The organism is Spirosoma arboris (assembly GCF_009754945.1).
GTDB lineage: Bacteria > Bacteroidota > Bacteroidia > Cytophagales > Spirosomataceae > Spirosoma > Spirosoma arboris.
Genome location: NZ_WPIN01000009.1, coordinates 1 through 115,343, shown reverse-complemented (window position 1 = coordinate 115,343; position 115,343 = coordinate 1). Strand labels below are relative to the sequence as shown.

Here is a 115,343-nt window from a genome sequence, read left to right as displayed (position 1 = left end):
TGTGATAAATTACCGCTTCTACCCGTCTCTGCTCAACGTATTCTCGCGCTACTTAGCCGGCGGTAACCTGTCGGCACAGGAGTTGATCAATTCAATCAACCGCGTTCCAACGCCAACTACGGCAGCACAGGAGCGAGGCATCTCGTTTGAAGAAGCCATTGTCAAAGGCACCAATGAAGATCGGTTCGATGCCGAAATTGTCAAAAAAGTCCGTAAGCTTCTCCCCCGCCCCATTGTCGATACGCAGGTTTATTGCCAATGGGAACTTGACGATGTGCTATTCTACGGCTATGTGGATTTGATCGGCAAATTCAAGGCGGTAGATTTGAAGACAACAGCTTCTTATCAGCCCGGCCGCTACGTACATAACCACCAGAATCTATACCTACACGCCCTCAAGCGTAAAGGCATCAAACTGATGGAGTATGTTATTACTGACTTTAGTGATGTCTACGTAGAGAGTTACACCTTAACTCACCCAATTGATAAACAATTAGAAGAAATTCGACTTTTCAAAACGTTTCTCGAAGAGCATAGACCACTGATTACCGATAAGAAAATCTTTGTCGCTCCCGGTGAGGATACCGATGCAAGAAGGCGCCCGATGTCGCAATAGGAAGTCTTCCGATGCGCAATTTCATCGTACCTTGCGCTCATGCTTCAGCAAACACTTCATATCTACCAACGGGCTTATAGAGGCTTGTCGCCGTCAGTATGGTTGCTGGCGGGTGTGATGCTCATTAACCGCTGCGGCACCATGGTATTGCCCTTCATGACGCTTTACCTTACGCAGCATCTTCACTTTTCCGTTACCAATGCGGGCATTGTGATGGCTATTTATGGCGCCGGGGCTTTTGTGGGTACCTTCCTCGGCGGCCGCCTAACCGACCGGTTTGGGTTCTACTACATTCAATTAATCAGCCTGATGTTTGGTGGTATGGCTCTGATACTTCTCCAATTTGTCGTGAATTTTTACGCGCTTTGCGGAAGCATATTCATTTTTACGCTGTTTGGTGATGCCTTCCGACCCGCAAATCAGGCCGCTATTGCCCATTATTCTGATCCAGAAACACGCACACGTGCCTTCTCGCTCAACCGATTAGCAATTAACCTCGGCTGGGCAGTTGGTGGAGGATTAGGCGGTTGGCTGGCTAGTATCAATTACAGCTTACTTTTCTGGGCCGACGGCCTAACCTGCCTGGTAGCGAGCCTGGTGTTGTGGCTGTATCTACCTACACCAGAGGTGGTCGAGGTTAAGCAAATTGATGCATCTATATCGTCGCACTCAGGTAATCTTGAACTGCAAGCGATGACTCCTTATCAAGATACGTTATTCGTTGGTCTTGTTGCCTGCTCTGCACTGTATTTCATGGTGTTCATGCAGTTGTTTTCTATTGTGCCGCTATTTTTCAAAGAAATCCTGCACATGAGCGAACGCCTGATTGGTAGCCTAATGGCGCTCAACGGGCTAATAATTGTTGTTGTCGAAATGGCCTTGGTTTATAGCCTTGAGCAACAGAAACGGTCAAAAATTAAGCTGATTATAACAGGTGTTATCTTGACATCGGCTTCGTACATAGCCCTAACTATACCTACCGCTGGCCTATTCTCAGGATTACAAATTGCTTTGTTATTTATCGTTTTGGGTACACTTAGTGAAATGCTGGCTATGCCCTTTCTCCAGTCGTTCGCGGTTGAGCGATCGAATCCTGTAACTCGGGGTCAGTACTTAGCCCTGTATTCAATGGGTGGCGCTCTGGCTCAAACGACGGCTCCTGCCTTTGGCTCAGTGATGGTAACTAATTTCGGTTTCTCCACCCATTGGCTGGCTTTGGCCGGCATTAGTCTGGTAGCGGCAAGTGGATTTTGGTGGTTAGGTAGGCGATTGAAATATGAAAACAACTCGAGTCTTTCCCTACGAGTGTAATTGGGCAATTATCGTAAGGGAACCCTTAGTGGAAGGAATTTGCTATATTTGGATAGCATTGTTTTAAAAACGTATGAGATCATCATATAGTCGAAAATCCGTTGTATCTCGACAAGCATTCAGAAAAGCGACTCAGCGCTCACCTATATTTTCTGGTGCTGTAGAATCTGGTCAATCATTAACTCTCCTATCAGATCCAGAAGTATCTCAATTTAGTCAAGGACGTTTAAGAAATTCTCCAAAAAGTAGGAGTCAACTACTCCGTATCTTATACCATAACCAACTCATTTATTTTAATCCTGCGAATAAGTACCTTACAGGCCCTGAACAACTTTGGCTAATCGAATCGCTAATCGGTACACAGATTTTGAACAAAGCGCTATCACTTGGAAAACTAATAGACAATCGATTCATTGAAAGTCTCTTCAAAAAGGCCACTTTTACATTCTTTCTTAGTGCCGATAAAGCGTATTTAGTAAGCTCAGATGATGAATTGACACAACTGGACTTTGGCCCTCTTACTAAAATCAGTGCTCTGACTGCTCTACAACAATTTGGGGTAACGACATTAGAGAGAGTCAAAGAAAAAACAGCAGTTCGACTCTGATGCTTTCTGATAGTAATGCTGTTTTAGAACGACTCGGCCCAGCCGTATTACCCTTTGAGCGTTCAAATTTTAATCGTGAAGTGCTGCCTGGCGAAGATGTAATTTTTCTCGATTATATAATTAGTTTGGAATCAGGGCAAATTCCAGCCGATTGCCTTCGTTGCGATTCATCCGACCCCTCTTTGCTACCTTCAGATCTGAAATACCTTTGGGTTATTGACCAGAATGGATTAAGAATTATCCACGAAATGACACCTAACTCTTTAGCCGCACGAGGTTGCGTTTGCCATACAAACATCACAGGTAAGCGAAAAGCCTTTCAGGGTGGCGAATTATGGTTCGGCAAAGACGATACTATATACGTCAATAATCAATCTGGCCGGTTCAAGGCTATAACGATTGTTCAACAACAAGCTGTTTTAGAATACTTTCGTCGACTGGGCTTTTCAGTTATCCAATTGCCCAATCGGCCGAGTTAAGACAGAAAGTATGATTCACTATTAACTCCGCTTCGGCGGTCCGATTTCACTTTGAAACTCTGGCAAAAAGAAGGCGTTACGACCGCCGATCAAATTGAACGCTTCACCGTCGGGCGCGACCGTGAAATGGATCTCTACCTCGCTCCGTTCGATGTCCTGGGGAACCTCGCCCATGCGCAAATGCTCGAAACAATTAATCTGTTGACTAAAGAGGAATTAGGTCTGTTGACAGATGAATTGAAGAAAATCTACCAGCAAATTGAAGCCGGTCAGTTTGTTATTGAAGAAGGTGTCGAGGATGTTCACTCGCAGGTTGAACTAATGCTCACCCGGACGCTGGGCGATGTGGGAAAAAAAATTCACTCGGGTCGGTCGCGCAACGATCAGGTGCTGGTCGATATGAAACTCTTTACCCGCGATCGACTCTGGCAGGTGGCGGAGAGCGTTCAGCGTGTGTTCAATCGATTAGTGAGTCGGTCAGATCAGCACAAAGACGATTTACTGCCCGGTTATACACACCTGCAAATTGCGATGCCCTCGTCATTTGGGTTATGGTTCGGTGCTTACGCCGAAGCCCTTGCCGACGATATGCTGACGCTTCAAACAGCTTATCGGCTTGCTAACCGAAATCCGCTTGGCTCAGGCGCAGGGTATGGCTCGTCGTTTCCGCTCAATCGAACGCTCACGACTGAGTTGCTAGGGTTCGAAGGCATGCATGTTAATGTAGTATATGCCCAGATGAGTCGGGGTAAAACTGAACAAACGGCGCTGACCGCATTGGCTGCTGTAGCCGCTACAATCTCGCGGATGGCAATGGATATATGCCTTTACAACAGCCAGAACTTCGGTTTTTTAACGCTCCCCGACGCGCTGACAACGGGTAGTAGCATCATGCCACACAAGAAAAACCCGGACGTGGCCGAACTTCTACGGGCTAAAACCAACCGGATGAAAGCGCTACCAATGGAAATAACGCTCGTCATGAGCAACCTTCCTTCGGGCTACCATCGTGATATGCAGTTGCTGAAAGAAATCCTGATGCCTGCTTTCGACGAAATTCTGGATTGCCTGGACATCACCGACTTTATGCTCGAACACATCCAAGTTAAACCCAATCTGCTGGATGATCCTAAATACGACCTCTTATTTAGTGTTGAGCGTGTAAATGAGTTGGTATTACAAGGCGTTCCCTTCCGCGAAGCCTATCGAACCGTTGGAAAGGAAATTGCCGAACATACTTATCATCCTCCCCGCGAGTTATATCATACGCACGAAGGAAGTATTGGCAATTTGGGTAATGAGTTGATTAATCAGGCAATGGAAAAGGCACTAGCTGGTTTCGGGGCAGATAGAGCCCAAACAGCTATCAGGCATTTGTTGGGCTGAACCGATAATGTAGGTAACCTCGTGATATGTAGTAAGTGAAGTGAGTGGAGTAGGTCTAATTAGGATGACCTACTCCACTCACTTCACTTACTCAACCCGATACGCAATTAGGCTATTTCGATAAAACGTTGGAACAACTAATAGCTTTTTCTTGGCGACGTAATCAATATCAGCTGAATTGATTTTCTCAGCGCGCGTGTCTAACAATTGCTCCTTCGTACCATCGGCGTTAACGTGAAATAGTTGTCCGTTCCAGTCCGAGACGAAATAATTACCTTTTCCTTCCGGTACAATACCATCTGTAGCCGCCATCCCATCAGCTAGTTTCGTTAGGGTTTTTGTCGCCAGATCTACAGATTGCAGAGCGCCTATTTTAGTACTGCCAATCAGGAGTTTGTCTTTACCAACTGCCAGCACGCCATTGGGTTTATTGAGTTGTTCACCATCCAGAAAAACTTCCCATTTACCATCTTTCAAGCGATAAATTTTGTCATTTCTATTATCCGACACGTACACAGTGCCATCTTTCGCAACAGTTACATCATTCAGGAAACCATCTTTCCCTACGGCATCCCATGTTTTTTCGGCCTGCCCGTTTTCAGTATTGATGCAAATTAATCGGTATACATCCGTTACGTAGAGTTTATTTTTATACAAACCCATACCCTTGGGAGCATTTAAGCCCGACGTCCAGCGCAGATTTTCGATTTTACCATCGAGCGATACTTTCGAGATAAATCCGCTCCCATCCAGCGCATCAGGTTTTCCGTCGATGTTAGCGACATACAGGGTGTTGTGGCCGTCGTAGAGTACCGACTCAGGTGTACGTAGCGTTGTATCTGTTTCCCAGACTTTCACCAGTTTCATAGGTTTCGGGCGAACAGGCGGGGGCGTCAGCGCAAGCAAACTACTTCCAGTGATTAAGACGAGACTTAAGAAAGTAAATTGTTTCATGTCTTATTGATTATCAATTAATTGAAAAAAAAATAGTTGTAACATGCCGAGTTAACAATTGCTTTACAGCGCATATGAAAAGGCATAATATAATTTTTCTAATTGTCTACTAATTTTCTATGCTAAATAGGAAACAATCTAAAAACGAGGGTGTTTAAAATCCTGCACGCTAAAAAAATCAGGTTATGGAAAATTACCAGTCCCTCGCTTCGCAGGTGCAATCACCAGTCGGGCAACTCAAACTCAAGGACAGCATCCGCGATATGATCCGGCTGCAACGCGATTATCAACTTTCAGATGAGCTATTCTGGGAGGTTTTTAATGCTCGTGTTCTGCTCAACGAACAGATTGATGTAAATGCCTTCCTTAGCGATTTGAATTCACCAGTCGCTATAGCCTAACCCTAACGAAAGATTTGTACTGATTGCCAACCTGCTCCTAACTATCCGCCAATTGGCGGATAGTTAGGAGCAGGTTTTTATTAGCTATTATTAACTCAGCCGAACAGCGAACAACTCTTTCGATTTAGCATATACGTACCCCACCACGAAGAGTGTAACAAATCCCCCCAATGCCACCGAGGGCACTGTACCTAACAATCGGGCCAATAATCCCGACTCAAACGCCCCAATCTCGTTCGATGAACTAACAAAAATACCATTCACGGCAGCCACACGCCCGCGCATATGATCGGGCGGAAAAATTTGTAGAATCGTTTGTCGGATAATCACACTAACACTATCGAACGCACCTGTTAATCCTAGCATAATAAGCGACAGATAAAAGTTCGTAGACCACGCAAACACAATAGTAGCCGCTCCAAATCCGGCTACAGCCAGCAGCATATTCCGCCAGGCGTTGTGCGTTGGAGGATGCTTTGTCATATATGCCATTGTGAGTAGCGCACCTACAGATGGAGCAGCCCGCAGGAATCCTAGTCCTTCGGCACCCACTTTTAGAATATCTTCGGCAAAAACGGGCAAAATGGCCACTACCCCTCCGAATAATACAGAAAACAAATCGAGCGAAATGGCATAGAGCACAATCTGCGTTTTGAAAACAAAGCGGAACCCTTCTTTCAAACTTTCCCGTAGGCCCAGAACCGGCTCATTGCTAACCGGTACCGGTTTCCGGTCAATTAGCGTAATAAGCACATAACAAACCACTAATAGCGCAATAACCACAATTAGAGAATTGTCGAAGCCTACCCAACTATACAGAAAGCCTGCTACTCCTGGTCCAACAATAGCCCCCGCCTGCCAAAACGAACTACTCCAGGTTGCCGAATTTGCATAGAGTTCGCGAGGGACCAAAAACGGTTTAAGCGACGAACTAGCTGGGGAATAGAACCCTTTGGCTGTGCCAATTAGCATCAAAACACCATAAATAGTCGCAAGCCTAGCTGTTTGCGACAGACCCGACACAATAGATGGTTGAAAAACTAAATACAGAATGACAGAACCGAGCAAGATAACCAGCAAACTCCATTGCAAAATGCTTTTTTTATCACGCCGATCAGCCAGGTGACCCCCAAAAAGAGATAGAGCAATGAAGGGGATGGCTTCTGCAAGACCTACCAAACCCAGCATGAGTGGATCATGCGTGATTTTGTATAGTTCATACCCAAGGGTAACTTCCTGAATCAGCAACGTAACTGTAATCAGGAAACTATTCATGACAAAGTAGCGAAATTCAGGAATTCGGAGAGAAGCAAAAGTGTCGCTAGGCGTTTGTTGAACCATAATCACACAAACCGTAGATTTACGGCTTTATCATTTAGGTAAGCAACCGAAAACAATGGAATCTCCGTTCCGAACGAGAGTAAAAATTTGTTGTATCAGTAGCCTCGATGAAGCCCGGCTGGCGATTCAGTTTGGTGCCGATGCACTCGGGTTAGTAGGTCGAATGCCCAGTGGTCCTGGCGTAGTAGCCGATGAATTAGCCGCACGAATTGTCCAGGTTACACCTCCGCCCATATCCACGTTCATGCTCACGAGTGAAACCATCCTCGACAATATAATAGCCCATCAGCAGCGTGTAGGTGCCAATACCATTCAGCTTGTGGATGCAGTGCCGCCCGAAACGTATGCTCAGTTGCATAAAGCGCTGCCTGCCGTAAAAGTTGTTCAGGTCATCCACGTCATTGACGAGAGCAATCTTGATGAAGCTCTTCAGGCTCTTCAAAATGGCGTCGACGCCTTGCTATTAGATTCTGGTAATCCAAATCTTGCCGTGAAAGAATTAGGTGGTACCGGGCGAGTACATAACTGGTTGGTGAGCCGCCAGATTGTGGAGCAGTCCTCGGTGCCCGTATTTCTGGCAGGCGGTCTAAAACCCGAGAATGTGCGTAAGGCTATTGATATGGTGCGACCTTTTGGTCTCGATATATGTAGTGGAGTCCGGACGAACGGTAAGCTGGATGCTCAAAAACTTGAAGCGTTTATGTCGGCAATAAAGTAGAGGAGTGTGTAGCACGGAGCTCTAAGCAAAAAAAAGCCCACACTAAGTAGCGTGGGCTTTCTGATTTTACCGAGTACCTGATTAGGCAACGGTAATTTCCTTCACCAACTTCTCCTCTTTCACTTCAATTTTGGGTAATTCAACAGTCAGAATACCATCGGCGTAAGCAGCTTTGATAGCGTCGGCGTTTACCGTTTTAGGCAAACGGAAGCTACGTTCAAACGACGTAAAGCCGAACTCTTGACGGGTGAATTTCTCTGTAGTTTCTTCATTTTTCACTTCGGATTGATAGGCAATCGTCAGCTTATTATTTTCTACGTTGATTTTTAAATCCTCTTTTTTCAGACCAGGAGCAGCCAACTCAAGGACAAACGCAGTTTCAGTTTCTTTTACGTTTACCGCTGGTACATTCGGAGTCGTATTGTGATACCGATTGATTACGGGACGACCATAGAATGGGTTAAAAAAAGTAGGGAAGTTATTATATCGAACTAAGGTTGCCATTTGCTTATTTGGTTTATTGGGTTGTTTATAATTAAACACATACATCCTTAGTCAAATGCTGTACCAAAGCTATTTTATTAAATCATTACTGACATTTTGACATAAATCCTCTTAAACAAACAATAAAATACGCCAAAATGACACATATTTATTTGCAACTAGCTTATTTGACAGGATTAGACAGGTAACTGGCTGGCATTTACATAATCCTAATTTACAATCCAGGATAGGTTCATCGTTTTATCATATTGTCAACTTGGCTAAGCAATAACAAAAGCCTAATTTTATCCCTCTTAATACATTACGTACTCACCAAAACTTCAGGATTTCGTTTATGAAGCGACTTATACTGCCGCTGGTCACTCTGCTTTTATGCACTAGCCCAACTATTATTGCTACCGCTCAGCAAACTGCTGTTGATTTCTTCGAAAGCGGTATAGCCAAAAGCAAAGCAAACGATTTTACGGGTGCGTTACAGGCATTCAGTATGGCCATCACAATGAATCCCGACAATTCGGCTAGTTATTACAATCGGGGTTTAGCCAAGGCCAATCTAAAAGACCATCGGGGCGCTATTCTGGACTACGACCGCGCAATCGAACTCAACGGGAAAGATGCCCTGGCTTACTTGAGCCGAGGAGTTAGTAAAAGCAAACAGGACGACCATCGGGGTGCATTATTGGATTTCAGTCGATCTATCGAACTAAATCCCGACGATCCACAGGCTTATTACAATCGAGGTGTTAGCCGAAGCCGCATTGATCAGTACCGGGGTGCGCTGGCCGATTTTACCAAAGCCCTTGAACTTGATCCAGCCAATGCACAAACCTATTATGTGCGGGGTGTTACGAAACAAAAATTGGAAGACTTTGCGGGTAGTTTACCAGACTTTACGAAAGTAGTAGATCTTACCCCTAAACGCCCTCAGGCCTATGCCGGACGAGGTATGTCGAAAGTTGAGCTGAACGATTTTACGGGAGCAGTAACCGATTTGAATAAAGCGATTGAACTCAGCCCTGAAGATGGCGAGTCTTATTTTTATCGGGGGTACGCGAAAGGGAAATTAGAGGATTATAAAGGCGCATTGGCCGATTATGATAAGGCCATCGCCCTTAAAGGCGATAATTATCGGGCTTATTATGGGCGTGGCTTTTGCCGTAGCAAACTCGGCGATCAAAAAAGTGCGGTTCAAGACTTTAATCAGGCGATTGACATGAACAATGTTAACGTTGACACGAAGGTTGTTTATAGTGGGAAGATCAGCCGTATCACACTCGATAAGTTACGCGATGTAGTGCAGGAGCGCAACAAAATCAATGAGTTAGGGAGCGAACGTGCCGAAGCTTATTTCAGTCGAGGTATTAGCAAGAACAAACAAGGCGATCAAAAATCAGCTATTACGGATTTGAACAAAGCGATTGAACTTAGCCCAACTTATGCCGAAGCGTATTTCAGCCGGGGATTAATTAAATCTGCGCAGGGTGATCAGCGAGCAGCTATTATGGACTGCAACAGCGCAGTTAAGCTGAACCCCCGTTATGCCGAAGTATATTATATCCGGGGAATTATTAAGCACAGCCTTGGCGACGAGAACAGCGGTTGTTTAGACCTTTCCAAAGCCGGTGAGCTTGGCTACAACCCAGCGTATAAAGTAATTAGCGATTTCTGTAATTAGCTAAAGAAATTGACCATAAGACATCAAAAGGGCTGGCGCATTAATACGTCAGCCCTTTTGATTGTTAGTTTAAATTCTATCTACTTTAGGCGATCCTGAATAAGCGTCACAAGTTTATCAAATCGTTGATTTATTTCCTGTCGTAGGCCACCTATTTCAGTATCAATCTTTTGATTGACTTGTTCGAATTTTTGGTTGACCTGGTCAAATTTTTGACCAAATTCTTGGCGTATCTCCTGAAACTCCTGGCGCACTTCTTGTCGAAATTCAGTTTGGTCATTAGCCAACAGATCGACCTTATCGGCTATACCATTGACTTTTATAGTAAGATTGGCTAATCCTTTCGCCGTAGTATCTGCTTTCTGGTCGGCGCGGGTAGCTATTTCTAGAATCTGTCCCTGACCTTCGATAAGCCGGTCAATTTTTTGAAGTGAGTCAGCCATTAATGGCTCTAGTTGGTCAAGTCTGCGGTCAGGTGTCATAAAGCAAAGATAACAGATATAGCTTTATTTTTTCAACTAATTAACCAAGTTAGGTTACTCGATAAAAGAGCTGCTTATTTCTAAATTATCTGCCCAAATCTAAAGCAATAATAGTGTGTTAATCGTCAGTTATTCAAACCTTAAATGTTTGACTGAGTCACCAGAGGATTCGAGTTCGAGAAGGGCATCGATGCCAATGTCCAGGTGAACATTAACAAACTGACCTGTTACTTTCTTGTCGCTCTCTTCGGTTTTAACGCCTTCGGGTACCAGTGGGTTATCAGATACGAGCAATAGTGCACCATGCGGAATAGAATTGACGAAACCTACCGTGAAAATCGTAGCTGTTTCCATGTCGATGGCCATAGTACGGAGTTCGCGTAGATAGTCCTTAAATTGCTCGTCGTGTTCCCAGATACGTCGGTTGGTTGTATAAACCGTACCAGTCCAATAGTCCAGCTCATATTTTTTAATCGTCGATGAAACAGCTCGCTGTAGTCTAAAAGAAGGTAGCGCCGGAATTTCGGGGCGCATGTAGTCGTTACTGGTACCTTCACCCCGGATGGCAGCGATTGGTAGTACTAAATCGCCAATCTGCGTTTTTTTCAAGCCACCACATTTGCCTAAAAACAGAACGGCTTTCGGCTCAACTGCCGAGAGTAAATCCATAACGGTAGCCGCCATAGCACTACCCATTCCGAAATTGATAATGGTAATATTGTTGGCCGTAGCGGTTTGCATGGCCCGTCCGATGCCAAAAATCTCTACATCAAATTTCTTGGCAAACAATTCAACGTAGTTAATAAAATTAGTTAGCAAAATATATTCACCGAATTGCTCGATGGGCGTGCCTGTGTAGCGTGGCAGCCAGTTCTGAACGATTTCTTCTTTTGTTTTCATTTTAAAGAGCGAAAGAGTGAATGTGTGAAAGAGCGAACAGTTGGCGCGAGTTTTTTCCATTCTTTCGCTCATTCACTCTTTCGCTCTTTATCTTTGAAGTATGGTTGACTTGAACCTCCCTCCTTTTGACTACAAAACTAAACAAGTCGAAGGAAAACCATATATTTTTGACTTATTACGCCGGAAGTACGTTCGGTTGTCGCCCGAAGAGTGGGTTCGCCAGCATATTGTGAACCTGTTACTAACGCACTACGCATACCCCAAAGCGCTCATACGATCCGAAGGAGGACTCACTCTGAATCAGACTCAGAAACGAACGGATGTCGTTGTTTTTGATCGGCAGGGACAGCCATTTTTAGTAGTCGAGTGTAAGGCCCCACATATTACGCTGACGCAGACGGTTTTCGACCAGATTGCCCGCTATAATCACGTTCATCGGGCGCCTTATGTAGTTATCTCCAACGGCTTAACGCACTATTGCTGCTGTATAAACCACGACACTGCCGAAGTGCATTTTATGGACGATTTTCCAGCATTTGTCTAACGGTTCTGTAAGTAGGTACTATCAAATCACTTCCCGAGTTATTGGGCAATTAACACAAAAAAATCCCCGACACCAGTAGGCATCGGGGATCAATATGAGTTTGTTGATTGCTTAGTTTTTTACAAGCTCTCCAGAAGCGCGAATCGTGATTTCATCACTTACAACAGCAGCAGGAACGCTACCCAGTGTAAAATCAGCACGTTTCACTTCACCTGTTACCGTAAAACCAGCTAAGGTTTTCTTGTTCTGTGGGTTCGTAACCGGTCCTTTGAGAACTGCATCAAGTGTTACGGGTTTCGTTACACCGTGCATCGTTAGGTCGCCCGCCACTTTGTATTTGTTACCAGACACCTTAGTTACCGACTTGCTTTTGAACGCTAGAGTTGGATACTTGGCAGCATCGAAAAAATCAGCGCTTTTCAGGTGGCCATCACGCTTTTCCTGGCTCGTGTTAATGCTATTTACGTCGGCAGTTAAATCAATTTGAGCATCTGTGAAATCGTCTTTCGCCGATGTCATTTTTACGTCGAAATTCTGAAACTTCCCATCAACTTCCGATAACATCATGTGTGTTACGGTGAAGCCTAAATTAGAGTGTGCTTTATCTAGAGACCAGCTCTGAGCGAAAGCGCCTACAGATGAGAATAACAGGGCAGCAAATAAAGTTGCTTTTTTCATTGGTATGTAAACAGTTAATTTAATTTATGCGTAAGAAATAAAATAATTAGGCCCGGATTCTATCAAGCAACTGGCTAAGGTAAATAGCCTCTTCTTCAGTCAGTTTGCTTCGTTGTCTATCTGACCACTCCGTCTGGTAAACATCTAACTGATCCAACAAGGCCAGCCCCTTCTCTGTAATGACAACATCAACCGCACGACGGTCGCTGGGACACTCAGTACGCAGTACAAGCTTCTTGGCAAGTAATTTGTCGACCAATCGAGATGCATTCGACATTTTATCGAGCATTCGCTCTGTAATATCACTGACTTTAACTGGCTCAGGATATTGCCCGCGTAAAATTCGCAGCACGTTATACTGCTGCAATGTCAAACCAAATGGTTTTAACATCTGCATCTGGCTGGCCGCCATCCAGTTGCTGGTAAATATCAGATTTACCATAACCCGGTGGTAGGGCGTTTTAAATGGCGTGCTCTGTTTGATATCAGTTTCAATGGACATGCCACAAAGATAGTGTATTTGTATTTAATGTAGCAACACTAAATGCAACTATTTTTTATCTGTAAGGAATGATTTGGGGAGCGGACAAATCAAAATCACGAAATCGCAGGGTCGGGACGCCCTCAAAAGCGGTTCGGAACGGTAGTGTATTTCCCGGAATGTTTGGGTAATAGGCCAGTCGGATCTGAAAACTGGTAAAGGTCAGGTTTTCATTTCGCAGACGGAACCCGATCCCATATCCTTGATAAAGCGGTCCACTTAGTAAGGTTTTATCAGGAAAATTAATCAGTCCAAGGTTAACGAACGTAACAAACGCAACCCGGAAACCGATCAGACTGAGTCGTGAGAAGAGCACATTCTCGTAGTTAATAAACCAACGATTTGTACCACGTAGTGCATCACTGTTCAAGCCTATTCCATCCGTATTAACACCACTACCCGTACTGCTTAATGAGATATACTCATTGTCAAATCGATCAATACCAACGGTGTAGCGTGTGTTAAAGAAGTGGCGCATATTGCCCCACTTGGTTTTCATTAGCGGACTAAAATAGTTTGACTCAAGCGATAAAACGCCCTGTTCAATCTTATGATTCTGGACATAACCCCCAAGACTGACGAGCCCATAGAGATAACCAAGATGGCGCACATACTTGCCTTGCGAAAAGTTCAACCCTGCATAAAACCGTTGACCTAATTCAGCATTATCGAACCCAACAGTAGCCGCCACCGACTCTCCTATTGGTACGTCTTCTGTACGACCAAATCCATAAATAAGTACATCGCGGGTGTATTTACGGCGGGAAAATCCTACACTAAACAAAGTAGTACGACTATCCTGATAAATCTGATTTGTGTCGGCAGTAACGGAGGGTCGTTTAAAATACTCATAGTTTGTGTTTCGCAGGGCTATAACGAGCCGCGATCGGCCTTTTTCTTCCGTATCCCGTTGTTTGTAAAACAGTCGAAACGACCGTCCTATCCAAACATCGGAATAGTTATAACTGACTGGTACCAGCAAAACACTGTCATTTCTCGTAACAAGCCTGTTATTGACCTGTGTGTGATTTAATTCAATAGAGCCTGCGTATTTGGTATCTGGTGTTAAAAAAGGACGATATAGCTTCACAGCCACCTGTTTCAGGTCGCGCAGGTATAGCATATCAGCCTCGGCAGTTAGAAATGTTTTTCCGATAAAAGGTACTTTGTAGCGAGCCTGGTATTCTGCTTTCTGGCGCGGATCAGTCCCAGAATAGGCAAACTGAGCAAAAAGCTGATGACCCAAACCGCGAAAATTAACCTGATCAAAGCCAACACTAAAATTAGTAAATCCACCAAATCCACCATTGGGCAATAGCGACCAAACATCCTGCGTAATCACATATACGTCCACAAACTGCTTACTGCCAGGCCGGGGCAGCACCAAGATCCGGGCATCATGAAAAATCGACGTAGTACGCAATAGCCGCTCGTTATCACGTAATACAGTTGGATTGAGGGCATCGCCTTGCTGGAAGAGTAAATACGAATTTCGAATAACATGCTCACGTGTATTCGTATGCACGCGACTTCCAACCCGCTCAATCCAGTTACCGGGTTTCCGCAGGGTATCATAAACCGTTTGCCCAAATACGCCGAGTCGGCGAATGTAAATATCTCCGATAATACGCCCTTCAAATATTTTAAACGGATTCACTTCAATCTGGCTCACTTCGCCAGTTTGGATACGGCTGTTATAAACGTCCCGAAATACAGCATCGTAGAGTTGTCGGGTTAGCCGATGTTTATACATCGACGTTTTCAGGCGACTATAGAAGACACTGTCGCGGTGCATCAGAATACTATCTGTTTGGGCGGTCAAATGAATCGCTGTTAGTGAGTCTGTCGGCCCAACTGGAATGCCAATATGTCGAAGCGTATCTACATGTACATTTTTGAGTGGATCTTGCTCCCGCCTGGTTTGTTGGGTGGTATCGACCTGAGCAACCACCGGCAGGCTGCATCCGAAAAGAAATAGCAGCCACACCAGAAACTGGTGAACTACTGATTTACATTCGTTCGAATACAGTTGGTACATTGGAAAATTGAATAGATAACAGCGTCTTGGCTAGCGAACTGGTTTAAGTGAACAAAATGTAAACTGATTCTTCTGCAATAGGTAACGATTTTCAGGTAACACTTTAATTATAAACTAATTAAAACAATAAAATAACGAGCAAAAATACCAACCTCCTAATTATCTAATTGTTTCTGAAGCCAGAAGTCCCGCTGGCGTTCAGACCCAAACTGGAAATAATGAAAGCCAAACCGCTGGAAACCTATTTTTTCATAAAAGGCCAAAGCGCGTGCGTTACGCTCCCACACACCCAGCCAAACAGAGGTATATTCCTGGCTACGCGCCCAGTCAAGACAATGTGCCATGAGGATACGGCCCTGACCCTGACCAATCTGGCTCTGTAAAAGATAGATTCGCTGAATTTCGACGGCATTTCGATCAGTCATTCGACGTGGAGGTACGTGTCGGCGTAGTTTCGCATACCCAACAGGTTCTCCATCAGGTGATTCGACTAAGAAAAAGACTGATCGTTGGTCAGCCAGTTCGGCTTCTATAATTGGCAAAGTAATGGCCGACTGAATGTATCCTTCAACGAGTTCGGTGGGATTATGCGGTGGCCCAAAGGCCTCACGCATCGTAGTTATTGCAAGCTCAGTTATCGAGGTTGCATCGGAGATCGTAGCGAGTCGAATGGTCATAATTACGAATAAGCAATCAACCAATATACGCAAAAACAGTCATATTTGGCTTATTTTTACGCTTCGCCTTTCTGATTACATGCTCACCTTACGCTATCCACTCGTGCTGGCTTCGGGATCGCCCCGACGCAAACAGCTGATGACCGATGCCGGTTTTTCGTTCACGATCGAAACCCGACCTACTGACGAATTATTCCCGGAAACCATGCCAGCGAATGAGGTTGCCGAATATCTGGCTCGTCAGAAAGCCGAGCAATTTCTACCTGATTTAGGCCATCGAATTATCCTCTGTGCTGATACAGTCGTTATTCTGGGCGATCAAATCCTGAACAAGCCACAGGATGAAGCCGATGCTCGACGAATGCTTCAGGCTTTATCAGGGCGCACTCACCGCGTTCGAACGGGCGTTGCCATTCTTTCACCTGATCTTAACGGTGAGCCCCAGTTTCACTCCTTTACCGACGAAACCAGTGTACAGTTCGCTACGTTGACTGATCCTGAAATTGCCTATTACATTGAAGCATGTAAACCTTTCGACAAGGCCGGGTCGTATGGGGCGCAGGATTTTATTGGGTTAGTTGGTATCGAACGATTGGAGGGCTCGTTTTACACCGTAATGGGCTTACCAACGCATCGAGTTTATCAGGCCCTGAAACTATTTAGTTGTTAAGCCAGTCTGTAAAGAATGACTTCTGCAAACGCTGCTCAATCCAATACAACCTCGTTGCCAACTCAGTCCAGTTCAGTTCCCGTCGGACAAACGGGTGTACACTACGAGATTTTCGTTCGTTCCTTTGCCGATTCCAATGGCGATGGCATCGGTGATCTAAACGGCATTACCAATAATCTTGATTACCTCAGCGATCTTGGCATATCGGCCATTTGGCTGATGCCGATCAATCCTTCGCCAAGCTACCATAAATATGATGTGACGGATTATTACGGCATTGACCCAGAATACGGTACATTGGACGACTTCAAACGACTGGTGGCTGAAGCTCATAAACGCAATATTGCCGTTATTATCGACTTAGTACTGCACCATACCAGCCTGCAACATAAGTGGTTTCGAGAAGCGTCCAAAGGGCCTGATAATCCGTATTGGCATTACTATAAATGGCTGAAACCCGACGAAATTAAAGCACGGAAACTAGCCACCCGCGACATCACTGCCGACTCTGGCGAACGAAACCCCTGGCATTCGGTTCGTGGGGCCAGTTATCCTGAACAATACTACGGAATGTTCTGGAGTGGTATGCCCGACCTGAATTTTGATTACCAGCCCGTACGCGACGAGTTTTTCAAGATAGCCCGTTACTGGCTCAATGAGATAGGTTTAGATGGGTTCCGACTGGATGCCGCCCGCCATTTATACCGCGAATCTGAAGAGCCGAAAAATCACGAATTCTGGGAAGAATTTGGCCGAGTGGTGGAAGCGGCCAAACCAGGTGCCTACACCGTCGGCGAAGTATGGACCCGTCCCGAACGTATCGCTCCCTATTTCCGTGGGCTGAAAGCAAATTTCAATTTCGACTTACAGTTGATGATCGAAGAAATTGTTCGGAAGGAAGACGATACGGAAGAGTTAATCCAGTTTCTGGCGTATGTCCATGCTACATTTGGTATTGTTAACCCGCAGTTTATCGATGCCCTGATTCTATCAAATCATGATCAGAACCGTATTGGAAGTTTGCTAAAAGGCAATCTGAATCATCTTAAGGTAGCGGCTAACCTGCTCCTGACACTTCCCGGCTTACCCTATCTTTATTACGGCGAAGAACTTGGGATGCTAGGCCTAAAACCCGACGAAAATCTGAGAGAGCCTTTCCTTTGGGACATCCGTGCCCGTGATAAGCAACGCACGTACTGGCGACGTGGGAAATACAGCACAAGCCGAACCCTAAAACCACTGGCCGACCAGCAAAGTGACCCCGAATCGCTATTTAATCACTACAAACGCCTGATTCATTACCGCAACGGCCACCCAGTTCTGAACGATAACCTAAGCCGATTAGAACAAACGGGTATTCGTCAGAAAGGTACTGTGTCGTTCTTCCGTCGGAATCAGACTGGACAGTATGTCCTGGTTGTGCATAACCTCACAAGTAAACTCATTGAGGTAGTATTTTCACCCGGAGAAGCCTGGTGTCGGTGCATTGCATTCGAGACGGTATCAGGCAGTTCGTTTTTGAATGACCGAGTTGTAGTGCCTGCTTATGGGTGTGTGGTTGTTGAATGATGTGCGTTTCATAGTAACTTATTCCGCACCCAAAATTGCCGATTCGCCCATCTAAATTCGGGATTTAGATTGTTTTAATCCCTTACTAATAACCTTGCAGGGCTTTCATAATGTTATTCAGTATCCGATCAGGATAAGATAGCCTATGAAAGCTTTTCCAAGATACACACAACCCACCAATGGTTACCCATGGATTCTAGCCTTATTGGCTGGAATCTGTTTAACAGCTTGTAGCAGTTCTGGCAAGAAAAAAGGGGGACAAACTGACTCCACCGCATTAAAACAACCAAAGGTCTATTCAGTATTGACCCTTGCTCCTCGCAAAGAGGTTCTCTACGCCGATTTCCCCGCCATTATTCAGGGAGAGCAGAACGTTGAAATTCGCCCTAAAGTAGATGGCTTTGTCGAGGCCATTTTTGTGGACGAAGGGGCAACGGTCAAGAAAGGGCAGCGGCTTTTCCGTATCAACGCGCCCCAGTACGAACAGGACGTACTCACCGCTCAGGCAGGGGTTCGAACGGCTCAAGCCGATGTCAGCTCAGCCTTGCTGGCCGTCAACAAGGTTCGTCCATTGGTTGAGAAAGATATTATCAGCAAATACGAACTGGAGACAGCTCAGTATACGCTGGCTTCCAAACAGGCCGCCCTGGCCCAAGCCCAAGCCGCCTTGGCGAATGCCCAAACCAATTTGGGTTACACAAATTTAGTTAGTCCTGTAAGCGGAGTAGTCGGGTCGATTCCCTACAAAATCGGAAGTTTGGTAACCAGTACAACGACTAATCCATTAACGACTATTTCGGGCATTAGTGAAGTATATGCCTATTTTGCGCTCAACGAAAAGCAACTCCTCGATTTCACTCGTGACGTGAGCGGCAACACGCTTCAGGAGAAGCTGGCCAAATTACCCGATGTTCTACTCCTACTAGCTGACGGGTCTACCTACAACTACAAAGGCCGGATCAAAACAGCTATTGGTCAGATCGATACCCAAACGGGTTCCAGTAATTTCCGTGCTACGTTTCCCAATCCGCAGGCACTCCTACGCAGTGGCAACAGCGGCACCGTTCGCGTTCCCCGAACCATCGACTCAGCACTGGTAGTTCCACAAAGTGCTACCTCTGAGCTTCAGGATAAGCGATTCCTGTTCGTCGTCGAAAAAAATAACAAAGTCAAAACCACCGCCGTTACCGTAACGCCCACGCCCGATGGACAATATTTTGTCGTACAAAAGGGACTCAAAGCGGGCGACAAAGTCGTACTCGACGGAGGCACAGGCCTGAAAGATGGTGCATCGATAAAGCCTAAGCCCGCTTCGCCAGCCATTGTCTTTAAAACGACAGCACCAGCCAGCACCACCGCTGCTACCGATACAGACACGGAATTATAAGTCCTTTTCAGCGCACTTTTTGCTCAACAACCTGCCTTATGCTTCGCATATTCATAGAACGTCCGGTATTAAGTACTGTTATTTCAGCCCTGATTGTCTTACTCGGCATTCTGGGAATGGTCAAATTACCCATTGCTCAATACCCGGATATTTCGCCACCAACCGTACAGGTTTCGGCCAGCTATAGCGGTGCCAATGCTGACGTCGTGCTCAAAAGCGTCATCGTGCCGCTGGAAGAGCAGATTAACGGTGTGGAAGGGATGACCTACATGACCTCGTCGGCAACTAACGATGGGGCCGGTAGCATCAGTATTTATTTCGCCGTCGGGACTGACCCGAACCAAGCGGCTGTGGATGTACAGAACCGGGTTTCGGCCGCAACCAGTCTGCTGCCGCAGGAGGTTACTCAGGCAGGTGTAACGGTTCGGAAACAGCAGAGCAGCAATTTGCTGATTATGTCGATCTACAGCGACAACGCGGCTTATGATCAGACATTTCTGCAAAACTATGCGGCCATTAACGTCATTCCCCAACTTCAGCGGGTGAATGGTGTGGGGGCAGCCAATGTGTTCGGTTCAGCCAAAACGTATTCGATGCGCATCTGGCTGAAACCTGATGTCATGTCTATTTATGGGATTACTCCTGCCGATGTGTCGACGGCATTGACGGACCAGAATGTGGATGCAGCCCCCGGTAAGTTTGGGGAGAATGATAACCAGACATTCCAGTATGTAATCCGGTATAGTGGGCGGTTACAGTCTACGCAGCAGTTTGGTGATATTATTATTAAAACAACGGGTAACGGTCAGCTACTACGGCTTCGGGACATTGCCCGGATTGAACTGGGTTCGCAGACGTACACCAGTTTTACGACCACCAATGGTAAACAGTCAGTAGGTATTTCGGTGAGCCAGACACCGGGCTCCAATGCGCGGGATGTCATTAACAATTCCAAGAAGGTTATTGAGGCAGCGGCTAAGTCATTTCCCGCAGGCGTTCATTTTGTTTATCTGGTCGATATCAATCAGTTTCTGGATGCATCAATCAGCAAAGTACTTCATACGTTATTAGAATGCTTCGCGCTGGTGTTCCTCGTGATTTTCATCTTTTTACAGGATTTCCGTTCAACCATTATTCACGGTGTTTCGGTACCGGTGGCCATTACAGGTACGTTTTTCTTTCTATATCTGTTTGGGTTTAGCATCAATCTGCTCACCCTGTTTGCGTTGGTACTAGCCATCGGTATTGTGGTCGATGATGCTATCGTGGTGGTTGAGGCCGTTCACTCCAAGCTGGAAAGTGGCTACAAATCACCGCGAAAAGCCGCCGTCGACGCGATGAGCGAAATATCGGGCGCTATCATTTCAATTACGCTGGTCATGGCATCAGTGTTTTTACCCGTTACGTTCATTACCGGTTCGGCGGGGGTATTTTACAAGCAGTTCGGTATTACGCTGGCGGTCGCCATTATTATTTCGGCGGTCAATGCGCTGACGCTTTGTCCAGCGCTGGCAGCTCTATTTCTGAAACCTCCACAACATGCCGATGACAAAAAGCCCAAAGGATTACTACAGCGCTTTGGGGTTGCCTTTAATGCGGGCTATGATGCGTTAACCTCCAAATACACAAAGTCAGTGACGTTTTTATCCACCCGAAAATGGCTGGCTCTCGTTGGCATTGGGCTATTTGCAGGCCTGTTTTACACACTGTTCAGAACTACGCCTTCCAGCTTCGTGCCGAAGGAAGACATGGGCAGTATTTTCGTAAATATCACCCTCCCTCCCGCTTCGTCGGTAGAGCGCACCACAGCGATGGCCGATAAAATCGACGCCATTGCGCATACGATCCCCGAAGTCCAGAACAGCCTTCGGAACTTAGGACAGAACTTCGTGGCTGGAAACGGTAGTGCCTATGGCTTGATTATCTTACGATTAAAGCCCTGGGATGAACGACCCGGCGTCAGTGACGACGATGTGATTAAATTGCTGAAACAAAAAACGGCCAACATTCGGGATGCCGACATCGTCTTTATCCAACAACCGACAATCACGGGTTTTGGCACCAGTGGTGGCTTCACCTTTCAGTTACAGGATAAAGGCGGGCATACCACCGACGAATTCTACAAAGTGACGCAGAACTTTCTTGCGACGCTAAACAAACGTCCTGAAATTCAGTATGCAACGACCTCATTCAATCCCAATTTTCCTCAATATCAGCTAGATGTGAATGTGGCGAAATGTAAAGAAGCGGGTATTACGGTAGGTGACGTCCTCAATGCGATGCAGGTATTTTACGGTAGTTCGTACGTATCCAACTTCAACGAGTTTGGCAAGCAGTACCGCGTCATCATGCAGGCCGATACGAACTATCGGGCAAATCCGGCCGGGTTGACCAAAATTGCCGTCCGAACCTCGGTGGGCACTATGGCTCCCATCACTGAGTTTATTACCCTCAAGCGAATCTATGGCCCAGAAAGCGTTTCCCGCTTCAACCTGTTTTCGTCGATGTCGGTCAATGGCTCACCCAATCCGACCTATAGTACTGGGCAAGCTTTGCTCGCTATTCAGGAAGTAGCGACTCAAACGCTTCCGGCGGGTTATGGCTTTGAGTATTCGGGGATTAGCCGGGAAGAGCAAAATGTGGGTTCGCAAACGCTGTATGTATTTGTACTATGTCTGGCGTTTGTCTACCTCCTGCTGAGTGCCCAATACGAAAGTTATTTACTGCCGTTTGCGGTCCTGTTGTCGTTGCCGGTTGGTTTGTCAGGTGTGTATGTTTTTGCCCGGCTTTTCGGCCTCGACAATAATATTTATATGCAAATCTCGCTCATCATGCTGATCGGCTTGCTGGCCAAAAACGCCATCCTGATCGTGCAGTTTGCCGTTGAGCGAAGGCAGACTGGCATGGAACTGCTAGAATCGGCAATAGAAGGTGCCAAGGCTCGGTTACGGCCAATTCTGATGACGTCGTTTGCGTTCATTTTTGGTCTATTACCCTTGATGTTTGCGAGTGGTGCCGGTGCTCAGGGCAACCGATCGATTGGTACAGGTGCCATTGGTGGGATGCTCTTCGGTACGTTGCTTGGGGTGTTTTTCGTACCAACCCTGTTCGTCATTTTCCAGGGATTGCAGGAAAAAGTAAGTGGCCCGCCTAGCCAGCAAAACTCTGATGATGAGGAAGAACCAGAGAAAATTGATGGTAAAGAAGCCCATACAGTGAAAGAGGTTAAAACCCCAGTGAATACTTAGCAATAACCTATTGGAATTTTACCCCACCCCCGGCCCCTCCCCTTGAACTAAGGGGAGGGGAGTTAGAGGGGCCATTTTATCCCCCTCCTCTTAGTTCAAGGGGAGGGGTTAGGGGTGGGGTAAAATCCATAAGCCAATACATGCCATGAATACGACACATATAAAATTAGGGATAACAATGCTAATGGGAGTCATTTTGGCTTCCTGTAGCGTAACGAAACCCTACGAGCAACCGGGCATTAAGACCAGCAAACTCTTCCGAGGTCAACAGACTACTGATTCAACCACGTTGGCGAGTTTACCCTGGCGGCAGATGTTTCCGGATACTGTCCTGCAAGGATTAATCGAGCGGGCGCTTGCTAACAATTTAGACCTAAAAATTGCGGTAGCCCGCATGCAGGCCGCCGAAGCTAATGTGCTGCAAAGCAAGCTGGCGTTCTATCCAACGCTTAGTACCAATGCTGGCTTTACGCTCTCCAAATCATCATCGGCGCAGTTGCGGGCACTGAATATCAAGAATGCTGAGTCTGGGTCAAATACCGTGAGCACTACCTCAATTCCGACTATAAAGCAGTATTCACTAACGGCGAGCACTAGCTGGGAAGCCGATGTATGGGGTAAACTGCGGAGTACAAAACGAGCCTACGTGGCAGCTTATCTGCAAAGTGAAGCTTACCGACGTGCTGTACAAACGCAATTGATCGCCAACATTGCGAATGGGTATTACGCATTGATGGCCTATGACAGGCAACTGAAAATCACGCTGGAAACGGTTGAAAATCGGAAGACGGACGTAGAGACAATGAAGGCGCTGAAAGAGGGCGCAGTGGTAACGGGTGCCGACGTAGTACAGAGCGAAGCCAACCGTTACGCTGCCGAAGTCACGCTGCCTGATATAAGACAGAATATCCGACAAACCGAAAATTCCCTTAGTCTGCTGCTGGCCATGCCACCCGATAGCATTCCACGAATGCAGTTGGATACGGTACTATCAAGTTCACCCTTACAAACAGGGCTTCCGGCACAGCTGTTGAGTAATCGTCCTGATGTGCAGGAAGCAGAATATAGTTTCCGTAATACGTTTGAGTTGACGAATGTAGCACGTACTTACTTCTACCCCGCCCTTACGATCACGGGCACAGGTGGTTTTGCAACAGCCAATACATTGACTGGTTTTTTTGCTGGAACCTTCTATGGAAGTCTAATCAGCGGACTGACGCAACCCATTTTCAATCAGGGCATTAACCGCCAGCGACTCAACCGAGCTCAGGCTGCTCAGGCAGAAGCTTATTATACGTATCAGGCCACATTGTTAACGGCAGGCCAGGAAGTGTCCAACGCGTTATACTCGTACCAGATGGCGGTTGATAAAGCGAATACTCGCCAACAGCAATTAGCCGCTTTGCAGAAGGCCGTTTCCTACACAAAAGAATTGCTCAAATACACCGCCAATACAAACTACACCGACGTATTAACCGCCGAGCAAAATCTATTGGCAACTCAGTTGAATGGTGTCAATGACCGCTTACAGCAACTTCAGGCAACCGTGACGCTCTATAGGGCACTAGGTGGGGGCTGGCGATAAAGAAATTGTAAAGAATCCTTGTTTGTAGCAACGTTTGGACTGCAACTGGGGTACAGAAAGATAGTCAATAATGACGAATAGATGTTTAAATCAACGACAACAATGAAAAACGCAATGATAATGCTGGTTGTATTGGGCATGTCCATCAGTGGCTGCACCCGAAACAGATACGTTAATAATAAACCAGGCTATGAAGACCCTCGCGCACGACGTCGGGCAGAACGCTTAGAGCATCGGCACGAAAAAGACCGATATGATCGGGATCACGACGGACGACCTAATCCGTATTAAAGAGTAGTAACTCCATTCATTTTCACGTTAAACTAATCAGAATCAGTTATGAAAAACCTCATGGTTATCCTCGGCCTACTGGTCGGAACCGAGCTGTATCAGAACAGTCTTGCTCAGGTAAACGTCAATATCAACATCGGCAGTCAACCCATATGGGGACCAACTGGTTACGATTACGTAAACTATTATTATCTGCCTGATTTAGATATTTATTACAACGTGCCGCAACAACAGTGGGTTTATTTCGAGGGTGGCCGATGGATTACGGCACCAGTTCTTCCTCCCCGCTATAGTAGTTACGATTTATACCGGCTGCATAAAGTGGTTATCAATGATAACCAGCCCTATCTGCGCAATGCAGTTTATCGGAAACAGTATGCGTCTTTCAAAGGCCGTTATGATCAGCAACCTATTCGAGATAGTCGCGACACGAAATATTATGTCATCAAAAATCATCCTATGCACAACCAGGTAGCGAACCGGGGGGCACGTCCGGGAGGTAATCCAGGTCCGCAGCCAGGACGAAATAATGATCAGCAGAGAGGCCATGCCAATGGCCGTCCAGAACGTGCTGGCAGAGAGCAGGGAGAACATCACGGGCCGCGTTAAGGAATACACGAATCACTCAACTCAAAAACCTTCTGATGTTGTGAACTTGTATCAACAACATCAGAAGGTTTTTGTCTTTAGAGGAAGGAGTCTATTGATTGCGGCCAGGTAAGTCTATTTTCCGGATAGCTTTGTGCCTATTCTGATCCATGTTGACATTAAATTCTATCCATGAAAATTCACTGCCTTTTTCTGCTGCTTTTACTAGCAGGCCCTCTATTTGGACAACAACCGTCGGCCAAGCGCATCATCAAGCATATTAATAAGCTCGCTTCCGATCAAATGCAGGGGCGTGGCACAGGCAGTAGGGAGAATGCTAAAGCCGCCCGCTATGTTGAAAAACACTTCAAAAAATATGGCCTGAAGCCGTTGGGTACAGATGGGTATTATCAATCATTTACGGCTAAAATCCGGCGAGTCGTTGTCCCCGATAGTCTAAGAAAAGCAGCAAATGTCATTGGGTTCCTGGACAATGATGCACCTTATACAATTGTCATTGGCGCTCATTATGACCACCTGGGTTTGGGTCGTCAGGGGAGTTCACTGGATTCGTTACCACAGGGGAAAATTCATAACGGAGCAGATGACAATGCATCGGGGGTGGCTGGTTTACTGGAAATCGCTCAATATTTTGCAAAAAATGCGGTAAAAGAGCCGTATAATTTCTTGTTTATGGCCTTTGGTGCCGAGGAGCTGGGTCTACAAGGCTCTCGTTATTTTCTGAATAATCCAACGCCGCCACTCGAAAAAATAAATTTTATGGTGTGTATGGATATGATTGGTCGCTACAACCCTAAGCGGGGCGTCGGCATCGGTGGCTATGGCACCAGCAACACCTGGCCAACTGTGTTTAAAGGAGTAGAAAGTACGATCAAATTCTTTACCGATCGAGCAGGCAATGGCGGCTCTGATAACGCTGCCTTCTACGCCAAACAGATTCCAGTTCTATTTTTTCACACCGGTGGCCACCCCGACTACCATAAGCCAACAGACGACCCGAATAAAATTGATGCCAAAGCAGAAGAAGCTATCCTTCGATTAGAAATCAGACTTTTAGAAAACGCCATGCAACAACCCAAAATGACCTTTACAGTCGTCAAGTAAGGGGCCGCTTACTACTACGTTATGAATAAACTCCTATTTCTTTTCGCGAGTATGCTTGTTGCCCTATGCAGCCATGCTCAAAACCGCCCTGCCAATCGTCCCAATATTGTTTTTATTCTGGCCGATGATCTAGGTTATGGTGATATAGGTATCAATGGGCAAAACCTGATTAAAACCCCAAACATTGACCGATTAGCTAAAGAGGGTATGCAGTTTACCCAATTTTATGCGGGCACATCGGTGTGTGCGCCCTCACGGTCGTCGTTGATGACTGGGTTGCATACAGGCCATACCTATATCCGGGGCAACAAAGAAGTCAAACCCGAAGGTCAGCAACCCATTGCCGATTCAGTCACTACCGTCGCCGAACTTCTGCAACGGGCAGGTTATACTACAGCTGCTTTTGGAAAGTGGGGACTCGGACCAGTAGGTTCAGAAGGTGACCCGACTAAACAAGGTTTCGACCGATTTTATGGCTACAATTGCCAGGCATTAGCGCATCGTTACTACCCCGATCATCTGTGGGATAATAATCAGAAAATTGTGCTGACAGCGAATGAAAACCTGCGCCAAACAAAAGAATATGCGCCTGACCTGATTCAAAAGCAGGCGCTTAATTTTCTGGATGCACGTAAGACGAATCAGCCATTTTTTCTATTTCTGCCCTACATTCTACCCCATGCCGAACTGCTCGTACCCAACGACAGTCTTTTTCAACATTACAAAGGGAAGTTTGCTGAAAAGTCATTTGTTGGTGCTGATTATGGCCCTGATGCGAAAACTGGTGGCTATACTTCACAAGCTTATCCACACGCTACGTTTGCAGCTATGGTAGCCCGTCTTGATCTATATGTTGGTCAGGTAATGGCAAAACTGAAAGCAAAAGGCCTGGATAAAAATACGCTCGTGATCTTCACCAGCGACAATGGACCACACGTTGAAGGAGGAGCCGATCCGACATTTTTTAACAGTAGTGGTGGGTTTCGGGGTGTCAAGCGCGATTTGTATGAAGGTGGTATTCGCGAACCATTTATTGCTCACTGGCCCGGTGTAGTTAAGCCAGGTAGCCGTAACGAGTTCATTGGTGCTTTCTGGGATCTACTACCCACGTTTACAGAACTGGCTGGTGCCTCAACACCAACTCGCCTTGACGGCCTTTCGTTTGTGCCGTCACTGACAGGCAAAGGCATCCAGAAAAAACACGCATATCTCTATTGGGAATTTCACGAAAACGGTGGAAGACAGGCCGTTCGCCAGGATAACTGGAAGGCCGTTCGATTACAGGTTGCCAATAATCCTAATGGCCCTATTGAGCTATTCGACCTCGCGCAAGACCCTGCCGAAAGTCATGATATAGCAACTAAGAACCCTGAGAAAGCAGAACAACTCAGTCGGATAATGAACGAAGCCCATATAGAATCGCCGTTGTTTCCACTTATCAGATTGAGAGACTAAAGTGTGTAGCTTTGTAGCCAGCCTATATTTAACTATTGAAACCGTTTCAACTGGTCTTCATCCAGATAATTAGGTATTTTTCAAAAATTCGTGATTTTACAATTAGGACTTTCGCTCGGAGCCGTGCCACGGTTCAATTGATCTGCATGGATAACCGTGGCACGGCTCCGAGCGAAAGTCCTAACAATAGAAAGCCAACTTATCTAAGCGAGTATTATTCAACCCTCAACTACTGCTCAAATCAATAAAGTCTACAGGTGCCGATATTATCTTTAAACGACTAGACCTATCTTTGCCCAATTTATACTTATACTGTTCTTATGGCCCAATCCCTCAGTGTCCGCCATTTGGTGGGTATCAAAGACCTGACCGAGTCTGACATTCAGCTTATTCTGGAAACGGCCAGTCAGTTTAAGGAAGTTATTAATCGGCCTATCAAGAAAGTTCCGTCGTTACGTGATGTGACGATTGCCAACGTTTTTTTCGAGAATTCAACCCGTACCCGGCTATCTTTTGAGTTGGCCGAGAAACGATTATCGGCGGATGTCGTTAATTTTTCGGCCTCAGGTAGTTCGGTCAAGAAAGGTGAAACGCTGCTCGATACAGTCAATAACATTCTGGCCATGAAAGTCGACATGGTTGTGATGCGGCACAGTAGTCCCGGTGCTCCTCATTACCTGACCAAACATATTAAAGCCAATGTTGTCAACGCAGGTGATGGCACTCATGAACACCCAACCCAGGCCTTACTCGACTCTTTCTCTATTCGAGAAAAACTAGGTGACGTAGCTGGCAAGCGTATTGCCATTATCGGCGACATTACGCATTCGCGGGTGGCACTTTCCAATATTTTCTGTCTGCAAAAACAAGGGGCCGACGTTATGGTATGCGGTCCTAAAACGCTTATCCCGAAGTATATTGAAGCCCTTGGTGTGAAAGTTGGACACGATGTGCGGGCAGCTCTAGCCTGGTGCGACGTAGCGAATGTGCTCCGCATTCAGTTAGAGCGACAACAGATCAAATATTTTCCATCGCTACGAGAATACTCGCTCTACTTCGGCATCTCGAAACAAATGCTCGACGAGCTGGATCGTCCAATTGTACTCATGCACCCTGGCCCCATCAATCGGGGTGTTGAATTGACATCTGATGCCGCCGATTCGTCGCATTCCATTATACTGGACCAAGTCGAAAATGGTGTAGCTGTTCGGATGGCGGTATTGTATTTATTGGCGCAGTTGTAGGAGTTAATCCGAAATTAAATCTTTTTAATTAGCTCAAAAAAAAGGACTTAACTGAAAACGTAGTGGGTATTCTGGCAGTTTTATTCATTCAACAACAAAACTTCAGAAACTACTATGAAAGCGTTAACTGTCCTGCTCATTAGTGTGAGCTTACTGCCTGCGGCTGTGCAAGCCCGTTCAAATGCCGAGCCCGTTAAACCGCTCAACAACCCTATTTATTCAGTCAACAACTATAAACAACCGCATCTGACCACTGCTTCTACTAATTGGAATAGTACAGAAGTCGTTTGGGTTAACAAGGTGACAGCTAGTACTACGCCAATTGTGAATTATAAAAGTCAGTTAGCAGCAGATCATCCAAGTGGCAGTATAATCTATAATCCTCACAATGAGCTGATTAACTGGAGCTACAAAACACCACATGATTTGCAATCGAAGGGTGCTGAAGGCGAGTTTCATGTTAGAAAGCATCACAACCATTCAACTGTTGGTCATTAAGAAGGACTCATTAGTTTCTAACGTATTGCCATCATTTTTTCTTTGGCAGACAAAGTCGGATCGCTTCTAAAAGGCGATCCGACTTTGTTTTACGCCTATAAATTCGCTACTTCACTACCTTTCATCTCTACCAAACTAATTAATGAAAAACCTTTCCTCTTTCGCAGGACGGCTAGTTGTCATCGTTTTGTTTGTTGCGCACTATACCCACGGTCAGGCACAGGAAGACGTCCTCAAAAAACTACAGGAAATTGCCATCATTGAACAGAAAGTCATGATGCCCATGAGGGATGGTGTTCGGCTTGCAACGGATATTTACCGGCCCAAAACCGACAAACCCGTCCCCATTATTTTTTCGAAAACGCCTTACAATTTCAACGCCTGGGGCGATGGTGAACTTCGGCAGAATTCATACGTGGCCGCGCTCGACGCGGTGAAACGAGGTTATGCCTATGTAGTGCAGAATGAGCGCGGCAAGTTCTTCTCCGAAGGTGACTGGGATATCCTTGGTCCACCAACGACTGACGGTTACGATGCCTTTTCGTGGATGTCAAAACAGCCTTGGTCGAATGGTAAAATCGGGACACTGGGCTGCTCCTCTACCGCCGAATGGCAAATGGCAGTGGCTGCTTTAGACCACCCGGCGCACGCAGCCATGGTGCCCATGAGCTACGGAGCAGGTGTTGGGCGCGTTGGCCCCTTTATGGAACAGGGCAACTGGTACCGGGGTGGCGCACAGCAAATGCTCTTTACAACCTGGCTGTATGGTACGCAGGTTGACAACTTTGCCCGGCCGCTTTTCCCTAAAACAGCCAGCAGTGAAGATCTGACCCGCGTATCCCGGTTCTATGATTTAGCCCCCGAAATGCCGAAAGTCGATTGGGCACAAGGCCTGAAGTTTTTGCCCGTTCAGGATATTATCAAAAATGCGAATGGAGCGAAAGGAATTTATGAGAAAATGATTGTTCGAAAACCGAACGACCCGGACTGGTACAAAGGCGGATTGTACCATGATAATATGCCTTTTGGGGTTCCCAGTTATTGGTTTGCGTCCTGGTACGATGTCTCGACTGGACCGAACATCGAATTGTTTAACCACGTCCGTAAAAACGCAACCGATCCACAAATCCGTGATAATCAATTTTTAGTCATTGCGCCTACGTTGCACTGTGCCTATAAACGAGCTACAGCAAATACCATTGTCGGCGAGCGAAGCGTAGGCGATGCCCGTCTGGATTATGATGCTCTCACCTACGGCTGGTTTGATTATTGGCTCAAGGGCGAAAACAACGATGTATTGAAAAATACTCCTCGTGTCAGGTACTATACGATGGGGTCTAACAAGTGGCAGACTTCCGATACCTGGCCACCCGCTACGTCCGAAATGACCACTTATTATCTGTCTAGCGGAGGGCATGCCAATAGCCTGTATGGTGATGGAAAACTCACACCAAAACCAGTAGGCAAAGATGAAAAACCTGACCTGTTTGCCTATGATCCAGCCTATCCGGTTCCTTCGTATGGTGGTAATGTTTGCTGCACAGGAACGGCCATACAAGGTGGGGCTTTCGACCAGCACCAAATGGAAACCCGACAGGATATTCTGGTCTATACCACCGAGCCATTCGCCAATGGGGTCGAACTAACGGGATCAATTGAAACAACACTTTATGTGTCGTCGGATGCCAAAGACACCGATTTCACAGTTAAGCTTATTGACGTTTACCCAGATGGGAAAGCGTATAATTTGGACGAGACAATTCTCCGCGCCCGCTATCGGGATGGTTTCGATAAAACAGTCTGGATGGATAAAGGAAAGGTGTATAAACTGACCTTAAGTCCGATGTCTACCAGTAATTATTTCGCACCGGGTCATAGCATTCGGGTTGAAGTATCGAGCAGTAATTTTCCCCGCTTTGACCGAAACATGAATACAGGAGGTGATAATTACAGCGAATCGAAAGGGGTAGTCGCTCACAATCAGGTGTTTCATTCGACACAGTATCCGTCGCAGATTCGCCTGCCAATTGTGAAAAAGTAAGGCGAACAAATCCGTGAAACGTACTGTTCTTTTAATAGCTAGTCACACATTCATTAACCGAAACGGCGGACCTCACTCAGTAGTACTATGAAAGGCTTTCAATTTTCCGATTTTGTGCCGCCCGAACAGAAAGGAGGCAGCAACTTCGACAAACTGCTGAATATTTTCCAGCAATTATTATTGTTGACGTCCGGCGATGTGGAGCAAGCCATGTCCTGGATGAGTCAGCTTGACCGTCAATATGGCCTGACCGATGACAAATATGGCATTGGCAATTTCTTCGACGATCTGAAAGAGAAAGGTTATCTGACCGAAGAAAACCAGGAAGGCAAAATCGTGATGACGCCTAAGAGCGAGCAAACGATTCGGCGAAGTGCGCTGGAAGAAATTTTCGGCAAACTCAAACGGTCAAAGTCGGGTGGTAATCATAATACACCCTATACCGGCACTGGCGACGAACTCAGCAGCGACCTCCGTGCCTATCAGTTTGGCGATACACTGGAGCAGATCTCGATGACCGAGTCCATCAAAAACGCCCAGATTAACAGCGGTGTAGATGAGTTTCACCTCATGGAACGCGACCTTGAAGTAACGGAGAAGGAGCAGAAAACGCAGACGTCAACCGTACTCATGATCGATATTAGTCACTCGATGATTTTGTACGGCGAAGATCGTATTACGCCTGCCAAAAAAGTGGCGCTGGCGCTCGTCGAGCTGGTGAAACTGAAGTATCCCAAAGACACGCTCGATATTGTTGTGTTCGGAAATGATGCCTGGCAGATTCAGGCCAAAGAACTTCCGTATCTGGAAGTTGGCCCGTATCACACCAATACGGTTGCTGGTCTGGAGTTGGCGATGGATTTACTACGTCGGCGGAAGAATAAGAACAAGCAGATTTTCATGATTACCGACGGGAAACCGACCTGTTTGAAAGAAGGGATCAAGTACTATAAAAACTCGTTTGGACTGGATCGAAAAGTTGTCAGCAAGACGCTCACACTTGCCGCTCAATGCCGTCGACTAGAGATTCCCATTACAACCTTCATGATTGCCTCCGACCCCTATTTGAAGCAATTTGTGCAGGAATTCACGAAGGTCAATAACGGCCGGGCCTACTACAGTGGTTTGCAGGGTCTGGGAAACATGATGTTCGAGGATTTTCAGCGGAACCGTCGGAAGAATATTAAGTAAGGTTTTATTCTTGTTTTAGCTTTCTCAAAATGGCCCATTTTGTCATCCCGACGCAGGAGGGATCTCTAGTGTCAATCAATCATGAGATCCCTCCTGCGTCGGGATGACAAAAACGCATTACCTGATGCTAACATTCGCCGACCAGGCCATTCCATATTACAATACGCTCATTGCACCCGCAAATCTGCCACCTGACGTAGGCGTACTGAATCCCTACCAGCAGCCAGAAGTTGAGCACATTGTCAGCGAGTTCTACAGCCGATTTTTCAATGATAACAAGCCAAGAACGTTTGTCCTTGGTATTAATCCGGGGCGGTTTGGAGCAGGTGTAACAGGCATCTCGTTTACGACACCTCAAAATCTGCGCCGGTATTGCGGCATAGAAAACGACCTTCGCGATACGCCCGAATTATCGAGTCGGTTTATTTATCAGGTCGTGGAAGCGTTTGGTGGGGCAACCGAATTTTACCGGCACTTTTTCCTGACATCTCTGTTCCCCTTGGCCTTAACAAAAGCGGGAAAGAATTACAATTTCTACGACGACCGCGCAACAACCAAAGCCCTCTGGCCTGCCATTACCGAAACGGTTCGAACGCAAACCCAGTTTGGCTACAATAGAAAAGTAGCTGTGTGTCTGGGACGTAAAAACGAATCGTATTTACGCAGGCTCAATGATCAACAGGGCTTCTTCGACCGCATCGTTACCCTCGATCACCCACGTTACATTCTGCAATACAAAACGAAGGATATGCCAATGTACCTGGAGCGATATATCGCAATACTGCATGAATGCATTGAGTAAGCAGATTTCATTAGATTTCCCTGTATGACCCCGATGGGGTCAAATGTTTATAGAAAGGCCATATTTACTATAAACATTTGACCCCATCGGGGTCGCACCAGAATAGGATGTCATTTAAATTTGCGCTATTGCTTAGATCTTCGTCAGTTCTAATGTAATTGTATAGGTTTCATCTTTACCGTCTCCATCAAAGTCTTCCATTTCTTTTCCGGATAACTTCAGCGTATTGCCACTGATCACCGTGTCGTAGGTCGTTACATCGGTACCACTGGTAAGCGTTAGTTTGTTACCATCCAGTTTCCAGGTCGAGTTATCTTCAACTGGATTCACATCTGTCGAAGCGGAGCATTTGGCTCCTGGTGTTCCGGTAACTTTTCCGTTCGAATTAAATATAATCGTTGTTCCTGTTAAGCAATCCACCAAATCATTTCCTACTCCATTGGGTAACGATTTGAAATAGGCTAGAAGATCCGTGCTTTTTTGGCCGGTTCCCAGAAAATCAACGCCAGGATCAATCTTGTAACCTGATATTTTCCAGCTTCCCTCAACAGATGATGTGGTAGGCGTTACTGTATCATCACTGCCTTTTTTACAACTACCGAACCACAAAGGCATTGCAACTACTAATGCCCAGGCCATCAAACGACATACATGCCTGTTTTTCATACTAATTAAAATTACGTTAAGATTTATTTCGATTCGAAAGTATTACCCCTTCTCATTCGCCTTGAAAAGTGTTGAGCCAACGGTAATTGGTGGTTAGCGAACGGTCACTACGCGTTAAGCCCACAAAAAAAACCGGCTCAGTTATGAGCCGGTTTTCAGGAGAATGAATTTACCCGTAGTGTTACTTTTTGGTCAAATCCATCGTATACGTGTACGCAACCTTTGTGCCTGTGCCCAGATAGTCCTGGCTATCCTGCCACTGAACCTGAAGTATCGCTCCTGTCTTCAAAACGGTATAATTCGTTTTGGTACCGTCGCTTTTGGTAATTGTCAGAGTATTAGCACTGTATGACCATTTACTGGTTGCATCAATACCTGTAATTGTACTAGGAGGCACGGTACTTTTTTGGCAGGTAGCTGGATTATCAGTCGCAATGGCGCCCCCCGTTTGGAAGGTTATTGTAATGTCATTCAGGCAAGTAGTTGTTAAAATTAAGGGAGCAGCTGCCAGCAAATCTTCATAGATTCCCCCAATTTTAGGGTTAGCCTTCAGCGCGGTGATCTTGTAGCTTCCTTCAATCGTCGTGGTTGTGGTAACAGTAGGATTATCATCATTTTTCTTGCAACTATCAAACCAAAGGGGCATTGCCACAATAAATGCCCAAATTAGAAAGCGAGATGAATTAATTTTCTGCATTTTTTTCTGGCTATAAGAGGTGATTAATTGGGTTTGGGTTCAAAATAGGCAAATAAATACTAAACTTACATAGCCGCCATATAAACCAGTTGAAGAAATTACCAAGTGATCCACTAAACAAGGTAAAGGTATAAAGAAATGGTGGTCTACTTTCCAGGAAAACTATAATTCTCTACCCATGCGTCTGCTTCAGCTTGCTTTTTTTCTTTCTCTGACGCTGCCCGTTTTTGCCCAGACTGGCTACCAGCCTACCGCAGAAAACCTCGCAGCTCGAAAAGTTTTTCAGGATGACAAGTTCGGTATGTTTATCCATTGGGGTGTTTACAGCATATTGGGCGATGGTGAATGGGTCATGAACAACCGACAGATTTCGGTTAAAGATTATGAGAAACTCCCAACGTTTTTCAACCCGACAGCCTTCGATGCGAAAGAATGGGTTTCAATAGCCAAAAATGCGGGCATGAAGTACATTACCATTACCAGCAAGCATCACGACGGTTTTGCTATGTATGATTCCAAGGTATCTGACTACGACATCGTTGACCGTACACCTTATAAAAAAGATGTTTTAAAAGCGTTAGCCGACGAGTGCCGGGCACAGGGTATCAAACTTTTCTTTTACCACTCTCACCTCGACTGGCATCATCCTGATTATTACCCACGTGGCCGAACTGGCTTGAAAACAGGTCGGCCTGAAAGCGGTAATTTTGAGAAGTACCTCAACTACATGGATACGCAACTAACCGAATTACTGACGAATTATGGTCCTGTTGGCGGGATCTGGTTCGATGGTTGGTGGGATCAGTCAGCCGACGATGCAGGCCATGTAGGAAATACCGCACCTGCCAGCAAAACAGGAATCGATTGGCATCTCGACCGAACGTATTCGCTCATTCATAAACTTCAGCCAGCCGCGCTGATTGGGAACAATCACCATGTAGCTCCTTTTCCAGGCGAAGATTTTCAGATGTTTGAAAAAGACCTGCCCGGCAGTAAGACAACCGGTTTCAATGAAGCCCAGACCATCGGGCAACTTCCGCTCGAAACCTGCGAAACGATGAATGGAGCGTGGGGTTTCAACATTAAAGACAATAACTACAAGAGTACCAAAGATTTAGTCCAGTACTTAGTCAAAGCAGCTGGCCATAACGCTAATTTCCTATTGAACGTAGGGCCCATGCCGAATGGAAAAATACAGCCTGAATTTGTAAAAACCCTGAGCGAAATAGGCCAGTGGATGCAGCAGAATAGCGAAACCATCTACGGTACACGGGGTGGTCCCGTTCCTGCTCGCAATTGGGGCGTCACGACGGCAGTAGGCAACCGCGTATTTGTCCATATCCTTGACTGGAACGATCGTCTGTTGACGCTACCAGCGATTCCCGGTAAAATTCGCTCAGCCAAACTATTCACGGATAAAAGTGCGGTGAAGGTCTCTCAAACCCCAGAAGGCGTCGTGCTAACAATGGCCAGTGCTCCTGCAAATGATGCCTTTGATACAATTATTGAACTGGAAATGGTAAAGTAATTTGCAAATCCATAGATTTATAAACTTATAGGGTTAGCGTTGGAAACAGCCACGTTATAATTTTACAACTACTATTACAATCTCATAACTTCACTTCATGCTCGTAACGACTACACCTAATATTGAAGGCAAGAATATTACAAAATACGTAGGGCTGGTCAATGGCGAGGCTATCATAGGTGCCAACCTCGTCAAAGATTTTTTCACGACTATTCGCGATGTAGTTGGAGGGCAATCAGGGGCTTACGTACAAGCGCTACGTGAAGCAAAAAGTATTGCACTCAAAGAAATGGTCGATCAGGCGACTCGTCTGGGTGCCAACGCTATTATCGGCATCGATTTAGATTACCAGACGATAGGCACTAACGGAGCTATGTTAATGGTAAGTGCCAATGGCACAGCCGTTATTGTGGAGTAAAGATAAACTCAGGCAATCGACTCAAAAGGTCAAACTATTAATCTGCTTCTGATTGATAAAATCATATTGGTATGTATTAAGTGCCTGCCCGTCTTGCTCTACAATCCGATAACCTCTGTAGGCCGTACCCCAACTACTACCAAAGTGGGCGTCGAACAGCACTGCTGATTTCTGATAGAAGATTCCCTGATCTTTCGTGTGATCATGGCCATGAAAAACGGCCCGCACCGTTGAGAAATCGGTTAAGACAGACACGATCCCACTGCACACGTCTGTGGCCTGAATGTTATGGATAAATGGGATGTGCATAAACAAGAAGACGGGGACTGTAGAACGAGCCGTTGTTAAGACTTGCCGAAGCCATACATCATCACCACAAAGGGTATCGCCCGTTTCATTTGATGTGTCGAGGAAAATCAATGTAGCGTTATTAAGCTCAACGACATGGTTGGTACCATACCCCCAAAGCTGCTGCCAGGTATCGACACTAACCCGATCATGGTTGCCACGAGTCACATAGTATGGCACTGGCAATGTATCTAAATACGCCTTTGCCTTAGGTAGCAAACCATTATTTCCCTCATGCACCAAGTCGCCATTGATGACAACAAATTGTAGTGGCTTAGTTTGATGTTCTTTCTTTAAGGCAGCTAACAAATCAGAATAAAACTGATCGGAGGTTGTAGAAGGCTCACCCAAATGCCCATCCGATGCCACGGCGAAACGTAGCTCAGGTAAGGGCGTAGTTGCATTTTCGTGTTTACAACTGGCTAATAAGGCAGCCGATACAGCGCCTAAGGTTCCCTGTAAAAATAATCGACGGCTAAACTGAATCATCGCAATAGGCAACCATCCTGAGTGACGATTCCCGCGAACCAAAGAACGAATTTGTATTTAGAAACAACATTAAGGCCCTATTAAACCTCTATGAATGATTTAATACAAATGAGGGTGTAATGTATTTAACACATTACACCCCCGTTCAAAAATTATCGTCAAAACTTACCCCAACGATTCTATCTAATACCGGTCATCGTCCTCTTCATCCTCCTCCCCAAAGCTAGTACCTGGGTTGAACATTGAGCCGAGCAGGTCTTTGAATGATAGGCCCGTATCCATAGCTTTTTTACCAACAAGCGAATGTTCGGCCAAGCCATGAAGAGCGAATTCCATCATGAACAACTTTTCGGCTTTGCTCAGACGTGCATGAAATTGGTCCACCACATCATCCAAGCCGTCGATAGTACGGAGCCGGGCTTCGTAGTCGCGGTTAGTCAGGTCGTTGAGGATGTCCATCGTGTTGCCATCGCCAAACCAATCCGTGATTTTCTTGTACGGATTGCCACGCTTGTCTTTCTTGGCTTTCTCCGGATTCGGGAAATACTGCAAAAACTGATTCCGGATCGCTTTACCAATCAGGTTCTGCGCCACAATAACTGGCCCCTCTACCTCACCTTCGTAAACCAGTTCGACCTTACCGCAAATGGCAGGAACAACGCCATATAGATCGGCAATACGAACATGCGTTTCTTTTTCGCCATTGAGCAGAGCCCGCCGTTCGGCCGAAGAAAGCAAATTCTCATAGGCTGAAATGGTCATCCGGGCAGAAACACCACTTTTCGAATCGACATATTCACTCTCCCGTGCTTCCATCGCTATTTGCTCAATCAAATCGGCAATGAGGTCGTTTGTTTTCACCATGCCAGCCTGCTCCGTTTTAACGATCGCTTCCTGCATGGTAATCTTTTTGCCAATCTCAATTGATTTCGGATAGTGAGTCACAATCTGTGAATCAATCCGGTCTTTCAAGGGCGTTACAATACTGCCCCGGTTGGTATAGTCCTCAGGGTTAGCCGTAAAGACAAACTGAATATCGAGCGGCAAACGCAGTTTAAACCCTCGAATCTGAATATCTCCTTCCTGTAAAATATTAAATAATGATACCTGAATACGTGCCTGTAAATCGGGCAGTTCATTAATCACAAAAATACAGCGGTGCGAGCGTGGAATCAGACCAAAGTGAATGGTTCGCTCATCAGAATAAGGCAGCTTGAGTGTAGCCGCTTTAATGGGATCAACATCCCCAATAAGGTCGGCAACCGACACATCGGGGGTAGCGAGTTTCTCGGTGTAGCGGTCGCTCCGATGCATCCAGGAAACAGGTGTCTGATCGCCTTTTTCGGCAATTAAATCGAGGGAAAAGCGCGAGAGTGGTTGCAGTGGATCATCGTTCAATTCGGACCCTGCCACCACCGGAATATATTCATCCAGCAAATTGACCATCAGGCGCGCAATGCGGGTTTTAGCCTGACCACGCAACCCTAACAAGTTGATGTGGTGCATGGATAAAATGGCCCGTTCTACATCAGGGATGACAGTTTCCTCGTAGCCCCATATACCCGGAAAAACAACTTCCTTGTCCTTGATTCGCTCAATCAGATTGTCTCTTAGTTCCTGTTTAATTGAGCGAGGTTGATACCCGGCGGCTTTGAGTTCGCCAAGTGTAGTGATCATTAGTAATTTTGATGCTTTCAGGCTGCGGTAGTTCATTCGCTGATTCTTAGTGAAAAATGTAGCATGAAGCGGATAGAATGATAAGTTGGGGCTTTTTTCGAAGAATATAGAGAGACGAATCTTCCTCTATTTTTCGTTCTCCATGTATCATTCCACAAACTACAGGCTTCATTAGGTCTAACAGGCTTTCGAAAGAAATGGTTTTTTGACGCTCAAATTGACTAATTTTACGCCCCTGCGTCGGGTATAGTTTCCCGTTGCCATTTATGAAATCAGCTTTACCCCTTCTTTTTTCCTTCCTTATACTCATTGGCTTAGCGGGTTGTCGCGTCCAGAATAACCCACCAGAATTAACCCGCCTATCAGTCAAACAAGCCTATATTGGCGATGGCTTAATATTGACTGGATACCAATTTGGCCCTGAACCTACCGTTACGTTTGGTGCTGCAGCTTCCGCCGTTACGGCCCCAATCAGCAGTCATGACGACAATACGATTCAGCTAACGGTACCATTAGTAGCGCCAGGATCGACTCAGGTTCGTGTCCACACAGAAGAGGGCATATCCGATCCGCTGCCTTTTAACGTCCTTCAACCAGCTCCTGTACTAGCGGCTGTAACTCCTGGCAATGGCCTTCCGGGCTCACTTGTAGTCGTTACAGGTACCTACCTCAACCAAATTACAAGGATTCGCTTCGATGAAGCCAAGGCAGAGATAAAAGACAGTTCGGCCCAAAAACTCACGATTGTTGTTCCATCTACTCTACCACATGGCCCGGTATCGCTCGCCATTGAAACGACGGGAGGCAACGTATCAAGCAAATTTATTATAGCCGGAACTCCTCAAATTACCAGCATTAGTCCATTACAGGCGAAGCCTGGCGCCGAACTGGTGATACAGGGTCAAAACTTAACAGATGGTATTGTCAGCATCAATGGATTAACCACCGACAAAGCGCTAACGACAGTTAAAGACACTGAAATCCGGACTACGATCCCAGCGACAGCTACATCAGGTCTGGTAACAGTCCGGGTTTTCGAAGACTTAGTCGCCACCAGTATCGACACCGTAAAGATTATTCAGCCGCCTTTTATTACCAATCTTTTGGCCCTGGATGGTATTGCCGGTGATAAACTGCTTGTAAATGGCCGGAATCTTCGTGATGTAACAGGTATGTCGATTGGCAATGTAGCAGCCACGTTCCGAATCCTCAGCGATACACAGATTGAAGTCACGGTACCCGCTCTCACAACATCGGGACCAGTTCAAGTTTCGGCCAGCAGTATTGGTGGCAACAGCACGGCTACCGACCTTTTCTTTTTCTACCTACCGCCCTCAAACCTTGTCCTTACGCCCGCGCGCCAACTTCGTGGACGACCATTAACAGTGTCCGGCAAGAATCTTTACCGTATTACGACTGTCAGTGTTAGTGGCATTACGGTACCCATTACCAGCCGTAATGAAGGTTCAGATTTACTCATTGGTGTACCTGAGACTGCCGTAAGTGGCTCCGTTGTCGTTACAAGTCGGGCAGGTACGGCCTCTGTGCCTTTAGTTGTATTGCAACCTCCCGTCGTTTCCGATATTCTACCGGCCAAAGCACGACCGGGAGAACAGATTGTTGTACGGGGTAACTTTCTATTAAACGCACAGATCTTCTTTACTGGCTCTACCGTTCAGGCTGCTGACGGAGGCAAAAATGAAGATACAGAACGCTGGATTCTGGTATCGACCGATGCTCAGTCAGGTCCTTTACGCGTAGTCAATACAGCGGGCGAAATCATGACATCCATGTTTTTTGCCCCTATCCGGTTAGTAACCATCACTGATTTTTCGCCTAAGACGGCTAAAATTGGAGACGAGATCACCATTACGGGACAGAACTTATCAACCGTAACAGCTGTGCGATTTAACGGCGGTACCTCTACTCCAGCAACCTTCAGACTTTCGGGCAGCTCACTAATCGCAACGGTTCCGACTGGAGCCGTTACAGGCCAGATTTGCCTTACTAATGATGCAGGCACCGTCTGTACCAGTGCGAATGTTACACTAACCAAATAGAGACTGGCCTGCCAATCTCTACAAGTTCCGAATCTGCCTTACCAACACCTCATTAATACGCACATAGCTTTCGTGGGTCCAGCCGGCTATGTGTGGTGTCAGTACAACCCGGTCTGATTGGCGGAGGTAATCAAAAGCAGTTTGCTGATCGGGAGTGAGTTTGGCTAATTTCTCGTTTTCCAATACATCCAACGTTGCTCCACAAATTTTGCCACTTTCCAGAGCTCGTACAACTGCCGCCAATGATACGATTTCACCACGAGCGATATTATTGAGGTAGAATGGTTTAGTGACTTGTTCGATAAACGTATCGTTAACTAGCCTGCGCGTTTCCTCGGTCAGGGGAATGTGAAGGCTGATTACATCTGATTCAGCCATGATTTGAGTCAGCGTAGCCTCCTGCGCAAAGGCATCGCCATAGTTCGTCAGGAATTTGTCGTAGGCTAGTACCCGGCAACCAAAACCGCTGAGCCGCTGTGCAGTAGCCCGGCCATTGTTGCCGTAGCCAATCAGACCAACCGTTAGGCTTCCGAGTTCATAACCTCGATTGCCTTCCCGATCCCAAATTCCCTGACGTACTTCACGATCAGCTTTCAATATATTGGCCAGCAATGCCAACAGCATGCCTACCGTATGCTCGGCAACAGCATCCCGGTTTCCTTCGCCTGCGTGAAAAACAGCAATACCACGTCGTTCGACAACCGCAAGATCTATCAAATCCAAACCGGCACCGGCCCGTCCAATAAAGCGTAAATTAGGGGCCTGACTCAATAACTCTTCATCGACGGTAGTTTTGCTTCGAATAATAAGACCCGTAAAGGGGGCAAGCGTTGTTATCAGTTCAGCTCTACTAATTTTCGGCTGATAATCATATAAAAAGCCAGCCTCATCGAGCATGGCAAAGAGCGACGGATGCATTTCGTCGGCAATGAGAATAGATGGTTGATTCTGGGACATCCGAGGGGTTTTCGTAACTTGCAACATTCTTCAATGAAGAATGTTGAGTGAAAAGTGAAAAATAAATAAGCTGACCGCGTCTTTTTTCTGTCTATTCTTCATTTTTCATTCTACATTCTTCACTACTTAAATTCTTGGCGAAACTACGAAAAGTACATGGAACAACGCCAACCGAACGAACCGAACCAGCCCCGCACCAACTCGTCAGGCAGTCCTAAACCTGATGCAAAACCAACCCCTGCTCAATCGCAACCATCGACAGAGCAACGGCATGGTAATCAACCTCGCAATAATCGCCAGAACGTTCCTTATCAAGACAATCGGACTGATGGTAATACCGCGGGAAATGCTTCGCCCAACCGGCCCGAGCGATCATTTAAGCCCGTACCGAATCAAAATCAACGGGAAAATCGCCAGCAAACTGGGCGAAATGATGAGCAACGATCAAAAAATCAACGAGAGAATCGCCAGCCCAACAACAATCAGCGCCCGAATGAAGCGCGTCAGCGAGATGATGCTCGTCCAGACCGTGAGCGCAACTCGACTAACAATCGCCCCTCGTCTCGCGAGGTTATGCTAAGTGAAACAAGCGTACGAGATTTAGGCAATTCGAACGTTCAGTCAACGGAGTATGTGGGGCGGGAAGATCGATTAGTGATTGGCATCTCACTCGGTGATTATAATGGAATTGGTCCCGAAGTAATTTTGAAAGCATTGCAGTATAATCGATTGCAGAAAATATGCACACCGGTTATCTATGGTTCAATGCGAATTCTGAATCGCTATCGTAACCTGTTAAATCTGAAAGACTGGAATCTGAATGGCGCACAAACAATTGGTCAGATTAGCCATAAACTGACCAATGTTATTACGTGCTGGCCCGACCAGAATCAGGATATTCAGCCCGGACAAGTAACCCCCGAAGCTGGACAAGCCGCATTGTCTTGTTTGCGACGAGCTGTAGAGGACCTAAAAAATGGCAAATTAGATGCCCTCGTCACGGCTCCCATCAACAAATACAATATCCAGTCGGAGGAGTTCAAATTCCCTGGACACACTGAATATCTTGCGCAGGAGTTTGACGTTCAGGATAATCTGATGTTTATGGTTAGCGAGACCTTGCGTGTTGGTGTTGTAACGGGGCACGTTCCACTAGGGCGCGTCCGACAAAACGTTACTCGGGAACGTATTGCTCAGAAGCTACACATGATGATGCAGTCGCTAAAGCAGGATTTTGGTATTGACAAACCCAAAATTGCAGTACTTGGCCTGAATCCACATGCGGGTGAAGAGGGTTTATTAGGCAATGAAGAGCAGGATATTATTAAGCCACTTCTTGCTGAATTAATCAATAAAGGCGAACTGGTGTTTGGCCCCTACCCTGCCGATGGTTTCTTTGGAACAAGAGCTTATAAGAAATTCGATGCTGTGCTCGCCATGTACCACGACCAGGGTTTGATTCCCTTCAAAGCGATTGCATTTGAGGAAGGTGTCAATTTTACCGCCGGAATGCCCGCTGTCCGAACGTCGCCAGATCATGGAACAGCTTATGACATTGCCGGAAAAAACCTTGCCGATGAAACCTCCATGCTCCAGGCTATTTATACTGCCATTGACGTTGCCCGCAACCGAAAGGAATTTTTAGAACTGGAAGCGGGAGCCCTTAAATAACCATAATTGTTTCAAGTTTCAGGTTTCATGTTCCTAGTTGAACATTGAACATGAAACCTGAAACTTGAAACTTTAGTAAAACTTATGTTAAAATCAATGACTGGCTTCGGCAATGCAACGGTGGAAGCTGGTGGCTTAGCTGTAACGGCGGAAATCAAAACCCTGAATTCAAAGTTTTTAGATATCTATTGCCGAATGCCCCGGCAATTTTCAGATAAAGAAATTGAATTGCGCGCCTTGCTAACTCAGCAATTGGAACGCGGTAAAGTAGAGCTCTCTCTTAATCTCGCACGAACGAGCGCCGTACGACCGGGTGTGACCATTAATCGGCCGTTGGTCCAGGCTTACGTAAGCGATCTGAAGGAAACAGCAAACACAATGCTCATGAGCATACCAGACAGCGATGTGCTACAACTGGCCCTCCAGCAGCCCAATGCCTATCTGACCGAATCTGCTGACCCTACTGATGACGCATCGGACTGGGCAACCGTCCAGGCGGCTGTACATGAAGCGTTGCGCCGATGCGATGCCTTTCGCAAACAGGACGGAGCTGTTCTGGAAAGTAAATTTCAGGAATATATCCAGATCATTACCGACCGACTGGCGGCTATTGAGGAGCAGGATGTTCGGCGGATTCCGGCTGTCCGTGACCGGATGCGCAACTCGGTAAAAGAACTGTTAGATAGCGAAACCTTCGATCAGAATCGCTTTGAACAGGAGTTGGTCTATTATGTTGAGAAATTCGATATTTCGGAAGAGAAAGTCCGGCTCAAAAATCACCTGAGCTACTTTCTGGAAGTATTAGCGACGGAAGAAGCGAACGGCAAAAAACTCAATTTCATTTCGCAGGAAATTGGTCGGGAAATCAATACGATTGGGTCCAAGGCCAACGATGCAGCTATTCAACGTCTGGTTGTGCAAATGAAAGACGAGCTGGAAAAAATCAAAGAGCAGACGATGAATGTGATTTAAAATTTCTGACTACTCTTGGCAACTCTTGACCATACCTTCTATCAACAACACGATACCCTTACGCTGGCGCAACTCCTGCTTGGTTGTGAACTTGTACATGAGAACGCGGAAGGTACGACGGCAGGTATTATCGTTGAAACGGAGGGTTATTTAACCGATGACCCAGCCTGTCATGCGTACCGTCGGCAGACGACTCGTAACGCGGCTATGTTTGGTCTTGCCGGAACGTTGTATGTCTATCAGATTTACAATCATTACAACTGTATCAACGTCGTGACGAGACCAGAAGGCGTAGGGGAGGCCGTACTGATTCGTGCACTCGAGCCTACAGAAGGTCTTGAACTCATGGGGCTTCGACGCAACGAAGCCTTTAAAACCGGCTTCGAACGGTACCGAAATAACACCATAGATGCCACAACTGCCGACGGTCAGCGTAACCTCGCTAACGGCCCCGGCAAGCTCACAATTGCGATGGGAATCAATCGCGCGCATGACAATTTTTCGTCACTGATAACAGGACCAATTTATATCCGAGGGCCTGTGTTACACGACTTTGATATGGTCACGACTACTCGTATTGGCCTGACACTAGGGGCTGATTTGCCGTATCGGTATTATATAAACGGAAATCGATTTGTGAGTAAGAAGTAGGTTATTGACTTTGTCGATAAAGTGTGAGGCCCGTTTGACGATTCGTTCATCAAACGGGCCTCATAGTATGTATTCTCTATTCAATCACCCGGAATAAACGATCCCAACGGATTTTGTGCCAGATATCAGCCGGAACAGGATCGATTGACATCCAGACAAATACAGCTTTGCCAACGATGTGATCTTCAGGAACAAATCCCCAATACCGGGAATCTTCTGAATTATGACGATTGTCGCCCATCATGAAGTAATAATCCTGCTTGAACGTATAATTGGCTATTGGCTTGCCATCAATATGAATGCTGGTTGGCGTTACCTCTACCTTATCAGTCGATTCGTACCGCTGAATGACGATTCCATACAAGGCAATAGTCTGCTTGTTTATCGGTATTGTAACGCCTTTTTTAGGCACTGTAAGCGGGCCAAAATTATCCTGATTCCAGGAATAAGCCGAACCACCATAAATTCCTGGCCCAACTTCTCCCGTCTTTTCGCGCATGGGTTCGATTCCTTTTACCCAGTCAAATTCGGCAAATTTATTCTTGACCTCCTGCGTCATATTGATCCGATAGCCAACCAATGTCGACGCTTTTGTTGAGTCATTATACGCTTCAAGAGGTTGCCAATTAATGAAGGGTCCTTCAGGCGATTTGAAATCATTAACGATATCGTATTTTCGAAAAAATCGCTCATCAAGTACCTCGGTCGTTTTTACGAAATAAGTAGTCTCAGATCGAACTGGTGTAGCCAACGCCTTCCCATTGACATAAACCTGCTCCTGACGAATCTCCAAAACATCGCCCGGAATACCGATACACCGTTTTATAAAATTGGTCTTTAAATCGGTGGGGTATGCCGGTTCGCCAGCTTTGGGCGGTGGGTAATTAAAAACGACTACATCACCATTTTTCACGTGCGTAAACCCAGGAAGTCGATAAATAGGCAGTTGAATAGCTGTGCTATAAGAGGGCAATTCAGTCCCCCAGATTTTCTGGTGAGTTAGCGGTACTTGTAGCGGTGTTTTAGGCGTACGAATTCCATAGTGAAGCTTACTAACAAATAAGAAATCGCCCACCATCAGGCTATTTTCCATCGAAGGCGTTGGGATAGCATACGCTTCGAATGTCAGAAATCGAATCAGTGTAGCGGCTATAACGGCAAATAAGACCGAATCGAACCATTCGCGGATCGGAGACTTTTTGGGCTTGAGTGGCTTGTTAGCACTCGTTGTTTTCGCTTTGAGCATAACCAGATGGGAGTGAATCTAAGAATGAGTATCGGAAAATGAAATATAACCATCGGTAGCACAGAGAAATATCTCTTTTACACCGATGGTTATATAGTTAGCTGAACGCTAATTTCCGAATGCGCTAATCGGGTTCGGGAGCAACAAGACACCCTATCCGTTCACTCATTAATAGCCTCGCGCTGTATTGTCAGCTCGGGGATCAGATGCGCCTTCGTACGAGCCATCCGGGCGAATTAGCACGCAATCCATACGACCCAGCGTGTTCGTTAGTTGCTCCAGAATATACCCCCGGCTTTTCAACGCCTGCACTGTGGCATCAGAAAAAGCTCCATTTTCAAAAATGGTTTTATCGGGTAACCACTGATGATGAAACTTGAGGGCATTAACGGCCTGCTGCATCGTCATGCCATGTTCTATAACATTCAGGATGGTTTGATAAACCGATGTAATAATGGTTGAGCCACCTGGTGTACCGACCACCATGAACAGCTTTCCGTCTTTTTCCAGAATAGTTGGGGTCATAGAAGACAGCATACGTTTGTGGGGAGCAATGGCATTCGCCTGATTACCGATCAAGCCAAACATATTGGGCACACCCGGCTTCACGCTGAAATCATCCATTTCGTTGTTCATAAAGAAGCCAGCTCCGCCAATCACAACCCGACTCCCGTAGCCACCGTTTAGCGTAGTTGTAATACTTACCGCATTACCGTCTTTGTCAACCACCGAAAAGTGAGTCGTTTCGAGGCTTTCATAGCCAGGAATCATGCCCCCCTTCACAGCTTTACTATCGGTCGCTTTGGCCCACGAGAAATCGGTCCAGCGTGTACGCAGATAATCAGGGTTTATGAGTTGACTCACAGGTACTTTTACGAAGTCGGGATCTCCCAAAAATTTAGCCCGGTCGGCATACACACGCCGTTCGGCCTCAATCATGACCTGCACAGTACTGTCGCGATTCCATCCCCATTTACGGAGCGGATACGGTTCCGTCAGGCGCATCATCTGCAATAAAGCTACTCCACCACTTGAGGTTGGCGGCATCGTAATGACGTTATATTCTTTGTATTTCGCCTGAATCGGTTCCCGCCAGGCAGAGTGATAGTTTTTCAGATCTTCTTCGGTAATCAACCCTTTGCCACGTACCATTTCTTCGGCTAATAGCCGCGCAGTTTCGCCTTCATAAAATCCGGCCCGACCTTGTGTCTGAATTCGTTGCAATGTTTTTGCCAAATCAGACTGTACCAGCAAATCACCTTTATGCCAGGTGACGGTATCGGTCGATATCGTACTTTTCAGGAAATATGTTTTACCAGGATTTATCGTATTCAGATCTGTTTTGATACGATTCAGGCCTAATGCATCGCGTTCGGTAAGCGCGAACCCTTTAGAAGCCAGATCAACAGCCGGTTGCAACACCTGCGCCCAGGTTAGTTTCCCAAACCGTTTGTGCGCTTCGGCCATCCCATCGACTGAACCCGGTACGCCACTCGCCAGATGCCCGCTAATACTCAATCCAGGCCGAACATTACCCAGCGAATCGAGGTACATATTCTGAGTAGCATGGCCAGGCGCTTTTTCGCGATAGTCAAGTGTGTATGCTTTCCCGGTATTATCACGATAGACCATGAAGCCTCCTCCCCCAATGTTACCCGCTCCTGGGTACACTACGGCCAGTGCAAACTGCACAGCTACAGCTGCGTCGACTGCATTTCCTCCTGCTTTCAGGATATTTAAACCAACCTGCGAAGCTTCAGGATGGGCTGATGCCACCATACCATTGCGCCCGATAACGCCAACCCGATCAGAGAAAAAGGGTTTTACCGTTGGATCTTCGTCACGGTATTGATAAACACCCTGGCTCTGTGTTACTTTCGTATTGGCAGTTGTGGTGGGCGCTTGCGTTTTGCAGGCTGTGATTCCTAATGTAAAAAGCAGAAATGGTAAATAGTAAGCAATGCGTTGGTTCATAGGTGACGCTTCAATTAGGTTGTATAGTGCCCTAAACTACAAAAATAATGGTATCCATCTGATACCCAAATCAACCACTTATCCGCCAGAAGTTTACACTTGTCCGAAATACGTTGGCGAAGCAGCGCACATGTTGTACTTTCATAGATTGGAAAGTTACCCGACAAGTAGAACGCTCGGCTTTGGTAGTTCGATTTCAAACGTTCACTTTTTGATATATCGATGCGATTCATTCGTCAGACTTTTGAAAGCTTTCGGTTCGCGTGGCAGGCTCTGCGCTCGAATCTCCTCCGTACAATGCTCTCTCTGTTGGGCGTAACGATCGGTATTTTCGCCATCATTGCCGTTTTCACGCTGGTCGATTCACTGGAACGTAGCATCAGAACAAGCCTTTCATTCATTGGTGACAAGGTCGTTTACATAGAAAAATGGCCCTGGGTATTCGACGGCGACTTTCAATGGTGGAAATTTTTTCAGCGCCCCGTACCTACTTATGGTGAATATAAATTCCTGAGCGAACGACTCGAAAATGCGCAAGCTATAGTCGCGATGAGTTTTAAAGGCCGGGTGACTATCAAGCGTGATAATAATAGCATGTCGTCGCTTATTCAGGGAACTACGCTGGATTACAACAAGATGTCGGATGTTCCCATTGAACAGGGTCGCTACTTTACTCAACAGGAAATCGACGTAGCTCGTAACATCGCTATTATTGGGTCTGATGTTGCAGAAAACCTGTTCCCTGGACAAGATCCAATTGGCAAGTCGTTTAAAATCAGCGGTCTGAATTTTACTGTTATCGGCGTTCAGCGTAAGAAAGGTGAAAGTATTATTAACGTGGGTGGAAATCCTGACATTAAATGCCTGATTCCATTTGGAGCCTTCTCTAAAATGTTCCATTCCCTCAATCCGAACATTACCATTACCGTTAAGGGGTACGACAGTGATGAAGGACTTCTCGAACTAGAGAGTGAAATTCGGGGGCTACTACGCACCAGACGCGGGCTACATCCACTTCAGGAAGACAATTTTTCAATTAATCGGCCAGAAGCACTGGCGACAGCAATTAGTGGTATCTTCTCTGTTCTGACGCTGGCAGGTTGGGTAATTGGAGGCTTTTCGATTTTGATTGGTGGCTTCGGTATTGCCAACATCATGTTCGTCAGCGTGAAAGAGAGGACGAATATTATTGGCATTCAGAAATCATTAGGCGCAAAAAATTACTTCATCCTATTTCAATTTCTATTCGAGGCCGTGTTATTAAGTTTAGTGGGAGGGCTTACCGGCATCTTTCTGGTCTATCTGTTGTCATTTATGAGCCTAGGTAGCCTTGATCTCCAGTTAACGGCAGCTAACATTGCTTTAGGACTAGGCGTTTCAAGTATCATTGGGATCCTGTCGGGAATTATTCCAGCCTTTTCAGCCTCCCGTCTAGATCCAGTAATAGCTATTCGAGCAAAGTAAAATTAGATGTATGATCGGGGCCGCCCGCACGGTAGGATGTATGAAGTATGATGTAGACGCCTAGTGCGAATCAACTCCCATACATCCTATATCTTACATCATACATCCCATTACTCTCCCTTCGGGACAACCAGCACAACATCTTCTTTCTCGACAAGAACTTGCCCAGGAGCAAGCCCTTTAGGTTTACGAACAAATTTTTTAGGCGTAACAATAACGGGACATAGGCTATCGGTTCGTCGTTTTGAATACCAGGCCGCCAACTCAGCGGCCCGTTCGATCACATGACGGGGAAACGCCTTACCTGCCTGATATTTGACGATCACATGCGAGCCGGAGACATCGCGGGCGTGAAGCCAGAGGTCATCTTTATACGTATATTTCAGGGTTAGCAAATCGTTATTTTTAGCATTCCGACCAATCAGAATACGAAATGTATCAATCGTTATTTCTTTAAATAAGGGCCCGGCGTCATTTGTAGCTATAGTTCGATCCGTCGAATCAACCTGTAAATTCTGTTGTTTCACAAAGCGACGCAGTTCTTTCAGCGTTTGAATACCTGTCAAATCCACTTTCTGTTGATTAATACGACTTGCTTCTGCTTCCCGGTTAGCTATCAGGTCGGTTAAGTGTTGTTCCTCAATCTTTTCATTCTTTGCCTTACGGTAAAAATTCTCCGCGTTTTTCTGAGGGCTTAAATCAGGCTTAAGTTTAAGTGTAATTGGTTGGTCGCGATAGAAATCGTATAGGGTTATCCGTTCCGGCGATTTTGCTCCTGGTGCCTGAGGTATATCATGAAGATTCGCCATCAAGATATGGCCCATTTCTTCATGACTAACTCCTTCTTCACGCGATATAAGGCGCTGCATAGCTCCATCAAGTTGGCCTTCGGCTCGTTTCTGACGTTTTTCGAGAAACCGTAAGAGGTTAGCTTTCTCATGCTCAAACGTACTTAATCCGTTATAACTGATATAAAACCGATTGGCGGCTTCAATAGGATCACTAAACTCACGTTGTAGTTCGCCAATCGGTAATAGGCTAAGAGTTGGTTTATGGTGCAGTCGGGTTAGGTAATAACGGGGTTGTTCCAGTTGACGTAACGTATCCTGAATAATAGTCCACTGGTGTTTTCCATCAACCGAACCATGCTCCCTATTTCTGGCTTCATGTTCGCTAAGCCATTCATTGACTACCTTTCCAAAAGTTGGGAACAGTTTTCGATGGTCAAAATTAGCTCGTTCAAAAGCCTCGTACGATTGGTCAATGGGCCGGTCAATGGATGAGAATAGGAGTTGCTCATCGCTTACTAATTGGCGATTAAACAGATCGATAACCTGATCGTCCTGGAAAGCTATCAAATTAGGCCGATTACCGAAGAATTTGAACACTAAAGAGAAACCACCCTCAAGCAGAATAGCCAAACAACGTTCGTTTAGAAATGACCGAACGCCGATTACAGCCCTTTCTTCTCCAGTTGCCCCAATTACAGTTTCAAATAAATCAATACTATTGGCACGGGCGCGTTGCACAGTCTCCGGAAACAATAGCCCAGAGAAATCAGGGCGTAATGTGGCCTTAATATAAAATGGCTTGTAATAATTGATTTTCCCTTTTGCCTGCGCAAAAACTAATACGACTTCATCACGGTCCTGGCTGAAACATTCCATAAATCGCAGGCCTCCCGGCTTATCACTAAGTAGTTCTGAAAACCGAGCAAAAATACCCAGTAAATGCGATTCGAGAACTGGAGCAAGTTGCCGTAGAAAGTAATAGTTAGTATGCATACAGATACAAAAATACGCCTATAATTGCTTAGAGCCGTATTTACTTGAATATTGCAAAAAACAGAAAGATATTAAATTTTTATATAACTATTTCAACATAATATAATTTAAACTACATACAATACATTGATATTCAGAATTTTATGTTATTATAAATATAATTTTTACAATAAATACTATTTATCAAATCATTTATCTCAGAGATATTTATTAAGATTTCACTTTGAAGTATAACTAAACTAACCTAATATTGATGCGTTTAACTCAATTTTAAACCAACCTAATCTTCATGAAAGCAACGCTCTACAGGTTTCTGCAGACCGCTTTTCTGGGCGCAGTACTACTGCTTTGGGGTCTAACAGCCTCTGCCCAAGACCGTCGTCTGACGGGTAAAATTACGGGTACCGATGGTCCAGTACCAGGCGCCAACATCGTACTGAAAGGTACACAAACGGGTACCAGTTCTGATGCAAACGGTAGCTTTGCATTAAACGTCCGGGGTACTAACCCAGTGTTGGTCGTATCGGCCATTGGTTTCAAAACCCAGGAAATACAAGTAGGCAATCACACATCTATCAATGTATCGCTCGAAGATGACGCGACTGCTTTGAGTGAAGTGGTCGTAACGGGGTACTCCACCGAAAATCGGCGGGACGTAACGGGAGCGGTTTCGACCGTTAAACCAGCCCAGTTAAAAGTGGTTCCTTCAACCAACGTGGAACAGCAATTACAGGGTCGCGTAGCCGGGGTAACCGTTATCACAAACGGACAGCCTGGTACCTCCAGCCAGGTTCGGGTACGGGGCTTTGGTTCCTTCGGGGGTAACCAGCCGTTGTATGTGGTTGATGGGGTGCCAACCCAGAACATCCAGTCTATTGCACCGGATGACATCGAAACCACTACCGTACTGAAAGATGCGGCCTCGGCTTCGATTTATGGAGCGCGGGCTGCTTCGGGGGTGATCGTGTTGACCACCAAGAAAGGGCAGCGTCGGGCTCAGAAATTGAGTGTTAGCTACGATGGTCTGTTTGGGGCTACCGATCCAGGCAAAAGCCTGCCTATCCTGAATCCACAGGAGCAGGCCGATTGGAGCTGGCAGGCACGTAAAAACGACCTCTATCAGGCGGGTAAAACCCCTGACGCGACGAGCTTTGCCGGTATTGCTGGTGGCCAATATGGTACGGGGCTGACCCCAGTTCTGCCTGATTATCTGTTGGTGGGTAGTCGTTCGGGTTTGGCGGCCTCAGCTGTCGATTTAACGGCAGAAGCGGCCAAGTACAATGTGAACCCAGCCAACGGTGCGATCTACAACGTCATTCCTTCGAACAAGGCAGGTACCGACTGGTACGGCGCCATTACTCGGGTAGCTCCTATGATGCGGCATCAACTTGGTTTCTCGGGTGGTACCGAATCCAGCCGTTTCTACGTCAGCATAGGCATGCAACAGCAAGCGGGGATTGTCATCTTCAACGATTTTTCGAAGTATAATATCCGCGCTAATACGGAGTTCGATATCACCAAGAAACTGCGTTTCGGCGAAAACTTCCAGCTTTCCTATATAAAAACAAAAGGTATTCTGGGTGGTGTAGGGAACCAGCTTGGTAACGCTACCAATAACAACTCGAGTGCTTCTTCGGATGAAAACGAAGTATTATCCGCTTTCCGGATGCCTCCAATTATCCCGATTTATAACTCCTTTGGTGGGTATGCGGGTACAGCGGCTCCTGGCTTTAACAACCCACGTAACCCTGTTGCTGACCGGACGGCTAACGCCAACAACAGCAACTTCAACGTCTTTGGTTTTGGCAATGTTTACCTCGAATATGATGTCATTCCGTCCTTAACCTTGAAAAGTAGCTTAGGTGGCAACTATTTCAGCAACTATTTTAACAGCTACGGTCGGGTACAGTACGAAAACTCGGAGAACAACACGACTTATACCTACAGTGAAGGTGCAGGTTATGGCTTAGCCTGGACCTTTACCAACACGGCTACCTTCAAACAAAAATTCGGTCGTCATGATGTCTTCGCCATCGGCGGTATCGAAGCCTTGAATACCGGCTTAGGTCGTAACATCAGTGGTTCGGGTCAGAATCCGTTCTCTCAAGATCCTAACTATGTAACGATCAACACGACCACACCAGGCGCTACTCGAAGTGTAGGGAGTAACTATTTCCTTGGGAATAAATTCTATTCCTTGTTTGCTCAGGCTCGCTATACCTACAATGATAAGTACATCCTGACCGGCGTTATCCGGCGCGATGGTTCCTCGCAGTTTGCTGCTAGCAACCGCTACGGGGTGTTCCCAGCCGTGTCAGCTGCCTGGCGCTTGTCGTCCGAAGAGTTCATGAAGAATCTGCCCTGGGTGTCGGATCTGAAAGTACGGGGTGGCTATGGGATCATGGGGAACTCCAACTACCTGAGTGCCACCAACCAGTTTAACCTCTACGGCGGTGGAGCTGGTCAGGGGTATGACATCGCTGGTACCAACGGCTCGATTGCCTCTGGTTTCTATCGGAGTCAGATTGGGAACCCAGCGGCTAAATGGGAATCCAGTGTTACTTCTAACATCGGTGTCGACGGAACATTCTTTAACAACAAGTTAGAAGTCGTACTTGATTTCTGGCAGAAAGATACCAAAGACCTGTTGTATCCTTTATCACTACCCGGCGTAGTTGGTGTTCGTTCGAGTGCTCCTTACAAGAACGTAGCGAGTATGACCAACAAAGGGATCGACATTTTGGTGACCAACCGAGGTACACTTTCTGGGGACCTGACTTATGAAGTAACGGGTATTGCCAGTTTCTTAGACAATAAAATCACAGCGATTGACCCATCGGTTCCTTATTTCAACGCAGGTGGTACTCGTTTGAGCACCAACGTGGTTCGCAACCAGCCTGGTCATGATCTGTCATCGTTCTTTGGCTACAAAGTAATTGGCCTGTTCAACAGTAAGGAAGAAGTGGCCGCTGCGCCAACGCAGGATGGAGCGGCTCCAGGTCGTTTCCGCTATGCTGACACCAACGGTGACGGCAAGATCAATGATGATGACCGTCAGTTCCTGGGTAGCCCAATTCCAAAAGTTACGGGTAGTATCACCCTGACACTGAAGTACAAAGGGTTCGATTTGAACACCAACCTGTATGCATCGCTGGGCAACAAGATTTTCAACAACCAGCGCTGGTTCACCGATTTCTACCCATCCTTCACAGGTGCAGCCATGGGTGGACGTGTACGGGATTCATGGTTACCAACGCATACAGATACCAATGTGCCTATTTTCGAAAGTGCGTCTAACTTCAGTACCAACACCCAGGCGAACTCGTACTACGTAGAGAACGGCTCATATGCTCGGATGCAGTACCTGAACTTAGGTTACACCTTCCCAGCCGTGGTTCTGAATAAAGTGAATCTGAGTCGTTTACGGTTATCGGTATCAGCGACTAACCTGTTCACCATCACCAAATACTCGGGCTTAGATCCAGGTGTAGGTGGCTCGGCTGACCAGAACTTCGGGATCGACATCGGTAACTATCCTGTACAACGGGGCTACAACGTAGGCTTAAGCTTCGGTTTCTAATAACATATAAACTCGTCTTACAAATCGCACGATGAAAAAATATATAACCAAGGGAAGTCTGGCCACCGCAATGCTGGTCATGGTGACCTTCGCTTGTCAGGACAAATTCCTCGATGTACCGGCCACCGGCCAGTTATCAGGAGCCCAGTTAACCTCCAAAGCCGGACTCGACGGACTCCTGATTGGGGCTTATGCCCAGCTCAACGCCCGCGGATTTTCCCAATCCGCCAGTTCCTTCAACTGGGTACGGGGAAGCGTTTCGGGAGGAGATGCCAACAAAGGCTCTAACTCCGGGGACTTTAACGCGCTGACCCCTTTTCAGACCTACCAGGTTCTAGCTACCAGTGGGGAAGCAAATGCGAAGTGGAATGCTATGTACGAAGGTATTGCCCGGTGTAACTCGACCCTGCGCTCACTGGCTTCAGCCAGCTCCGATGTTACGGCGGCTGACAAAGCCCGGATCTCGGGAGAAGCTCGCTTCCTGCGTGCTCACTACTACTTCGAGTTGAAGCGGGGCTTCAACATGGTGCCTTACGTGGACGAAACCAAAGATTACGGCACGGGCATCGAAGCTGTGCCCAACAGCGCTGACATCTGGCCAAACATTGAGGCTGATTTCAAATACGCCGTGGATAATCTACCAGCTGCTCAGGGTGCCGTGGGTCGGGCCAACAAATGGGGCGCTACCGCTTACCTGGCCAAGGTTTATCTCTACGAGAAGAAGTATACCGAAGCTAAAGCCCTCTTCGATCAGGTCATCGCCAGTGGGGTTACCTCCGATGGCAAGAAGTATGCCCTGGTGACCAACTTCCAGGATAACTTCAATGCGGCCAAGGACAACAGTTCGGAGTCGGTCTTCGCCATTCAGGCAGCAGCCAACACGGGTAGCTCTGATAATGCCAACCCGGATCTGGTACTGAACTTCCCCTACAACACGGGATCGAACGGTCCGGCGGGTTGCTGCGGCTTCTTCGCCCCTAGCTTCGAGTTAGCCAACTCGTTCCGGGTGGATGCCAATGGATTGCCTATGCTGGATGGGTCTTATAACTCAGCTGCTAATCAGTTGAAAACCGATCAGGGTATTGCGTCGAGCGCTCCCTTCACACCAGATACAGGTCCTGTAGATCCTCGTTTGGATTGGTCATTAGGTCGTCGGGGTATTCCTTACCTGGATTGGCAGGTGCACCCAGGTCTGGACTGGATTCGTGACCAGACATTTGCAGGTCCTTATTCACCCATCAAGTTTGTGTTCTACAAAGCACAGGACAAATCGTTGACCGATGGTAGCTCGTGGACGGATGGCTATTCAGCCATCAACTACAACATCATTCGGTATGCGGATGTGTTGCTGATGGCCGCCGAGTGTGAAGTGGAAGTAGGTAGCTTAGCCACGGCGTTGAGTTATGTAAATATGATTCGTAGCCGGGCCAAAGGGACAGCTTATGTGAAGACATCGGCTGGCGCCAATGCGGCTAACTACCAGATTGGCTTGTACACCGCTTTTGCTGACAAAGCTTCGGCTCGGGCGGCTGTTCAATTTGAGCGGAAGTTGGAGTTATCGGGTGAAGGTCACCGGTTCTATGATCTGGTTCGTTGGGGCACAGCCTCGACGGTGTTGAATGCGTTCATCGCTTACGAAGGCAAACTGCTAACAGTAGGTTACACAGGCGCTAAGTTTACTGCTGGTAAGGATGAATATTTGCCGATTCCTCAGCAGCAGATTGACTCTCAGGGCAAGAGCGTTTTGGCTCAGAATCCTGGATACTAAGCCTCCAATTTAATTTTCATAGTACAAAAAGTCCCATCCTCTTCTAGAGGGCGGGACTTTTTGGTATAAAACAATCGTCCTTACTTATCAGTTTAGCCTACAAAATAACTAGACAAAAGTTATGGCTAATCACAAAACCACAGACCAGCCGGGTTCCAACAACCTGCAACCCGGTCGAGAACGAACTCGAAATCAGAATGCCCAAAATAGCGGTGGGCAACGACCTAATGGAGAGAAAACGATGACCAATGCCAACAAAAGCAAACAGGGTCCCGAAGATGAACACTTTTGGTCGGACAAAAGTAACCCTGAGCTTGTCGAGGAACGGGGAGAGCACGGGCACTTAGGACATAGCGGCAACCGCAATGGTAGTCGAAAATAAACGCTAATACGTATAGTGCTTGCAGATTCACTTCTTTCTCTTTGTAAGGAGAAAATGTGAATCTGCATTTTTTATGCACCAAACTCTGCCAGAACACCTAAGGTAAGCCACGAACCCTCTTTCCGATCGTTATGTTATCTTTATGGGGCAGATACAGAAAACCACGCCCCAGGATACTACGGCTAATTAATTAAATGCTTTACCCAAATACCTTAGAACAAAAACTAGGTTTCGATACCATTCGTGAACGACTCAAAGAAGCCTGTGTCAGTCCATTAGGACAGGATTATGTTGAGAAGATTCGATTTACGGATAATGTACAACTGATTGACAAACTGCTTCAACAAACGACAGAATTTAAGCAGATTGTTCAGTACGAGCCTGATTTCCCGAATAGCAATTACATCGATATTCGTCCACATCTGAGTCGGGCACGTGTAGAAGGTCTGGCACTAACCGAAGCGGAATTTTTCGACCTTAAACTGGCCCTTAGAACAGTTCAGGATTGTCTGCGTTTTTTATCCCGACAAGGTGATACTAAACGCGACGAAGGTACTTCGTTCCCGTTCCTCAAAGAACTGGCCGGACCAGTAGGTGTTGATAAAAAATTAACGGAAGCCCTTGAGCGTGTTATTGATGACCGGGGTAATGTCCGTGATTCGGCTTCGCCTGAATTAGCCAGCATTCGTCGGCGAATTATTGGCGAGCAGGCCAATCTGCGCAAACGGCTTGATAGCATTATACGCCAGGCCCGGCAAAATGGCTGGATTCCTGATGACTTGTCGCTGACCGTGCGCGGTGGGCGATTGGTTATTCCGATTGCTGCCGAACATAAGCGCAAGATCAAAGGCTTTGTTCATGATGAGTCTCAAACGGGGCAAACGGTGTTTCTGGAACCAGCCGAAGTGTTCGACGCTAACAACGAAATCCGCGAGTTGGAATATGCCGAACGGCGTGAAATCTACCGGATTTTATTAGCGTTAACTGACCAGGTTCGCCCCCATTTAGAGGACCTAAGAAAGGCGGTCAACTTTTTGGCGCAAATCGATTTCATTCGAGCGAAGGCTAAACTAGCTGTTCAATTGGACGCAATCATGCCCAAGCTCCATGACCGACCTTTTGTAAACTGGATCAATGCTCGCCATCCTCTGCTTTATCTTTCATTTGCGAAGCAAGGCAAAACGGTGGTTCCGCTAAACGTTCGACTAGACGAGAAAGCGCGTATTCTAATTATTTCCGGACCTAATGCTGGTGGTAAATCGGTAGCGCTAAAAACCATTGGTTTGTTGCAATATATGCTGCAATGCGGGCTATTGATACCAATGGCTGACTATGCAGAAATGGGCGTTTTTCAGAATTTGTTTATCGACATTGGTGATGAACAATCTCTTGAAAATGACCTTAGTACATATTCGTCACACCTGACAGCCATGAAGCAATTCCTGATTGGGTCTAACAAACGGACACTGTTTCTAATCGACGAGTTCGGTACAGGAACAGAGCCAGGTTTGGGAGGGGCTATCGCCGAATCCATTTTGGAAGATCTCAACAAATCGGGGGCTTATGGCGTGATCAATACGCACTATACCAACCTGAAAGTAATGGCCGATAAAACGTCGGGGCTGATTAATGGGGCTATGCGCTTTGATGGTGAGCATCTGGAACCGCTATATCAATTAGAAATTGGTCGGCCTGGTTCGTCATTTGCTTTTGAAATTGCGCAGAAAATCGGATTACCCAAGGGCGTTATTGATCGGGCGAAAGAAAAGCTTGGCAACCAGCAGGTCAACTTTGAAAAGCTGCTAAAAGAGTTAGATATTGAGAAGCGTGTTTTCTCCGAAAAAAATATCGAAATCGGTATCAATCAGCGGAAGTTAGCTCAGCAACTCGCTGAATATACCGCGTTGAAAACCCGTCTGGACAATGATCAGAAGAAGATTGTCAACGACGCTAAACAGAAAGCCAAAGCACTGGTGCAGGAAGCGAATCAGCGTATTGAAAACACAATCCGCGAGATTAAGGAAAACAAAGCTGAACGCGAACCGACCAAACAGATTCGGCAGGAGTTAGAGCGATTTGAAGAAAAAGAACTAAAACCTGAGCCGATTTCCATAGAAACACCAAAACAAACTGAGGAAGAGTTTGAGCATGATGGCGGTGCTATTGCTGTTGGCAGTTATGTTCGTGTAGCAGGCCAAAATACAATTGGTGAAGTGCTTGCTCTGCGCGGGAAAGACGCTGAAATTCGTATTGGAGACCTCAAATCGAATGTTAAATTGAATCGACTCGAAAAAGTAAGCAAGAAGACATTCAAAGAGGCAACTGACGTGCGAGACGACCGACCCCGTAGTCAGGGTATGGATATGAACGAGAAAATGCAGAATTTCAGCTTCAACCTCGACATTCGAGGTAAGAGGGGCGAAGAAGCTCTTGGCGAAGTTGATCGCTTCTTCGATGATGCACTAATGCTCGGCTATCCCGAACTTCGCATCGTTCATGGAAAAGGCGATGGTATTCTGCGGACACTAGTGCGAAATCACCTGCGCGGTTATAAGCAGGTAGGTAAAATGGAAGATGAACACGCCGATCGAGGTGGTGCGGGTGTGACAATTGTAAAGATGAAATGATTTATAAAAAGCAGAGGTAAAGAGGATTCGCAGAGCCTGCAGAGAAAAGAATTTAACTCTGTGTTCTCTCCGAGTCCTCTTTACCTCTGCGTTTAAAACATACCTATGAAAGCTGTAATTTTTGACATGGATGGAGTCATTGTTGACACCAACCCACACCACCGAACTGCCTGGCGGGAGTACTATCAGCGTAATGGAAAGACCCTAAGCGACGATGATTTCATTCAACATGTTTCAGGAAAACACAATGCGGATATTGTTGCCCATTTATTTGCGAATCAGACGCTTAGTCCCGACGAAGTGGTTCGATTAAGCCATGAAAAAGAGGCACTTTTCCGGGAATTATATCGCCCAGTCATTACGCCCGTTCCTGGCTTGATACCCTTTCTGAAATCCTTGAAAGAGGCCGGTATTCGAACGGCAGTGGCCACATCAGCACCTGTAGAAAATCTTGATTTTGTGATGGATGCTCTGCAGATACGATCTTATTTCGATGCCCTCCTGAATGAAAGCATGGTCAGCCATCCGAAACCTGATCCCGAAATTTATCAAAAAGCCATGATGATGTTAGGCGTTGAGCCAACGGAAAGTGTCATTTTTGAGGATTCGATGACGGGTATTCAGGCGGCCAAAGCATCGGGAGCATTTGTTGTGGGGATGGCCACAACCCAATCACCAGATGAACTCCGACCGTTCGTAGACGACGTAGCAAGCGACTTTACAGAAGTGTCTCTTGAGCGGATACAACAATTGGTTAGGTTTTTTTAACAGCATTTAATGATTTCAACGTGTATTTTTGTAAATATACCCTTTTGAAGGACTAGTCTTACCGGTTTAGCGTACTTACACATGGCCTACAAACGCCTATTCATACTCTGTTTTATCAGCCTCCTAAGTTGGTCGGGCAGTGCCTGGGCGCAGGGCAAGTATGTAATTGGAACAGTTATCGATCAAGCGACGAAAGGGGCTGTTGATAAAGTGTTTGTTGTGAATCAGCGCACCCGGCAGCGCGCCCGTACCAATACAAGTGGGCGTTTTTTTCTGACTGTTCAACCCGGTGATTCACTCATTCTGACCAGCCAGCTTTACAGCCGCACGGGTATTCGTTACGATGGTTCTGACAATCCGACGATCATGGCCCTTGCTCTCCCCCCTATGCCCTATCGTGTGGTCGATCTTGCCGAAGTAACTGTAACAGGTAAACGCTATGAGGAAGTAAAACGCGAAATTCAGCAACTCCTCGATGAGCCGGTAGCCTCAAAAAAAGTAACGGGTGAGCAGGCTTTTGATCGCGTAGCCGACGGCGCTGGAATAACTCTGCTCTACGAGATGTTTGGTAAACGCCCCAAATCAGACCGGAAAGCGTATTATATTATGCAGCAGGATCGGCGGCATGCATTGGCCCTGGAGCGGTTTAGATTACTGGTTGAGCAATCGACATCTTTAAGAGCCGAAGAGGTTGATCGTTTTTTTGATTTTTGCGATTTCGAAGATGATTACCTTCTTAAAGCGGAAGACTACGACTTGATTAATACTATTCAGCAGCTTCGTAATCGCTACCGCGATGGGCTCAATCGTCGTCCCAGCCGAATTGCGGCCGATCCTAATCAATCTCTTCCGAAGCAACCATAGCTTCTATACATCTGGCTTAACTTGAGGGAGCTCTTTTTGTCCGAACAACCCTAAGTTTATTCATCAATTCCTTTCGGCTTGCAGCAGGAATTGGAATGGCTGATTCGTGATTTACCAAATATAGATGACTGGGCTCCAGCCGTTCCAAATAGTTTAAATTTATAAGCAGTGATCGCGATAAGCGATAAAAATTAGGCGTTGGAAAATACTGAGCCAGGTGACTCAGATTCATGCTGATATAATAGGTCTTTTTGTTCACCAGAAAAATCTCCACATACGATCCATCGGCTTGAATATAAAGCACATCGTTAGGATCTATTTTTTCGTGTCCTTTATCGACCGGAAAATACAAATAGTCTGAAACAGGAATAGTGGTCGTTTTGGCGAGTGTATATTGATAATAATGGTAAGCTAACTCAACTTGTATTTTTAATTCATCATGCCGAAACGGTTTCAGTAAATAGGCGACTGGCAATGTCTCTTTCGCCGACTGGAATGTTTCTGGCTCTGAATTGGCCGTCAGATACATAATGGGCATATGGTGAATTTCCAGAAGTTTTTTCGCCGTTTCAATCCCATTAGCCGACGAGCCTTCCAGATGAATATCGATTAATGCCAGATCGGGTGGATCGTTTTTAACGGCCTTTACTGCATCCTGAAACGTACGAGCAATCGCTGTCACCACGTGTCCAGCCTCTTGTAGGGTTTCCTGAAGATCCATAGCCGTAATGGTTTCATCTTCAACAATCAGAATCTTTAGTGGCTTCATGAGTCTACACGCTGAATTCCATCGCAAACACTACCCCTGAATGCATATCTTCTGCATCAGAGTAAAAGTGATACATTCCATTTATTTGTTCTACCTGTGCCTGAATCAGTTGCATACCAAATGAACCATTCCGGGTAGCCTTTGCTGTTGATAATCCTGGCCCATTATCCGTTATAATGAGCTCTAGTTTTTTGTTTTTTCGGTGGCAACTAATCTCCAGTTCAGGACCTTCATTGTCAGGAAAAGCATACTTACAGGCATTGGTAATCAATTCGTTTACGATCAGCCCAAAAGGAACAGCTTTATCGGCAGATAAAATAATTTCGTCAACAGAAAATCGAACGGTTATGTTTGGGTACCCATATGCTCTCAAGACTCCCCTCACCACCTCTCGAATAAAGTCGCTCAAATCAACTTCCGCTAATCGACCTCCATCATACAGTCGCTGATGAAGTATAGCCATTGACTGTACCCGAAGGCGACTTTCTTCGACCGCTTTCTTAGCTGTTGTATCTGTTAGCCGTTTTGATTGCAGACTGAGCAAACTCGAAACAACCTGCAAGTTGTTTTTTACGCGATGATTTTGCTCTTTAACTAACTCCGCATTTCGATGACTGATTCGCTGATTTTTGCGGTACAGTCGAAAAAAAATGATACTCATTCCGGCAGCAATCACAAATAAGGCAAATGTTGCACGAGTAAACTGTTGTTGTAAGCGTAAATTCTGGGCATTTAGATTTATTTCCTTTTTCTGAGCATTTAGGAGCGTTTCTTTTTTTTCAGTTTCATATTCTACATTCAAGCGGGTAATAGCTCCATTCTGGTCGGCCAGAAGCTTAATTCGTTCCAGTTCATTTAACCTTCTCAATCGATCAAACGCATTTTTCCACTGACCTGAAGCTTCAAAATAGCGAACAAATTGATTTTCTAACCCCAGTCTAATCTCATAGTCACTTAGCTTTTTAGCCTTATAAAGATTTTCAGCTTCAATCAACGTTTGAAAAGCTTGTTCAGACTTACCGAATGTTAAATAAGCAGCCGCCAAATGCAGCATTGTATTTACTCGAATGCCGTCTTTGTTATTAAGTGTAAATAGATTTAATGCCTTCTGGAGATAAGGAATTGCTCGTGGATCTTTAATTTGGGTAAAGAGCGTCCCCAATTCAAGACTTACTTCGGCGAAACCCATCGTATCGTTTAGCTTACGACACAAAGATTCTCGCTTCATATAATATGAAAGAGCTGTATCAAATTCAGGCGACTTACCAGATAGTCGCCACATCGTTTCGTAAATCTGCGCTAAAGCTCCATAAGCCCGTACCAACGTCTGGTCCTTATTTCTTCGAACATGTTGCGCCACCTGCAACGATAAATTAGCGTAATGCAAGGCCTGTTCCAAACGATTCAGTCTATTTTCGCTTTCACTCAATCGAACATACAATCGACTGAGCTCAAACGAATCACCCCTGGGTTCATGTATGCGCAGTGCTTTTACATAATAAGACTGTGCAGTCCGATAGTCACCTACAAAGACATAGGCTTTACCATAGAGGTACCAGGCTTCGGCCAACAGTAATGAGTCTTTTTTGGCAATAGCCTCTTGTTCCAGCTGCCTGGCTTTCTGAATTTTTTCCGGATTTAATGCTAAGCGAATTGGCTCTTGCGCCACGACTCTTATAGATACGAGCCCCCATAACACGACTATATAGGCAACACGAGTAACAAGTCGAGGCATTAAGCTAGATAGTTAAAGGAGGGAATATATACTCGGGTAGCCTTTAAGAAATCATAAGTTTCGTACCAAATGTACTAAAACATGTACAAACTTTCATCGGAATTATTCTACAAGAAAGATAGTCTAATTGGCAAGAAAAACTCACCTATTGGTAAAGCTATCGTTGCAAATAAGTGAGAAATAAGGCAAATTTGAAAGAATGCCTATTGAAATTTACTCATAGTAGTAAGTAAATATACCCTTTCATCTACCACGATTTACAAGAATTAAGTAATTCGGGTATAGTATGATGGTGACAGTTACATAGATGGCTTTCCGTTTCTATCCTACAACTAAAACTGGTCCTATTGTTCAACTTTTTTCTTTTGTAAAATTTGGTCGAAAATTTACGTCTATTCCTGAGTTGAAAAATGAGCCATACGACTAGAAACGATAACCTCGTCTCCTACTCGTATGGCTCCACTATGAATCACTTTTGCAGTCAGTCCACCATGGCCGCGCATGGCATTGTAGCCACCTGGCCCCAAAGCAACTTCCATCTTGGAACATGGATGGCATTGTCCGGTAATTTCAAGGATTGCATCACCAATCTGAATTTGGTGGTTTTTTAAGGCTAGTAGGTTTAGCCCCGACACAACAATATTTCGGCGCAGAAGAGCCGGGTCGAGTGCACCTCGAGCTGTAAGTGCAGCCACTACGGGAAGGTGTTCGGCCTGAATGAGCGTTACATGTCGATTACCACTACGCCCGCTGTAATGATCTCCGAGAATGCCTTTCTTATCTGAAACATTAATTTCATTGACCACTTGCACAGGCTCGCGTCGTTCGGGCCGAATGCCAAGCCACTCTACTCGACCAGGGCGAGGAAATACGTTGAATAAATCTTTGATGTTGTACACTATCTGAACCGGGATTTGTTTGATTTAACTGATTGACTATGATTTTGTCTACTGAACTAATCATGGCAATCAATTAAATCATATAAATCCCGGTTCAGACAGTGTAATTAGACATAGTTCACATATGAATTTACAACCGAACCATCGTCAAATAAATCGACAAGGGCGTAACCGGCACCTGTATGATGATATTTACCAAACCACCAGGCTCCGCTAACTGCCCCGTTGCAGAAATACGAAACGCCGTTATAATCGACCCGGTCTGTTAAATGAATATGGCCGCTGAGGGCGGCCTTTACGTTAGGGTGGCGGTGAAATAAATCGGTAATGCGAACAGTATCGCTATGCATCCATCGTGCCGGTACGTTCCAATTTTCGTTAGCGAACCGCTGTCCGTCGAAGAATACGCAGGCGGCTAGTATTGGCACATGAGAGACAATTAAAATTGGTGTTTCGGCGGGGGTGCTTTTCAAATCGGTTTCGAGCCAGTGGAATTGCTCGTCGTCCAGATGGGCTGTGTACCAGCTACCATCGGCTTTGGGTTGAACACTGTCTAAGACCACGATATGCCAGCCATTTTGATCAAGGCTATAGTGTCGTTTCGACATGGCCAACTCATCCATTGCCCACTGACGACCTTCTTCGAAGCAAAGCTTGGTTTCCTGACGGCACCAGATATCATGATTGCCTACACAACTCAATAGTGGTAAAGCATTTTCGCTACGAAGCACATCCTGATACAAGCGCCATTGCCGACTAACACTGTCTTTACCCCGGCCGTGCGCTTCCATAATAGCATCACCGCCGTTGATAATCAAATCAGGCTTATCAGCTAAGCTTTGCACATGATGCAGGCATTTTTCAAAACCTTTGGCTGCTCCTACTAACGGCTGCATATGCACATCGGTAAGGTGCGCAATTCGCAAAACTCGTTGCTTCGGCGTTGGTGCTACTTGAGCAGTGCACAGATTATGACCCGAGAGAGCCAGAAGACCTGCACCCATTCGCCTAACTATATCCCGACGATTCATTCGTACATTGGTTTGCGCAAAGTACGGCTCCGTCTGTGACTTACTGATTATGTGGGTTTTATGCTTTTGTTAGGAAATTGGCCACTTGAGAAGAGATTTGTTCACATTGTCAGAACCGGGATTTAGCTGATTTAGGGATTTACTGGATTTTGTTTTTATGGATTCACTTCAAAGAAGCGCAAAGCAAAATCCAGTAAATCCCTAAATCAGCTAAATCCCGGTTCTGACTACCTCCCGAACTTCAACGTTGTTCCAATTCTAAAGCCTAATCCTTGGTACTTCGCATCCTGCCACTGCGAGATGACTTCTACCCGGAAGAAAGGCAGAACCTGCGGAATAAGACCATCTAAACCATAACCAACCTCGGTGTAATTCTTCGAAACTGGCGTATACAGATAATGTACGAACAGGTTCTCTTTCAGGCCAATTAATCGAACCAGCGTTAGTTGTGTAATCAGGAATTTACGAAACTCACCCAGAACATGCGCTTCGGCGAAGTGCCTGCCGGTGCTGTACTGATAATAAGGCAACAACCGATAAGTCGATACGACATCGCCCTGTTGGAAGAAAAACTCGTTCCCAGCGAAATGTTTGAAATCAGGGAAATACACTTTCCGATCATTGAGGAAAGCCCCAGCGCTGAGTTGATAATTCAGGCGGCTCCGAATACCGGTCTCAAACGAGTGACTAATGCTTCCCTGTATAAAGTCATAATCAACCGCATCGGCTGAGCCATCGCTGATTCCTTTTCTGTAGTTAAGCGTCAGTAGTGGAGCGTCGTTATTGCGTTGGGCAATCCGTCGGCCATTGCGAATGGTGTATTGCGTTGTGCCGAGTTTGGCCGAGGCCGTCAAGTTCAGAATCAGGGCATTATGCGTTGGAAAACTAGTGCTGCTCACTTCCGAATTGTCGGGACGGTTTGAGGTGTAAATCCGGTTGCGCCAGTCAATCCAAGGCTTGAGATCTTCTCTGTAGTTCGCCAGCTCGGTTCGTCTGGCATATTCCAGGCTACCGGATAACGATACTCGGTTCTTAAACGGCGACGCACTCACGCTCAGATTCAGAAACTCTTTCTGGTAAAGTTTCATGAAATTCTGCTCAAACAGGAGCGTTGTCAGCGAATTCAGAAATGGGCTAATCGGATTATCTGGGTTGAGCTGATATAAATACCGCCCACCCGTCAAACCAACTCGCGTGGTTTTATATTGATAACTCGCCTGTCCATAACCCACAAATTGTTTTCGACCAAACTGATACCGGCCCGTACCACCAATGTTCCACTCGCCCAACGGAATTTGCCTGAATCGACTCACCGAATCCACTTTCTTCCGATATCGCAGATTAAGCGCCCCTTCCAGACTATAGCCTTCCACGGTATTGTACTCGATCCGGGTCAACGGGCTGGTATAAATCAGCGAGGTCTGTTTCGACAATCGCCATGTATTGCCAAACAGTAGTTTGTCTACCGAAAATTTACTTTGTGATTTTTTCTTCTGTGTGCTATCTCGACGCTGGGTCGTATCAGCCTTAACGTTTACTTTTATCTCATGCGTTAAACCAAGGCTGTCAGCTTTTCGATAGCTTTTGATTTCCGCAGTAGTTAGCGGCACTGATCGTAAGGAGTCCCAGAAGACATTCGAGCGTTTGCGGGCCAGTGAATCAACTACAAGCGAATCGTCACGCACGACGGTTACGTCTTCTTTCCGGTTCTTGCGAGCCTGCTTCTCCTGCTTTTCGTACTCTTTCACCATTTGTCGAAGGTTCTTCGTCGAGAATTCCTTCTGCTTCTTCACTAGTTCATCGAAATTCTTACCTTTTATATCGCCTTTAGAGAGGGTTTGCGTAGGGGGTGCTTTCTTCTCATCAGCTACTTCGATATCCTCAACAAAAGCAGGATTCACAACAAACTCCGTGAATGTCAAATTTCGAATATAATAGCCGGTAGCTTTTACGCCCAGATAGGAACCTTTGCCCTCATAGCGCTGATTGGTTGGCATCCAGACACCTTGTATCGGGCTACATATATGCCGAACCGTAATGGAAACACCGATATTATTGACGGTTTCCAGTTGCAAACTATGAATGGCCCAGGTGTTTTCAATGATATAAATTGTTCCCCGAAAAACACCTTCGCCATATTGCCGGGGAATAATCTGAATTTTACTTACCTCAACCGGTTGTCCATTTGGGCCTGGCTCCCGAAACGTGCCTTTATATTCAAATTTATAATAAGCAAACGCTTTAGGCGATAAGGGCGATACGGCTCCGGCAATCGTCGGATTATAAAAACTAGCATTATAAAATTGATTCGGACTTAAAAAGTCTCCCTGCGAATTGCGATTGGCAATGATCCGCTGTCGATACGTATTGGGCTGGCTAAAAGACACTTCGGCTACAGTCTCATTTAACAAAGGTACGCCCACTTTAAAATTGGCTTCTTTCTCGGCCTCTTTCAATTGTTTGCGGAAGGCCATCTCAGCCAGATTGGGGAGATCGAGAACCGTAAATGACGACTTTGTGTACACTCTTGCCTTGAAGCGCTGCACCTGCAACTGATGGAAACGACTTTTGGCAATAGCCCGGCGCATAATTGTGTAGGCCGGATCTTCGTTACCCGCTTTGGTCTGTACTTCGGCCAGGCGAAGTGCCTGTTCTTCGAGCGTAGCATCTACTGTCGTAAAGCCCGTTTCGATTTGAACTGGTTTCTGGATGGTCTGAAAGCCCAGGTATTGAAAAACGATGTCGTATTTGCCCGGTGCCAGCGCGATTTCATAACGACCCTCGGCGTTGGTAATCGTACCTGTTGGCGTGCCTTTGACAATCACAGCCGCAAACGGAAGAGCCTCGCCCTGTGCATTTTTGACTGTACCACGCAAGCCTGAACTACCAGTTTGCGCTGTTATAACGAGAGAATACAGACAGGCGGTTAAGAGTAATAATATAAACTTCATGCAATCCTTGGGGTTGGCAATTGTACGAATGTACTCGTTTAACGAAGTATAGCGCTCAATTTTTCTACGAACGGGAAATTTCCATTAACAGAATAAGAACGTCACTGAAGGCAAGATGCATACCGAAATACAAACGTTGCCTGGATCTATTGTTAAAAATCTATAATGTCTTTATGTATCTTGCTTCAAACTGTTGATAACCTGAACTATATGCACAAACCAGTACACTTCCTCATAAAATTAATTACATTTTCGCTTATCCTATCCACAGCAAATGCACAAGCTCCTTCGCCAGCCAGCGTTTTGTCTGAACGGGAACGTGCACGGGTAATCGACGAAATTCTGGACGACCGCTTTACCAATTTCCTTCCCCAGCTTATGCGCCGGGAGGGGCTCGATATGTGGGTCATCATCTCCCGCGAATACAACGAAGATCCTGTTTTGCGAACGATGTTGCCAAGTACCTGGCTTTCGGCCCGGCGACGAACTATCATCGTTTTTTTTGACAATGGGAAAGAAGTTGAAAAACTAGCCATTGCCCGCTACGATGTGGGTAACTTGTTGAAAGGTGCCTGGGATATCGATGTACGACCTAACCAATGGGAAGCATTAGCAAAAATTATTGAAGATCGTAAGCCGAAAAAAATTGGTCTGAACATGTCCACCAACTACGGTCATGCAGATGGACTATCGTTTTCTGAGCACGAAGAGTTCGTAAAAAAACTACCTGCCGACTATCAAAAGCGTATTGTTTCAGCCGAAAAAGTAGCCGTTGGCTGGCTCGAAACCCGGACCGAGAAAGAGATGGCGATTTACCCACTCATTTGTCGGTTGTCGCACCAGATTATTCAGGAAGGGTTTTCAGAGCAGGTAATTCAGCCCGGCGTTACAACGACCGACGATGTGGTCTGGTGGTTCCGACAACGCATTACGAACCTAGGGCTGGACACGTGGTTTCACCCAACAGTAGATGTGCAACGTTCCGATAAAGAGGACTTTAACCACCTTCGCACATTTTCAAAACGGCCAGACAAACAGGTGATTATGCCCGGCGATTTACTCCACGTTGATTTCGGCATTACCTATCTGCGCCTAAATACCGATCAACAGCAACATGCCTATGTGTTGCGCCCCGGAGAAACGGATGTTCCGGAAAGTATCAAAACGGCTTTTAAACAAGGGAATCGATTACAGGATATTCTAACCGACCAGTTCAAAGCCGGAAAAACGGGTAATCAGATGCTGTTGGCAGCGTTGGATCAATCGAAGAAAGAGGGAATAAATGGGACAATTTACACGCATCCTATTGGCGTTCATGGTCACGCGGCCGGGCCAACCATCGGTTTGTGGGATCAGCAAAAAGGCGTTCCCGGCCCCGGCGATTATCCCTTATTAGCTAACACGGCCTACTCTATCGAACTCAATGCCGCCGTCGAAATTCCCGAATGGAAAAAAGTAGTGCGCATTATGCTCGAAGAAGACGGCTTTTTTGATGGCCAAACCTTCCGATATATCGACGGGCGGCAAACGGAAATTTATACAATACCGCGGAAGTTGGGGTATGTTAAATGATTTTTATGCTGACGAAGGAAGCATCTTAACATATCCTTAAAAGGAATTAGGGGAATTTAAGATGCTTCCTTCGTCAGCATGACAAAATAATGTCTAAAGGCAGCAAGGATATCTGAAATTTTATTTCACTGGCGAACCATCCCGAACCTCTTCGGTAGCTGTGGTAATTAGCTGATCACCTTCGGCTAATGCACCAAATATTTCGATTTTATCGTCGGCTTCAAGTCCTTTTTTGACGGATACCCATTCCGCTTTATGGTCCTTAACCCGGATTACAAAAACACCCGTTGTGGCATTAACGACGGCAGATTTTGGGACAACAAAGGTGCTGGTTTTGGTAGGCAACGGCAGGTTTACTTCGGCCACCATACCGGGCAGTAGCTTTTTGTCATTGTTAATCACGTCTACTTCGACTCGCTCCGATCGTAAGCGCTTGTCCAGTGCACCAGAAAGTCGTTTTATCTGCCCTGTAAATTTCTTGTCGGGGAATGTCTTGACTGTGAAACTTACGGCATCGTTCTGCTCAACATAACCGGTGTACGCTTCTGGAACCGAAATGACTAAACGTAGTTTCTTCTGCTCGGTCAGAACGAATAATGGAAATTCGGAACCTTTACCGGCGGGCCCGATATAAGCGCCTGTGCTAGCGTTACGGGCACTGATAATGCCATTGAAGGGAGCTCTGATTTCCAGATATTTCTTCAAATCGGCTACTTCGCGGTAAGCCGATTTTGCCGCTTCCAGTTGAGCGAGATCGGCGTTACGTTTCGCTAAAGCTAGATCAACGTCGTTTTTTGAAACGGCTCCAGAGAATTTACTAGCTTCCAGAACCCGATCGTAATTGGCTTTACTGCCAATCGAAACGGCTTCCTGTGCCTTAAGTCTTGATTCGGCAGAGTTTAGTTGAGCACTCAATTCGGGGGCTTCGGCCAGGGCAAGTAATTGACCCTGTTTCACTTCTGAGCCAACATCGACGTTTAGCGATTTAATAAAGCCGCTCACTTTAGCGTAAATGTCTACATCGCGAAACGCAACCAGTTCGCCAGGTATATGCAAAGATGAAGACAGCTTACCTTTTTTTAGGGCAAACAACTCGACAGCGGCAGGCGCTTCTGTCGTTTCGGTTTCTTTCGCTTCTGCTTTACTTTCAGAAGAATGACAATTTGTAAGCACACTGGCCAGCAGCAAACTGCCTGTAAGAGTAAGCAGATTGTAGACTGGTCTATTAATTAGCCGTTTCATACGAGGGGGAAATGTAATATTTACTGTCTTTATCTTCAGGATCGAGCGATACCGATTCGGTGGTGGTTTTACCCTGTACCCAGGCGAATGCCAATGGCAGAATGAATAAGGCGGCAAAGGTCGAAGCAATCAGGCCACCAATAACGGCACGGCCTAGTGGAGCCGCCTGTGAACCACCTTCACCTAAACCTGATGCCATTGGAATCATCCCGACAACCATCGCGACGCTGGTCATGAGAATAGGTCGCATGCGCAGCGAAGCAGCTTCTCGGGCAGCTAGCAATGCATTTCCATTTCGCATACGTAATTCTTCAGCATTCGTGACCATCAGAACCGCATTGGAAATAGATACACCGACCGACATGATCATACCCATGTAGGATTGCAGATTGAGCGTCGACCCCATGAGCATCAACAAAGTCAGCGAACCCACTAATACAGCAGGAACCGTACACAACACAACTAAAGACACTTTGAATGACTGGAAGTTAGCCGCCAGCATCAGGAAAATCACAACAATAGCCGTGATCAAACCCGTTTGCAGACTATCAAGTGTGTCGATGAGCACTTGAGTTAATCCCTGCATTTTTACGGTTAGTCCGCGAGGTAGTTCTCCTAATGAGTCGATTGCTTTCTGAACGTCTTTAGCCGCTGTCCCTAAATCAATATCGTTCAGATTGGCCGTTACAGATAAAACCGGGATAGCTCCAATGTTATCATTTTCACCGTAAGTTGTTCCTTCCTGAAGCGTAGCCACATCGCTAAGAACCGGACGATTTGAATTCGGTGAAACCGGTATTTCTCCCAAATCATTGACACTGGTCATTTGCCCTTCTGGAACCTGTACCTGCACAGTATAAGATTGGCTCGATTTCGGATCAATCCACACACTTTTCTCAGTATAACGCGACGACGATGTAGCAGCAATCAGCGAGCGTGATATGGCCGATATATCCGTTCCTAACTGAGCTGCCCGTGTCCGGTCGATGTTCACATTGATCGCGGGGTATTTCGTAGCCTGACCAATCTGAACGTCGCGCAAATACGGAATTCGATTCAGTTTCGCGATTACTTTATTGGCATACTCCTCATTTTGCTGTTTGTTCTTCCCAGTTAGTTTCACTTCGATAGGCGTCGGTGAACCCTGGCTGAGAATTTTGTCGGTTAATTCAATCGGTTCAAACGAAAGCTTGACATCGGGCAGCGCCTTTTTCATACTAGCTCTGAACTTATCCTTTAGCTCATCCAGATCAACGTCATAGTCTTCTTTCAGGCTCACCTGCAAAACGCCCTCCTGAGGACCAGCCATAAACAGGTAAATCGGGCTGGTTGAAAATTGAGAACCGTGCATCCCAACCATAGCAGACGTAATCTCGACGTTTTCTTTGCCAACCAATTGATTCAGTACATTGATGGTTTGCAACATCGTGGCTTCGGTCTTTTCGAGCCGGGTACCATCGGGCTTTCGTATACGAACCTGAAACTGACCGCCACTTACTTTTGGCAATACATCACGCCCAATGGATGTAATCAATAAAATTGCAATACCCAGTGAACCAACTACATAAACCAGAACAATAGGCATACGATAAGGAAGCATGCGCCCAATAAACCGAACAAATCGCGCGCGTATCCGCTCAAAAAAGCTGATTTTACCATCATGGTCAAGATCTGTCTGATGAGCCAATTTCTCTTTTTGCGTCAACAGGTCTTCGGGTTCATGCTTACCGTTGGCCTTGGCTTTACCATTCGATTTAATTAAATGCCCGTTTACAGCTTCATGCTTCGTCGCTTGCCCATTACTAACCGGGTGATGTTCTTTCATCATCCAGTTAGCCAGTACAGGTACCAGTGTTTGAGCCATCAGGTACGAGGTGATCATTGAAAAACCAATGGCAAGGGCAAGGGGTAAGAACAACGCTCCCGGAATTCCTGTCATTGTAAACGCAGGGGCAAATACGGCCAGAATACAGAACAGAATCAGCAGTTTCGAGAAAGCGATTTCCTTACAGGCATCCCAGATGGCTAAGGCCTTGGGTTTACCCATATCCATATGCTGGTGAATATTCTCGATAGTCACTGTACTTTCATCGACCAGAATCCCAATAGCTAGCGAGAGGCCACTCAACGTCATAATATTAATCGTCTGTCCGAATAATGACAGGAACAAAACCCCCGAAATGATACAGGTTGGAATCGTGATAATTACAATCAACGCTCCCCGTACATCGCCCAGAAAGAGTAAGACCATGAGGCCCGTTAGAATAGCGCCGATAGCGCCCTCAGTCATCAGACTTTCTACCGCATTGATCACATACACCGATTGGTCGAAGGTGTAGGTCAGTTTTACATCTTCGGGCAGCAGGGCCTGGAAACGCGGAAGGGCGGCTTTCAGATTTTGGACAACTTCCCAAGTAGAGGCATCCGCCGATTTAGTAATAGGCAAATACACTGAGCGTTTCCCATTTACCAATACATATCCTTGTGTAATATCAGCACCATCTTCAATCGTAGCGACATCTTTCAAATACAGGTTTTGAACCGTGCCCGTAAACAGGGGAATATTTCCGAAGTCCTCAATCGTCTTGACCGTCGTATTAGCTGGCGTAAAGTAATTGAAGTCGCCAATCCTGACGTTTCCAGCTGGGGTTGCCTGGTTGTTAATTCGTAGGGCTGCCACCAATTGATCGGGTGTCAGATTGTGCGACCGAAGTAGCTCAGGGTCCGCTTTAATGACAATGGAGCGGGAGTTACCCCCAAAAGGAGCAGGCGACACCAGCCCCGGAATAGATGTGAAACCAGAACGGACATAGACGTTGGCCAAATCCTGCAATTCATTATTACTCCGTTTTGGGCTGCTCAACACCAACTGCCCAACCGGCAGGGTAGAGGCATCGAAACGAAGAATAAACGGCGGCTGTGATCCGGGCGGAAAACTGGATTGGGCCCGGTTCGAATAAGCAGATACCTCGGCAGCCGCCTGCGCCATATTAGTACCTTCGTAAAACGACAGTTTCAGGAGGGTAATCCCCTGAATATTTTTAGTTTCAATACTTTTTACCCCCGATACATAAAGGAGAAGGTTCACATACTGTTTCCCAAAAAACGACTCCATTTGGTTGGGCGTATAGCCGCCAAAGGGTTGAGAAATGTAGATAACCGGCAGATTTAAATTCGGGAATATGTCAATCTTGATCGAACGAACGGCACCAATGCCGAAGTAGAATAAACTGGCTACGATAACCAGAATCGTAATTGGCTTCCGTAACGCAGAGCGGATTAAATTCATAGCAATTAAATTCAACTTAAATTCGTAACTCAGCCGGGTGAATCAAACGATTCCTGTTTCAGCTTTCTGCCTGTTTAAAAGGCCAATCCAATAAAACCCAATTTTTTCCACAATACATCACATACACGGATATATCACACTGAAAGTTAACGAATTTGTCTGGCAATTACACGTGTCCCATTATGCTCTTTCAGAGGTATTTACGAGACAATTCATTAGCTAATCCGGTCGATCACTAGATTAATTCTGAGTAAAAACACCTATCAATAAGACGCCGATTCAAACCGGCAAGTGCTGTTAAATCAGGCAAAAACTAACGCATCTTCTAATACACCTCCGTCTATTTTTCAAGCATTTTATTCAATAAAACTACCCAGCTAAATCAGCCATTAGTTTTATACATTTGTGTTTAGCCAGATCAATTAGGTATAAAAAAAGTGCCGGGTATTCAACCCGGCACCCTTGTAAATAGTAACCTGACTAGTGTACTTGCTTAAGCTAAGCGATTGATACAATTTAAGTCTTCGAACGCAATTTTCAGGCGTTGTACCATGCTTTCTTCGCCTTTACGCAACCACACGCGTGGATCATAGTATTTTTTGTTTGGCGAATCAGCTCCTTCGGGGTTGCCCAATTGCGATTGCAGATATCCTTCTTTCGCTTGGTAATACTTCAGAATACCTTCCCACATGGCCCATTGCATATCGGTATCGAGGTTCATTTTCACGGCACCATAGCGAATGGCTTCACGAATTTCCTCGCGGCTCGAACCCGAACCACCGTGGAAAACGAAGTTCACAGGTAGTGGGCCCGTTGCATATTTATCCTGAATGTATTTCTGTGAGTTATCCAGAATGATTGGCGACAACTTCACATTACCTGGCTTATAAACGCCGTGAACGTTTCCGAAAGCAGCAGCAATGGTGAAGTTTGGCGAAATTTTGCTCAATTCTTCGTAGGCATAAGCCACTTCTGAAGGCTGCGTGTAAAGTTTAGAATCGTCAACATCAGAGTTGTCAACGCCATCTTCTTCACCACCCGTAACGCCCAATTCAATTTCGAGCGTCATGCCGATCTTGGCCATACGTTCAAAATACTTCGAGCAGATCTCGATGTTTTCCTCAATCGGCTCTTCCGACAGATCGAGCATGTGCGACGAGTACAATGGCTTACCTGTCTGGTCGAAATGTTTCTCGCCAGCGGTTAGCAAACCATCAATCCAGGGAAGAAGTTTTTTGGCGCAGTGGTCGGTGTGCAGAATCACTGGTACGCCATAAAGTTCGGCTACGTGGTGAACGTGTAGAGCACCCGAAATAGAACCGGCAATGGCCGCTTGTTGCTTGTCGTTGGGCAGGCTTTTGCCAGCATAGAAAATACCACCACCGTTTGAGAACTGGATGATAACTGGTGAGTTAACAGCTTTTGCTGTTTCCAACACGGCATTCACAGAATCTGTACCGACAACATTGACGGCAGGCAGGGCGTAATCATTTTCGTTGGCGTGACGGAAAAGTTGGGTAACGCCTTCGCCGGTTACAACGCCGGGGGCAAAACGGGTGGCTACTTCGCTCATGATTAGGGAGATTTTTTGGATTCGTTCAAGAAATAGTTTACCGAAAATAGGACCGGCTAACCTATCTGATTTCGAGGGGTAAAGTTGGGGATATTCGTGGAATATTGCTACTGTCTGTAAATTTTGAGCAGCTTAAAAGCCTCTTACCGAATCACCTCTATGATGCCTTCCTTCGTAAACGACTCTGGATAATCTGTACCTTTACCATCCAACTTATAAACATATAGTCCGCTCATAACTGGCTGGCCCTGATAGGTTCCATCCCAGGTTGCCCAGCCCGATGGCGATGAAGCTCCATCGGTAGCTTTATAAAGCACTTCACCCCAGCGATTATAAACTATAAGCGTCATTTGTGCAGCACCCGAACCATAAATCACCAAAGTTTCATTCATGCCATCCTGATTGGGCGTAAATGCATCAGGAACATAAATTACCGGCAACATAGGTGGGCATTTAGCCGCAATACGCACTGAATCGCTCGCCTGACACCCTGCCGACGTACGCGCCGTAACCGCATATGTACCATAGGTATTCACTTTCTGGAGCTGAGCCGTTCCTAAGGTTTTGCCTTCGCTTGTCCAGGTATATGTTGCGTCTGGTATCAAACCGGCATTTAGTTCAACATAGCCATTGTTGATATTAGCGAAACAAGTATCCACCTGATGTGGTCCTAGTTGCAGTTTAGGATTTGGATATAGGGTTACCGTTATGGCAGTTTCACTCTTACAGCCAGTACTTGCACTAAATGCTACTAGCTGATATTGTCCGCTTTGGCGCGCCAGAATACTCGTTCCTGTTATCGAAGTTCCGTCGGGTAATTGCCAGCGAAAGGCAGTCCAATCGGTAGTAGGAATTGCCTGCACTGTGAGCGTATCACCACAGCCCGAACGGGTTGGGCTCGCAAACTGAAAAGGCGATGGAGGAGTAAATGTTGCCGTTACTTCCTTCTCGGCAAAGCAGGTGGCATCGTCAGGATCGGTGACGCGGACTCGATAGGTCTGATTACCAGTGATTTTGGAAACGGTAAGCGAATCCAGTTGGTCACGAGGAGATAGGATACCCACCCCAGTCCATTGAATGGTGCCACCGCTTGCATGTGCGTTGAGCAAAAATGTACCACAGGAATCTGGAATAATTTTAGCTGTAGGGTTTACTTCAACCAGAACCACCCGAACCGCATTGGATGTTTTCTGTTTATCCTGACATTTCGTTTCGCGCACTTTAAGCGTATAAGTACCTGTTTTAGTAGGGCTCAATGTCGATTTATTGCCGCCAGCAACAGCAACGTCATCAAGATACCATTGGTAAATCAGGTAATTCGGGTCGAGGTTAGCGAGCTTCGATTCCAGCAAAAAATTATTGCACCCACCAGGCTTTTTAAGGGATATAGTAACTTCAGGAGGTAACATCGGTACTTCGTCAATTAGAAATGGCAGGCCCGCCATCGCTTTTCTGCCGCTCAGATTCACAGCCTGTGAGACCAAACCACAGCCCGTTCCTGACTGATTTGGTTGATTGATTGTCAATAGATAGTCTTCTCCGGGTGGAGCCCCATAGATTTTGTTATCGGGGCCAAGTTGTAAAGCGCCAACACCCGATGAATAGTTAGTTTGTCGCTGAACCGTTAGAGCGGTATTGACCGATAAACTAGCTACGTTAATCTGGTATATCTTTTTACTAAACATCGTAGAAAGATAAAGCAAGCTATTGTCGGGAGAAAACTCTAAACCATACGCGCCAACGGTTTCGGCACTTTCCAATCTCACTGGATTTGAGATAGCGCCCGTTTTGCTGTCAAAATCAAACACTTCCAGAAAACCACCCTGTATGCTATCAGAAACAGCAACGGCCAGCTTTCTACCATCGTGCGATGGCTTCATATACCCTTTGTTCTGTTGGTGCGTACTATGTCCTGCCCCAGCCAACGTTTGGTGCGTACTACCCACTTTATATAAGGAAGGCGTAAGAATCAGGCCGTTATCATTAATTAAATAAACGCGGAATGTATTACTACCGAAGTCATGGGTAATGATCCAGTGATTCAGGTTATTGCAGTGCTTGATAACCGTAATTTTTTCTGTAGCACCCGCCAGCAAAGGCTTGTTTTTATAGGTAAATCCGCCTAACCCGGAATTCAGATTCATATCCACGTACGCATACTGAATTCCTGTATTCTGGTTTTGGGTAGCCAGCGAAAATACATAAAACTGCTTGGTACTATTCTGATATGGAACAATAAGTGCTGACTGTGTCGTCTGACTATTGCCCCCTAAACCAGTAGCGCCCGGCATAACGTCATGGTTCCGATTCCAGATTGTGCTGCCATCTGTATAGAAAAGTAATTGCCCGTTCTCATCCGATATGCTGGCACAGCCTTCGGCAGAACGTAAATTACCATCTATCAGAGATTGAGCTGTAGTACCATTGAACGTAACTCCTGCGCGATCACCAAAATACCAGTTAGTATAGCTTTTGGGAGCTTGTGCCTGCACGGGAATCCACAAAAAACTCACCACTAGCGTTGCTAGTAGCGTTTTACAGATAGCCAGTTGCTTCAACTTAAGTTGCCAAGAGCGGTATTTCACGTATATCGATGAGTAAACTTTACCAAATACAAGAAAGTATAAACAAAGACAAGCTGAACTTAAATTTCTACTTATCAAGCCATGACCCTTTTTCAGGAATACTAGTTGGCTATTGTGTAGATTAAATTTATCTGTGGAGCAAACCCGATAGGTGTCTATTTAGAAGCCATTCGCGTGCAGTCGATAAATTGGCTAATCTATCTTCTGTTTCGTAAGATCGTTTTTTCTGCCAACTTTGAGTAACTAAACTAAACCCTCCGAATTCTTGAAAACGATCTTCTTTTGCCCCATGTGGGGTATGGAAAACCTCTCCTATACGGAAGCTGCTAAACGTGTAAAAGCGGCTGGATACGACGGTATGGAAATTTCGGCCGGGCCGGATAAACGGAATGAAGCCGTACAGGTTATGCATGATAATGGCCTCGAATTAATTTTAATGGCGTTTGGGGGCGGAAGTAATTTCCCTGAACACAAGAAAAAATACCACGATGACCTGCTCGACATCGCGTCATACAAGCCGATGTTCATTAACGCTCATACAGGTCACGACTATTTTACCTTCGAACAAAATGCCGAGTTGATTCAAACGGCAGCCGATGTAGAGAAGCAAACGGGCGTCCGAATTCTGCACGAAACCCACCGGGGTCGGTTCTCTTATAGTGCACCAGCCATCCAGTACTATCTGCTCAAATTACCTGATTTACGCCTAACTGCCGACTACTCGCACTGGGTTAACGTGGCCGAATCGTATCTGGCCGATCAGGCGCAGAATGTCAATCGTGCTATTGCCGTTAGCGATCATATTCACTGCCGCGTAGGTCATCCCGAAGGCCCACAGGTAAATGATCCCAGAGCTCCCGAATGGAAAGATGCCCTCGAAAGTCATGCCAAATGGTGGGATGCCATCCGTGCCCGATTACAGAAGGCCAATGCGCCGACCTTGACCATCACCTGTGAGTTTGGTCCAGCAGGCTACTTACCAACTTTGCCCTACACCCAGCAACCCGTTGCCAGTCAGTGGGATGTAAACGTTTTTATGAAAGATTATTTGAAAAAAAGATGGCAAGTGTAAGGAGTTACGGGTTGTGATTTACGAGTTGAGCTAGTTTACAGTATGATTTTTGCTCTATCTCGTAAACTATATTCCCTGCGGACTAAATCGTACTGGGTAAATCGTAAATTTGAGTATATGATTCGTATCCTATACATAGCTTGTCTGTTTTCAATTGTCGCCTTACAGTCAGTACAGGCGCAACTGGCGCAGTCATTACGTATTGAAATTCCTTCCGATCCGAACGAAGCCGAATCCTTCGACGTAACCCCTTTAGATGAGAAGGGCGTTCTGATGACCATACGAACGGGTGGTTTTTATGAAATAACGCCCGTTACGTTCAATTTTCAGAAGTACGACATTAATTTCAAATTACTGTGGCAAACGACATTTAAGCAGGATACGAAATATAAGCCCATATCAATATACAACACCGATCAGTACGTTTACCATCTCTTTCGTGAATACGATACGGATCTGTTCCAATTTGTCCGGCTACACCTCGACGATGGCGTGGTTGAAACATTTGAAGGCCATTTAATTGACCAGTTTGATGTACATCAATTTAAAGTGATGGGCAGTCAGGCTTATATAGGTGGTTATCACCATGGGCGACCAGTTGTGATGTCGTTTTCCTTTTTTGATCAGTCGACAAAAGTACTGCCCGGCATGTATGTTAATCACATGGAAATCAGCAGCCTGGAGGTCGATGATCGCCGTAAGGAAGTAAATGTGCTGGTTCATTCACTCAAACGCCACTGCAAATTTTCGATCAGAACCTACAATTACGATAGTAAACTACTCCGAACATTAGATTTCGATGGAGCAGAAAACGCACTCGTTTCAGGAAAACTTCTGCCCGTTAACGAACATGAATCGCTGCTGGTTGGCAACTACTCAACCGATTGTACACCCTATTCACAGGGAATTTACGTAACACGTATTCGGCATGGTGACTCGGGCAATGCCTCAGGGGGTACCTCTACTGGCGAACCGACTACAGAGATTCAATACATTGAGTTTTCGCAGCTTCAGAATTTTTTCAATTATTTAAAGCCAAATCGGCAGCAAAAATTGCTGGCACGGGCGAAGAAGAAGAAAGACGAAGGCAAAGATTATAAATTCCGGTATCGACTCTTAGTACACGATTTACAGCCCACGCCAGACGGACTCACACTAGTAGCCGAAGTTTATTTCCCACAATATCGGGGTAGTGCACTCGGCTACGGAGGCTACTTACGTGGTGCCGATCGGTACGAAGGCTATCGATATACCCATGCGTTTATTTGCGGCTTCGATAAACAAGGAAAACTGCTGTGGGACAATTGCTTCCCAATTAAAGAATTACTTAGCACTGACCTAACAGAGATGGTACAGGTATCGCAGCAGGGCGACCGCATGGTGCTGGCTTACCCTAACGATGGAGAAATTACGACAGAAGTGATCCAGGGGAGTAAAATCCTGAAAGAAACTGAAAAGTTTAAACTTCAAACCAATGCGGAGAATGAGAAAGTGACCTTTTCGGCACAGGATAATCTGATGGCCTGGTATGGTCGGCACTTTATAGCCTGTGGTTTTCAGAAAATTTCACCTAAACATGTTTCTACGCAACGGGAAGTTTTCTATCTCAATAAGCTGACCTATAGCGAAGAAAATCAACCGAGTAAATCGACCAGCGCTAAAACTAAAAAAAGCGACGGATCAGACCGATAAGCAAATTCAGTACAATACTGACGATAATACAAGTGACGATAGGAAAATAGAATCCTCCCCCATTTTTCCCTTCAACACGAATATCACCCGGTAAGCGACCTAGCCAATTCAGTTTGTCCCCAAAAAAGTATACGATCAGGCCGATAAGGATAATAGCAACTCCGATGAGTATGATGTATTTACCAAGTGTTGAATTCATAGTAATTGAAGTGACGAAAAACTACGTTTCTAAAATAAATACAATATAATTAAGCCTATACTTGCTTTTTCGGCAATTTCTTCTTAATTTTGCACCAGATTTTACAAGCGGCATCCGTCGCGTCTCTGTTTCTCTCCTTTTTACACGCTGAGTTTAGGTCTGACAGAGCCAATGTACGGATGTACAGGATGGGTTTCTGAGTGGACGTTCCGCCGTGTCGGAACATTTGCGCGTGGGCTAATCGTCAATCGGTCGTACCGGTATACAAATAATCCGGTCGTTGTTCGTTTCCCCCTTTTGATGAGGGCGGGGGAAAATTGGGTCCTAGTTGGGTCGTTGGGCAGCTTCGTTCGTTGGGCAATTCTCGCAATATCGCGCCGTTCACTGGCACACACTCGTCTTCGTTTGGATGATTTATTTTATTTAATCATTCCCAATTAATGAAAACGAAAACAACTAAAGCCGTTGATCAAACTGATCTTCTGGACATTGAAAAAATAGCTTCGGAAATGGCCGCTAGTGCGGTTACTCCAGCTACCACTGAAGCCAAAACGGCTAAAGTCCCAAAAAAGAAAGTTGCAAAATCAGCTGCAGTCTCAACAGCGGAAGTCTTTGCTGATGATACAGCCGTTGAGACTGTTGTTGAAGGCATTGCCGATAAAGTAGTTATTGTAGCCGACGCTCCAACAATAACTGAAACACCAGTTGCAGAGAAAGCTGCCGTAGTTGAAGCAGCACCTAAAGCTGATCAGATCCTGTTTTCCAGCTTAGATATCTCACCTGAGTTATTACAAGCCGTAACCGACATGGGCTTTGTTAGCCCATCGCCGATCCAGGCCGAAGCGATTCCACCAATTCTGGCTGGTCGTGATGTAATTGGACAGGCACAAACCGGAACCGGTAAAACAGCCGCGTTTGGTATTCCAGCCCTCGAACTGATTGATGTTCAGGATCGTTCGGTGCAAACGCTCATTCTTTGCCCAACCCGTGAGCTAGCCTTGCAGGTAGCCGAAGAAATTAAGAAACTCGCTAAACACAAACGGGGTGTACGTATCGAGGCTATCTACGGTGGCGATTCCATCGAACGGCAAATCCGGTCGCTCAAGAGTGGTGTTCATATCGTAATCGGTACGCCTGGTCGTGTTATGGACCATATGGAGCGTAACACGCTCAAACTCGATAACGTGAAGATGATGATTCTTGACGAAGCCGATGAAATGCTGGACATGGGCTTCCGTGAAGATATCGAGAGCATTCTGGAAGACATGCCCGAAGAGCGTCAGACGATTCTCTTCTCGGCTACAATGTCGAAGCCAATTATGCAGATAACCCAGAAATTCCTGCAAGATCCTGTGTTGGTGAAGGTTGTCAAGAAAGAACTGACCAACACGAATATTGAGCAGGTGTATTTCGAAGTGAAGCCGAAAGCGAAAGTCGAGGTTATGTGTCGCCTGATCGATATGTACGATCTGAAACTGCTGTTGGTATTCTGTAATACGAAACGCAAGGTTGACGAAATCGTAGAAGATCTGCAAATCCGTGGTTATCAGGCAGAAGGCCTGCACGGTGATCTTCGTCAGGCACAACGGAACAACGTAATGAGCAAATTCCGGGCAGGTACGACCAGTATTCTGGTAGCAACCGATGTAGCTGCTCGTGGTATCGACGTTGATGATGTTGACGCAGTTATCAACTTCGACATTCCGCTCGACGAAGAATATTACGTACACCGCATTGGCCGGACAGGCCGCGCTGGCAAATCAGGCCGGGCGTTCTCAATGGTAGGTCGCGATGAAAAATACCGTTTCCGTGAAATCCAGTCGTACACCAAAGTACGGGTTGAAAAAGGTGTAATTCCTTCTTTTGAAGATATCGTTGGTGTTCGTAAAGCTCGTTTCATCGAGCAATTGCAACAAACAATTCAGGAAAGTAAAGACCTGAACCTATACGATGATTTACTGACTCAACTACATCACACAGGCTTCACAACCGAACAGATCGTAGCTGCTTTGGTGAAACGCAGCATGGGTCTGGAGAAAAACGAATTTGCCGACCAGAACCTTGGTCTTGAAGACGACCGTCGTCGGGAAGATCGTGGACGCGGTAACGACCGCTACGCCGATCGTGGCCGTGGTGAAGGCGGAGGACGTTTCGACCGTAATGACGGACTAGACCGTCGGGGTGGCAATCGCTTTGGCGAACGCGACGACCGTGGTCCACGCTTCGGGGATCGGGATCGTAACCGCAATGACGGACCAGACCGTGGTTCACGTTTCGGAGATCGGGATCGTAACCGTAATGACGGACCAGATCGCCCAAGCCGTGACGGTGAGCGCAAGCCTTATTTCGATCGGGATGACAAACGCGTTCCCCGTGAGCGTGAAGCGAACATGACCCGTCTGATGGTAAGCATTGGTCGTAAAGACTTCGTTCGCCCGGGCGATATTGTAGGTGCCATTGCTGGCGAAGCCAACATTCCGGGCAATAGCATCGGTAGCATCGACATTTTCGATAAATTCACCTATGTAGACGTACCGAAAGACGTAGCTAACCGCGTTGTTGACGCTATGGAAGGCAATACGATTAAAGGTCGTCGGGTAAATATTGAAGTAGCGCGTTAATCGCCAAAAATACATTGATAGAAACGCCGGGAAGCTTGGACTTCCCGGCGTTTTTTATTTCCCTTTATCTGTCCAGTAACATCATTGATGCAACGTCCTGCCTGCAACCTTGTCTTTTGCGAGTCACTTCTAGTAGTACCGACCATCCTGGTCAGGTGTTATAACTAACGTAAATTCTCATCCAGCCGACCGAGACGGTCGGTACTACATTATGCTACGCAGCTACATCAAAATCGCCTGGCGAAACCTCTGGAAAAACAAGACGTTTTCCTTCATTAACATTTTGGGATTGGCCTTAGGTATGGCCTGTAGCCTGCTCATTATGATCTGGGTGCAGGACGAGCAACACATGGATCGCTTTCATAAGAACGATAGCCGGCTTTATCGGGTGATGGAAAACCAGCAGTACACGGGTGTCGTCAATACGTATGCCTCTACACCGGGTATTTTGGCCGAAAACATCGTTAAAGACATTCCAGAAATTGAACTGGCTAGCCAGATACTCTGGGAAAATACGCCCTTGTTTACGGTAGGCAATATCTTTGAGAAAGAGAAAGGACGCTTCGTTCAGGGTGATTTCCTGACAATGTTTTCGTTTCCGCTCAAAGAAGGCAACCCGAAAACAGCGCTCAAACGCCCTGACGGACTGGTCATTTCTCAGAAGTTAGCCGACAAATACTTCAAAGGGCAGGACCCAATGGGGAAAACCATTCGGATTGACAATACTGATGACGTGATGGTGACAGGCATATTGGCTGACATTCCAGAATCCTCATCACTGAAGTTTGACTTTTTGATGAGCTACGACCGGTGGAAAAAAGCCAATAAGTGGGCTCAGGAATGGGGGAATAATGGCCCACGCTGTTACGTACTGCTAGCCCAGAACGCATCGATCGATAAAGTGAATGCTAAGATCAAGAATTACATCAAAACCAAAAATAAAACCAGTAATGTAGATCTGTTCCTGCAAAACTACGGCGAGTCTTATCTGTACTCAAACTGGGACGCAGGCAAGCAAAACGGAGGTCGAATCGAGTACGTAAAAACCTTCTCGATTGTAGCCATTTTCATTCTGGCCATCGCCTGCATCAATTTCATGAATTTAGCCACAGCCCGCTCTGTCAAACGCTCCAAAGAAGTTGGCGTGCGGAAAGTGGTGGGGGCTTATAAAAACAGTCTGATAGGCCAGTTTCTTGGCGAATCAATGCTAATTACTTTATTGTCACTAGTGTTCTCGGTATTGCTCGTTCTACTGATATTGCCCGTTTTCAATACTCTAACCGAGAAGCACCTTTTCCTGGACTTTTCCAATCCCACCTTTCTACTATTGCTGGTTTCGTTAGCAGTGCTTACAGGCCTTGTTTCGGGCAGTTATCCTGCCTTATTCATGTCCTCGCTGAATCCCGTTGTCATTCTAAAAGGAGCGTTGAAATTCAAGGCGAGTGCTACCTATTTCCGTAAAGGCTTAGTCGTACTTCAGTTTGGGCTATCCATTATGCTGATTCTGGGTACGCTGGTCGTGTATCGTCAGATCCAGTATATTCAAACTAAAAACCTTGGCTACAACCGCGAAGGCCTGCTTTATATGCCTTTAGAAGGCGATTTGGCCAAAAATTTTCAGACATTCCGTCAAGAGTTGGAACAGGAGCCAGGTATCAAATCGGTCACTTGTGCTCAATCAGATCCACTCGAAGTAGGTAGTTCAACGCAGGGTGTTCGGTGGCCAGGTAAAGACACCACCCAGTTAATCCTCTTCAGCCAGAACGCTATCTCGTATGATTATGTAAAAACAATGGGGATCAAACTTCTTGATGGTCGTGACTTTTCGTCTGCTTACAGCACCGACACAAGTAATTACCTGATTAACGAAGCATCAGCCCGGAAAATGGGATACAAAGACCCAGTGGGCAAAGAAATGACCATGTGGGGCAAAAAAGGGAAAATCATTGGCCTAATGAAAGATTTCCATTATAACTCGCTTCATACAGCTATTGAGCCTTTGATTTTGCATTTGCAACGGGGTGCCAATGATACCACAAACTACTGGGGAAGTGTACTGGTCCGAACTCAGCCGGGGCAAACCAAACAGGCTGTGGCAAGTCTGGAAGCAAGTTTCAAGAAATTCAATCCACATTTCCCGTTCAAATACTCGTTCACCGATCAGGAATTTGCGAACTTATATAAGTCTGAAAATACAGTAAGCAAACTGTCCAGCTATTTCGCCTTTCTGGCCATTTTCATTTCCTGTCTGGGATTATTCGGGCTAGCCACATTCACGGCCGAGCAGCGTACAAAAGAGATCGGTATTCGAAAAGTATTAGGGGCTAGTGTGACGAACCTTGTTGGTATGCTATCCAAAGAGTTTATTCAACTAGTTCTGTTAGCGGCTTTCATTGCGTTTCCGCTGGGCTGGTACTTCCTGAGCGGATGGCTAGAAAAATATGCCTATCGAATTAACCTGGAATGGTGGTATTTCCTAGTAGCCATCCTATCAGCCGTATTGATTGCTCTATTTACCGTAAGTTTTCAAAGTATTAAAGCCGCTTTGATGGACCCTGTGAAGAGTTTGCGAACAGAGTAGAGAGGCAACCCTTTGCATCTGCTTAACCGGATAATTTTTGATATTACTATTGCTGACGCAGTAGAGACGCAAAGGATTGCGTCTCTACTGCTCGTAATAATAGCCGAAGATGATTCCCATCTCATCTTCGCTGGTCAGGCCAAAGCTGACAGCTTTCGTTGTGGTGTTGTTGTACGTAATTTCGGAAGTTAGCCCCTCCCCTTTTTGTAGGCTTATGGGCGTTGCAAAGGTAATAATGTCAGGGTGTTCCCAGTCGGTGGAGGTGTAAACCACTTCGCCATCGCGTGTGCCTCCTCTAATTTTTATCACAAATTTCTCACCCAGCTTGTGCATGTGCGAGGTCAATGTGAGAACCTTACGGGGTTTATCGAATGTAAACGACTTCGTCATCGTAACACGCGTGTTGGCCGGAAGGTTAAGGTTGGTATTGCTCAAATCCAGCGTCTGTACAACTTGGGTTACGGTCGACTTATCTACCGTATACAAGTTGATTTGAGCCTCGCCCTTCATTACGGATGTCGTTTTGTTCACAAAATGCGAATTTAGATCAAACGAAGCGCCGGCTGGAATTAGCAAAGCGGCTCCCGCCGGAAAGGTATAATCCTGATACTGCGCTTGCGATCCAGCCAGATAAACATGATTCGACATGGTAATAGCTGTCAGGAGATTAAGCGAATTATCAGGATTACGTAGATCACGAATATCGTTCAGGTTAGGTAATGAGCTTTTATTTCGAAAATCATAGGCTACAAAGTGGTGACTGCCACTACGCATCTTGGTTTCGTAACGATTTACATAAACATCCTGCGTATTGCCTACCATTCGGCGTGTAAACAACTCGCGCTCGAAATTGGGTTGAATGTCAAATAAGGGAACTGCCATCTGGAAACCCGTCCCGACTGCGGGCACCGGTAGTGGATCATACGTAGTTACAGTAGTCGTTTTATCATCCAGCAAGGTAGCATCGGCAACGCTACCTGTTTTAGGCGCTCCTGCTTCGATCCACCGGCGAACAAATTCAATTTGCCCATCAGGCAATGTTGCCCCACCTAGCGGCATTGGATTGCCATATTGCCTTCCCGAGTGATGGCTGGCCGAAATATTCAATTTATGATATAATAGGCTTTCCAGCGACGCAAAGGGTTTCACCCGTTTGAGTCCGTCAGTCTTGGCATCACTATTTTTAGGATCAACGCCCACCAGATTTTCGTAGGCAACGCCTGCAGCTAGTACCAGACCATGCTGGATGAACGTACCATCTTTTTCTGATAAATGACAACCCGACGTAGCACAGGAAGGCGTTAGTATTTTTTGCTGAATCAGGTCGAACGACGCCATTTCCGTCGGATCGGGCGCGTCAGTAGCAGTCTTACTACAGGACACCAGATTCAGGAATAAAGCCGAAACACCAACACACAAGCCTAAACGTGTATAAGTCAGGAAGTTCATAGTTTATTCGGCACAAAATGCACCTCTCGAAAGATAACGTAATTCCTTCCGATTTCCGTTAAAAGCGCGTTAAAACTGTAGGATAAAATCCTGTTTTGGCTGCTCCTGGCGAAAGAAAACTAAACCCACCCAGAATAAATCGACCGTTACACTAACGTAGGGATGAGCTTTGATATAAGCCCATGCCTCCTCCATTTCTGCCGACCAGTGAATATCATCAAATACAAACACGGTGTCATTATGAATATTCGTCAGGCAGGTTTCGAAGTAGCGAATAGTAGGTTCGTAGCGGTGGTTAGCATCAAAAAAAACGAAATCGATGGGGTCAAGAGAAACCACGGCAGAAGTTAGTGTTTCATCTAAGTTACCCACAACGATATCCACATTATCAACCCCTAATCGATCAAAATTCTGTTGGGCAATAGCGGCCGTTTCGGGGCATCCTTCAAACGTCAGCACATGACCACCAAATGGTTTAGTAGCTTCGGCCAAATAAGCCGTAGTGATACCCAGAGAAGTTCCTAGGTCAACAATGTTCTTTGCCTGAAATCGCTGGATAAGCCGGAATAGTAAACGACCAAAGCGACTTGGTTTCTGCGAATTCCGAGCAATATTCCCTATAGTACGTTGTCGAGCAGGAGTTACCTTAGAGCCCACCTTTCGCGCGGCTCCCCACCGGGCTCCGGCCCCAAAATCGGTAATAGTGATAAGCTGGCGACTCCTGCGAAGTTCTTTTCGTACTGCCTGAATAGGTGCAAATAAAGCTTTAGAAGCCTGTTTCGCCCGAATAACGTCTGTGTATAACGCAAAAAGAAAAGGAGAATGAAGCGAATGTTCGTCGCGAGCGCGACTCAGATAACGAAGATAAGCGGTAATCAAAATAGGTATGAAGTAAGATGTAGGATATATGATGTATAGAAGCAGAAATACATCATATATCACATAGCATACATCTAATTAAGTTTATAAGGCACGACCATCGTGAATTCGGGAATACCGATGCGCAATTGCTTACCATCGATCATCCGCTCGACGAGGTAGGTACCCGTCATTTTCCCGATACTTGACCGAAGGTTACAGCCCGACACATATTCGTGAACTTCGCCCGGCTCAAGTACAGGCTGGAGCCCAACAACTCCTTCGCCTTCAACTTCGCGAACCGTGCCGTTCGAGTCGAAAATTAACCAATGACGCCGGAGCAACTGAATAGTATAGTCGCTGGCGTTTTCGATGGTAATACGATAGGTAAATACGTAGTGAGCCTGGAGAGGACTGGAATAATCGGCCTGATACTCAGTCTTCACGCTCACTTTTACGCCTTCTGTGACTGACGAAACCATAAATTTAGTATCGTTTGCAACCTTAGAACGAAAATTAAGTTGATTAGTTTTGTTACGCAAGAACTGGTCTGAAAATATTTTCAGATATTAGGCTCTGGCGTTTATAGGCGTATAATGCCTTATCACCTTTATCAGTTCCCTACATGAATGTATCCATTGCCGAATCGTGGAAAATTCGCCTGCAAGCTGAATTCGACAAACCCTACTTCGTTGAGCTTGCTGAGTTCATTCGTCACGAATATAGTACGCAACGTGTTTATCCACCGGGGCGCCTGATTTTCAACGCTTTCGATAAATGTAATTTCGACAATACCCGCGTTGTTATTCTCGGTCAGGACCCTTATCATGGCGAAGGACAGGCAAATGGTCTGGCGTTTTCGGTAGCCGATGGTATTGCCAAACCTCCCTCCTTAATCAATATTTTCAAGGAAATTCAGGACGATCTGGGTAAACCCGTACCTAAATCGGGAAACCTTGAACGATGGGCCAGCCAGGGAGTTATGTTGCTAAACTCCACGCTTACTGTTCGAGCTGGGCAAGCAGGCTCACATCAGGGTAAAGGCTGGGAAACCTTCACCGATGCTGTTATTAAGCTGATTTCAGATGAAAAGCGAAACGTTGTTTTTATGCTTTGGGGCGCCTATGCACAGAAGAAAGGAGCCGTTATCGATAGCAAAAAACATTTGGTTCTAAAAGCCAAACACCCTTCTCCCATGGCCGCTAATTACGGAGGCTGGTTCGGCACTAAACATTTCAGTCAGGCAAATGCCTATCTGGAAAGTAAGGGCTTAGCCCCAATTGAGTGGTAAGTTGCCACTCAATCACTTATTGCTTAGACTTATAATCTGTTTGTAAACCTGCGCATATCCAGTTTGCCAGCGCTTGCCGATTATCGGCCAGTAAAAACCGCTGTTGGTCTTTATTATTACGGATATTGCCCAGTTCAATAAAAACGGTAGGTGGATGGCTATTTTTAACCACATACAAACTGCTCCTATCCGACACCGTTCCTAAATAATTTCGGGTAGGTTGGCTACGCTTATAACCCGCTTTGAAGCTTTTATGAATGTGTTTGGCCAATCGTTTACCAACCTTGCTATTTTCATGGTGATAAAAGAACACGTCGATATTCTGACCTTCACTCCGACTATCGACATGAATAGTCACCATACGCTGATAAGCTTCCTGGTGTTTCCGATGTAATTTATTAACAGCATCCGTACACTGGCGCAACCGTAACGTTTGGTTAAGCGGAATCGTCTGATTAGGATACGTAACCTCATCATGATCCAATTTCAATACGTTTGCATCTCGTATTCCATCATTCAGATCACGAACAATCATATAAATAGTTGCGCCATGCTCCATCAGCGCACGGGCTAGCCGAATCGTTACATCATACGCATATTCGTCTTCTGGTAATATATATTTTCCAAAATGGCCTAGTGCACCTGGATCTGGCCCGCCATGTCCTGAAACTAAATAATAGACCGCTCCCCTCAGCTTCTGATCTTTAACCGCGACATGAGCATACGCTGATCCTAACAATGACAGCGTAGAGCCTGCTTTCTTTTCAGTCTTTACAGCAACTACTGACTTAGTCATTTTATGACTGACCAACCGCACTTTATTACTGACAGAACGTTTATTAACCTTTTTCACCACTCGGTTCTTGCTGGAAGTTGTCCGAGCGCCAGAATGTGTATTTTTCCCTTTAGCTAATACCAGAGAGCCTTCTCCATGAATAAAGATTAACAACAGGAAAATCCTGAGCCATAGGTGATTGCCATCAGTCAATTTCTGAAATAGGGTAGCTGTAACGTTCATAACTAAAAATCTCTTTCAACGTATTGCCGTAAAAACGAGCATATTAACCTACAAATTGTAGGTAAGCCAAACCCCCAAATCTGCTACACCGCGCGTAAACAAATTTGGGGGTTTGAGTTAATTCTATCTTGATCTTGCTAATCGATTGTTCGAAATAATCGATTCCAGCGAATTTTATTCCAGATATTGGCCGGATTTGGATCGAGTGACATCCAGACAAATACGGCTTTACCCACAATGTGATCTTCGGGAACAAAGCCCCAGAACCGCGAATCGAGTGAGTTATCGCGATTGTCGCCCATCATGAAGTAATAATCCTGTTTGAACGTATATGAGGTAATCGTTTTACCGTCGATTTTAATACTTGCCGGTTCTACCTCAACCTTTTCATTTCCTTCGTAAAGTTGAATGACTGGTCCGTAGAGTGCAATGGTCTGTGCATTGATCTGAATTGTCACATCTTTTTTCGGAATGGTGATCGGTCCAAAATTATCATGGTTCCACTTGAATGTAGGCGTACCATAAATCATAGGAGACATCTCGCCAGGCTTATCAGACATTGGCTCGATACCTTTTACCCAATCAAATCCTTTGAATTTAGCAATTACATCCTCAGTCGTGTTAATGCTATAACCGACCATTATTGAGGTTTTGGTCGAGTCGTTATATTGCTCTAGCGGCTTCCAGTTTTCGGTTGGTTGGCTGGGGTCGCGGTAATCGTTAACGATATCGTACTTGCGGAAAAAATTCGCGTCAAGCGTTTCTGTTGTTTTAATGAAATACTTTTGCTCGGCACGAGGAGGAGTTGGAAACGGTTTTCCATTTACAAATACCTGGCGCTCCCGCACTTCCAGCACATCGCCCGGAATACCAATGCACCGTTTGATGTAGTTAGTTTTCAGATCAACAGGATAATCAATATTATCGTTGAGGTATTTAGGCGGCACGTTGAAAACAACCACATCACCATTTTTGACGTGAGTAAATCCTGGCAAACGATACGATGGCAACTGAATAGCCGTGCTATACGATGGAATATCGGTACCCCAGATTTTCTGGTGTGTGAGTGGCACCTGTAATGGCGTACGAGGTGTTCGGGTGCCATAATGCAGCTTACTTACGAACAGGAAATCACCAACCATCAGGCTGTTTTCCATTGAAGGCGTTGGAATTGTAAACGCTTCCATAAACAGCCATCGAATTAGCGTGGCCGCTACGACGGCAAATAAGACGGAATCGAACCATTCGCGAACGGGCGATTTCTTAGCTTTAGCCGGTTTAACTTCGGCTCTGGTTTTTACTTCAGACACAGAATATTCTAAGTTTCAGGTTTTAGGTCCCAGGTTAATCAGGCGCAAACCAGACGATTAACTATAGAACCTGAAACAAATTTAAGCATTTCCTAACAGATCATCCATACCAAATATACCCTCCTTTCCTACAAGCCATTCGGCTGCAACCACAGCGCCCATCGCAAACCCCAACCGATTGTGCGCTACGTGCGTAATTTCAATGCGGTCCACCTCCGATTCGTATCGCACTGTATGAGTACCCGGTACGTTTCCTTCGCGCAAAGATTCAATTTCAATGGCATCATCGCCTACAGGAATAGGATCGCGACCAGCTTCATTATTAACCCAGCGATGTTTGTTAGGCAAGCGCTCCAGGACCCCCTCAGCAAGTGTAATGGCCGTTCCGCTTGGTGCGTCTTTCTTTTCAGTATGATGAATTTCGGTCATCGACACATGGTACGATGGATAATTACGCATGAACTGCGCCAGCGTTTTATTCAACCGAAAAAACAGATTAACGCCGATACTATAGTTTGATGCGTAAAAAAACGCCCCTTTATTGTCGCGGCAGAGTGCTTCAATTTCAGCACGATGGCTGAGCCAGCCTGTTGTGCCACAAACCACTGGCCAGCCTCGCTCCAAGCAATAGGTTATATTTTCGACCGCCGAATCGGGCGAACTAAATTCAATAACGACATCGACATCGTCAGGTTCAAGATTAGCTAAATCAGCGTGATTATCGGCATCAATGCGGCCCGCAATCTGATGGCCTCGTTCGAGCGCAATCTGCTCTATCGTTTTACCCATTTTGCCGTAGCCAAGAAGGAGAATATTCAAGTTAGTTTGACGTTTGAGGTTTGAAGTTTACGGTTATCGTTTTTCTGTCGCGAAATTGCTGATGTTAGCCAACCTCAAACCGTAAACTTTAAACTTATTTAAAAGTAAAAGCTATCCGAACGCCCGGCACCAAACCGGCTCCAGGCATAGGAATTACATTGGGTTCGACGAGCATCGAAATATCGTCGGTTAAATCAAAAGTTTTTAAATGAGCCGCCACATTGGCTTCCACAATATTTACGGCATACAAAACTACGGACAAAAGAATATTTAAATCCCGATAGCGCCGATAGGTGTCATAAGCATTCTTGGCTCCCGATGATGTATAGAAGTATTGTTGACCAATAAGAACTTTATCTGGGGGTTGGCGGACTGCAGTTACAGAAATAACATTCGTAATCACACTCGGAAATAAAGCAGGGTCTAGTTTAACTGTATAAGCGCCCGCTACAACATCACCAAACAACAACCGACCATAGCCCACTGCAGCTTCTGCTGCCAGTCCTCGGTATTTGACGAACAAGTAACCCATTACGCCAAAACCAGCGTATATGAACGGGATTTTGTAGTACTGTCGGTTGTATGCTTGTCCAAGACCCGGCAACATTACAGAGCGAAGCGTTGCCTTTTTCGGAATAATCTTATGGATCTGGGCCTCTTGTTTTGCAGTTACACGTAGTGTATCAGGACCATCTAATGAGGTCGAATCATCATCTTGCGTTAATACCGAAGTACCGACCTTTATGCCATTTCGTCGGATTGTGGCGGGAATGGTATCAGTAGCCGAACGAATTTGACGGGTCGAATCTGTAGCGGCTGGTGTTGGCGCTGGTTTGATAGCTGGACTCTGAGCCAGGAGTGGCCAGACTGGCAAAACCAATAACAGGAAAACAACGAATGAGGAGGAGAACAGCTTCATAAACAGACAACGCCCAATGACTCCCTGGTTTATCCATTTATTCTCCCTTTTAAAGTAATTTAACACGATTTCGTCTGCGAGTTTAGCGCTGCGAACTCCGTCCCAAGAGCTTAGCTCCACGAGTTCAACTCTGCGAGTTCAGCACCTCCAGGATTTTGGTCAATTCTTCCTGAGAAGTAAACGGAATCTTGATTTCGCCCTTATGTTTCTCATCAGCTTTTATCGATACGCGTGTACCGAACAGCGACGATAACTTAAACTGAAGGCTGCGCATTTCCTGCTTCGGCAATGTAATGCGCCGGGTAGTGGTCAGTTCATGGGCATCTTCGGACAGGTTCCGAACGGCTTCTTCTACTTTACGCACCGACCATTCTTCATCGACAGCTTTCGTAAAGAGTCGAATTTGAGCATCGGGGTTCTCAATATTGATAATAGCCCGGGCATGACCCATCGAAATCTTATTGTCGCGTAACGATGCCTGAATAACGGGAGGTAGTTTCAGCAGTCGAATATAATTATTGACCGTTGTACGATTTTTGCCAACACGTTCACCTAATTCTTCCTGTTTCAGACTACACTCCGTAATGAGTCGTTGGTAGCTGAGGGCAATTTCAATAGCATTGAGGTTTTCACGCTGAATGTTCTCAATCAGAGCCATCTCCAGCATTTGCTGATCATTGGCCGTGCGAACATAAGCCGGAATACTCGTCAGACCAGCAATTTTAGATGCCTGCAAACGGCGTTCACCTGCAATAAGTTGGTACCGTTCTTTGCCTAATTGTCGAACTGTAATGGGCTGAATAATACCCTGTGTCCGAATAGAGTCGGCGAGTTCCTGAAGAGCTTCCTCATCAAATCGAGTCCGGGGTTGAAAAGGATTTGTTTCAATCAGCGTCAGACTAATTTCGGTCATTGTACTGATAGACTCAAACGGCGACGGCTTCGATTGCCGACTGACCGATTCGCTATCGTGCAGCAAGGCACCCAAGCCACGGCCCAATCCTATCATCTTCTTATTCGGTGCTTTGGTGTTTGCGTTGTCCATACGTAAATATGTATGATATAGGATGTAGGATGTAGGAATGCCGCAAAGCAGGTATATATCCTATATCATACATCCTATATATTTTAAGCTTCCTGCGGCATCAAGCCATTCTTAATCAGAATCTCTCGGGCCAGGTTCAGATAACTGACGGCTCCTTTGCTGTCGGCATCCTGCGCCAGAGCCGGAACGCCAAAGCTGGGCGATTCGCTCAGCCGAATGTTACGCGGAATGATGGTACTAAATACCATTTGCTGAAAATGGCTGGTTACTTCCCCCACAACCTGATTCGACAGGCGAACGCGCAAATCGTACATCGTCAGCAAAATGCCTTCGATAGCCAGATGCGTGTTCAGCCTCGACTGAATGATCTTGATAGTATTGAGCAACTTGCCCAATCCTTCAAGCGCGAAATACTCGCACTGAACCGGAATAATAACCGAGTCAGCAGCTGTAAGGCTGTTGATCGTAATGAGACCTAAAGAAGGCGAGCAGTCAATAATAATGAAATCGTACTCATCGCGAATGCTATCGAGCGTAGTTTTCATCTTGTCCTCCCGGTTCTGAAGGTTGATCATTTCGATCTCAGCCCCGACCAGGTCGATGTGGGATGGCAATAGATCCAGGTTCGGAAAGTCCGTCTGAATAATGGCATCTTGCGGGCGAACGCCCTCGACCATACATTCGTAAATGCTGTTTTCGATTTCTTTCGGATTGTAACCTAACCCCGACGTGGAATTCGCCTGTGGATCAGCATCAACAATGAGCGTCTGAAATTCGAGGGCGGCCAAACTGGCGGCCAAATTGATAGTTGTCGTAGTTTTACCGACGCCCCCCTTTTGGTTGGCGATAGCAATGACTTTACCCATGGGTCTGTGCGTTGCAGTCCCAAAGATGCCGGTTAGTTTCCACGAATGCAAGAACTGTTCCACGGAATGTTCCACAAAATTTCATCAGGAACGTATCGGTTTGATTATAAACCTCCAATCGGTAAGGTTCATAATCACTTAATCGAGTGAGGCATTGCCTATTACCTGAAGACAGGTATGTTTATACCCAAACAACTGCCCAACATCTGCGTCAAGGCTACCTCTCAACTAACTGGCAGAAGGCGTATCTTTATTTCTCCGATTTTACTGCCAATCATTTTTTATGAAAATTCGTTTTGCGCCACTCACTTGCAGTCTATCTATTCTTTTCAGTTTAATTCTACTGGAAGGCTGCCACCGATTCAGTCCTACAACATCAATCACCAGTTCTTCGTCGGGCTATAAGACTTCTTCGGATGATAGCACATTATACAGTGCCAGTTCTCCATTTATAATGCCTTACAACCGAATCATTGATGCAGCCGGGAAATCGGTCAGCTTTGGTGATGCCAGTGCTGAAAACCACAGTCTGGATGCCGTGTTGTTGCCCGACAAGAAAACACTGGCTGTCGAAGACCGGTATGGCGTCGCGTTTTTCGATGTAAAAAGTCAACAGCTGATTTCGCGATGGGATTATAATAAAGGCTCGGCTGTCAGAGGAAGCATGAGTTCGTTCTCGGGGATCAAAGCCATCGTCCATCACGATTCGACCTATATTTTCTGGGGAGCGGGTGGTCGTGGGAAGCCTAACTCGTATGTTATGCAGGCCGTTTGGGACGGTAAAAACGCCCGATTGGTTCAGACGATTCCTTTTGAGGCTATCGCTCCGGCAACCATTGCGCTCCCTAACGAAGTAGTGGTCAAAGAAGAAGCGGGCGATTTATTCTTATATACAGTGTTGAATGGCAACAACCAGTTTGTTAAGGTCAGAGTAAAAGACAAGCAAATGATCTGGACTGTTCCAACGGGTGTTGCGCCCTTTGGGTTGACTATCCTCGGTGAAAAGGCTTACGTCACCAATTGGGCGGGACCGGTGCCCGATGCCGCCAATGGTTTCGAAACGGCTGGTGTACCCTGGGGAAGTGCCTATATTGATCCGAAAACGGGAGCCATGGCACGGGGCACGGTTTCGATAATCAATATAAAACAAGGCAAACCGGAAAAGGAATTGTCTGTAGGACTGCATCCAAACGCTATCATCAGCAGCCCCGATCAGCGATTTCTATATGTCGCCAACGGCAACAGCGATTATGTGTCTGTGATTGATGCCCATACTCAGCAAGTTACCGACTCCATTTTTGTAGGCTTATTCAACCGGGGCAATGGCTACATTGGCAGCACGCCAAACGCCTTGGCCATCAATCCCGAAGGCACTACGCTCTACGTGGCCAATGGGATGGACAATGCCCTTTGCGTGGTTGCTTTAGGTAGTAAAGCATCTACTAAGGGAACAGGCAACCCTCAGATCAAAGGCTATATTCCGACTCAGGCTTATCCGTCGGGTATTGTACTGAATAACAACGAACTCTACGTAACGAACCTAGAAGCCGTTGGAGCGCGGGTTGCTAATCCCGTTGATCAGGGTGGGCAAGGCAGAAATCCGACAAAAAAAGAGTTGAAAGCTTACAACTCCCACAAACAGTTGGCTTCCATTTCCTTTATTCCGATACCAGATGAGGCTCAGTTGGCCGCGTTTACAGAAAAGGTAAAGCAGCAGAGTCTCCAATTCCGGTTAGCATTAACAGAACTGGTACCCAGACCTGGTGTAGCACCGGTCCCAGTGCCTGAGCGCATTGGCGAACCATCGGTCTTCAAACACGTTCTGTATATCATCAAGGAAAATCGCACGTATGATCAGGTTCTGGGCGATATGCCTCAAGGGAATGGAATGTCCGATTTATGCATATTTGGCGATAGCATAACACCTAATCAGCACCGGATTGCCCACAACTACCTACTGCTCGACAATTATCATGTATCAGGCAAATCCTCGGCAGAAGGGCATCATTGGGCCAGCGCAGCGATGGTCACCGATTATACGGAAAAGAGCGTACGGGCCTGGTTCAGAAGCTACCCGCACGTTTTGTATGATGCGATGGTCTATGACAAAAAAGGGTTGATCTGGAACAATGCCCTCGATCATGGCAAAACAGTTCGTATGTATGGCGAGGCTTGTACCTGCCATTACGATGAGAAACAATACGACTGGCGCAGCTTATATCAAATGAGAAAAGAAAGCAAGCCTTTCTCCTATACCAATACCACGACCATTTCTCGGGTAAGGCCTGTGCTTTCGATGGACTTTCCGGGCTGCGACGACGAAACGATCAGTGATCAGATGCGCGCTGATGCTTTTATTAAGGAACTGAACCAGATAAACGCCAATCCCAACGCCGATTTACCCAACCTGATGGTCATGTCGTTACCCAACGACCATACCGCTGGTGTCAATCCGGCCTTTCCTGTACCTAGAGCGATGGTTGCCGACAATGACCTGGCCGTTGGCCGAATTGTCGATGCGATTACCCACAGCCGATTTGCGGCATCGACCGTTATTTTTATTACGGAAGATGATTCGCAGGCGGGTTGGGACCATGTTTCGGCCTACCGGACTACAGGTTATATTATCAGCCCTTATTCGCGTTTGCAGAAAACCGTCCATACCAATTACAATCAGACGTCTATGGTTCGGACAATGGAGCAGATTTTGGGATTGCCACCCATGAATGCCATCGACGCAACTGCTCTGCCTATGTTTGACTGTTTTTCGAGTAACCCCGATCTTTCCTTCAAGTACAAAGTAGTACCTAATCGCGTTAATCTGGCCGATATGAATCCATCGCCAACGGGTTTGAAAGGCTCGGCACTCCGTTTTGCCAATCTGTCAATGCGCCACGGATTTCACTTGATTGACCGGGGACACGATGACCTTCTCAATCGGATTTTATGGTTTACGGCTAAAGGCAAAAAACGCTATCCTGCTGAGCTGGCAGGTGCTGAAGACGACGACGATGATGATTAAACAGGTTTTCGACAGGATTTACAGGATAAGACAGGATTTTTTATTTAGCATCAATCCTGTCTTATCCTGTAAATCCTGTCGAAAAAACTTGTCATTTATTATGCAATCTTGCCTGAGTTGACATAGAAATCAGACAATAAGGCCAAAAACTCTTCTTTGCGTCGGCGCGACACTTCAACTTCAGTATTATCGCTCAACCAGACCTGCCCGCCGTCACCTTTAACGTATCGCTTGATGTGTTCGAGGTTAACGATGTTGGACTGGTGGACCCGGAAGAAATAATAATTATCGAGTATTTCTTCATACTCTTTCAACAACCTCGACACCACAATGGGTTTGCTACCTGTTAGATGAAACTTAGTGTACGAACCCAGCGATTCACACTGAATAATGTCCGTCATCTGAACAAAGTGAATACCTTCTGCCGTAGGTAGAGCAATGCGCTGATGGGCGTTTTTTGTACGTTCATTCAAACGAGCCTGACGGGGTTCGTCGATATATTCCTTCAAAATCTTTACCTGCTGCGGATTGATGCCCACCAACTGAGATTTATATTTTCCCACAGCCGCCTGAAGTTCATCGGGATCAATGGGTTTGAGCAGGTAATCAATGGCACTAAATCGAAATGCCCGAATGGCGTACTCCTGATAGGCAGTTGTAAAAATGACGCCAAAATCAGCTTTCTCAAAAGCCGCCAATAAGTCAAAACCTGTTTTCCCAGGCATTTGAATATCCAGAAAAACCAGATCGGGTTTTTCATTTTTAATGAGTTCAATACCCAGATCTACGTTTTTAGCTTCGCCAACCAGCTCGACATCAGGGCAGAGAAGTTGAAGTAAGTTGGAAAGAGCTTGGCGGGCATTGGTCTCGTCGTCGATAATGACGGCACGGAGCTTTTTCATGGGATCAGGTTTTCAAGAGGAATAATCAAAGCGGCACACACCTTGGCGGTTACCCGCTTTATCTGATAAATATGAGCAAAAAAGAAAGAGATTCGTACAATCCGTGCCGCGACTACTATTTATAATCACAAGAACCGTGGCACGGATTGTACGAATCTCTCTAAACGTTGAAAAAGGCCAGCGCAAACAGGATAATCAGTGCAATAACAACTAACGCAATCCAGTCAAAGCCCTTTTCGACAAATCTGAAAAACCCTTTAGAAAATGACTTTGCCCTATTTTTCTTCATAAACTGATCGCCCCTTTCCATATCCTCATCCTCCTCTTCCTAGAGCTTGCTAAATACCCGCAAAAATGAACTACAGACGTGTATTGAATACGGTTAACTTGATACCTGGAGAAGAACGGGTAGAAAACGGCGGAATTGACTTGATATATGGTTGACTTAAACGCGTCGCTGATTTTATGAAACGCCTTATTTATCTTCTTTCTCTGGCAATTATTAACACTGCTGTTGCTCAAACGGGACCACCTCGGCTCATTGTTCGTGGCGACGATATGGGCTATGCACAGGGAGGAAATGAAGCCCTTATCAAATGCTACAAAGAAGGAATTGAAACCTCAATTGAGGTCCTTGTTCCGTCGCCGTGGTTCCCGGAAGCCGTTAGTTTACTAGCCGAAAACTCATCCGTCGATGTGGGTATTCACCTGACCCTGAGCAGCGAATGGGATAATATCAAATGGCGCCCCGTATCTGACTGTCCTAGCTTGAAGGATGCTGACGGGTATTTTTATCCGATGATTTACCCAAATAAAAATTACCCCAAACGATCCGTTGTGGAAAATAACTGGCAGTTGGCTGATGTGGAAAAGGAGTTTCGGGCGCAGATCGAGCTGGCGTTAAAAAAGATACCCCGCGTCAGCCACATCTCGGGACACATGGGGTGTACGGGCATGGGAGACGATGTAAAAGCACTGGTCAAGAAACTGGCAAAGGAGTACAAACTCGATATTATGCCCAACGAATTAGGCGTAGCGAATGCAAGCTATGTAGGTGCACATGCCACTTCTCAAGAGAAGATTGAAAGCTTTATGAAAATGCTCGAAAGTCTGGAAGCAGGTAAAACATATCTGTTTGTCGATCATCCTGGGCTTGATACCCCAGAGCTTCGGGCCATTCATCACATCGGTTATGAACAGGTCGCCATCGACCGCCAGGGTGTAACAGACTGCTGGACAAATTCAAAAGTGAAAGCCTTTATCAAAACCAAAGGGATTCAACTAATCAGCTACAAAGATTTGGCGAAGTAAGATTTAAAGAGCGAAAGGGCGAAGCCATCCGGGGTCTATTCGCTCTTTCGCTCATTCACTCTTTCGTTCTTTAATCACGCCCATACCTTCGTCCCTTCTGTGCAATTCCGGCACATCTCAATTTCGGAACGGGAACGGAATAGGGTTTCGCGGAATTCCTGATAAGCTGACCCATGCCAGAGGTCGGCGAAAGATTCGGTTTGCAGATCGCCAAGTCGGTGGTGAGCATCTTTGTCGAAGCAACAGGGCACAACGAGACCATCCCAGGTAATGACACAAGAGTGCCACATTTTCCAGCAATGATCACCGAAGCCGTTTTTAATTCGATACGTCCCGTCTGTCTGAGGGGCGTATCGACTGTATTGATCCATTGTCGGAATCAGATCGGAACCTTGTTCGTAATCGTAAATCTGAGCCGTTTTCAGACCCACTTCATCGACGCCTAATTCGCGGGCTAGTTTTTTGACTTCGGCAATCTGATGCTGGTTAGGCTTCACAACCAGAAACTGAAAGACAACATGCGGTGTCTTAGACTTTAATTCTTTTTTCCAGCGCAAGATGTTCTTCGTGCCTTCGAGCACTTTCTCCAACTTCCCCCCTACCCGATACTGCTGATACACTTCTTGGGTAGTGCCATCAATCGAAATAATTAACCGATCCAGTCCCGATTCAACGGTTTTTCGGGCATTGGCATCAGTGAGGTAATGCGCATTGGTGCTCGTAGCGGTATAGATCTTACGATCGGTGGCGTAGCGCACTAAATCCAGGAACTGCGGATGCAGGTACGGCTCACCTTGAAAGTAGAAAATCAGATACAACAGTGTATCGTGGAGTTCGTCGATAGTACGTTTATAAAGGTCTTCGCCCAGCATACCCGTTGGGCGGGTAAACGACCGCAGACCACTTGGGCACTCGGGACAACGCAGATTGCAACTCGTGGTCGGCTCAAACGAGATCGACATCGGCAATCCTCGTTGCACCGGGCGACCTGTCTGTTTGGCAACGTAATAACTCGACAGCACTTTCAGCGCATTGGCTACCCGTTTGGGCGTCAGTTTAGAAGCAAAATTAAGACCGTCGAGTAGGTTGCGATTCATTATCTGGATTTGGCAAAGTCACCTTGTACTATTTCTGCTTAACCGTAAAAAATCCGTCCGCATCAATAGCATATAAACCGCTTAGCGTCGCAGCAAAAACTTTGTTATTAAAAGCTGCAACACCCATTATCTGACTAAACTCCAAACCGTCGTTTGTTAATTCCCGAATGTTCGAAAACGTTTCGGAACCGTTATCAAGCCAGAAGACTTGAGCGAACGCATAGCCAATCAAATTACCGTTCACGACACTGAATCGTAAGGAGGGACTCGTTTGTCCCAATTTACGCCAGGTGAAGCCACCATCGTCAGATCGGGCCAATTCGCCAGATGTGCTTACATAACCGTATAAATGATCTTTATAGAAAAAGTAGTTATCGGGTGTATTTATTGTGATTGGAATTTTTTGAATACTAGCCTTCGTCTGTGGCAGTCTCGCATTAATAGCATATATAAACCCATTAGCTCCATAGATACTGCTAATAGGTGATGCAATGAAGTAGTCTTTAACAGCTATCATACCACTGATCGGAAATGCAGCCGCTACAGAATCGCTATAAAAGTCATCTTTGATACCGTAGTGAACAAAGTTGGAACTTGTACTACGATTTTGCATAAGCATTACATGGCGCGCCCCATAATAATTTTGATTAGCAGGATCGACAACCTGATATAATAGTGCTTTAGTAGATTCATTATAAGCCCCAAATACTGGATTACTGACCGAATTAATTTCTCTTACATCGAGCTGGGCATTAGCTATCCTTGTTTGAGCGGCTATATTAACCACGCTAGAGCCTTCCAAATGATATGTAGAATCAACAATATTGTAAATGTTGGCAAATCCCATCAAGGTTCGGTCGCTCGATGTGGTCACGTAAAGTGTGTTGCTAAAAATGGGCGGAATGAGTGAACGAGAATAAAGTTGCGGCCCCAGGCTATACAGTGTCCCGCCCCCATTACTATTGTATTTGATAAACGATGTATCAGCAGCACCCATCTGAAAGAAAGCATTGGTAGTTGCAATAACAAGCCGTTTATCCGTAGCATGAACACCTAACAAAACTTTATTGTCTAGAAAAATATCACTTCTGAGTTTCCAGGTCGGGCGTGGTACAACTAGTTCTTCAGTCTGTTTATGACAGGCCGTGGCGAAGATTCCCAGACTAATGAGAATAATCGAATAAAACTTCATAACTGATAAGGTTGGGTGGGTATCGAAAGCTAGTTTAACATCTGGCTGGTAATAGCAAAAACATGTGGCTTCAGCCTATAACAGCTTATACACCCGACAGCCATCTTCCTCAAATACCACTTCACCAGTAGGCAATTTTGCTATCATTTTGGGCAGACTTCCCGTCATACTAGCTGCGAAAACATAGCCAGTCAGGCTCTCATGCGTCCATACAATGTAGTTTTCTTTACCCGGAGCAACTAGCCATTTGGTCTCTTTACCGACAATCTCAGGCCAGATACTTTCGGCAAATTGACGTATCCGTAGGATGGCTTCAAACTGATCGGCGTTTTGCCCCCAGGTAAATGGACTGTGTGTTACTTTATCGGGTTGCCGGTCGTCTTCGATCCAGAAAACGTAGAGTTTCGAGTATTCTTCATTGGCCCCACGCTCTTTGTGCAGGTTCCGTACCTCGAAACCCAAACTAACATAGCTGGGCATATCGGTCAGAAATAAGGCGGTGAAGTAGCGAAACAGATTGCCCGTGCGATAGAACTCATCAAAGCGTGGATCGTCTTTATCAGCCGTTATCACCGTAAAATTGGGCGCGAAACGGTGCGTCTTCAGGTACGTATAATAATCGGCAAACCGATGGTTGAATTCGGCCGACCCTACTACCATCGACTGTAAATCACCCAGTGTCGAATCGGCTTCGATGGCGTCAAGATGGTCAAGTTCATTTCCGTAACCCATCGTATCGGGCGGAGCCAGGAATGTTTCCGCAAAAAATGCGTAATAGGGCACGCCATTGGCCTGAACGTGTTTTTTGATCGCTCTTAACGGATCATAATAATCTCCGACCACTGTAGGAACACCATCTGGCTGCATTTGTACGTGTGCCATATCGCCCCGCATGAAATCGAAGTTATACGCTCGTTGGCAATCATGAACCTTACGACAAATATATTGCCAGGCAGGCAGGTTCGGTCGATCAAAATCAAGCTCCCAATTCTGGTTATTATCTTTCGATTCGTAAAAGCGATAACGAGCTAATGGACCAAATACCCGCGACATAGCTTCGGGTTTGTCAAACGCATATTCGTACCAAATCTGGCCAGCATCATCGACAGTGAAAGTAGTTTCATCAATGTGCAGACCTCGATAAGGAGGAGCCATTGTCATCGGTAGCGTCTCGAACCCCTGTTCTACCAAGTAGCGAATAAGCGCTATTCGGCGGCTCAACCGGCCACCGTAGTCATGCGAATTTCCAAACAAAATGCGTAACCGCTGGTCATCGGTCAGGATGGCAATGTCGGTCGAGAAAAAAACATCTTTGGCACAGGTTAACGGCGTATTATCTGCCGCTCCGCGAAACCTCAAAAACTGCCAGATAGCATCTTCAACATACTTGTAAACAAAGCTGGAATAATCGGCCAGTTCGGTTGGCTTTCCTGATTTCACGTCGCGCTGTACCCACTCGAACAAGCTTGGGCAGGCCAGTACCATTTCCGAGAATCGGTCTGTATGTGGAATAACATCCATACCCACTGTGCGACCCATTGCATGAAGCAGATTCGTGACCACTTTAAGCTGCTTTTCGACAGAATCGAGAGCGGGCATGAAGCTGGCCAGTGCCACATCGAAAAACTCAGGGTTAATTTGCCAGCTCACCATTCCATACAAGCTACCAACTACACCTGGCTCCCAGATGGGCAACAGGTGAATACTATCGTGACTGGCAGGAATCGTTAACACATAGTTGATAATGTTCCAGAACGATCCGATAGTTCGAACATTTACACCAACCATATTGCTACGCTTAAGCCAGGAGCCATCCGAATAAATTGTGGCAGGGCTTTCGATGGTTTCGAGTGGATTCAATGCTCGACGTAGCGTGTCATTTCCCAACCGTTTGTGCAGAATTTCGAGTGTTTGGTAAACCGAAAACTGCACGGCTGTTTGGGGCAACAAGTTTGGTATGAACGACAAACGCCCTGATTGATAGGTGTCTGTGTACAGTTGATACTGTTGATACCAGTCGGCTTGTAAATTGTCGATAGAGCTGGACATAGAGCAAATGTAAAAGCACTTTTTATAAAACCAAACGTCCATTTTTGTGTCGTTTTGACACATGCGAAGTCTTTCGGCAATTATATCCTTACCCTCCTTCCAGTATTTTTTTAGTCCAGCACAGGCTTTCGGCTCAATACGTTTGTAGTACTTTTAACCGATGGTTTTTATTGATATGGATGTGCGGGTTACTAATCAAATGAAATAATAAGCCACTAAGTACCAATGTACCAACAACGGGTAGCGTATTGCTGTAAAATCCTCGGTTATTAACTACATCGGCCAGCAAATACACCCCGCCAGCAATTGGAAAGAGTGTTCCGGCAGCCGTAACAAACGGAATTCGACGATGGAGCATAACCGTTTTTATTTCGTCGAACCGGAAGGTTACGGGTTCATCTCGGTTCATGACTTCGTTGGCCATTAGAATGCTGAACGTACTATCTGTCACATCGTAAAGCTCCTCATTATATTTCTCACCCCTGGCTTTGAAGTGAAGGTCATCACCAATAAAATAACGATACCGGTGGAAGCCCCCAAGCGTGTGGGTTACATCAAGAGCGAGATAACGTGAGGGGCGAAGCAAAGCTGTATAGGAGTTACCCTTTCGCTGGAGAAGTTGTTCGGTTGTAAGCGTATCCTGCGGTTGTGCATACGACGCAACTGAAACAACGAACCAACAAGCCAGAATCAGACAGGAGCGAAAAATCATAGCGTTTAAGAAACAAATCAGGTGGTTTTGGTAATAAAGCCAAAACTACCTGATTTGTTTCTTAAAAAAATGTTAAGATGCTAAGTCAATTTATCGGTACCTGTTTTTACTCACTCAGTACTCGACCCTTAGGGTACTTTATTTCATAACGGAATGTCAGCGCGCGGCTTTCTCCTGGCTGAAGGATCAGACGGTAGGTTAGTTTGCCCGTTTCAGCATTTAGTTCAGCACCACCCGCATCGGTCAGTGATACCTCAATGCGACTATCGGTCGAAACTGGAATCTGGTCATAAACAGTTAGATTAACCGGTTCCTGGCGCGTGTTGCGCAAACTAATCCGATAGGCATGTCCCTCCCGCTGATTACTGCCAATCGTTTTTCGACTGTTGACATCCTCAATTTGCTCACGCTTGGAAACAATGCGTTTGTCGCGTCCTAACGACAAGCCTAATGTATCTTTTGCTTCTGTTAGATTTATCCTTGATTCGCCGACAAATGTGCCTTCAAAATAAATCCGGGCGGGACCGTTGAGCAGATTGAGTTTATCCCAACCCGTAATTTGAGCCGTTAAAAACGCATCATTATCAAGTTTCGGAGTCAGTTCATACCTGTATAATGCAGGCAGTTCGGCGGTTTGAACATCAACCAATTGCGGGCGACTATTGGTCAGAATCGTATAGGGCAGTGCAATGACAAAACTAACGTTCGTTGGTTGGTCAACGGCCTGTGTTACTGTTGATGTATTAACCAGTTGAGGAGCCGATGGTGCTGCATCGGGTTTACTTAAATTGCGTTGTGCCCCCCCGTATCCTGTCACAACTACTTCATTTAATCGTTGTTCATCAAATGCAGTTTTGGATTTAGGCCGAGGCTCATAGAATCCCACGTAATCGGTTGATAGTTGTGGCTGCGAACCAGGAAGGGCCGGGTTAGCAGTCGAAAGCGTAAGGCGAACGTTTTGCCAGTCGAAACCAGTGTTCTGATACACTTGTGCCTTGTAGGCCAGTGAGGCTGGGCCTTTCGCATCGCGCACTCGAACATCGTAGATCGGTGACCAGCCCGCGTTACTCACTACATAACTCAACTCCAGTTCGACAGTTGTGCGGTTCCGGGCGGTTAAGGTTACTTCAATTTCGCCCACGGGTCGCTCCCGTTTTGCATTCTGCTCATTTACCTGTGCGTCAAGTCGCTCTACGCGTTTTTTCTGTTCCACCATTCGACGGGTTAGTACCAAAAGCTCCTGACCAATTTTAGTAAGTCGTTCCCGGTAGAAAGCAGCCATATCGGCCACCTCCTTTACGGTTGTACCCGTCGTTTTGCCGCCTACCTGCTGATTCGCCAGAATGAGTTTCTTTTCCTGCTGAAGTACGTCTTCCTGCACTGTCAGTAATTCATAGGTTTCCCGATTGGTGCGAAGAGAATCTTCCAGTCGTTGTAGCGAGGCAGGTTTAGGCGCTTTGGTCAGGAAGTTAGTTCGAAACTGAACGCCCTGAATAATGGCATCTCCCTTGCCCGATACCTGAATGCTTTGTGGATCTGTCTGTGCAGGTACATTGTCAATAACTAATCGGGTCGTACCGCCTTCTAAGGTAGCCGTGGCCTGGGCCGACAATTGAGCACGGGTCAGAAATACCGTTACTTGCCGGAGCGTAGCCGGAACCCGTTGTTCATCGGCGGTACCCGATACCCCAACCTGAGCGAAAGCTAATCCTGTGCATGCGCAGATAGTAATGGTTATCAATAAAATTTTCATAGTTGCAGGATGTTTAGGCAGTGTAGATTCCATAAATGCGTGGACGGTTTAATTATTTGGTCAAAGCAACAAAATAATTCGCCGGCTTACAGAACTTTGCGGCTATGATTACTGCCGACCAACTTCGAACATTTACCGAACAAATCTTTATAGCCATCGGCTGTTCTGAAACCGATGCCCATTTAGCTGCCGATGTACTCGTCAGCGCCGACCTTCGGGGTGTTGACTCCCACGGCGTAGCGCGTCTGCCAGGATACGTCCGACTTTACGACAATGGGCGTATCAACCCCAAGCCGCATATGCGTGTAGTGCATGAGACTCCTTCTACAGCAGTTGTCGATGGTGACCGGGGGCTGGGTCTTATTGTGGGGCCCTGGGCGATGCAGGTAGCTATTGAAAAAGCACGAATCGCCGGAACGGGTTGGGTAGCCGTACGTAATTCTAATCACTTCGGTATTGCAGGTTATCACGCTATGCTCGCTACCGAACACGATATGATTGGGCAAGCCATGACGCATGCAGCACCCCTTGTAGCCCCTACTTTTTCGTTAGACAAACTCTTGGGAACCAACCCAATTGCGGTAGCAATTCCGGCAGCGACAGAACCTACTTTCCTAGCCGATTTTGCGTCGACGGCTGTTGCCTACGGCAAACTCGAAATCCTGCAGCGCAAAGGACAGGACATTCCACTCGGCTGGGCACAAAATGCTGAAGGCCAACCCACGACCGATGCCAATGCCATTCGCAACGGCGGAGCCTTACTTCCGCTCGGCACCGACCGTGAACACGGGTCTCACAAAGGGTACGGGTTGGGCGCTATTGTCGATATTTTTTCGGGTGTTTTGTCTGGTGCCAACTATGGGCCTTGGGTACCACCTTTTGCTACGGCAGGATTCATGCAGGCCAATGAAGGCGTAGGTGAAGGTACGGGGCATTTTTTCGGTGCCATGCGGATTGATGCCTTCCGGCCAGCCGATGAGTTTAAAACGCACATGGATACCTGGATTCAACGATTCCGTCAGGCAAAAGCTGTTAATGGAAAACAAGTTCTGATTCCCGGCGACCCCGAACGAATGATGGAAGCCGAGCGACTGGCCAATGGAATTCCGGTCGTAGAACCCGTCGTAAAAAGCCTGGAAGAATTGGGAGAGCGATTCGGGGTAAAATTGTAAAAATAGCACGCAGATTTAGCGGATTTGTTATGATTTACGCGGATAAAATCATAACAAATCCGCTAAATCTGCGTGCTATTATCATTTACCGAAATAAACCTGAAAGCCTAAGCTGATATTGAGAGCTTTGGGAATATTTGGTGTGAGCGCGTTTGATGTACCGGCAACAAGACTATTCACCGAACCGCCGTCTCCTCCCGTATAGGTCAGACCCAAATCGAAACTCACTGACCTGTTTATAAAGAAAGCGATGCCGCCCGTCGCGCTATACACAGCGTCGGTGCTGGACGCAGTTGGCGATCCGGTATTCGATACCGACGTATTGACAACGCCAATAGAGGCTCCTAAAAAAGGTTTCACTTGCGATGGGCCTATGTAGTAGCGTAAGAAGGGGGTAAGGCCAATTTGGGTAACCTTACTTCCTCCTAAACCAGCGTAAAAAAAGGGTATACCAGCCCCGACTACCAAGCCATTACTAACAAACCAGCCATAAGTTGGCTGTAGGCTAATAAGCGTAGTGGAACCCTCCGTTGGAATGACGATATTGCCAACATTAACGCCCATCAGTCGATTACCCTTTTCTGTTTGGGCCATAGCCCCCGATAAACCAGCGATCAGTAGGGTGATTGTCAAAAATGTTGTTTTCATAACATGTATATACGTTTAGTAAGTATATACCAAGACAAAACAACCGTTTCTTTTGTTTGTACAATTTCCTCATGATTTAACAAAAAAGACTCGGTTTCAAGCCGAGTCTTTTTTGCAATTACCAGAAAATCAGCCTATCGCTTGCCAATAAGCGCTTTCTTAAAGGTACCGTCAGAACTGAACAGCAATACACCTCGCTTATTGTCGGATGTCGTAATCGATACGATATAATCACTGGTTGTTTTATCCTGAGCTGCTTTATTAATCGTAGCTCCGGCATAATTGGTGGTAATGTAAGTTGTAATCGCAGCAGGTAAGCTCGATACAGCAACTTCGGTTAGCTCAGGGCCAGCTCCACCCGGGCGGGAGTGATGGGTTGTGTCACCTACGGTTGGTTTAGGATGATGAAGCGAATCGCCAGGCATGTGATGATGAGCCGAATCGCCGGGCATATGATGACGAGCTGAATCACCAGGCATGCGGTGATGGAGCGAGTCACCGGGAGCATGGCCAAAGCGCATTTCTGCTTCTTTCACAAAGGTTCCATCGGCTTTAAAGAGCAAGAGTTTTAGTGAGTTGTTAACCGTAATGGCAATCAGAAAATTACCATCGGCATCCTTCCGGGCATCCTTTATGGTTGCCCCCGCATAGTTAGTTGTAATGTAGGTAGTAATAGCTGCAGGCAAACTGGCAACATCAACCGCCGTCAGACTATGCGGCCCCGTAAGCGACGTGCTGGTAACCGTACTCGACCGGGCCGATGCATCGGCGGTCGGATCAACAGCAGTTTTATTGCAGGCATTCAACCCCACGACCAAAGCCACCACACAACTGAACACAAGCAATGTTTTCATAGAGATAATAGATAGGTTTTGTTAAAAAAATAAAACAGAAAAATAAGGCGTGACCAGCTTCGTTTGCCGATACTTCTCTCCTTACGTGATGCTCGTGACTAGTGTTGCAGAGGCTGGAAAAAAGAAATAAAAATGCTCAAATTGAGCCGTTAATGGCATTGACCATTAAAAACAGAGTAAAAGAATCAAGTAGAACCTATTCGCACACCAACTCATCGTTAACAGCCCACAACTCCTCTTAACTACAAGCAGATTTTTCAAAAAAACCGTTTTTTGCTTAATTCTGGCTACATTGAAAACCACATCCTTTTAATGAAAAATCAATACAATCAGTTATTAATCTTTACTTTTATAGCGTTTTATTTGCACGATAATTCGGTATTCCATATTCTATTTGGCCAATCTGCCAATTGTAAATATATTGTTCTATGAAAAAACAAAACACCCACCAATCCCAGTCACAATCACTCAACGGTACGACTCAATCGCAGGGCCAGTCGACCGTTAACTTCTCATTTAGCGATTATCAAACAGATAATTTTTTTGATGAGATGTTTGTCAGCGAGGCAAAAGTGCGGGATGGGTATGTCCCTTTTCAGCAGCGTGTTGAGCAACTTACCCGAGAGGACCTTATTGGGCGACAGCACGCAGCCGAACGGGCGCTGATGAGCATGGGCATTACGTTCAATGTGTATTCGGAAGGTGAAGGCACTGAGCGGATTATGCCTATTGACATTATTCCACGGGTAATTGAGTCGGCAGAATGGAACAGACTTGAAGAGGGTCTTATTCAACGGATCAAGGCTATTAATATGTTTCTGGATGATGTTTATAATGAACAGCGCATCCTGAACGACGGCGTTGTTCCTCGTGACCTGATTGAATCCAGTAAATCGTTTCTGCCGGGTTGCCTGGGCGTACGCCCACCCAAAGGCATCTGGTGCCATATTACCGGTACTGACCTGATTCGGGGTGACGATGGCACAATGATGGTACTCGAAGATAATCTTCGTTGCCCGTCTGGAGTATCATACATGCTTGAGAATCGGGAACTTATCAAACAGACTTTTCCTGAAGTACTGACCCAAACGGGTGTTCGCCCAGTGTCTGATTATCCTACGCGACTGCTTCAGATGCTCCAGTTCATTGCCGACCGGCCGAACCCAACAGTGGTTGTATTAACCCCCGGCATCTATAATTCGGCTTATTTTGAACACTCCTACCTGGCTCAGCAAATGGGTGTCGAACTAGTCGAGGCCCGTGACCTGGTTGTATCGGGTGGTTATGTAAAAATGCGTACCACTAAAGGTTTTCAGATCGTGGACGTGATTTACCGACGCATTGATGATACGTTCCTGGACCCGCAGGCTTTCAATCCAGATTCAATGATTGGTGTGCCGGGTATTTTTGAAGTTTATAAAAAAGGTCGCGTGGCTTTAGCCAATGCTCCCGGCACAGGTGTTGCCGACGATAAAGTGATTTATGCCTATGTGCCGCGCATTATCAAATATTATTTGGGCGAAGAAGCGATCATTCCAAACGTACGGACGTACATCTGTCGGGAAGAAGAAGACTGTAAATATGTGCTGGAAAATATTGAACAGCTAGTGGTCAAAGAAGCTAACGAAGCGGGTGGATACGGCATGTTGATCGGGCCTAAAGCTACGCCCGAAGAACACGAACTGTTCCGTAAAAAAATTCAGGAGAATCCACGTAACTACATTGCCCAGCCTACTATCTCGCTCTCACGGGTGCCCTGTATTGTGGGTGACCATGCCGAAGGTCGTCACGTAGACTTACGTCCTTATATTCTCTACGGCGATGGTGTCAATGTAATTCCGGGTGGTCTAACGCGGGTTGCTCTTCGCAAAGGCTCATTGGTCGTCAACTCCTCGCAGGGCGGTGGGGGCAAGGATACTTGGGTGTTATATTAGGGTTTCAGGTTGAAAGTCAACGATCAATCCGGGCCGCCGGTGCGGTTCCAGGTTTCAAGTGCTGAGTCTACAACTTGAAACCTGGAACCGCACCGGCGGCCCGGATTGATCGTTAAACTCCCTACCTTTACACCCCAACTACAACAAAATCGCCTTGCCTGATTTAAGCATCATCATTGTCAATTATAAAACTCCTCAACTCATTCTTGATTGTCTGACGTCGGTTTATAACTATACACAAGACATTTCTTTTGAAATAGTAGTTGTTGATAATCAGTCGGGAGATAAGAGTCAATCTATTATTCAGACGTCTTTTCCAGCTACACACTGGTTCCAGATGGGCTATAATTCGGGCTTCGCACGAGCTAACAATTTTGGCATTCGTCAGGCCCAGGGGCGTTATATTCTTTTGCTCAATTCAGACACACTTCTAATCGACAATATACTGGCTCATTGCGTTCAGGCGTTGGATGCGCAACCTGATGTAGCCGCCGTGAGTGCCATACAACTACAGGCAAATCGCCAGATTCGCCCAAACTTATATACAACCTTCGGGCAGATGCGCCGAGCATTCTATATCTTACCGGGTGCAGAAGCCTCAGAGCGGTTGCTAAATAAGCTAATGCCCGATACACAATATGACGACCCGAATCAGGTTGATTGGCTTTCGGGCGCTTTTCTAATGACCCGAGCTTCTGTCATTGCCAAAGCAGGCATGTTGGATGAGAGTTTCTTTATGTATGGCGAAGATGTAGAATGGGGATACCGGCTGGGTCAGCAAGGGCGGCTTCTCTTGCTGCGCGACCAGAAATTCGTACATCTGGAATATGGTAGCAACGAAAACAATCAACAGCACGTAGTAACACATATCAACCGCTTCAAGCCGCAAATTCAGGTATCCCAGTTATTATGGGTGCGAAAACAGTACGGAATTGGGGCGTATCTGGTGCTAATTCTACATTATATTGGCATGATTCCCATTGTATTTATCTGGAAAATGGCGGTTAACCTTCGCGAACGACGGCTCCCCTGGGTCGATCTGGACAATCAGTGGGCGTTTACAAAACAGGTTGGTATATTCCTGCGGTTTTTCTGGAAAACACTGCTTAATGAGCCCGGATTTTATAAAGTCTGATTACTCGCTGAGCAAACCTAAAAAAGGATACACTTTTGC

91 protein-coding genes are annotated in these 115,343 nt (G+C 46.1%); 47 read left to right on the top strand and 44 right to left on the bottom strand.

Translation table 11 applies throughout. From position 1 onward, the window contains the following. Window position 1: 1 nt before the first annotated feature. The 5 genes from GO755_RS23160 to argH all read left to right on the top strand — a co-directional run bounded on the left by GO755_RS23160 (window position 2) and on the right by argH (window position 4,399). Window positions 2-616, top strand: coding sequence for a hypothetical protein (locus GO755_RS23160; RefSeq protein WP_317165944.1), 615 nt, complete (start codon window positions 2-4; stop codon window positions 614-616). A gap of 39 nt (window positions 617-655) precedes the next feature. Next, window positions 656-1,927 carry an MFS transporter gene (locus GO755_RS23155; protein WP_157587676.1) on the top strand — a complete coding sequence of 424 codons (1,272 nt, stop codon included), beginning with the start codon at window positions 656-658 and terminating at the stop codon, window positions 1,925-1,927. 73 nt (window positions 1,928-2,000) lie between these two features. Beyond that, window positions 2,001-2,534 carry a hypothetical protein gene (locus tag GO755_RS23150; RefSeq protein WP_157587675.1) on the top strand — a complete coding sequence of 178 codons (534 nt, stop codon included), beginning with the start codon at window positions 2,001-2,003 and terminating at the stop codon, window positions 2,532-2,534. Further along, window positions 2,534-3,013 carry a hypothetical protein gene (locus tag GO755_RS23145; protein ID WP_157587674.1) on the top strand — a complete coding sequence of 160 codons (480 nt, stop codon included), beginning with the start codon at window positions 2,534-2,536 and terminating at the stop codon, window positions 3,011-3,013. Before GO755_RS23150 ends, GO755_RS23145 begins: the two co-directional genes overlap by 1 nt. Window positions 3,014-3,064: 51 nt before the next feature. Beyond that, entirely contained in the window at window positions 3,065-4,399 is a 1,335-nt protein-coding gene (argH, locus tag GO755_RS23140; RefSeq protein ID WP_157587673.1) for an argininosuccinate lyase, read from the top strand. Between the two features lie 87 nt (window positions 4,400-4,486). Here the strand turns inward: argH and GO755_RS23135 are convergent, their stop codons facing one another. Next, the gene (locus tag GO755_RS23135; protein WP_157587672.1) at window positions 4,487-5,353 is read right to left on the bottom strand and encodes an SMP-30/gluconolactonase/LRE family protein; all 867 of its coding nucleotides are present in this window, start codon (window positions 5,351-5,353) and stop codon (window positions 4,487-4,489) included. Window positions 5,354-5,538: 185 nt separating this feature from the next. Between GO755_RS23135 and GO755_RS23130 the strand changes: the two genes are divergently transcribed. Then, the gene (locus tag GO755_RS23130) at window positions 5,539-5,754 is read left to right on the top strand and encodes a hypothetical protein (RefSeq protein ID WP_157587671.1); all 216 of its coding nucleotides are present in this window, start codon (window positions 5,539-5,541) and stop codon (window positions 5,752-5,754) included. A gap of 90 nt (window positions 5,755-5,844) precedes the next feature. Here the strand turns inward: GO755_RS23130 and GO755_RS23125 are convergent, their stop codons facing one another. Continuing rightward, on the bottom strand, window positions 5,845-7,095 hold the full coding sequence (locus tag GO755_RS23125; RefSeq protein ID WP_157587670.1) for an MFS transporter: 1,251 nt from the start codon (window positions 7,093-7,095) through the stop codon (window positions 5,845-5,847). A gap of 55 nt (window positions 7,096-7,150) precedes the next feature. Here GO755_RS23125 and GO755_RS23120 point away from each other — a divergent pair, with 55 nt between their 5' ends. Then, the gene (locus tag GO755_RS23120; protein ID WP_157587669.1) at window positions 7,151-7,813 is read left to right on the top strand and encodes a phosphoribosylanthranilate isomerase; all 663 of its coding nucleotides are present in this window, start codon (window positions 7,151-7,153) and stop codon (window positions 7,811-7,813) included. An 81-nt stretch (window positions 7,814-7,894) separates the two neighbouring features. Here GO755_RS23120 and GO755_RS23115 read toward each other — a convergent pair whose 3' ends face one another. After that, window positions 7,895-8,317 carry an Hsp20/alpha crystallin family protein gene (locus GO755_RS23115; RefSeq protein WP_157587668.1) on the bottom strand — a complete coding sequence of 141 codons (423 nt, stop codon included), beginning with the start codon at window positions 8,315-8,317 and terminating at the stop codon, window positions 7,895-7,897. A gap of 334 nt (window positions 8,318-8,651) precedes the next feature. Between GO755_RS23115 and GO755_RS23110 the strand changes: the two genes are divergently transcribed. Further along, a complete protein-coding gene (locus tag GO755_RS23110; RefSeq protein ID WP_157587667.1) occupies window positions 8,652-9,992 on the top strand; it encodes a tetratricopeptide repeat protein in 1,341 nt (446 codons plus the stop codon). Window positions 9,993-10,072: 80 nt separating this feature from the next. Here GO755_RS23110 and GO755_RS23105 read toward each other — a convergent pair whose 3' ends face one another. Beyond that, a complete protein-coding gene (locus GO755_RS23105) occupies window positions 10,073-10,474 on the bottom strand; it encodes a hypothetical protein (RefSeq protein WP_157587666.1) in 402 nt (133 codons plus the stop codon). Between the two features lie 129 nt (window positions 10,475-10,603). After that, on the bottom strand, window positions 10,604-11,374 hold the full coding sequence (locus tag GO755_RS23100) for an AMP nucleosidase (RefSeq protein WP_157587665.1): 771 nt from the start codon (window positions 11,372-11,374) through the stop codon (window positions 10,604-10,606). 100 nt (window positions 11,375-11,474) lie between these two features. On the opposite strand from GO755_RS23100, the gene GO755_RS23095 reads away from it, so the two are divergent. Continuing rightward, complete coding sequence (locus tag GO755_RS23095) at window positions 11,475-11,918, top strand: type I restriction enzyme HsdR N-terminal domain-containing protein (RefSeq protein WP_157587664.1); 444 nt, start codon at window positions 11,475-11,477, stop codon at window positions 11,916-11,918. Between the two features lie 111 nt (window positions 11,919-12,029). On the opposite strand, the gene GO755_RS23090 is transcribed toward GO755_RS23095, so the two are convergent. The 4 genes from GO755_RS23090 to GO755_RS23075 form a co-directional block, all read right to left on the bottom strand. After that, the gene (locus GO755_RS23090) at window positions 12,030-12,596 is read right to left on the bottom strand and encodes a YceI family protein (RefSeq protein WP_157587663.1); all 567 of its coding nucleotides are present in this window, start codon (window positions 12,594-12,596) and stop codon (window positions 12,030-12,032) included. A 46-nt stretch (window positions 12,597-12,642) separates the two neighbouring features. Beyond that, window positions 12,643-13,098: a MarR family winged helix-turn-helix transcriptional regulator gene (locus tag GO755_RS23085; protein WP_157587662.1), complete on the bottom strand. Its 456-nt coding sequence runs from the start codon at window positions 13,096-13,098 to the stop codon at window positions 12,643-12,645. Between the two features lie 55 nt (window positions 13,099-13,153). Further along, window positions 13,154-15,175, bottom strand: coding sequence for a BamA/TamA family outer membrane protein (locus tag GO755_RS23080; RefSeq protein WP_157587661.1), 2,022 nt, complete (start codon window positions 15,173-15,175; stop codon window positions 13,154-13,156). 155 nt (window positions 15,176-15,330) lie between these two features. Further along, window positions 15,331-15,852, bottom strand: coding sequence for a GNAT family N-acetyltransferase (locus tag GO755_RS23075; protein WP_157587660.1), 522 nt, complete (start codon window positions 15,850-15,852; stop codon window positions 15,331-15,333). Window positions 15,853-15,931: 79 nt separating this feature from the next. Here GO755_RS23075 and GO755_RS23070 point away from each other — a divergent pair, with 79 nt between their 5' ends. The 14 genes from GO755_RS23070 (at window position 15,932) to GO755_RS23005 (ending at window position 33,546) form a co-directional block, all read left to right on the top strand. Next, on the top strand, window positions 15,932-16,522 hold the full coding sequence (locus GO755_RS23070; protein ID WP_157587659.1) for a Maf family protein: 591 nt from the start codon (window positions 15,932-15,934) through the stop codon (window positions 16,520-16,522). Between the two features lie 15 nt (window positions 16,523-16,537). Beyond that, window positions 16,538-18,091, top strand: coding sequence for an alpha-amylase family glycosyl hydrolase (locus GO755_RS23065; protein WP_157587658.1), 1,554 nt, complete (start codon window positions 16,538-16,540; stop codon window positions 18,089-18,091). Window positions 18,092-18,236: 145 nt separating this feature from the next. Next, a complete protein-coding gene (locus GO755_RS23060) occupies window positions 18,237-19,478 on the top strand; it encodes an efflux RND transporter periplasmic adaptor subunit (protein ID WP_157587657.1) in 1,242 nt (413 codons plus the stop codon). 38 nt (window positions 19,479-19,516) lie between these two features. Then, on the top strand, window positions 19,517-22,726 hold the full coding sequence (locus tag GO755_RS23055; protein ID WP_157587656.1) for an efflux RND transporter permease subunit: 3,210 nt from the start codon (window positions 19,517-19,519) through the stop codon (window positions 22,724-22,726). 145 nt (window positions 22,727-22,871) lie between these two features. Next, window positions 22,872-24,311, top strand: a complete 1,440-nt coding sequence (locus GO755_RS23050; RefSeq protein ID WP_157587655.1) for an efflux transporter outer membrane subunit — start codon at window positions 22,872-22,874, stop codon at window positions 24,309-24,311. 102 nt (window positions 24,312-24,413) lie between these two features. Further along, window positions 24,414-24,602, top strand: coding sequence for a hypothetical protein (locus tag GO755_RS23045; RefSeq protein ID WP_157587654.1), 189 nt, complete (start codon window positions 24,414-24,416; stop codon window positions 24,600-24,602). Window positions 24,603-24,650: 48 nt separating this feature from the next. Beyond that, window positions 24,651-25,211, top strand: a complete 561-nt coding sequence (locus GO755_RS23040; protein WP_157587653.1) for a hypothetical protein — start codon at window positions 24,651-24,653, stop codon at window positions 25,209-25,211. Between the two features lie 171 nt (window positions 25,212-25,382). Then, window positions 25,383-26,315 (top strand): M20/M25/M40 family metallo-hydrolase, encoded by a 933-nt coding sequence (locus GO755_RS23035; RefSeq protein WP_157587652.1) that lies wholly within the window; start codon window positions 25,383-25,385, stop codon window positions 26,313-26,315. Between the two features lie 21 nt (window positions 26,316-26,336). Next, a complete protein-coding gene (locus tag GO755_RS23030) occupies window positions 26,337-27,770 on the top strand; it encodes an arylsulfatase (RefSeq protein WP_157587651.1) in 1,434 nt (477 codons plus the stop codon). Window positions 27,771-28,090: 320 nt separating this feature from the next. After that, complete coding sequence (locus GO755_RS23025; protein ID WP_157587650.1) at window positions 28,091-29,014, top strand: aspartate carbamoyltransferase catalytic subunit; 924 nt, start codon at window positions 28,091-28,093, stop codon at window positions 29,012-29,014. Window positions 29,015-29,128: 114 nt separating this feature from the next. Beyond that, window positions 29,129-29,512, top strand: coding sequence for a hypothetical protein (locus GO755_RS23020; protein ID WP_157587649.1), 384 nt, complete (start codon window positions 29,129-29,131; stop codon window positions 29,510-29,512). Between the two features lie 142 nt (window positions 29,513-29,654). Further along, window positions 29,655-31,553, top strand: a complete 1,899-nt coding sequence (locus GO755_RS23015; protein WP_157587648.1) for a CocE/NonD family hydrolase — start codon at window positions 29,655-29,657, stop codon at window positions 31,551-31,553. A gap of 87 nt (window positions 31,554-31,640) precedes the next feature. Next, window positions 31,641-32,744, top strand: coding sequence for a vWA domain-containing protein (locus GO755_RS23010; protein ID WP_157587647.1), 1,104 nt, complete (start codon window positions 31,641-31,643; stop codon window positions 32,742-32,744). Window positions 32,745-32,868: 124 nt separating this feature from the next. Beyond that, on the top strand, window positions 32,869-33,546 hold the full coding sequence (locus GO755_RS23005) for a uracil-DNA glycosylase family protein (protein ID WP_157587646.1): 678 nt from the start codon (window positions 32,869-32,871) through the stop codon (window positions 33,544-33,546). Between the two features lie 132 nt (window positions 33,547-33,678). Here GO755_RS23005 and GO755_RS23000 read toward each other — a convergent pair whose 3' ends face one another. Further along, on the bottom strand, window positions 33,679-34,212 hold the full coding sequence (locus GO755_RS23000; RefSeq protein ID WP_157587645.1) for a lipocalin-like domain-containing protein: 534 nt from the start codon (window positions 34,210-34,212) through the stop codon (window positions 33,679-33,681). Between the two features lie 181 nt (window positions 34,213-34,393). Next, window positions 34,394-34,909: a lipocalin family protein gene (locus GO755_RS22995; protein ID WP_157587644.1), complete on the bottom strand. Its 516-nt coding sequence runs from the start codon at window positions 34,907-34,909 to the stop codon at window positions 34,394-34,396. 178 nt (window positions 34,910-35,087) lie between these two features. Here GO755_RS22995 and GO755_RS22990 point away from each other — a divergent pair, with 178 nt between their 5' ends. Further along, window positions 35,088-36,437, top strand: coding sequence for an alpha-L-fucosidase (locus GO755_RS22990; protein ID WP_157587643.1), 1,350 nt, complete (start codon window positions 35,088-35,090; stop codon window positions 36,435-36,437). A gap of 97 nt (window positions 36,438-36,534) precedes the next feature. Beyond that, on the top strand, window positions 36,535-36,855 hold the full coding sequence (locus GO755_RS22985; protein WP_157587642.1) for a heavy metal-binding domain-containing protein: 321 nt from the start codon (window positions 36,535-36,537) through the stop codon (window positions 36,853-36,855). A gap of 21 nt (window positions 36,856-36,876) precedes the next feature. Here the strand turns inward: GO755_RS22985 and GO755_RS22980 are convergent, their stop codons facing one another. Both GO755_RS22980 and GO755_RS22975 read right to left on the bottom strand, forming a co-directional pair. Next, a complete protein-coding gene (locus GO755_RS22980; RefSeq protein WP_157587641.1) occupies window positions 36,877-37,692 on the bottom strand; it encodes a metallophosphoesterase family protein in 816 nt (271 codons plus the stop codon). A gap of 183 nt (window positions 37,693-37,875) precedes the next feature. Beyond that, complete coding sequence (locus tag GO755_RS22975) at window positions 37,876-39,405, bottom strand: P-loop NTPase family protein (RefSeq protein ID WP_157587640.1); 1,530 nt, start codon at window positions 39,403-39,405, stop codon at window positions 37,876-37,878. 230 nt (window positions 39,406-39,635) lie between these two features. Here GO755_RS22975 and GO755_RS22970 point away from each other — a divergent pair, with 230 nt between their 5' ends. Then, window positions 39,636-41,429 (top strand): IPT/TIG domain-containing protein, encoded by a 1,794-nt coding sequence (locus tag GO755_RS22970; RefSeq protein ID WP_157587639.1) that lies wholly within the window; start codon window positions 39,636-39,638, stop codon window positions 41,427-41,429. Between the two features lie 18 nt (window positions 41,430-41,447). Here GO755_RS22970 and GO755_RS22965 read toward each other — a convergent pair whose 3' ends face one another. After that, complete coding sequence (locus GO755_RS22965; protein WP_157587871.1) at window positions 41,448-42,386, bottom strand: 2-hydroxyacid dehydrogenase; 939 nt, start codon at window positions 42,384-42,386, stop codon at window positions 41,448-41,450. Window positions 42,387-42,542: 156 nt separating this feature from the next. Here GO755_RS22965 and pdxA point away from each other — a divergent pair, with 156 nt between their 5' ends. From pdxA to GO755_RS22950, 3 genes are all read left to right on the top strand, one after another. Next, a complete protein-coding gene (gene pdxA, locus GO755_RS22960) occupies window positions 42,543-44,057 on the top strand; it encodes a 4-hydroxythreonine-4-phosphate dehydrogenase PdxA (protein WP_157587638.1) in 1,515 nt (504 codons plus the stop codon). 84 nt (window positions 44,058-44,141) lie between these two features. Further along, a complete protein-coding gene (locus GO755_RS22955; protein ID WP_157587637.1) occupies window positions 44,142-45,029 on the top strand; it encodes a YicC/YloC family endoribonuclease in 888 nt (295 codons plus the stop codon). Window positions 45,030-45,044: 15 nt separating this feature from the next. Beyond that, window positions 45,045-45,680: a DNA-3-methyladenine glycosylase gene (locus GO755_RS22950; RefSeq protein ID WP_157587636.1), complete on the top strand. Its 636-nt coding sequence runs from the start codon at window positions 45,045-45,047 to the stop codon at window positions 45,678-45,680. A gap of 76 nt (window positions 45,681-45,756) precedes the next feature. On the opposite strand, the gene lepB (GO755_RS22945) is transcribed toward GO755_RS22950, so the two are convergent. Then, the gene (lepB, locus tag GO755_RS22945; RefSeq protein ID WP_157587635.1) at window positions 45,757-46,926 is read right to left on the bottom strand and encodes a signal peptidase I; all 1,170 of its coding nucleotides are present in this window, start codon (window positions 46,924-46,926) and stop codon (window positions 45,757-45,759) included. Window positions 46,927-47,094: 168 nt separating this feature from the next. Beyond that, on the bottom strand, window positions 47,095-48,900 hold the full coding sequence (ggt, locus tag GO755_RS22940) for a gamma-glutamyltransferase (protein ID WP_157587634.1): 1,806 nt from the start codon (window positions 48,898-48,900) through the stop codon (window positions 47,095-47,097). Window positions 48,901-49,122: 222 nt separating this feature from the next. Between ggt and GO755_RS22935 the strand changes: the two genes are divergently transcribed. Then, the gene (locus GO755_RS22935; protein ID WP_157587633.1) at window positions 49,123-50,364 is read left to right on the top strand and encodes an ABC transporter permease; all 1,242 of its coding nucleotides are present in this window, start codon (window positions 49,123-49,125) and stop codon (window positions 50,362-50,364) included. 110 nt (window positions 50,365-50,474) lie between these two features. Here GO755_RS22935 and GO755_RS22930 read toward each other — a convergent pair whose 3' ends face one another. Next, entirely contained in the window at window positions 50,475-52,148 is a 1,674-nt protein-coding gene (locus GO755_RS22930) for an NFACT RNA binding domain-containing protein (protein ID WP_157587632.1), read from the bottom strand. 289 nt (window positions 52,149-52,437) lie between these two features. Here GO755_RS22930 and GO755_RS22925 point away from each other — a divergent pair, with 289 nt between their 5' ends. The 6 genes from GO755_RS22925 (at window position 52,438) to GO755_RS22900 (ending at window position 62,137) form a co-directional block, all read left to right on the top strand. After that, window positions 52,438-55,728: a SusC/RagA family TonB-linked outer membrane protein gene (locus GO755_RS22925; protein WP_157587631.1), complete on the top strand. Its 3,291-nt coding sequence runs from the start codon at window positions 52,438-52,440 to the stop codon at window positions 55,726-55,728. Between the two features lie 31 nt (window positions 55,729-55,759). Next, window positions 55,760-57,496, top strand: a complete 1,737-nt coding sequence (locus GO755_RS22920; protein WP_157587630.1) for a RagB/SusD family nutrient uptake outer membrane protein — start codon at window positions 55,760-55,762, stop codon at window positions 57,494-57,496. Between the two features lie 121 nt (window positions 57,497-57,617). Then, complete coding sequence (locus GO755_RS22915) at window positions 57,618-57,878, top strand: hypothetical protein (RefSeq protein ID WP_157587629.1); 261 nt, start codon at window positions 57,618-57,620, stop codon at window positions 57,876-57,878. A 194-nt stretch (window positions 57,879-58,072) separates the two neighbouring features. Continuing rightward, window positions 58,073-60,505: an endonuclease MutS2 gene (locus tag GO755_RS22910; RefSeq protein ID WP_157587628.1), complete on the top strand. Its 2,433-nt coding sequence runs from the start codon at window positions 58,073-58,075 to the stop codon at window positions 60,503-60,505. 105 nt (window positions 60,506-60,610) lie between these two features. Further along, window positions 60,611-61,273: an HAD family hydrolase gene (locus GO755_RS22905; RefSeq protein WP_157587627.1), complete on the top strand. Its 663-nt coding sequence runs from the start codon at window positions 60,611-60,613 to the stop codon at window positions 61,271-61,273. A gap of 81 nt (window positions 61,274-61,354) precedes the next feature. Next, complete coding sequence (locus GO755_RS22900) at window positions 61,355-62,137, top strand: hypothetical protein (protein WP_157587626.1); 783 nt, start codon at window positions 61,355-61,357, stop codon at window positions 62,135-62,137. A 16-nt stretch (window positions 62,138-62,153) separates the two neighbouring features. On the opposite strand, the gene GO755_RS22895 is transcribed toward GO755_RS22900, so the two are convergent. The 5 genes from GO755_RS22895 to GO755_RS22875 form a co-directional block, all read right to left on the bottom strand. Beyond that, a complete protein-coding gene (locus GO755_RS22895; protein WP_157587625.1) occupies window positions 62,154-62,906 on the bottom strand; it encodes a response regulator in 753 nt (250 codons plus the stop codon). Between the two features lie 4 nt (window positions 62,907-62,910). After that, window positions 62,911-64,641, bottom strand: a complete 1,731-nt coding sequence (locus GO755_RS22890; protein WP_157587624.1) for a histidine kinase dimerization/phosphoacceptor domain -containing protein — start codon at window positions 64,639-64,641, stop codon at window positions 62,911-62,913. A gap of 392 nt (window positions 64,642-65,033) precedes the next feature. Further along, window positions 65,034-65,540 (bottom strand): MOSC domain-containing protein, encoded by a 507-nt coding sequence (locus GO755_RS22885; protein WP_317165942.1) that lies wholly within the window; start codon window positions 65,538-65,540, stop codon window positions 65,034-65,036. A gap of 107 nt (window positions 65,541-65,647) precedes the next feature. After that, window positions 65,648-66,571 carry a metallophosphoesterase family protein gene (locus GO755_RS22880; RefSeq protein WP_157587623.1) on the bottom strand — a complete coding sequence of 308 codons (924 nt, stop codon included), beginning with the start codon at window positions 66,569-66,571 and terminating at the stop codon, window positions 65,648-65,650. A 227-nt stretch (window positions 66,572-66,798) separates the two neighbouring features. Next, window positions 66,799-69,522, bottom strand: coding sequence for a DUF5686 and carboxypeptidase regulatory-like domain-containing protein (locus tag GO755_RS22875; RefSeq protein WP_157587622.1), 2,724 nt, complete (start codon window positions 69,520-69,522; stop codon window positions 66,799-66,801). A 210-nt stretch (window positions 69,523-69,732) separates the two neighbouring features. Here GO755_RS22875 and GO755_RS22870 point away from each other — a divergent pair, with 210 nt between their 5' ends. Next, window positions 69,733-71,094: a M24 family metallopeptidase gene (locus GO755_RS22870; RefSeq protein ID WP_157587621.1), complete on the top strand. Its 1,362-nt coding sequence runs from the start codon at window positions 69,733-69,735 to the stop codon at window positions 71,092-71,094. Window positions 71,095-71,214: 120 nt separating this feature from the next. Here GO755_RS22870 and GO755_RS22865 read toward each other — a convergent pair whose 3' ends face one another. From GO755_RS22865 to GO755_RS22850, 4 genes are all read right to left on the bottom strand, one after another. Further along, window positions 71,215-72,336 carry an efflux RND transporter periplasmic adaptor subunit gene (locus GO755_RS22865; RefSeq protein WP_157587620.1) on the bottom strand — a complete coding sequence of 374 codons (1,122 nt, stop codon included), beginning with the start codon at window positions 72,334-72,336 and terminating at the stop codon, window positions 71,215-71,217. Beyond that, window positions 72,320-75,625 carry an efflux RND transporter permease subunit gene (locus GO755_RS22860; protein ID WP_157587619.1) on the bottom strand — a complete coding sequence of 1,102 codons (3,306 nt, stop codon included), beginning with the start codon at window positions 75,623-75,625 and terminating at the stop codon, window positions 72,320-72,322. Before GO755_RS22860 ends, GO755_RS22865 begins: the two co-directional genes overlap by 17 nt. Before the next feature lie 493 nt (window positions 75,626-76,118). Further along, window positions 76,119-77,198, bottom strand: coding sequence for a class II fructose-bisphosphate aldolase (gene fbaA, locus GO755_RS22855; protein ID WP_157587618.1), 1,080 nt, complete (start codon window positions 77,196-77,198; stop codon window positions 76,119-76,121). A gap of 143 nt (window positions 77,199-77,341) precedes the next feature. Continuing rightward, window positions 77,342-79,783: a T9SS type B sorting domain-containing protein gene (locus tag GO755_RS22850; RefSeq protein ID WP_317165941.1), complete on the bottom strand. Its 2,442-nt coding sequence runs from the start codon at window positions 79,781-79,783 to the stop codon at window positions 77,342-77,344. A 265-nt stretch (window positions 79,784-80,048) separates the two neighbouring features. Here GO755_RS22850 and GO755_RS22845 point away from each other — a divergent pair, with 265 nt between their 5' ends. Beyond that, window positions 80,049-80,855 (top strand): sugar phosphate isomerase/epimerase family protein, encoded by an 807-nt coding sequence (locus GO755_RS22845; protein ID WP_227687055.1) that lies wholly within the window; start codon window positions 80,049-80,051, stop codon window positions 80,853-80,855. A gap of 117 nt (window positions 80,856-80,972) precedes the next feature. Continuing rightward, window positions 80,973-82,547, top strand: coding sequence for a hypothetical protein (locus GO755_RS22840; protein WP_157587617.1), 1,575 nt, complete (start codon window positions 80,973-80,975; stop codon window positions 82,545-82,547). Here GO755_RS22840 and GO755_RS22835 read toward each other — a convergent pair. Continuing rightward, window positions 82,519-82,746: a DUF2905 domain-containing protein gene (locus tag GO755_RS22835; RefSeq protein WP_157587616.1), complete on the bottom strand. Its 228-nt coding sequence runs from the start codon at window positions 82,744-82,746 to the stop codon at window positions 82,519-82,521. The two genes, GO755_RS22840 and GO755_RS22835, sit on opposite strands and share 29 nt — an antisense overlap. Before the next feature lie 440 nt (window positions 82,747-83,186). Here GO755_RS22835 and GO755_RS22830 point away from each other — a divergent pair, with 440 nt between their 5' ends. Continuing rightward, window positions 83,187-85,367: a DEAD/DEAH box helicase gene (locus GO755_RS22830; protein WP_157587615.1), complete on the top strand. Its 2,181-nt coding sequence runs from the start codon at window positions 83,187-83,189 to the stop codon at window positions 85,365-85,367. A 211-nt stretch (window positions 85,368-85,578) separates the two neighbouring features. Beyond that, on the top strand, window positions 85,579-87,948 hold the full coding sequence (locus tag GO755_RS22825) for an ABC transporter permease (RefSeq protein WP_157587614.1): 2,370 nt from the start codon (window positions 85,579-85,581) through the stop codon (window positions 87,946-87,948). An 84-nt stretch (window positions 87,949-88,032) separates the two neighbouring features. On the opposite strand, the gene GO755_RS22820 is transcribed toward GO755_RS22825, so the two are convergent. The 3 genes from GO755_RS22820 to apaG all read right to left on the bottom strand — a co-directional run bounded on the left by GO755_RS22820 (window position 88,033) and on the right by apaG (window position 90,737). Further along, on the bottom strand, window positions 88,033-89,397 hold the full coding sequence (locus tag GO755_RS22820) for a monooxygenase (protein WP_157587613.1): 1,365 nt from the start codon (window positions 89,395-89,397) through the stop codon (window positions 88,033-88,035). Window positions 89,398-89,466: 69 nt separating this feature from the next. Continuing rightward, window positions 89,467-90,276 carry an O-methyltransferase gene (locus GO755_RS22815; RefSeq protein WP_157587612.1) on the bottom strand — a complete coding sequence of 270 codons (810 nt, stop codon included), beginning with the start codon at window positions 90,274-90,276 and terminating at the stop codon, window positions 89,467-89,469. A gap of 74 nt (window positions 90,277-90,350) precedes the next feature. Continuing rightward, on the bottom strand, window positions 90,351-90,737 hold the full coding sequence (apaG, locus tag GO755_RS22810) for a Co2+/Mg2+ efflux protein ApaG (protein ID WP_111344227.1): 387 nt from the start codon (window positions 90,735-90,737) through the stop codon (window positions 90,351-90,353). Window positions 90,738-90,880: 143 nt separating this feature from the next. On the opposite strand from apaG, the gene ung reads away from it, so the two are divergent. Continuing rightward, entirely contained in the window at window positions 90,881-91,546 is a 666-nt protein-coding gene (ung, locus tag GO755_RS22805; protein WP_157587611.1) for a uracil-DNA glycosylase, read from the top strand. 16 nt (window positions 91,547-91,562) lie between these two features. Here ung and GO755_RS22800 read toward each other — a convergent pair whose 3' ends face one another. From GO755_RS22800 to GO755_RS22775, 6 genes are all read right to left on the bottom strand, one after another. Then, window positions 91,563-92,564, bottom strand: a complete 1,002-nt coding sequence (locus GO755_RS22800) for an N-acetylmuramoyl-L-alanine amidase family protein (protein WP_198174903.1) — start codon at window positions 92,562-92,564, stop codon at window positions 91,563-91,565. A gap of 137 nt (window positions 92,565-92,701) precedes the next feature. Continuing rightward, complete coding sequence (lepB, locus tag GO755_RS22795; RefSeq protein WP_317165940.1) at window positions 92,702-93,874, bottom strand: signal peptidase I; 1,173 nt, start codon at window positions 93,872-93,874, stop codon at window positions 92,702-92,704. Between the two features lie 81 nt (window positions 93,875-93,955). Next, the gene (gene dapB / locus GO755_RS22790; RefSeq protein WP_157587610.1) at window positions 93,956-94,693 is read right to left on the bottom strand and encodes a 4-hydroxy-tetrahydrodipicolinate reductase; all 738 of its coding nucleotides are present in this window, start codon (window positions 94,691-94,693) and stop codon (window positions 93,956-93,958) included. Window positions 94,694-94,787: 94 nt separating this feature from the next. Then, a complete protein-coding gene (locus tag GO755_RS22785) occupies window positions 94,788-95,612 on the bottom strand; it encodes a DUF5683 domain-containing protein (RefSeq protein ID WP_157587609.1) in 825 nt (274 codons plus the stop codon). Window positions 95,613-95,736: 124 nt separating this feature from the next. Next, a complete protein-coding gene (locus tag GO755_RS22780; RefSeq protein ID WP_157587608.1) occupies window positions 95,737-96,657 on the bottom strand; it encodes a ParB/RepB/Spo0J family partition protein in 921 nt (306 codons plus the stop codon). 83 nt (window positions 96,658-96,740) lie between these two features. Then, a complete protein-coding gene (locus GO755_RS22775) occupies window positions 96,741-97,523 on the bottom strand; it encodes a ParA family protein (protein ID WP_157587607.1) in 783 nt (260 codons plus the stop codon). 283 nt (window positions 97,524-97,806) lie between these two features. Between GO755_RS22775 and GO755_RS22770 the strand changes: the two genes are divergently transcribed. Beyond that, window positions 97,807-100,545 (top strand): YncE family protein, encoded by a 2,739-nt coding sequence (locus GO755_RS22770; RefSeq protein WP_157587606.1) that lies wholly within the window; start codon window positions 97,807-97,809, stop codon window positions 100,543-100,545. 98 nt (window positions 100,546-100,643) lie between these two features. Here the strand turns inward: GO755_RS22770 and GO755_RS22765 are convergent, their stop codons facing one another. Then, window positions 100,644-101,447 (bottom strand): LytR/AlgR family response regulator transcription factor, encoded by an 804-nt coding sequence (locus GO755_RS22765; RefSeq protein WP_157587605.1) that lies wholly within the window; start codon window positions 101,445-101,447, stop codon window positions 100,644-100,646. A 465-nt stretch (window positions 101,448-101,912) separates the two neighbouring features. Between GO755_RS22765 and GO755_RS22760 the strand changes: the two genes are divergently transcribed. Further along, on the top strand, window positions 101,913-102,758 hold the full coding sequence (locus tag GO755_RS22760) for a polysaccharide deacetylase family protein (RefSeq protein WP_157587604.1): 846 nt from the start codon (window positions 101,913-101,915) through the stop codon (window positions 102,756-102,758). A 74-nt stretch (window positions 102,759-102,832) separates the two neighbouring features. On the opposite strand, the gene GO755_RS22755 is transcribed toward GO755_RS22760, so the two are convergent. The 5 genes from GO755_RS22755 to GO755_RS22735 all read right to left on the bottom strand — a co-directional run bounded on the left by GO755_RS22755 (window position 102,833) and on the right by GO755_RS22735 (window position 109,561). After that, complete coding sequence (locus GO755_RS22755; RefSeq protein WP_157587603.1) at window positions 102,833-103,855, bottom strand: SPASM domain-containing protein; 1,023 nt, start codon at window positions 103,853-103,855, stop codon at window positions 102,833-102,835. A gap of 28 nt (window positions 103,856-103,883) precedes the next feature. Continuing rightward, the gene (locus GO755_RS22750; protein WP_157587602.1) at window positions 103,884-105,047 is read right to left on the bottom strand and encodes a beta propeller repeat protein; all 1,164 of its coding nucleotides are present in this window, start codon (window positions 105,045-105,047) and stop codon (window positions 103,884-103,886) included. 75 nt (window positions 105,048-105,122) lie between these two features. Further along, on the bottom strand, window positions 105,123-107,096 hold the full coding sequence (locus tag GO755_RS22745; RefSeq protein WP_157587601.1) for a hypothetical protein: 1,974 nt from the start codon (window positions 107,094-107,096) through the stop codon (window positions 105,123-105,125). Window positions 107,097-107,229: 133 nt separating this feature from the next. Then, entirely contained in the window at window positions 107,230-107,808 is a 579-nt protein-coding gene (locus GO755_RS22740; protein ID WP_157587600.1) for a hypothetical protein, read from the bottom strand. 106 nt (window positions 107,809-107,914) lie between these two features. After that, window positions 107,915-109,561: a DUF4139 domain-containing protein gene (locus GO755_RS22735; RefSeq protein ID WP_198174902.1), complete on the bottom strand. Its 1,647-nt coding sequence runs from the start codon at window positions 109,559-109,561 to the stop codon at window positions 107,915-107,917. A gap of 104 nt (window positions 109,562-109,665) precedes the next feature. Here GO755_RS22735 and GO755_RS22730 point away from each other — a divergent pair, with 104 nt between their 5' ends. Continuing rightward, the gene (locus tag GO755_RS22730; RefSeq protein ID WP_157587598.1) at window positions 109,666-110,733 is read left to right on the top strand and encodes an Ldh family oxidoreductase; all 1,068 of its coding nucleotides are present in this window, start codon (window positions 109,666-109,668) and stop codon (window positions 110,731-110,733) included. An 81-nt stretch (window positions 110,734-110,814) separates the two neighbouring features. Here the strand turns inward: GO755_RS22730 and GO755_RS22725 are convergent, their stop codons facing one another. Further along, window positions 110,815-111,381, bottom strand: a complete 567-nt coding sequence (locus tag GO755_RS22725; protein WP_157587597.1) for a hypothetical protein — start codon at window positions 111,379-111,381, stop codon at window positions 110,815-110,817. A gap of 134 nt (window positions 111,382-111,515) precedes the next feature. Continuing rightward, window positions 111,516-112,235, bottom strand: a complete 720-nt coding sequence (locus GO755_RS22720) for a PepSY-like domain-containing protein (protein WP_157587596.1) — start codon at window positions 112,233-112,235, stop codon at window positions 111,516-111,518. Between the two features lie 428 nt (window positions 112,236-112,663). On the opposite strand from GO755_RS22720, the gene GO755_RS22715 reads away from it, so the two are divergent. Together GO755_RS22715 and GO755_RS22710 are read left to right on the top strand one after the other, a co-directional pair. Then, entirely contained in the window at window positions 112,664-114,169 is a 1,506-nt protein-coding gene (locus tag GO755_RS22715; RefSeq protein WP_157587595.1) for a circularly permuted type 2 ATP-grasp protein, read from the top strand. A 154-nt stretch (window positions 114,170-114,323) separates the two neighbouring features. Next, complete coding sequence (locus GO755_RS22710; protein ID WP_157587594.1) at window positions 114,324-115,304, top strand: glycosyltransferase family 2 protein; 981 nt, start codon at window positions 114,324-114,326, stop codon at window positions 115,302-115,304. Window positions 115,305-115,343: the final 39 nt, after the last annotated feature.

Coding starts and splice junctions, on each gene's coding strand:
- GO755_RS23155 (WP_157587676.1), top strand. CDS start 656: ATGCTTCAGCAAACACTTCATATCTACCAACGGGCTTATAGAGGCTTG.
- GO755_RS23150 (WP_157587675.1), top strand. CDS start 2,001: ATGAGATCATCATATAGTCGAAAATCCGTTGTATCTCGACAAGCATTC.
- GO755_RS23145 (WP_157587674.1), top strand. CDS start 2,534: ATGCTTTCTGATAGTAATGCTGTTTTAGAACGACTCGGCCCAGCCGTA.
- GO755_RS23135 (WP_157587672.1), bottom strand. CDS start 5,353: ATGAAACAATTTACTTTCTTAAGTCTCGTCTTAATCACTGGAAGTAGT.
- GO755_RS23130 (WP_157587671.1), top strand. CDS start 5,539: ATGGAAAATTACCAGTCCCTCGCTTCGCAGGTGCAATCACCAGTCGGG.
- GO755_RS23125 (WP_157587670.1), bottom strand. CDS start 7,095: ATGGTTCAACAAACGCCTAGCGACACTTTTGCTTCTCTCCGAATTCCT.
- GO755_RS23120 (WP_157587669.1), top strand. CDS start 7,151: ATGGAATCTCCGTTCCGAACGAGAGTAAAAATTTGTTGTATCAGTAGC.
- GO755_RS23115 (WP_157587668.1), bottom strand. CDS start 8,317: ATGGCAACCTTAGTTCGATATAATAACTTCCCTACTTTTTTTAACCCA.
- GO755_RS23110 (WP_157587667.1), top strand. CDS start 8,652: ATGAAGCGACTTATACTGCCGCTGGTCACTCTGCTTTTATGCACTAGC.
- GO755_RS23105 (WP_157587666.1), bottom strand. CDS start 10,474: ATGACACCTGACCGCAGACTTGACCAACTAGAGCCATTAATGGCTGAC.
- GO755_RS23100 (WP_157587665.1), bottom strand. CDS start 11,374: ATGAAAACAAAAGAAGAAATCGTTCAGAACTGGCTGCCACGCTACACA.
- GO755_RS23095 (WP_157587664.1), top strand. CDS start 11,475: ATGGTTGACTTGAACCTCCCTCCTTTTGACTACAAAACTAAACAAGTC.
- GO755_RS23090 (WP_157587663.1), bottom strand. CDS start 12,596: ATGAAAAAAGCAACTTTATTTGCTGCCCTGTTATTCTCATCTGTAGGC.
- GO755_RS23085 (WP_157587662.1), bottom strand. CDS start 13,098: ATGTCCATTGAAACTGATATCAAACAGAGCACGCCATTTAAAACGCCC.
- GO755_RS23080 (WP_157587661.1), bottom strand. CDS start 15,175: ATGTACCAACTGTATTCGAACGAATGTAAATCAGTAGTTCACCAGTTT.
- GO755_RS23075 (WP_157587660.1), bottom strand. CDS start 15,852: ATGACCATTCGACTCGCTACGATCTCCGATGCAACCTCGATAACTGAG.
- GO755_RS23070 (WP_157587659.1), top strand. CDS start 15,932: ATGCTCACCTTACGCTATCCACTCGTGCTGGCTTCGGGATCGCCCCGA.
- GO755_RS23065 (WP_157587658.1), top strand. CDS start 16,538: ATGACTTCTGCAAACGCTGCTCAATCCAATACAACCTCGTTGCCAACT.
- GO755_RS23060 (WP_157587657.1), top strand. CDS start 18,237: ATGAAAGCTTTTCCAAGATACACACAACCCACCAATGGTTACCCATGG.
- GO755_RS23055 (WP_157587656.1), top strand. CDS start 19,517: ATGCTTCGCATATTCATAGAACGTCCGGTATTAAGTACTGTTATTTCA.
- GO755_RS23050 (WP_157587655.1), top strand. CDS start 22,872: ATGAATACGACACATATAAAATTAGGGATAACAATGCTAATGGGAGTC.
- GO755_RS23045 (WP_157587654.1), top strand. CDS start 24,414: ATGAAAAACGCAATGATAATGCTGGTTGTATTGGGCATGTCCATCAGT.
- GO755_RS23040 (WP_157587653.1), top strand. CDS start 24,651: ATGAAAAACCTCATGGTTATCCTCGGCCTACTGGTCGGAACCGAGCTG.
- GO755_RS23035 (WP_157587652.1), top strand. CDS start 25,383: ATGAAAATTCACTGCCTTTTTCTGCTGCTTTTACTAGCAGGCCCTCTA.
- GO755_RS23030 (WP_157587651.1), top strand. CDS start 26,337: ATGAATAAACTCCTATTTCTTTTCGCGAGTATGCTTGTTGCCCTATGC.
- GO755_RS23025 (WP_157587650.1), top strand. CDS start 28,091: ATGGCCCAATCCCTCAGTGTCCGCCATTTGGTGGGTATCAAAGACCTG.
- GO755_RS23020 (WP_157587649.1), top strand. CDS start 29,129: ATGAAAGCGTTAACTGTCCTGCTCATTAGTGTGAGCTTACTGCCTGCG.
- GO755_RS23015 (WP_157587648.1), top strand. CDS start 29,655: ATGAAAAACCTTTCCTCTTTCGCAGGACGGCTAGTTGTCATCGTTTTG.
- GO755_RS23010 (WP_157587647.1), top strand. CDS start 31,641: ATGAAAGGCTTTCAATTTTCCGATTTTGTGCCGCCCGAACAGAAAGGA.
- GO755_RS23005 (WP_157587646.1), top strand. CDS start 32,869: ATGCTAACATTCGCCGACCAGGCCATTCCATATTACAATACGCTCATT.
- GO755_RS23000 (WP_157587645.1), bottom strand. CDS start 34,212: ATGAAAAACAGGCATGTATGTCGTTTGATGGCCTGGGCATTAGTAGTT.
- GO755_RS22995 (WP_157587644.1), bottom strand. CDS start 34,909: ATGCAGAAAATTAATTCATCTCGCTTTCTAATTTGGGCATTTATTGTG.
- GO755_RS22990 (WP_157587643.1), top strand. CDS start 35,088: ATGCGTCTGCTTCAGCTTGCTTTTTTTCTTTCTCTGACGCTGCCCGTT.
- GO755_RS22985 (WP_157587642.1), top strand. CDS start 36,535: ATGCTCGTAACGACTACACCTAATATTGAAGGCAAGAATATTACAAAA.
- GO755_RS22980 (WP_157587641.1), bottom strand. CDS start 37,692: ATGATTCAGTTTAGCCGTCGATTATTTTTACAGGGAACCTTAGGCGCT.
- GO755_RS22975 (WP_157587640.1), bottom strand. CDS start 39,405: ATGAACTACCGCAGCCTGAAAGCATCAAAATTACTAATGATCACTACA.
- GO755_RS22970 (WP_157587639.1), top strand. CDS start 39,636: ATGAAATCAGCTTTACCCCTTCTTTTTTCCTTCCTTATACTCATTGGC.
- GO755_RS22965 (WP_157587871.1), bottom strand. CDS start 42,386: ATGTCCCAGAATCAACCATCTATTCTCATTGCCGACGAAATGCATCCG.
- pdxA (WP_157587638.1), top strand. CDS start 42,543: ATGGAACAACGCCAACCGAACGAACCGAACCAGCCCCGCACCAACTCG.
- GO755_RS22955 (WP_157587637.1), top strand. CDS start 44,142: ATGTTAAAATCAATGACTGGCTTCGGCAATGCAACGGTGGAAGCTGGT.
- lepB (WP_157587635.1), bottom strand. CDS start 46,926: ATGCTCAAAGCGAAAACAACGAGTGCTAACAAGCCACTCAAGCCCAAA.
- ggt (WP_157587634.1), bottom strand. CDS start 48,900: ATGAACCAACGCATTGCTTACTATTTACCATTTCTGCTTTTTACATTA.
- GO755_RS22935 (WP_157587633.1), top strand. CDS start 49,123: ATGCGATTCATTCGTCAGACTTTTGAAAGCTTTCGGTTCGCGTGGCAG.
- GO755_RS22930 (WP_157587632.1), bottom strand. CDS start 52,148: ATGCATACTAACTATTACTTTCTACGGCAACTTGCTCCAGTTCTCGAA.
- GO755_RS22925 (WP_157587631.1), top strand. CDS start 52,438: ATGAAAGCAACGCTCTACAGGTTTCTGCAGACCGCTTTTCTGGGCGCA.
- GO755_RS22920 (WP_157587630.1), top strand. CDS start 55,760: ATGAAAAAATATATAACCAAGGGAAGTCTGGCCACCGCAATGCTGGTC.
- GO755_RS22915 (WP_157587629.1), top strand. CDS start 57,618: ATGGCTAATCACAAAACCACAGACCAGCCGGGTTCCAACAACCTGCAA.
- GO755_RS22910 (WP_157587628.1), top strand. CDS start 58,073: ATGCTTTACCCAAATACCTTAGAACAAAAACTAGGTTTCGATACCATT.
- GO755_RS22905 (WP_157587627.1), top strand. CDS start 60,611: ATGAAAGCTGTAATTTTTGACATGGATGGAGTCATTGTTGACACCAAC.
- GO755_RS22900 (WP_157587626.1), top strand. CDS start 61,355: ATGGCCTACAAACGCCTATTCATACTCTGTTTTATCAGCCTCCTAAGT.
- GO755_RS22895 (WP_157587625.1), bottom strand. CDS start 62,906: ATGAAGCCACTAAAGATTCTGATTGTTGAAGATGAAACCATTACGGCT.
- GO755_RS22890 (WP_157587624.1), bottom strand. CDS start 64,641: ATGCCTCGACTTGTTACTCGTGTTGCCTATATAGTCGTGTTATGGGGG.
- GO755_RS22880 (WP_157587623.1), bottom strand. CDS start 66,571: ATGAATCGTCGGGATATAGTTAGGCGAATGGGTGCAGGTCTTCTGGCT.
- GO755_RS22875 (WP_157587622.1), bottom strand. CDS start 69,522: ATGAAGTTTATATTATTACTCTTAACCGCCTGTCTGTATTCTCTCGTT.
- GO755_RS22870 (WP_157587621.1), top strand. CDS start 69,733: ATGCACAAACCAGTACACTTCCTCATAAAATTAATTACATTTTCGCTT.
- GO755_RS22865 (WP_157587620.1), bottom strand. CDS start 72,336: ATGAAACGGCTAATTAATAGACCAGTCTACAATCTGCTTACTCTTACA.
- GO755_RS22860 (WP_157587619.1), bottom strand. CDS start 75,625: ATGAATTTAATCCGCTCTGCGTTACGGAAGCCAATTACGATTCTGGTT.
- fbaA (WP_157587618.1), bottom strand. CDS start 77,198: ATGAGCGAAGTAGCCACCCGTTTTGCCCCCGGCGTTGTAACCGGCGAA.
- GO755_RS22840 (WP_157587617.1), top strand. CDS start 80,973: ATGATTCGTATCCTATACATAGCTTGTCTGTTTTCAATTGTCGCCTTA.
- GO755_RS22835 (WP_157587616.1), bottom strand. CDS start 82,746: ATGAATTCAACACTTGGTAAATACATCATACTCATCGGAGTTGCTATT.
- GO755_RS22830 (WP_157587615.1), top strand. CDS start 83,187: ATGAAAACGAAAACAACTAAAGCCGTTGATCAAACTGATCTTCTGGAC.
- GO755_RS22825 (WP_157587614.1), top strand. CDS start 85,579: ATGCTACGCAGCTACATCAAAATCGCCTGGCGAAACCTCTGGAAAAAC.
- GO755_RS22820 (WP_157587613.1), bottom strand. CDS start 89,397: ATGAACTTCCTGACTTATACACGTTTAGGCTTGTGTGTTGGTGTTTCG.
- apaG (WP_111344227.1), bottom strand. CDS start 90,737: ATGGTTTCGTCAGTCACAGAAGGCGTAAAAGTGAGCGTGAAGACTGAG.
- ung (WP_157587611.1), top strand. CDS start 90,881: ATGAATGTATCCATTGCCGAATCGTGGAAAATTCGCCTGCAAGCTGAA.
- GO755_RS22800 (WP_198174903.1), bottom strand. CDS start 92,564: ATGAACGTTACAGCTACCCTATTTCAGAAATTGACTGATGGCAATCAC.
- GO755_RS22785 (WP_157587609.1), bottom strand. CDS start 95,612: ATGAAGCTGTTCTCCTCCTCATTCGTTGTTTTCCTGTTATTGGTTTTG.
- GO755_RS22780 (WP_157587608.1), bottom strand. CDS start 96,657: ATGGACAACGCAAACACCAAAGCACCGAATAAGAAGATGATAGGATTG.
- GO755_RS22775 (WP_157587607.1), bottom strand. CDS start 97,523: ATGGGTAAAGTCATTGCTATCGCCAACCAAAAGGGGGGCGTCGGTAAA.
- GO755_RS22770 (WP_157587606.1), top strand. CDS start 97,807: ATGAAAATTCGTTTTGCGCCACTCACTTGCAGTCTATCTATTCTTTTC.
- GO755_RS22765 (WP_157587605.1), bottom strand. CDS start 101,447: ATGAAAAAGCTCCGTGCCGTCATTATCGACGACGAGACCAATGCCCGC.
- GO755_RS22760 (WP_157587604.1), top strand. CDS start 101,913: ATGAAACGCCTTATTTATCTTCTTTCTCTGGCAATTATTAACACTGCT.
- GO755_RS22755 (WP_157587603.1), bottom strand. CDS start 103,855: ATGAATCGCAACCTACTCGACGGTCTTAATTTTGCTTCTAAACTGACG.
- GO755_RS22750 (WP_157587602.1), bottom strand. CDS start 105,047: ATGAAGTTTTATTCGATTATTCTCATTAGTCTGGGAATCTTCGCCACG.
- GO755_RS22745 (WP_157587601.1), bottom strand. CDS start 107,096: ATGTCCAGCTCTATCGACAATTTACAAGCCGACTGGTATCAACAGTAT.
- GO755_RS22740 (WP_157587600.1), bottom strand. CDS start 107,808: ATGATTTTTCGCTCCTGTCTGATTCTGGCTTGTTGGTTCGTTGTTTCA.
- GO755_RS22735 (WP_198174902.1), bottom strand. CDS start 109,561: ATGAAAATTTTATTGATAACCATTACTATCTGCGCATGCACAGGATTA.
- GO755_RS22730 (WP_157587598.1), top strand. CDS start 109,666: ATGATTACTGCCGACCAACTTCGAACATTTACCGAACAAATCTTTATA.
- GO755_RS22725 (WP_157587597.1), bottom strand. CDS start 111,381: ATGAAAACAACATTTTTGACAATCACCCTACTGATCGCTGGTTTATCG.
- GO755_RS22720 (WP_157587596.1), bottom strand. CDS start 112,235: ATGAAAACATTGCTTGTGTTCAGTTGTGTGGTGGCTTTGGTCGTGGGG.
- GO755_RS22715 (WP_157587595.1), top strand. CDS start 112,664: ATGAAAAAACAAAACACCCACCAATCCCAGTCACAATCACTCAACGGT.